The organism is Lichenicola cladoniae, assembly GCF_013201075.1.
Classification (GTDB): domain Bacteria; phylum Pseudomonadota; class Alphaproteobacteria; order Acetobacterales; family Acetobacteraceae; genus Lichenicola; species Lichenicola cladoniae.
Map to the genome: position 1 here is coordinate 4,706,699 of NZ_CP053708.1, position 93,063 is coordinate 4,799,761.

At 64.8% G+C, this 93,063-nt stretch carries 87 protein-coding genes, 1 tRNA gene, 3 pseudogenes and 1 riboswitch (1 of these 92 running past the window's edge); of the genes and pseudogenes, 49 read left to right on the top strand and 42 right to left on the bottom strand.

Annotated features, from left to right (window positions below; genetic code table 11):
- Both hemJ and hemE read right to left on the bottom strand, forming a co-directional pair.
- Positions 1-441, bottom strand: partial view of a protoporphyrinogen oxidase HemJ gene (gene hemJ / locus HN018_RS21355; RefSeq protein ID WP_171836921.1) — the 5' portion only. The gene continues 9 nt to the left of window position 1, outside the view; 441 of the gene's 450 nt are visible here — the first part of the coding sequence; its start codon is at positions 439-441; its stop codon lies beyond the left edge, outside the window.
- Positions 442-448: 7 nt separating this feature from the next.
- Positions 449-1,519: a uroporphyrinogen decarboxylase gene (hemE, locus tag HN018_RS21360; RefSeq protein WP_171837057.1), complete on the bottom strand. Its 1,071-nt coding sequence runs from the start codon at positions 1,517-1,519 to the stop codon at positions 449-451.
- Positions 1,520-1,852: 333 nt separating this feature from the next.
- Here hemE and HN018_RS21365 point away from each other — a divergent pair, with 333 nt between their 5' ends.
- From HN018_RS21365 to HN018_RS21380, 4 genes are all read left to right on the top strand, one after another.
- Positions 1,853-2,488 (top strand): Maf family protein, encoded by a 636-nt coding sequence (locus tag HN018_RS21365; protein ID WP_239478889.1) that lies wholly within the window; start codon positions 1,853-1,855, stop codon positions 2,486-2,488.
- Between the two features lie 109 nt (positions 2,489-2,597).
- Positions 2,598-2,673, top strand: a tRNA-Ala gene (locus tag HN018_RS21370).
- Between the two features lie 82 nt (positions 2,674-2,755).
- Entirely contained in the window at positions 2,756-3,154 is a 399-nt protein-coding gene (locus tag HN018_RS21375) for a (2Fe-2S) ferredoxin domain-containing protein (RefSeq protein ID WP_171836920.1), read from the top strand.
- A 48-nt stretch (positions 3,155-3,202) separates the two neighbouring features.
- On the top strand, positions 3,203-3,841 hold the full coding sequence (locus HN018_RS21380; RefSeq protein WP_171836919.1) for a DedA family protein: 639 nt from the start codon (positions 3,203-3,205) through the stop codon (positions 3,839-3,841).
- An 18-nt stretch (positions 3,842-3,859) separates the two neighbouring features.
- On the opposite strand, the gene HN018_RS21385 is transcribed toward HN018_RS21380, so the two are convergent.
- Together HN018_RS21385 and xth are read right to left on the bottom strand one after the other, a co-directional pair.
- Positions 3,860-4,354 (bottom strand): nucleoside deaminase, encoded by a 495-nt coding sequence (locus HN018_RS21385; RefSeq protein ID WP_171836918.1) that lies wholly within the window; start codon positions 4,352-4,354, stop codon positions 3,860-3,862.
- The gene (gene xth / locus HN018_RS21390) at positions 4,341-5,168 is read right to left on the bottom strand and encodes an exodeoxyribonuclease III (protein ID WP_204259604.1); all 828 of its coding nucleotides are present in this window, start codon (positions 5,166-5,168) and stop codon (positions 4,341-4,343) included. The genes HN018_RS21385 and xth overlap by 14 nt, the downstream gene beginning before the upstream one ends.
- Before the next feature lie 98 nt (positions 5,169-5,266).
- Between xth and HN018_RS21395 the strand changes: the two genes are divergently transcribed.
- Both HN018_RS21395 and HN018_RS21400 read left to right on the top strand, forming a co-directional pair.
- Positions 5,267-6,835, top strand: coding sequence for a S10 family peptidase (locus tag HN018_RS21395; RefSeq protein ID WP_239478890.1), 1,569 nt, complete (start codon positions 5,267-5,269; stop codon positions 6,833-6,835).
- Positions 6,804-7,484, top strand: a complete 681-nt coding sequence (locus tag HN018_RS21400) for a DUF2459 domain-containing protein (RefSeq protein WP_171836916.1) — start codon at positions 6,804-6,806, stop codon at positions 7,482-7,484. The genes HN018_RS21395 and HN018_RS21400 overlap by 32 nt, the downstream gene beginning before the upstream one ends.
- Before the next feature lie 16 nt (positions 7,485-7,500).
- Here HN018_RS21400 and HN018_RS21405 read toward each other — a convergent pair whose 3' ends face one another.
- On the bottom strand, positions 7,501-7,671 hold the full coding sequence (locus HN018_RS21405) for a hypothetical protein (RefSeq protein WP_171836915.1): 171 nt from the start codon (positions 7,669-7,671) through the stop codon (positions 7,501-7,503).
- A 176-nt stretch (positions 7,672-7,847) separates the two neighbouring features.
- Positions 7,848-7,913: riboswitch (Fluoride riboswitch) on the top strand.
- Positions 7,914-8,011: 98 nt separating this feature from the next.
- Between HN018_RS21405 and crcB the strand changes: the two are divergent.
- Together crcB and HN018_RS29160 are read left to right on the top strand one after the other, a co-directional pair.
- Positions 8,012-8,425, top strand: a pseudogene (crcB, locus tag HN018_RS28735) (fluoride efflux transporter CrcB); the annotation flags it as partial.
- 222 nt (positions 8,426-8,647) lie between these two features.
- Positions 8,648-9,244: a universal stress protein gene (locus tag HN018_RS29160; RefSeq protein WP_275434362.1), complete on the top strand. Its 597-nt coding sequence runs from the start codon at positions 8,648-8,650 to the stop codon at positions 9,242-9,244.
- A 61-nt stretch (positions 9,245-9,305) separates the two neighbouring features.
- On the opposite strand, the gene HN018_RS21415 is transcribed toward HN018_RS29160, so the two are convergent.
- From HN018_RS21415 to HN018_RS21450, 8 genes are all read right to left on the bottom strand, one after another.
- A complete protein-coding gene (locus tag HN018_RS21415; RefSeq protein WP_171836913.1) occupies positions 9,306-10,808 on the bottom strand; it encodes an efflux transporter outer membrane subunit in 1,503 nt (500 codons plus the stop codon).
- Between the two features lie 20 nt (positions 10,809-10,828).
- Positions 10,829-11,737, bottom strand: a complete 909-nt coding sequence (locus HN018_RS21420) for an efflux RND transporter periplasmic adaptor subunit (protein WP_171836912.1) — start codon at positions 11,735-11,737, stop codon at positions 10,829-10,831.
- A 26-nt stretch (positions 11,738-11,763) separates the two neighbouring features.
- Positions 11,764-11,958: a DUF1656 domain-containing protein gene (locus HN018_RS21425; RefSeq protein ID WP_171836911.1), complete on the bottom strand. Its 195-nt coding sequence runs from the start codon at positions 11,956-11,958 to the stop codon at positions 11,764-11,766.
- 10 nt (positions 11,959-11,968) lie between these two features.
- Positions 11,969-14,164, bottom strand: a complete 2,196-nt coding sequence (locus HN018_RS21430) for an FUSC family protein (protein ID WP_171836910.1) — start codon at positions 14,162-14,164, stop codon at positions 11,969-11,971.
- 10 nt (positions 14,165-14,174) lie between these two features.
- A complete protein-coding gene (locus HN018_RS21435) occupies positions 14,175-14,672 on the bottom strand; it encodes a MarR family winged helix-turn-helix transcriptional regulator (RefSeq protein ID WP_171836909.1) in 498 nt (165 codons plus the stop codon).
- A gap of 154 nt (positions 14,673-14,826) precedes the next feature.
- Positions 14,827-15,114, bottom strand: a complete 288-nt coding sequence (locus tag HN018_RS21440; RefSeq protein WP_171836908.1) for a hypothetical protein — start codon at positions 15,112-15,114, stop codon at positions 14,827-14,829.
- Positions 15,115-15,814: 700 nt separating this feature from the next.
- Positions 15,815-16,861, bottom strand: coding sequence for an IS30 family transposase (locus tag HN018_RS21445; protein ID WP_172443453.1), 1,047 nt, complete (start codon positions 16,859-16,861; stop codon positions 15,815-15,817).
- 788 nt (positions 16,862-17,649) lie between these two features.
- Positions 17,650-17,850 (bottom strand): hypothetical protein, encoded by a 201-nt coding sequence (locus HN018_RS21450; RefSeq protein WP_171837956.1) that lies wholly within the window; start codon positions 17,848-17,850, stop codon positions 17,650-17,652.
- A gap of 148 nt (positions 17,851-17,998) precedes the next feature.
- On the opposite strand from HN018_RS21450, the gene HN018_RS29475 reads away from it, so the two are divergent.
- The 4 genes from HN018_RS29475 to map all read left to right on the top strand — a co-directional run bounded on the left by HN018_RS29475 (position 17,999) and on the right by map (position 21,023).
- Positions 17,999-18,409 carry a DUF5131 family protein gene (locus HN018_RS29475; RefSeq protein WP_408886813.1) on the top strand — a complete coding sequence of 137 codons (411 nt, stop codon included), beginning with the start codon at positions 17,999-18,001 and terminating at the stop codon, positions 18,407-18,409.
- 304 nt (positions 18,410-18,713) lie between these two features.
- Positions 18,714-19,367 carry a glutathione S-transferase family protein gene (locus tag HN018_RS21460; RefSeq protein WP_171837958.1) on the top strand — a complete coding sequence of 218 codons (654 nt, stop codon included), beginning with the start codon at positions 18,714-18,716 and terminating at the stop codon, positions 19,365-19,367.
- A 215-nt stretch (positions 19,368-19,582) separates the two neighbouring features.
- Entirely contained in the window at positions 19,583-20,221 is a 639-nt protein-coding gene (locus tag HN018_RS21465) for a TetR/AcrR family transcriptional regulator (RefSeq protein ID WP_171837959.1), read from the top strand.
- Between the two features lie 7 nt (positions 20,222-20,228).
- Positions 20,229-21,023, top strand: coding sequence for a type I methionyl aminopeptidase (map, locus tag HN018_RS21470; RefSeq protein WP_171837960.1), 795 nt, complete (start codon positions 20,229-20,231; stop codon positions 21,021-21,023).
- Positions 21,024-21,184: 161 nt separating this feature from the next.
- Here the strand turns inward: map and HN018_RS21475 are convergent, their stop codons facing one another.
- Positions 21,185-22,144, bottom strand: coding sequence for an NAD-dependent epimerase/dehydratase family protein (locus tag HN018_RS21475; RefSeq protein ID WP_171837961.1), 960 nt, complete (start codon positions 22,142-22,144; stop codon positions 21,185-21,187).
- A gap of 90 nt (positions 22,145-22,234) precedes the next feature.
- Here HN018_RS21475 and HN018_RS21480 point away from each other — a divergent pair, with 90 nt between their 5' ends.
- Both HN018_RS21480 and HN018_RS21485 read left to right on the top strand, forming a co-directional pair.
- On the top strand, positions 22,235-23,119 hold the full coding sequence (locus HN018_RS21480; protein WP_171837962.1) for a LysR family transcriptional regulator: 885 nt from the start codon (positions 22,235-22,237) through the stop codon (positions 23,117-23,119).
- A 200-nt stretch (positions 23,120-23,319) separates the two neighbouring features.
- Positions 23,320-24,075, top strand: coding sequence for an SDR family NAD(P)-dependent oxidoreductase (locus HN018_RS21485; protein WP_171837963.1), 756 nt, complete (start codon positions 23,320-23,322; stop codon positions 24,073-24,075).
- Positions 24,076-24,818: 743 nt separating this feature from the next.
- Here HN018_RS21485 and HN018_RS21490 read toward each other — a convergent pair.
- From HN018_RS21490 to HN018_RS21500, 3 genes are all read right to left on the bottom strand, one after another.
- A complete protein-coding gene (locus tag HN018_RS21490) occupies positions 24,819-25,517 on the bottom strand; it encodes an alpha/beta hydrolase fold domain-containing protein (protein WP_275434163.1) in 699 nt (232 codons plus the stop codon).
- Positions 25,518-25,520: 3 nt separating this feature from the next.
- A protein-coding gene (locus tag HN018_RS21495) for an IS3 family transposase (protein WP_239478892.1) occupies positions 25,521-26,668 on the bottom strand; the annotation gives its coding sequence in 2 pieces (ribosomal slippage) (positions 25,521-26,407 and positions 26,407-26,668; 1,149 coding nt in all).
- A 27-nt stretch (positions 26,669-26,695) separates the two neighbouring features.
- Positions 26,696-26,992: a hypothetical protein gene (locus tag HN018_RS21500; protein ID WP_171837866.1), complete on the bottom strand. Its 297-nt coding sequence runs from the start codon at positions 26,990-26,992 to the stop codon at positions 26,696-26,698.
- 124 nt (positions 26,993-27,116) lie between these two features.
- Here HN018_RS21500 and HN018_RS21505 point away from each other — a divergent pair, with 124 nt between their 5' ends.
- Positions 27,117-28,046, top strand: a complete 930-nt coding sequence (locus HN018_RS21505) for a LysR family transcriptional regulator (protein ID WP_171837865.1) — start codon at positions 27,117-27,119, stop codon at positions 28,044-28,046.
- A gap of 216 nt (positions 28,047-28,262) precedes the next feature.
- Positions 28,263-28,661, top strand: a complete 399-nt coding sequence (locus HN018_RS28485) for an antibiotic biosynthesis monooxygenase family protein (RefSeq protein ID WP_204259606.1) — start codon at positions 28,263-28,265, stop codon at positions 28,659-28,661.
- A gap of 339 nt (positions 28,662-29,000) precedes the next feature.
- Here HN018_RS28485 and HN018_RS21515 read toward each other — a convergent pair whose 3' ends face one another.
- Positions 29,001-29,744 carry an SDR family oxidoreductase gene (locus HN018_RS21515; protein ID WP_171837864.1) on the bottom strand — a complete coding sequence of 248 codons (744 nt, stop codon included), beginning with the start codon at positions 29,742-29,744 and terminating at the stop codon, positions 29,001-29,003.
- Between the two features lie 96 nt (positions 29,745-29,840).
- Between HN018_RS21515 and HN018_RS21520 the strand changes: the two genes are divergently transcribed.
- On the top strand, positions 29,841-30,746 hold the full coding sequence (locus HN018_RS21520) for an AraC family transcriptional regulator (RefSeq protein WP_171837863.1): 906 nt from the start codon (positions 29,841-29,843) through the stop codon (positions 30,744-30,746).
- Positions 30,747-30,830: 84 nt separating this feature from the next.
- Here the strand turns inward: HN018_RS21520 and HN018_RS21525 are convergent, their stop codons facing one another.
- The 9 genes from HN018_RS21525 to HN018_RS21565 form a co-directional block, all read right to left on the bottom strand.
- Positions 30,831-31,313 carry a hypothetical protein gene (locus HN018_RS21525; protein WP_172443507.1) on the bottom strand — a complete coding sequence of 161 codons (483 nt, stop codon included), beginning with the start codon at positions 31,311-31,313 and terminating at the stop codon, positions 30,831-30,833.
- Positions 31,314-31,340: 27 nt separating this feature from the next.
- Positions 31,341-32,105 carry an IS21-like element helper ATPase IstB gene (istB, locus tag HN018_RS21530; protein ID WP_171837082.1) on the bottom strand — a complete coding sequence of 255 codons (765 nt, stop codon included), beginning with the start codon at positions 32,103-32,105 and terminating at the stop codon, positions 31,341-31,343.
- Positions 32,102-33,625: an IS21 family transposase gene (istA, locus tag HN018_RS21535; protein ID WP_172443508.1), complete on the bottom strand. Its 1,524-nt coding sequence runs from the start codon at positions 33,623-33,625 to the stop codon at positions 32,102-32,104. The genes istB and istA overlap by 4 nt, the downstream gene beginning before the upstream one ends.
- Positions 33,626-33,707: 82 nt before the next feature.
- Positions 33,708-34,253 carry a hypothetical protein gene (locus HN018_RS21540; protein ID WP_172443509.1) on the bottom strand — a complete coding sequence of 182 codons (546 nt, stop codon included), beginning with the start codon at positions 34,251-34,253 and terminating at the stop codon, positions 33,708-33,710.
- Positions 34,141-34,593 (bottom strand): hypothetical protein, encoded by a 453-nt coding sequence (locus tag HN018_RS21545; RefSeq protein WP_171834206.1) that lies wholly within the window; start codon positions 34,591-34,593, stop codon positions 34,141-34,143. The genes HN018_RS21540 and HN018_RS21545 overlap by 113 nt, the downstream gene beginning before the upstream one ends.
- 441 nt (positions 34,594-35,034) lie before the next feature.
- Positions 35,035-38,307, bottom strand: a complete 3,273-nt coding sequence (locus HN018_RS21550; protein WP_171834207.1) for an error-prone DNA polymerase — start codon at positions 38,305-38,307, stop codon at positions 35,035-35,037.
- Between the two features lie 9 nt (positions 38,308-38,316).
- Complete coding sequence (locus tag HN018_RS21555) at positions 38,317-38,556, bottom strand: hypothetical protein (RefSeq protein ID WP_171834208.1); 240 nt, start codon at positions 38,554-38,556, stop codon at positions 38,317-38,319.
- A gap of 12 nt (positions 38,557-38,568) precedes the next feature.
- Entirely contained in the window at positions 38,569-40,089 is a 1,521-nt protein-coding gene (locus HN018_RS21560) for a Y-family DNA polymerase (RefSeq protein WP_171834209.1), read from the bottom strand.
- Entirely contained in the window at positions 40,007-40,768 is a 762-nt protein-coding gene (locus HN018_RS21565; RefSeq protein WP_171834210.1) for an ImuA family protein, read from the bottom strand. Before HN018_RS21565 ends, HN018_RS21560 begins: the two co-directional genes overlap by 83 nt.
- A gap of 607 nt (positions 40,769-41,375) precedes the next feature.
- Between HN018_RS21565 and HN018_RS21570 the strand changes: the two genes are divergently transcribed.
- The 13 genes and pseudogenes from HN018_RS21570 to apnL all read left to right on the top strand — a co-directional run bounded on the left by HN018_RS21570 (position 41,376) and on the right by apnL (position 55,259).
- Positions 41,376-41,702 carry an STY0301 family protein gene (locus HN018_RS21570; protein ID WP_171834211.1) on the top strand — a complete coding sequence of 109 codons (327 nt, stop codon included), beginning with the start codon at positions 41,376-41,378 and terminating at the stop codon, positions 41,700-41,702.
- A gap of 180 nt (positions 41,703-41,882) precedes the next feature.
- Entirely contained in the window at positions 41,883-42,710 is an 828-nt protein-coding gene (locus HN018_RS21575; protein WP_171834212.1) for a phosphogluconate dehydrogenase C-terminal domain-containing protein, read from the top strand.
- Between the two features lie 36 nt (positions 42,711-42,746).
- Complete coding sequence (locus HN018_RS21580) at positions 42,747-44,063, top strand: MFS transporter (RefSeq protein ID WP_171834213.1); 1,317 nt, start codon at positions 42,747-42,749, stop codon at positions 44,061-44,063.
- Entirely contained in the window at positions 44,060-45,337 is a 1,278-nt protein-coding gene (gene oiaX / locus HN018_RS21585; RefSeq protein WP_204259608.1) for a 3-oxo-isoapionate-4-phosphate decarboxylase OiaX, read from the top strand. Before HN018_RS21580 ends, oiaX begins: the two co-directional genes overlap by 4 nt.
- 44 nt (positions 45,338-45,381) lie before the next feature.
- Positions 45,382-46,152: pseudogene (locus HN018_RS28745) on the top strand (triose-phosphate isomerase family protein).
- Entirely contained in the window at positions 46,149-46,613 is a 465-nt protein-coding gene (gene derI, locus HN018_RS21600) for a D-erythrulose-4-phosphate isomerase (RefSeq protein WP_171834216.1), read from the top strand. Before HN018_RS28745 ends, derI begins: the two are co-directional and overlap by 4 nt.
- Positions 46,610-47,938: a four-carbon acid sugar kinase family protein gene (locus HN018_RS21605; protein WP_171834217.1), complete on the top strand. Its 1,329-nt coding sequence runs from the start codon at positions 46,610-46,612 to the stop codon at positions 47,936-47,938. The genes derI and HN018_RS21605 overlap by 4 nt, the downstream gene beginning before the upstream one ends.
- 112 nt (positions 47,939-48,050) lie before the next feature.
- On the top strand, positions 48,051-48,989 hold the full coding sequence (locus HN018_RS21610) for a D-ribose ABC transporter substrate-binding protein (RefSeq protein WP_171834218.1): 939 nt from the start codon (positions 48,051-48,053) through the stop codon (positions 48,987-48,989).
- 49 nt (positions 48,990-49,038) lie between these two features.
- On the top strand, positions 49,039-49,680 hold the full coding sequence (locus HN018_RS21615) for a DUF2291 family protein (RefSeq protein ID WP_171834219.1): 642 nt from the start codon (positions 49,039-49,041) through the stop codon (positions 49,678-49,680).
- On the top strand, positions 49,677-51,227 hold the full coding sequence (locus tag HN018_RS21620) for a sugar ABC transporter ATP-binding protein (RefSeq protein WP_171834220.1): 1,551 nt from the start codon (positions 49,677-49,679) through the stop codon (positions 51,225-51,227). The genes HN018_RS21615 and HN018_RS21620 overlap by 4 nt, the downstream gene beginning before the upstream one ends.
- Positions 51,224-52,288 (top strand): ABC transporter permease, encoded by a 1,065-nt coding sequence (locus HN018_RS21625; protein WP_171834221.1) that lies wholly within the window; start codon positions 51,224-51,226, stop codon positions 52,286-52,288. The genes HN018_RS21620 and HN018_RS21625 overlap by 4 nt, the downstream gene beginning before the upstream one ends.
- Positions 52,288-53,331, top strand: a complete 1,044-nt coding sequence (locus HN018_RS21630) for a Gfo/Idh/MocA family protein (RefSeq protein ID WP_171834222.1) — start codon at positions 52,288-52,290, stop codon at positions 53,329-53,331. Before HN018_RS21625 ends, HN018_RS21630 begins: the two co-directional genes overlap by 1 nt.
- Positions 53,328-55,259, top strand: a complete 1,932-nt coding sequence (apnL, locus tag HN018_RS21635) for a D-apionate lactonase (RefSeq protein WP_204259609.1) — start codon at positions 53,328-53,330, stop codon at positions 55,257-55,259. Before HN018_RS21630 ends, apnL begins: the two co-directional genes overlap by 4 nt.
- A gap of 12 nt (positions 55,260-55,271) precedes the next feature.
- Here apnL and HN018_RS21640 read toward each other — a convergent pair whose 3' ends face one another.
- Positions 55,272-56,210, bottom strand: a complete 939-nt coding sequence (locus HN018_RS21640) for a transcriptional regulator NanR (protein WP_204259610.1) — start codon at positions 56,208-56,210, stop codon at positions 55,272-55,274.
- 15 nt (positions 56,211-56,225) lie between these two features.
- On the opposite strand from HN018_RS21640, the gene HN018_RS21645 reads away from it, so the two are divergent.
- The gene (locus HN018_RS21645; RefSeq protein WP_171834223.1) at positions 56,226-57,212 is read left to right on the top strand and encodes an aldo/keto reductase; all 987 of its coding nucleotides are present in this window, start codon (positions 56,226-56,228) and stop codon (positions 57,210-57,212) included.
- 12 nt (positions 57,213-57,224) lie between these two features.
- Here HN018_RS21645 and HN018_RS21650 read toward each other — a convergent pair whose 3' ends face one another.
- The 5 genes from HN018_RS21650 to dinB all read right to left on the bottom strand — a co-directional run bounded on the left by HN018_RS21650 (position 57,225) and on the right by dinB (position 63,430).
- The gene (locus HN018_RS21650) at positions 57,225-59,609 is read right to left on the bottom strand and encodes a hypothetical protein (RefSeq protein ID WP_204259611.1); all 2,385 of its coding nucleotides are present in this window, start codon (positions 59,607-59,609) and stop codon (positions 57,225-57,227) included.
- A 24-nt stretch (positions 59,610-59,633) separates the two neighbouring features.
- Complete coding sequence (locus tag HN018_RS21655) at positions 59,634-60,413, bottom strand: ABC transporter ATP-binding protein (RefSeq protein WP_171834305.1); 780 nt, start codon at positions 60,411-60,413, stop codon at positions 59,634-59,636.
- Positions 60,410-61,186, bottom strand: coding sequence for an ABC transporter permease (locus tag HN018_RS21660; protein ID WP_171834224.1), 777 nt, complete (start codon positions 61,184-61,186; stop codon positions 60,410-60,412). The genes HN018_RS21655 and HN018_RS21660 overlap by 4 nt, the downstream gene beginning before the upstream one ends.
- Positions 61,187-61,203: 17 nt before the next feature.
- On the bottom strand, positions 61,204-62,235 hold the full coding sequence (locus HN018_RS21665) for an ABC transporter substrate-binding protein (RefSeq protein WP_171834225.1): 1,032 nt from the start codon (positions 62,233-62,235) through the stop codon (positions 61,204-61,206).
- Between the two features lie 76 nt (positions 62,236-62,311).
- A complete protein-coding gene (dinB, locus tag HN018_RS21670; protein ID WP_171834226.1) occupies positions 62,312-63,430 on the bottom strand; it encodes a DNA polymerase IV in 1,119 nt (372 codons plus the stop codon).
- A gap of 354 nt (positions 63,431-63,784) precedes the next feature.
- Between dinB and HN018_RS21675 the strand changes: the two genes are divergently transcribed.
- Both HN018_RS21675 and HN018_RS21680 read left to right on the top strand, forming a co-directional pair.
- Positions 63,785-64,069, top strand: coding sequence for a hypothetical protein (locus HN018_RS21675; RefSeq protein WP_171834227.1), 285 nt, complete (start codon positions 63,785-63,787; stop codon positions 64,067-64,069).
- A gap of 161 nt (positions 64,070-64,230) precedes the next feature.
- Complete coding sequence (locus HN018_RS21680) at positions 64,231-65,520, top strand: YceI family protein (protein ID WP_171834228.1); 1,290 nt, start codon at positions 64,231-64,233, stop codon at positions 65,518-65,520.
- Here HN018_RS21680 and HN018_RS21685 read toward each other — a convergent pair.
- From HN018_RS21685 to HN018_RS21700, 4 genes are read right to left on the bottom strand one after another with little or no spacing between them, the layout of a single operon-like run.
- Positions 65,517-65,999, bottom strand: a complete 483-nt coding sequence (locus tag HN018_RS21685) for a PaaI family thioesterase (protein ID WP_171834229.1) — start codon at positions 65,997-65,999, stop codon at positions 65,517-65,519. The genes HN018_RS21680 and HN018_RS21685 overlap by 4 nt on opposite strands.
- Positions 65,999-67,789 (bottom strand): acyl-CoA dehydrogenase C-terminal domain-containing protein, encoded by a 1,791-nt coding sequence (locus tag HN018_RS21690; protein ID WP_171834230.1) that lies wholly within the window; start codon positions 67,787-67,789, stop codon positions 65,999-66,001. The genes HN018_RS21685 and HN018_RS21690 overlap by 1 nt, the downstream gene beginning before the upstream one ends.
- 23 nt (positions 67,790-67,812) lie before the next feature.
- Positions 67,813-70,155, bottom strand: a complete 2,343-nt coding sequence (locus tag HN018_RS21695) for a 3-hydroxyacyl-CoA dehydrogenase/enoyl-CoA hydratase family protein (protein WP_239478893.1) — start codon at positions 70,153-70,155, stop codon at positions 67,813-67,815.
- On the bottom strand, positions 70,152-71,288 hold the full coding sequence (locus HN018_RS21700) for a thiolase family protein (RefSeq protein ID WP_171834231.1): 1,137 nt from the start codon (positions 71,286-71,288) through the stop codon (positions 70,152-70,154). Before HN018_RS21700 ends, HN018_RS21695 begins: the two co-directional genes overlap by 4 nt.
- Positions 71,289-71,583: 295 nt before the next feature.
- On the opposite strand from HN018_RS21700, the gene HN018_RS21705 reads away from it, so the two are divergent.
- The 6 genes from HN018_RS21705 (at position 71,584) to HN018_RS21730 (ending at position 77,319) form a co-directional block, all read left to right on the top strand.
- The gene (locus HN018_RS21705; protein WP_171834232.1) at positions 71,584-72,888 is read left to right on the top strand and encodes an OmpP1/FadL family transporter; all 1,305 of its coding nucleotides are present in this window, start codon (positions 71,584-71,586) and stop codon (positions 72,886-72,888) included.
- Positions 72,889-72,919: 31 nt separating this feature from the next.
- Complete coding sequence (locus HN018_RS21710; RefSeq protein WP_171834233.1) at positions 72,920-74,635, top strand: long-chain-fatty-acid--CoA ligase; 1,716 nt, start codon at positions 72,920-72,922, stop codon at positions 74,633-74,635.
- Between the two features lie 58 nt (positions 74,636-74,693).
- Positions 74,694-75,095, top strand: coding sequence for a MerR family transcriptional regulator (locus HN018_RS21715; protein ID WP_171834234.1), 402 nt, complete (start codon positions 74,694-74,696; stop codon positions 75,093-75,095).
- Between the two features lie 130 nt (positions 75,096-75,225).
- Positions 75,226-76,200 (top strand): phospholipase D-like domain-containing protein, encoded by a 975-nt coding sequence (locus tag HN018_RS21720; RefSeq protein ID WP_171834235.1) that lies wholly within the window; start codon positions 75,226-75,228, stop codon positions 76,198-76,200.
- Complete coding sequence (locus HN018_RS21725; RefSeq protein ID WP_239478895.1) at positions 76,193-76,795, top strand: chromate transporter; 603 nt, start codon at positions 76,193-76,195, stop codon at positions 76,793-76,795. The genes HN018_RS21720 and HN018_RS21725 overlap by 8 nt, the downstream gene beginning before the upstream one ends.
- Positions 76,792-77,319 carry a chromate transporter gene (locus HN018_RS21730; RefSeq protein ID WP_204259612.1) on the top strand — a complete coding sequence of 176 codons (528 nt, stop codon included), beginning with the start codon at positions 76,792-76,794 and terminating at the stop codon, positions 77,317-77,319. Before HN018_RS21725 ends, HN018_RS21730 begins: the two co-directional genes overlap by 4 nt.
- 5 nt (positions 77,320-77,324) lie before the next feature.
- Here the strand turns inward: HN018_RS21730 and HN018_RS21740 are convergent.
- Positions 77,325-78,055, bottom strand: a pseudogene (locus tag HN018_RS21740) (bestrophin-like domain).
- 66 nt (positions 78,056-78,121) lie between these two features.
- Positions 78,122-78,625: a bactofilin family protein gene (locus tag HN018_RS29480; protein WP_408886736.1), complete on the bottom strand. Its 504-nt coding sequence runs from the start codon at positions 78,623-78,625 to the stop codon at positions 78,122-78,124.
- A 540-nt stretch (positions 78,626-79,165) separates the two neighbouring features.
- Here HN018_RS29480 and HN018_RS21750 point away from each other — a divergent pair.
- The 9 genes from HN018_RS21750 (at position 79,166) to HN018_RS21790 (ending at position 88,455) form a co-directional block, all read left to right on the top strand.
- On the top strand, positions 79,166-80,194 hold the full coding sequence (locus HN018_RS21750) for an adenosine kinase (RefSeq protein WP_239479361.1): 1,029 nt from the start codon (positions 79,166-79,168) through the stop codon (positions 80,192-80,194).
- A gap of 207 nt (positions 80,195-80,401) precedes the next feature.
- Positions 80,402-82,228 (top strand): translational GTPase TypA, encoded by a 1,827-nt coding sequence (gene typA, locus HN018_RS21755; protein ID WP_171834240.1) that lies wholly within the window; start codon positions 80,402-80,404, stop codon positions 82,226-82,228.
- Positions 82,229-82,531: 303 nt separating this feature from the next.
- The gene (locus tag HN018_RS28490) at positions 82,532-82,825 is read left to right on the top strand and encodes a hypothetical protein (RefSeq protein WP_204259613.1); all 294 of its coding nucleotides are present in this window, start codon (positions 82,532-82,534) and stop codon (positions 82,823-82,825) included.
- A gap of 87 nt (positions 82,826-82,912) precedes the next feature.
- Positions 82,913-84,187 (top strand): AmpG family muropeptide MFS transporter, encoded by a 1,275-nt coding sequence (locus HN018_RS21765; protein ID WP_171834241.1) that lies wholly within the window; start codon positions 82,913-82,915, stop codon positions 84,185-84,187.
- A gap of 46 nt (positions 84,188-84,233) precedes the next feature.
- On the top strand, positions 84,234-85,676 hold the full coding sequence (locus tag HN018_RS21770; RefSeq protein ID WP_171834242.1) for a protein adenylyltransferase SelO: 1,443 nt from the start codon (positions 84,234-84,236) through the stop codon (positions 85,674-85,676).
- Positions 85,673-86,629 (top strand): NAD(P)H-dependent flavin oxidoreductase, encoded by a 957-nt coding sequence (locus HN018_RS21775; protein ID WP_171834243.1) that lies wholly within the window; start codon positions 85,673-85,675, stop codon positions 86,627-86,629. Before HN018_RS21770 ends, HN018_RS21775 begins: the two co-directional genes overlap by 4 nt.
- A complete protein-coding gene (locus HN018_RS21780; protein ID WP_171834244.1) occupies positions 86,626-87,390 on the top strand; it encodes an enoyl-CoA hydratase-related protein in 765 nt (254 codons plus the stop codon). The genes HN018_RS21775 and HN018_RS21780 overlap by 4 nt, the downstream gene beginning before the upstream one ends.
- 28 nt (positions 87,391-87,418) lie before the next feature.
- Positions 87,419-87,730 carry an SCP2 sterol-binding domain-containing protein gene (locus HN018_RS21785; RefSeq protein WP_171834245.1) on the top strand — a complete coding sequence of 104 codons (312 nt, stop codon included), beginning with the start codon at positions 87,419-87,421 and terminating at the stop codon, positions 87,728-87,730.
- 182 nt (positions 87,731-87,912) lie between these two features.
- Entirely contained in the window at positions 87,913-88,455 is a 543-nt protein-coding gene (locus tag HN018_RS21790; RefSeq protein ID WP_171834246.1) for a cupin domain-containing protein, read from the top strand.
- Between the two features lie 197 nt (positions 88,456-88,652).
- On the opposite strand, the gene HN018_RS21795 is transcribed toward HN018_RS21790, so the two are convergent.
- From HN018_RS21795 to HN018_RS21805, 3 genes are all read right to left on the bottom strand, one after another.
- Positions 88,653-89,591 (bottom strand): electron transfer flavoprotein subunit alpha/FixB family protein, encoded by a 939-nt coding sequence (locus HN018_RS21795; protein ID WP_171834247.1) that lies wholly within the window; start codon positions 89,589-89,591, stop codon positions 88,653-88,655.
- Positions 89,592-89,593: 2 nt separating this feature from the next.
- Entirely contained in the window at positions 89,594-90,343 is a 750-nt protein-coding gene (locus tag HN018_RS21800) for an electron transfer flavoprotein subunit beta/FixA family protein (RefSeq protein WP_171834248.1), read from the bottom strand.
- 87 nt (positions 90,344-90,430) lie between these two features.
- The gene (locus HN018_RS21805; protein ID WP_171834249.1) at positions 90,431-92,059 is read right to left on the bottom strand and encodes an electron transfer flavoprotein-ubiquinone oxidoreductase; all 1,629 of its coding nucleotides are present in this window, start codon (positions 92,057-92,059) and stop codon (positions 90,431-90,433) included.
- A gap of 216 nt (positions 92,060-92,275) precedes the next feature.
- On the opposite strand from HN018_RS21805, the gene HN018_RS21810 reads away from it, so the two are divergent.
- Positions 92,276-92,953 (top strand): RraA family protein, encoded by a 678-nt coding sequence (locus HN018_RS21810; RefSeq protein WP_171834250.1) that lies wholly within the window; start codon positions 92,276-92,278, stop codon positions 92,951-92,953.
- Positions 92,954-93,063 lie beyond the last annotated feature (110 nt).

Below are 93,063 nucleotides of genomic sequence, written 5' to 3' on the forward strand. Positions count from 1 at the left end.
CTGCACGATCGCCATGATGACGATCACCAGCATCAGGACTGTCGGCACCTCGTTGGCCATCCGGTAGAAGCGCTTTGGCCGCTGGTTGCGATCCAGCAGGAAGTCCTTCCGCCAGCCGGCACAGGCGCCGTGGAACGCCAGCATCAGCACTGCGCTAGCGAGCTTCACGTACCACCAGCCGGCGTGCCAATCGACCGCACCCGGGGTCAGGACCATCAGCGTCCCGAAGAACACCGCGGATAGCATGGCCGGCGTGGTGATCTGGCGCAGCAACCGCCGCTCCATCACCTTGAAGCCCTCGCTTTGCGCCGAGCCCTGCTCGACCGCGCAGTGATAGACGAACAGCCGCGGCAGATAGAACAAGCCGGCCATCCACGCGATCACCGAGATTACGTGAAACGCCTTCTCCCACAGCAGATAGGGCCCGAGTGCTGCGATCATGAACGGGTCACAGGCGGCGGACCTGTTCGACCAGGCGACCGACCTCGTCCGGTGAGGTCTGCGGCAGCACGCCGTGGCCCAGGTTGAAGATATGCGGCCGGCCACGCAGCGTATGGCGGATGCGCTCCACCTCCCGGGTCAGGCCGTCTCCGCCGGCCAGCAAACACAACGGATCGAGATTGCCCTGTAGCGCCACGGTGTCCGGAACCAGGGTCGCAGCCAGGGCCAGATCCGCCGACGTGTCGAGTGCCAGCGCATTGACACCCGTCGCTTTCGCATACTCGCCGACCAGCAATCCACCCAGCCGTGGAAAGCCCAGGATCGGCACCTTCGGATGATGCCGCCTGATCTCGTCGATGATCAGCCGGCTCGGCTCGATCACGTAGCGCCGGAACTGCGGCGGCGGCAGCAGGCCGGCCCAGCTGTCGAACAGCATGACCGCTTCGGCGCCTGCCTCGATCTGCGCACACAGCATCGTGGCGGTGGCCTGTGTCAGCAGATCGATCAGCCGGTCGAACAGGGCCGGTTGCTCGTAGGCCATCCGCCGCGGCTCCAGGAAATCACGCGAGCTGCCGCCTTCAACCATGTAGCAGGCCACGGTGAACGGCGACCCGGCAAACCCGATCAACGTCGTGGCACCGGCAACGCCCACTCCCAGAACGGACTGGTCCGCTGGCGCATCCAGAGAGCGTCTCAGGCGCCTTAGCGTCTCCATGATGGGAGCGGTGACATCGGCGACCCGTTCGGGCCTCAGCCGGTCCAGGTCGGTCGCCGAGCGGATCGGTTCCAGCACCGGTCCGACCCCCTCGGCGAAATGCAGCGACTGCCCCATCGCCCACGGCAGGATGAGAATGTCGCTGAACAGGATCGCCCCATCCATGCCGTAGCGCCGGATCGGCTGCAGCGTGATCTCGGTCGCGATGTCGGGTGTCATGCAGCGGGTGATGAAGTCCGCCTGAGCCCTGAGTGCACGGAATTCCGGCAGATAGCGACCGGCCTGGCGCATCAACCACACCGGTGGCGGCCACAGCGCTTCGCCCTGCAGAACCCGCAGTAGCCGCTTCTCGGTCATTGTCAGTTCGCCTGTGCCTGCGTGGGTCCGGCGTATCCGGTCTCGTCAGAGTGCCGTGATCTAAACATGAAAGAAGAAGAAGAAAATGGCTGGAGTCTTAGTAGGGCCTGTGGATGTCGGGGTACCCGGCTTCCGAAAAACGTACCCCGCTTTCCCCACAGCGTGTACAACTCCCAACGTGCTGATCCGCCTAAGCTTTCAGAAGTTATCCGCAAGTTCCTGACATGGGGCTGTGTACAACCCACCGCTATAGCCGCCGCGTCATGTCATGCACGTGACTCGGTACCCCGCCTGGCCGAAGGCGTTATCATCCCCGTGTACCCCAGGACTCACACACGCGTGACAGACCCCTCCAGCCTGCAACGTCCGCACGCGTCGATCATCCTCGCCAGCGCATCATCGAGTCGGCTTGCCCTGCTGCAGGCAGCCGGGCTGAGCGTCACCGTCCGGAAGCCGTCGGTCGACGAGGATGTGCTGAAGCGTCAGGCCAAGGCGAAGGGGATGCAGGCGGCCGACGCAGCCCTGATGCTGGCCGAGCGGAAGGCAGGCTCGGTCTCGGGCCAGCCCGGCATCAACCCCGATGCGCTGGTCATCGGAGCCGACCAGCTCCTGGTGTGCGACGGGCGCTGGTACGACAAGCCGGTCGACCTGGCCGATGCGCGGACGCAGCTGAAGGCGCTGAGCGGCCGGACGCATCTGCTGCACACCGCGGTGGCCTGCTGCAGGCATGGCACGACGGTGTGGCGGCATGTCGCGGCGCCGGTCCTCTCCATGCGCCGGCTGACCGATGCATTCCTCGATGCGTATCTCTCTGTCGAGGCGGATCACGTGTTGCACTGTGTCGGCGCCTATCGGCTCGAGGGACCCGGCATCCACCTGTTCGACGCGGTCGAAGGCGAGCATGCCGCGATCCTGGGCTTGCCGCTTCTGGCGCTGCTGGGCTTCCTGAGACAGCAGGATATACTTGTCGGCTGAGATCATGGCCTCGTTGCAAAAGCCTCGGGCCCAGGCTTGCCACCATCCCGAACCACCGCTATACGCCGCGCACCCAGGCACATCACGATCGGTGTGCCGACCAGACGATGGGGCCATAGCTCAGCTGGGAGAGCGCCTGAATGGCATTCAGGAGGTCAGCGGTTCGATCCCGCTTGGCTCCACCAGTCCCCTCGTCCACGGACGAATTTCCCGACTTCGACCATTTGTCCGCCCATGCGTTGAGGATCCCGGTGACAGGGGTTTTCGATGAGCAAGAAGCACAAAGCGGTTTCCGGCGAGATCATCACCGCCAGGGGTCCCTGGCGGGAAGTGCTGCTGGTCTGCCGGAAATGCAGCGGCAAGGTGAAGGGCGGGTTCGGGCCGAAGGAAAAGGACGCGTTTCCGGATGCCTTCAAGCAGGTGCTGCGTGATCTCGGTCGCCGTCGCGACGTCCGTGTCCTGGAGGTCGGCTGCCTCGGCGTCTGTCCGAAGGACGCGCTGACCATGATACGCGGCAGTGCTCCCGCCGAAATGCTGGTCATACCGACGGGCCTGGATCTGACGTTGCTGGCAAGTCGGCTGATCGGCCCGGTTCAGCCGGCCACTTCGACCCTGCCTGAACCCGAGCCTGCAAACCCGGCAGGGAACCCGGCCTTTCCGGCTTGACACCGGACGGTCCAAACGCTTCCTGGCAAATCCGTTCGAGAGCTGTCGATGTTCCTGCTGCACCATCTCGATCATCTTCTCGAGCATTACGGCTACAGCCTGGTCGGCATCATCGTCATGCTCGAAAGCATGGGTGCGCCGCTACCAGGTGAGAGCCTGATCATCGGCACCGCGCTGTATTGCGCAGCCACCCATAAGCTCGACATCGTCTGGGTCATCGTCGTCGCCATCGCCGGTGCGATCATGGGCGACAATCTGGGTTACCTGATCGGTCGCAGCGTCGGCTTTCGGGTTCTGGCGCGCTGGGGAGGTCGGATCGGCCTCACCGAGGAACGGCTGCTGCTCGGCCGCTACCTGTTCCGCAAGCACGGCGGCAAGGTGGTCTTCTTCGGACGATTCATCGCCATCCTGCGCACGTTCGCAGCCCTGCTTGCCGGCGCCAACCGGATGCCGTGGCACACGTTCCTGTTCTACAACACGCTGGGCGGGATCGGCTGGGCCGGTGGCTATTCGCTTGCCGCCTACCTGCTCGGGAGCCAAGTCGAGAAGATATCCGGCCCGCTCGGCATAGGGTTCGGCATCGTTGCGGTGCTTGTCCTCGGCAGCGGCTTCCTGTTCCTGAAGCGAAACGAGAAGCGACTGACCGAGGAGGCGCTGGCAGCGGCCAAGGCGGATCAGCCGGCCTGAACCCTTATCGATGCCAGTTCAGACGTTCGCCTGCTCCTGCTCCGGCGGATCGTCGCCAGGCTTGTAGTACAGCGCAGCACATTCCTGCAGCAGCAGGCCGCCCGTGGCCGTCATATCGTTGCGGAACGCGTCGTCGATGATGTCGAGCACGTCAAGGTGACGATCCTCGAAATACATCCTGTGCACATCCGTCCGGCATGCGCCGTAGACGATCCGCTCGATGCTGGTCCAGATGCTGGCCATGCTGCACATCCCACATGGTTGCAGCGTCGAATACAGTGTCGCGCCGCGCAGATCGTCGCGTCCAAGGCTCTCGCAGGCACGTCGTATGGCCACGATCTCGGCATGCGCACTTGGATCATGACGGATCCCGACCTCGTTATGGCCGTCGCCGACGACCTGGCCGTCGAGCACGATCACGCAGCCGATCGGGCCGGCGCCCGGCCTATCCCGTCCGGTTGCGGCGAGCTCCAGGGCCCGGCGCATGAAGCGCTCGTCGTCAGTGCTGGTCATGGTCGGGAAACGGCGCGAGCGGCCTGCCGTTCCGGGCGCGTTTGTTGCTCACCGAAGCCCAGGCCGGGGCATGGTCGCTGGCGTTCTGTTCGCCGCGCACCGACCGGTCCACCCCGGCATCGGTTAGCCGGCCAGCCAGATCGGGGCTCAGCAGGATGTGGTCAAGCCGCAGCCCGGCATCGCGCGAGAAGCCATCGCGCATGTAGTCCCAGAAGGACGGCAGCGGCCCGGCCGGGTGGATGGTCCGCAACGCGTCCGTCCAGCCCTGGGCCAGTAGCCGGGCGAACGCTTCCCGGACGACCGGCTGCAGCAGCGCGTTCCGGCCCCAGGATTTGCTCGGATAGATGTCGGCATCGGTCGGCACGACGTTGTAGTCACCGGCGAGCACCACCGGCAGCCCGGTCGCGTGCAGCTCGGCGGCATGAATAATAAGCCGCTCGAACCAGGCGAGCTTGTAGTCGAACTTCGGGCCCGGCTGCGGATTGCCGTTCGGCAGATAGAGGCAGGCGATCAGCACGCCATCGACCGCCGCCTCGAGATAGCGTGCCTGATCGTCGTGCGGACCGCCCGGCAAGCTGCGCCGGGTCGGCACCGGTTCGCGGCCACGCGCCAGGATCGCCACGCCGTTCCAGCTCCGCTCGCCCTGCCATACCGCCTCGTAGCCGGCCTCCCTGATCGCATCGCGCGGGAAGTCGGCATGGGCCGCCTTGAGTTCCTGCAGGCAGGCCACATCCGGCTTCGCAGCCTGCAGCCAAGCCAGCAGGTTCGGCAGCCGCCGGTTGATGCCGTTGATGTTGAAGGTGGCGATTTTCACGCTCGTTCGAACGCGGCAACCGGGGCCAGGATTTGCGCACACTGGACGCATGGCTTTTTCCAATAAAGAGTCAGGGTGTTGCAACGCCTGGATTTGCCATGACCCCTCTGCCGCCGACCATGTCCGCCCGTCCGAAACGACTGCTTGCCATCCTGCTGATGACCAGCGGTCTGGTTGCCACGTCGGCCCTGGCCGACGACACGCACGGACTGGCGGCTCCGGTATCGGCAGCACCGGCAGCCAAGCCTGTACCGGTCGACAAGCCGGAAAAATCCGACAACGCCCTGATTGCCGAGTTGCCGGCGGACAGCGTTACCCATCACGACCTGACCCTGGCCGCCGGCCATCTCGGCTATACTGCCACGGCGGGAACACTGACCCTGCGCGACGATGAAGGCGCGCCGTCCGCCAAAGTCTTCTACGTGGCCTATGTCGCGGACGGGCAGCAGGTAGCGCGTAGACCGGTCAGCTTCTTCTTCAACGGTGGTCCCGGCGCCGGCACCGCCTTCCTGCATCTGGGTGCCGCCGGACCGGTCGTGCTGAACTTTCCGGCCGCCAACCCGACCGACGGTGCCAATGCGCAACTCGGTCCCAACCCGGATAGCTGGCTGCGCTTCACCGACATGGTATTCATCGATGCGGTCGGCACCGGCTACAGCCTGCCGGAAAAGCCGGCCAAGGCGCCCAAGCAGTTCTGGGGCGTGAAGCAGGACGGGTCTGCCTTTGCCGATGCAATCCGGCTCTGGCTGGAAGCCAACCGCCGTCAGCGCTCGCCGAAATACCTGGTCGGCGAGAGCTATGGCGGCATCCGCTCGATCAAGACCGCCTATGCGCTGCAGACCGAGCAGAACATCCCTCTCGCCGGGATCGTCATGATCTCGCCGGCGATCGAGATGAACCTGATCGGCAGCACCGACAATCCGCTGGCTGATGCGATCCTGTTGCCGAGCCTGGCCGCGGCTGCCCTGGAGCGCGATCACAAGCTCACCCCGCAGGCGGTCGACGATGCATACCGCTACGCGTTCGGCCCGTATCTCTCGACGCTGGCAGGCCCGCCGCTCGGTGCCGACGCGGCGCACGATTTCTATGGCAAGGTCGCTGCCATGACCGGCCTGCCCGAGGCTGTCGTTGCCAAGGAACGCGCCCAGATCGATCCGCAGGCACATGACGTGCGCAGCCGTGACGGCCGCCTCTACAGCCTGTATGACGGAACACTCTCGATCGCCGATCCCTATCCCGAAGGCATCGACAATGGCGACAGTCCGGAACCGGTGCTGGCCGGCTACGGCCTCGCCTACGGCAATGCCTTCACCGGCTATGTCGAGGATGCGCTCGGCTTTCGCACCGATCTGAAATACGACCTGCTGAACCTCGCGGTGAACAAGGCCTGGGACTACAAGGAAGGCGGCGACCTGATCTCGCGGGGGATGCCGGATCTGCGCAAGCTGATGGCGGTCAATCCGTCGCTGCGGGTCTTCATCGCCAACGGCTATTTCGACCTGACCTGTCCGTTTTCGGGAAGCCGCTGGCTGATCGAGCACATGCCGGTCGGCCGCGATCGCGTGCGGCTCAAGGTCTATCCGGGCGGCCACATGCTTTACACGCGGCCGGATAGCCGTGCAGCACTCGCGCACGATGTCTCAGCTCTCTACACCGGCAGCCCGTAGGACCGCGCGCTGGCTGCTGCCGGTGCTTTGCCTGGTCCTGGCCGGTTGCGCATCGACGCCGCCGGCCTGCGTCCCGGGTCGGCTCGCCGACGATACCATCGCAATCGTGTCGCACGGCTGGCACACCGACCTCGCCATTCCGGCCGGTGCGCTGCGCGGCAACATGCGGGACTTCCGGCGGGTGTTCCCCGGCATGACGGTACTCATGGTCGGCTTCGGCAAGCGCACCTTCATGATGGCGCCGGTGACCGGTCTGGGCGACCTGCTGGTCGGCCCGTTTCCCGGCGACGGCACGCTGCTGATCGCCGGACTGACCGCGCCGCCGGACCGTGCCTACGATGACGGCACGATGAAGATTGGCCGGTTGTTGCCGGGAGGGGCCGGGCGCCTCTCCGACTTCATCTGGCGGACCCTCGATGTAAAGCAGGGCCGGCCGGTCCGGATTGGCCCGGGCTTCTTTCCGGGCAGCATTTTCTACGCGACCCGGACAGGCTATTCCGGCGTCTATACCTGCAACAGCTGGATCGGGGACGCCCTGCAGGCAGCCGGCATCGTGCCGACGGCCTCGGGCATCGTGTTCGCCTCGCAGGTGATGGACCGGATCAGCCCGTCAGGCGGTGGCGCCTGCACGATCGGCGGCCACCGCTGAACCAGCGCCGGGGGTATCAACCGCCCGGCGGTCGCGTGGTGACCTGTGCCGGCACCGCCTCGCCGTTCGGCATCACGACATAGGTTCGACTGGGCGAAGAGCCGCCGCCGCCGAAACTGGAACTGCACGCGGTGAGCAATCCTGCAGTCAGGAGAGTTGCCATGCAGCCAAGGGCGCGGATCGTCATCGAGTAAGAGCCTCCGTGGTAAACAACTGACCTGAGCATCATGGGCAGCGGGCGCGCAATGGCCGCCCTGGACAGGCACCATGTGCCCCAGGTCGGCGCAACGGCTTTCGGAACCAATCTCGTCCTCACCGCCAGCCAAAATTTCGTGTTGAGCGGCATCCGTCGAGATGCGACACCTGCCGGCAGGGGATGGGGTTCCCCCTTGAACCGCCCGTCGTGGGCTGATGACCTCCTGCAGGTTCGGACCCGGCGTCCGCAGGAGGATCGTGTCCTTGTTCCAGGATAATCATCGAAACCGGCTGCCGCCGCCGGATCCTTTCGTCGAGGGGACTCATTGCGGATGCTGACCTACGCGCTGATCGGTCTGGGCGGCGCGCTCGGTAGCGTCGCGCGCGCCTGGCTCGGGAATGCGATGGTAGCCCTGACGGGACCCAGCTTTCCGTGGGGCACGATCCTCATCAACATCGTCGGCTCGTTCGTGATCGGTTTCTTCGGGACCCTGACTGCGACAGACGGTCGCTTCGCTGTCCCGTTCGATGTGCGCGCCTTCGTCATGGTCGGCATCTGTGGGGGCTTCACCACCTTCTCGTCGTTCAGCCTGCAGACGCTCGAGCTGCTGCGTGACGGCAGGCCTGGCCAGGCCCTCGCCAACATCGCGCTTTCGGTGGCCCTCTGCCTGGCAAGCGTGGCCGCCGGCTATTCACTGGCGTCGATGACACGAACCTCTCGTCTCGCGGTGATCGGCGACGCGACCTCCGGGTCGATCAGCGACAGTACGCTGGTCGCGTTGCATCGTCCCGGAGCGGTGCCGGGTATGCTCGCCGTCGCACGTCAGCTCATGGCGCGGGAAGATGGGCGGATCACCGCGCTCGCGATCGACGGTCCCATACTGGCCGAGCTGCAGCCGACCGAAGAGGTGCTGACCCGGGAACGTACGGCGGAGATTGCGGCTAGGCGGACGGAATGGGTCGAGGGCATGCGGTCGACGCTCGATCGCTGGGTCGGGCAGGAACGCAGTATTGGACATTCAGCTCACTGGATCGAGGTGCGCGGGGACGGTGCATCGGCGATCGCCGAGCATGGCCGCGGCGCCTATCTTCTCCTGCTGGAGCAGAATGGCGGCGATGCCGCCGCTCGCGCCCGCCTCCGTGCGGCTCTGATCCGGGCGCGACGGCCGGTGCTGCTCGTGCCATCCGGACATGCCGGCGAGTTCGGCCGGATCATTGCCGTGGCCTGGCGCGACGATCCGCATGTCCGCCAGGCCATACGGACCGCGACGCCCCTGCTCTCGAAGGCCAAGCGGGTTCTCGTTCTCCACGTCGGAAGCGAAGCGGACGGCCTGCCATCGGACCCGGTCTTCGATGGGCTGCCGATCGAACGGATCACGGCAGCCGCGGTCGGTGATGACACCGGATCGCAGCTACTCTCGATGGCACGTGAAGCCGGCGCGGATCTCCTCGTCATGGGCAGCTACAGCCATGGCAGCCTGCGCGAAGAGCTATTCGGCGGCGTGACGGAAACCATGCTCAGGCATGCCGATCTTCCCGTGCTCATGCAGCATCGCAGCGCCTGACGGGAACGGCACCGCACATATCTGGACGGTCCACGAACGCCTCAAGCCCAATCGACTCCGCTCAGTGCCCGGCAGCCATCCTGTGCTGCATTTTTTCATCGACCGGCAGGGTGGTGGCCGTCAGGGCAATGCCCTGCCAGCCGGCGCCGATTGCGGTGAACAGGCCGATCGCGTCCTGCAGCCGGGCCAGTTCCCCCACCGCTGCGAGGTTTTCGGCGGTGTAGGTGGCGCGCTCGCTGGTCAGCACGTCCAGGAAGCCCGACAGGCCGGCCCCGTACAGCCTGCGTGCGCGGTCGAGTGCCAGCGCATTGTCCTGCGCGGCCCGCCGCAAGGTCGCGGTGCGGATCTCGTCGTTGCGATACGCGACCAGCCGGTCCTCGACTTCCTGGAACGAGCGCAGGACGGTTTGTTCGTATTCCAGGCGGGCGGCTTCCGCATTCGCATGCGCCTCGCGGACTTCAGCGGACAGGCGGCCGCCATGATACAGCGGCGCACTGACCTGGAGCACCAGCGACCAAGCCAGGCTGCTGGCGGTGAACAGCTCGTGGATCATGCTGGATTGCGGCGCGAACGAAAGCGGCAGGATGAAGCTCGGATAAAGCTGAGCCACCGCCACCCCGATCCGCGCCGTCGCCTGCGCATATTCCCGTTCGGCCCGGCGGATGTCCGGGCGGTTGGCGATCACCATCGAGGGCAGCGCCACCGGCAGGGCCGGCACCGAAGGCAGCGGTGCAGGTTGTTCCAGCATCCCTTCGAGCGTGCCGGGCATCTGGCCGGTCAGCACCGAGATTGCGTGCGCCAGCTGGGCGATACGGGTCTGCAGCGGTTGCCGCGTCGCCTGTTCGGTCTCGAGTTCGCCCTGGGCCTGCGCCACCTGCAGCGTGGTGCCCAGACCTTGCGTGAACACCTTGTTGGTGAGTGCCAGCGCGTCGCCGGCGGCCTGGATGTTGCGGTCGGCGATCTGCAGTTGCAGTTGCGAGGCACGCAGCGTGACGTAGTCGGTGGACAGCTCCGACAGCAGTGCCAGCAGGGTGGCGCGACGCTGCTCGATGCCGGCATCGACCGCGGCCTGCTGCGCCTCGATCGAATGGCGGATGCGTCCGAACACGTCGAGTTCCCAACTCGCCGATAGGCCGTACTGCCAGAGACGGGTATCGGAGTTGGCTCCGGTCAGTGGCGGGTATTCGAGGGTCGTGCTGAAGCGCTGGATGCCGGCCGCCGGCGTCAGGTCAATCTGCGGATACAGGCCGCCGGCGATCTGGTCGCGCAGGCCGCGCGCCGCCAGCAGGCGCTGGCCGGAGATTGCGAGGTCGTAGTTGCCGCTGATCGCCTTGTTCACCAGCAGGGTCAGCACCGGATCGTGAAAGCTGGCCCACCAGTCACGCATTTCGGCCCGGGTCGTGGCCAGCTCGTCCGCAGTGGCGGCGTGCTCGGTCCAGTTGGCCGGCAGCGCCATCTTGGGCGCGTGATATTTCGGCCCGACGATGCAGCCTGCGAGCAGGAGCAGGGAAGCCAGGCAGGAGGGTCCAGCGAGTGGCCGGAACCGAGATCTGGGAGATGGCATGATGCAGGCTGCCGTCCGGCTCACAGATGGTCCTGCAGCCAAGTCGGAAGCCGCTCGTGGTTGCGGGCTTCCGCACCGACTGCGACCGAGCAGGTCATGCCGGCTGCCAGGATGATGCCGGGCGGGATGCTGTCGAGATGGATCCGCACCGGAATGCGCTGCGCCAGCCTGACCCAGGTGAAGACCGGGTTCACGTCCTGCAGTCCGGAGCGGTCCGGGCTGCCGTTCTGGTCGTTGATGCCGCGGGCGATGCTCTCGACATGGCCGCCCAGCAGCGCCTGGTAGCCCATCAGCTTGATCCGCGCCGGATCGCCGACATGAATGCCACCGAGCTTGGTTTCCTCGAAATAGCCATAGACCCAGAACGAGTCCGAATCGATCAGTGCGATCCTGGCCTGGCCGGTGGTGACGTAGTCGCCGACCCGCAGCAGCAGGTTGGTGACGATGCCGTTCACGGGCGCATACAAAGTGGCGCGTGCCAGGTTCAGCTTCGCCGTGTCGAGCTGCACCTGTGCCGCGTCCACCGTGGCCTGGGCGGTCGAAGCGGTCGAGTTGAATCGCTCGCGCTCCTCCGCCGATACGATCCCGGCCAGGCCGGCGCGCCGCGAGGCATCGGACTGGCGCAGGCGCAGATCCTCGCGGACGCTGGACAGCCTGGCCGTGGCTTCGGCGATCGCCAGCCGGAACCGCGACGGGTCGATGACGAACAGCGGGTCGCCCTTGCGAACGAACTGGTTGTCCCGGACCGGCAGGGCCACGACAGTGCCTGACACTTCCGGCGCGATGTCGACCACGTAGGCCCGCACCCGCCCGTCGCGGGTCCACGGTGCCACCATGTAGATGCGCCAGAGCGAGGCGCCGAGCACCACGGCTACAGCGACCACCACGACTGTCAGGACGACGCGAAACAAGGCACGCAGGAGGTTCATGGGAGTTCGGGCCTCGGGTGATCTGGTCAGGCGTACATGACGAGCAGGGACAACACGCAGACGTAGAGCGCCACCTCCAGCAGCGGCAGGTGCCAGCCCCAGCGGGCCAGACCGCTGCGCCAGAGCAGCGCACGCAGCACCAGCGTGATCGGCAGTGCGACGAGGCAATACAGCACGATCGGCGCGAACAGCACGCCGGCGACGTTGAGTTCGGTCAGCATCGGTGGTGCGTCATGCCGCAGCCAAATCCGGACATCGCCGGTCGAGCAGGCCGCGCGCCTTCTCGATCAGCAGGACCGCTTCGCCCAGCGTTCCGACCAGCGCGGGTAGACCTCGATCCGACGCATCGGAGATCGGCGACGGACCGTTCGCCGACGGGTCCGGCGCAAGCAACGGCGCCAGTTCGTGTTCAAGCCGGTTGATCCGGGACGCTACGCGCGCCGGCTCCATCCGCACGCGCCGCAGGGCGCGCAAGGCCTGTCGCGCGGCGTCACGCCCGGCTTCGGGGAGCGCAGGGTCCGACTGGAGTTGCTGCAGCGTCAGTATCACGCGTCCCAGCGCCACGGTCGCGAAGGCTGCCTGCACCAATGGGGCTGCTGCCAGGCCGGGCATCTGCTGCAGGCGCTGGATCATGCGCTGGATTTTCTGCATCTGCAGGTTCTGCCAGACCTCCCATCGCTGCAGCGGCCACGCCCCGAATCCGGCAACGACCGGACGCTGCCAGGACAGCAGCTCGATGGCCCGGCCGAGCGAGGCCGCAAGACGGGCGATGTCGCGTCGCGGGTTCGCCGGTAGCAGCACCCGGAACACCATCACCAGACAGATGCAGCCGAGCAGGAACGCCTCCCAGTTATTGAGCAACGAGATGTCATCGAAGGTGATCGGATTATGCACGTTGATCATCGCGTTGAAGAACACGGCATAGCCGAACGCGCGACCGCGCTGTACGGGATGATATTGCAGCCAGATGCCCGGGAGCAGGCACAGGCAGAGCGCGCCCCAGAGCAATGGAAAACCGGAGATCTGCGGCACCAGGAACGTCTGGAACACCATACTGGCCGGAATGGCGAGGAGGGCCCCGGTCGCCAGCTCGACGCTCGCCTTGGACGCCGACGGGTTGGTCGAGAGCAGGCAGGCAGCCGGCACCAGGAACGACAGCATGGTCGGGCCGGCAGTCCATTGCGTCACGTACCAGAACAGTCCGCCGATCAGCGTCACCAGCGCGCCGCGGAATCCGTTCCGGAGCGCGGTTGTCCAGTCCAGGTAGGGACGCAGCCGGATCCGTGTATCCGCCGACCCGGCATCGGTCAGGTCGGCGACCGCGTGCGACAACTGCGACAGCAGGTCACGTTCATGCAGGGTGACGGTCAGGGCCGCCGGATCCCGGAGTCCGATGGCGATCGTGTCGATCCGGACCCGCGCGGCATCGATCATCGGCAGGCTGCCCAAGAGACCACCGGGTGGAAGCTGCGACAACGCCTGCATGGTCTCGCGCGCGATCGTCTGGGCACGGTGCGCCTCGGACAGATCCCGCGAGGCATCGCCCGACCCGGTGCGGGCAAGCGCATCGTGCAGCGGCTCGAGCGTGCTGAGCAGGCCCAGCAGCCGCGCCGCGCCGAGACGCAGCCGGCCCATCCGGCGACGCAGGACATAGCTGTCGGCACCCGCATACTCGATGGTCTCGTCCAGAGCGCTCGCCCTGAGCAGCAGACCGGTGCGGGGAAGCGTCTTGGCGTTCCTGCCGCTCAGTCCGGGAGCGCCCGGCTGGCGATACAGCACGAAGCCGCTGGCGATATCGCGGACCAGGGTCTCGATCGTCAGGGCCAATGTGGACGGCTGGGGCAGGCTGGTCAGCAGGAACACCAGTGCCGCCGACACGATGCCGACCGATACGGCCGAAACCCGAGACAAAGCGCCGGTGAAGATGTTCAACGGCTGCGCGAACGAACTGCTAGCCACGATGATGATGGTGTAGCCGGCAAGGACCGCCCCGTATGCCTTGAAGTAGCGTAGCAGCGACGCAACCACGCAGGCGGCCCCGATGCACAGCGACAGCGCGACGGTGAACAGCAGCGGCGCCTGGGCGAAGGCCGACATCAACGCGACCGCGACCACCGCACCGAGCAGGGTGCCGAACAACCGCCACAGGCTTTTCGATATCAGCGCCCCGGTGACCGGGTTGACGACGATCAGCACCGTGGTCACCGCCGACATCGGCGATTGCAGTTGCAGCGCAAAGGCGGTCGACAGCGCGATGCCGATCGCCAGCATCGTCCGCAGCGTATAGGCCAGCGTCGACCAGTACGGGCTTGCCAGGCTCGACCACCGCCGGCCCCGGTTCATGCGCCGGGCGCCAGCCAGCAAGGCGGCGATGCCTGATGCCCCAGTCCGCGATGATGGCGCCATCGTGTTATCTGGGCCGGTCATGCTGTGCTGTTCATGTCGGCCGCCCGCGGTTCGGCTGCGTATCGCCACTCCGGTCATCCAGGCCGCTCCGGCGCAAGGTCTGCTCGATACGGTCGAATACGGCGTGGCAGGTGGCGAGGTCGTCCATACCGATCCCGGCCAGCAAATTGTTGCCGAGCGTCGTTGCGACGGCATGAACATGGGCATGAATGGCCCGGCCCGGCGCGCCGATGCGAACGAGCTTGGACCGCCGGTCGGCCGGATCCTCGGACCGTTCGACCAGCCCATCCCGCTCGAGGGCCTCCAGCAGACGGGCCAGGGACGGGCCATCCATGTCCAGCATCCGAACGAGCTCACCCTGGCGGATCGGCGCCTCGAGGTTGCCGAGCAGCAGGATCGGCCGCCAGCTTGCTTCAGTCAGTCCGTAGCGACGCAGCTGCTGGTCGAGCTCGCGTCGCCAGGCGGTGCCCAGACGCAACAGCCGACGGCCGAAGCCGATCGGGTCGTCCTCCCGCAACTGAATATCCATTGTGGGATGCAATGATTTGCATGCGCATGATTGTCAAGAAACGGTCGTGCGATCGGGGGAGGTGTCACGCGACATATAAGCTTGTCGCGACACATAAAAACGATCACTCTTCAGCTCTAAATTACTGAAAACGATCAGTTTTATTACGATTGGACTAAAGCGCGCGTTGCGAACTATTCTGAATATCAGGGAATCCAAAGCGTTGGCCAATCCTGACGGCGTCCCGGACAATCGCGGTGTGCTCGAAGACGGACTTTGCGTCATGAGCCAGCATGGCCATCGCCAACAAGTTCTCGGGCTGGAAATCCAGGATGTCGCGCGCATGGTCCGCTTGATCCTGATCTGCAGGGGGTTTTGTGTCTTCAAACAGGCGCCACGCCGTCCGGTCGGGGGCGCCGCCGACCCGGTTGATCCGGCGCAGGGGTGGGTCCAGGGGGAGCATGATGCCTCCAGATATGAGTCCTCCGAATTATCTGTTGACCTCATGCAAGACAGACTCCGTGCGCTCGATTTACCTGGCGACGGCCGCTGAAGTGGTGGCGCGCTGAGGAAACCATCAGGCACCATGGTTGCAGAGGCGACAGTCGCTCATGCCGTCGACATATCGCAGCCCAGGAAATTCGAATGACGCACCGGGAGGCGCTCAGGTCGATTCTTGCTGACGGCTCGGTTCAGTGGGCTTCGGCGTCGCGGGCTGCCGGGATCCGACCGCAGGTAATCGCGGATGCGTTGAGCGCGAGTGTCATCGTCCGGACGGGGACTGGAGCATACTATCAGCCGGGGACCGCGGACGTACCGGAGCTCGTGGGGCTTGCGCCCGCTTGTTCCAAGATGCCGCAAGCGATCGTCCGCTGGAGCTATGCTGGTGCGGTTAATGTGGAGATTATTGACAAGGAGGTATCAAGGTCCCAGTTCGGTTTACGGGACCGGCTCGGACGACCGTGGACCTATTTCGCTACGGCGAGCGGTTGGGGCATCCGACAGCCGGAGTGTCGGCAGCAAGGCACTACCTCGCAAATGGTGGGACGGTTGAAGAGGTTCTTGCCGTTGCGGGATCGGTGAACGTTCCTCAAGCTACGACGGAGGTGCTGGCTACGTTGGCAGCAGCGTTCAACGATAGGCAGTCCTTTAGGTCGGCGGATTCAAGTTCCGGAGCGAACACCCACGCCGAAGACTTTGTTTACACCAGCCTGCCCGGCCAGCAACATGCTGAATTGCTCGCTTGGCGTCGCGTAGTCGAGCGTCTTTCGAGGACGGCTATTCAGGCTGTCGGCAACGATGTCGAGATCGTCCTGATCCAAGCCCGACAGAGCCGTGCCTTTCGGGAAATACTGGCGCAGCAGACCATTGGTGTTTTCGTTGGAGCCACGCTGCCAAGGTGAGTGAGGGTCGGCGAAGAAGATCCTCATGCCAGTGCTCAGCGCCACGCTTTCGTGCTGTGCCATTTCCTTGCCTTGGTCGTAGGTCAGCGTCTTGCGCAAAGATGCGGGAATGGCATTCAGCGCGCCGGAGAAAGCGCTCGCCACCACATCGGACTTGCGCGTAGGCATGTGCACCAGCACCACAAAGCGGCTTGTCCGCTCGACCAACGTGCCGATGGCACTCGCTCCGCCGGTGCCCAGAATAAGATCGCCTTCCCAATGGCCCGGGACCAGCCGGCCCTCGATTTCCTCAGGTCGTTCCTTGATGTTGGTCATGTTGCAAAGTTTGCCGCGGCGTTCGCTGCCCTTTGGCTTGCGGCCGCGCATTGGCTTGTCCTGTCGCAAATACGAGATCAGCTCACGGCGTAGTTCACCGCGCGGCAAGGCGTAAATCGCCGTGTAGATTGCCTCGTGCGATACCGACAGACCAGGTGGCTGCTCCGTTCCCGCCTCCATCCGCTTACGCCTGCCCGATATCTGCTCGGGGGACCAACCCAGACGCAAAAGCCCCGCCACACGGCCGAACAGCTCACCATCATGCGCCAGAACAGGCCTGCGTCCAGTCAGGCGACGATCTGCCTCGGCCTGCGTCGCCGCAGCCTGCGCCCGGTAGGAGGTCGCGCCGCCATGCCGATTGATCTCGTCCGAAATCATGCCCGCAGAGCGATCCAAGTCGCGTGCAATCGCCCGCACGCCCCAGCTATCACAAAGGCGAACCTCGATCATCGATCGATCAAACACCGTTAGCTTACGTCGTTGCCCTGCCATCCCACCACCCTACACCCGTTGGCCCGGCGTGGGTGTTCGCTCCGGAACTTGAATCCGCCGTCTATAAAGCGATGGGGATTGTTGACGTCATAAACCGTTTGATCATAAGGGGAGCGGCCGTTCGAGGCCAAGACTTGGCGGCGACAGTCATAAGCGGCACCCTTGCAACCAAACAGTTTCGGCAAGAGACCTTCCTCGTTTTGACAGACGAGTTCTAATGGTCATTAGAGATTAAGGTAGTAGCTCCAGAGTTATATTCTACTCTATTCTACTCTACTCTGGTTTTGCTCTGTATTTTCGAGCGGCTCACCAAAAGACGGCTTGTTTCAGCATTAAAAATATCCCTGCAAAACCTGCGGCTGTCTCCCTTCACCCTGGTAACAGCCAGCGAAGTTGCGGAACAGCGGCACCTGTTCGCCAGACAGCACCTCGACACCGCAGTGGCGACATGCCGACACCCAGGCCAGATGTTTGCCGCGGGATAACCACCCAAATGCATCTAGGTGCTTTACTTGGCGTCAGAACGTTGAGGCGCACGAAACTCTGCTATAATGCAGTGCTTCAGCCGCCTTGGACACAGCCGATGGTCCAAGCCAGTTCATCCCACCCGACCCAGGACGAACGCAAGCTGTGCACACGGCTTCCGATTGTGGTGTAATCGTCTACCGATGCCCCCAACATGACGCTCGTGCATAATCCGGGCTAGATCCGTGACGCCCTGCACCATGCGCCTCACGGATCGAGTACATTACGATGCTACCGCTCGTGATCAGCTTATCGCGACCGGCTCAGGTGGGCGGCGGGGGTGCCTTGCGAGCCTGCGCCATCTCATCGACGTCAATCTCGGAACCAGCCTCATTGTCGGTGCCAAGCATGGAAGCGCCAGGGTCGAACGGCTCAGTCTTCTTATCGGACTTGTTTTCAGTGATCTGCTGCTTCAACTGTGCGCCCTCGGCGCCAACCGGCATCAGTCCGTCTTCGTCGGTCATGTCTGTGCTCCTCGCTCTAGATCACGATGTGGTCTTGCAAAGCTCCACGTTAAGGGCGGACGGCGTCACATAATGCGGCATGAGCTGTAATCGCCTGGCACCAACCCAGGCTGTCGATTACCTTCGGGTGGAGGCGGCCAGGCTCATGATGGACGAGAGGAATCACCCGATTGATGTCGTTGCACGTCTTATCGGCTTTGCGGAGCAGGCGGACTGGCATACCTTCCAAGTGCTGACCGAAAGGTCCTCGCTCCAGCGCGACTACGTCAATCGACGTTATCCGTCGACACCTGTTGCAAGCCACATCTGGCTCTGGGTCGGTGTCGAGAACAGGCAGACAAGATCCGGCATGAAGCACCTGCGGGACACAAATGGGAGCGTCCGGCCCACGCTCCCGGCCGATGAAAGTCGAATGGGCTCGCCGAGTAAGAGACGTGTGTGCCGAGCAGAGCTTCCATTCTTCTTCAAGCAAGGGGGGTCCACGGCGTGGATGGGATCCGACGCCCTAAGGGCGATAACGGACGGCTGTTGGATGGTCGAGGTCGATACTTGTTCATGATGGGGCCCGCCTATGGCGGGGAGGCGGGCTATACGTTGCGCATCCAGATCCGTTGACCGTCAGCTGCGACAGGCAAGGCCCGAGCCAAGGCGCAGTCGCTAAAACGGGCGCACCTGGAAAAGAAAAGGTTCCTGGTGCAGGAGGTATGGAAGGTGGTCCTAAATGGAAACGTTAGTAGGCTCTTAATACTCCGGTTTAATCAAATCTTCCTCATCTTGAAATATGCTGATGAGATAGCTCAAGCGGGGAGCCTCATGTATCGTCACCAAGATCGTCCGGGCTACAAACCAAGAGATGCGTCATCATGACCATCACCATTACCGCGTTTGAACGGTCACCCGATGGCGGGCGTGGATTGGCGCGTGATACGCGCGTTCGCTGGGCGCTGGAAGAAGTCGGCCAACCCTATGAGGTTCGCCTTGTCTCCTTCCTGGCTATGAAAGAACCCGTGCATCTGGCGCTGCATCCTTTCGGGCAAATACCAACATATCAAGATGGCGGTCTCACCTTGTTCGAGACCGGGGCAATCGTGTTTCATATTGCCGAACGCCATTCGGGCTTGCTGCCTGGAGACGCTCATGCACGAGGGCGTGCGATGACCTGGATGTTCGCTGCGCTCAACACCGTGGAGCCAACTATCCTTGAACTCGTGACGGCAAAGCTTGTGGAGGGCGACAAACCCTGGACCCCGGCGCGCCTGCCACTGGTCATGGATCGTATCCGCATCCGGTTGGGTCAACTTTCCAGCCACTTGGGTGACGCAGACTGGCTCGACGGCGCGTTCAGCGCGGGTGACCTGATGATGGTGTCGGTGCTGCTCAGGTTGAAAATGTCGGGCGTTTTGACGGAGTATCCCAACCTCGCCGCCTATGTTGCCCGCGGTGAGGCGCGGCCTGCCTACAAGCGAGCTTTCGATGCTCAGCTAGCGCTTTACAGAGACATGTCATCGACCGGCTGATTAAAGCTTGGTGTAAGTCGCTATACCGGTCCAGTAGTACAGCGTCTTGTCGAACCGGCTCGTCCTAAAGGGACGTAGAAGGTGCTCTAGGCGAGTTCGAGTTGCAGTTGTGCATAACCGTATGGATGAAATTTGCGGCAGTCCGCTCAAGCGCATCACGATGCAGGGGGAACGAGAATATAGACGAAGCATTCTAGAACGTCTAAACTATTTGCATGGTCAGAACTGCTCACTTCTCGGCACAGCACTTTATTGATGCCGCTGTCGCCCTCGTGGCCGAGAGTGGCCCTAGAGCTGCAACAATGCAGGCAATAGCGCACCGCGTCGGCGCACCGACCGGATCAATCTATCATCGGTTTAAATCCCGGTCGGCCATTCTTGCTACGGCCTGGAACGCGAGCTACGGCGCGCTGGCGAGGGTACTGACGCCACTGCTGCAGGCCGCCCGCCCGCGTGAGGCTGCCCTAGCGCTGCTGCCTTGGGTAGGCGAGGACCGGCTCCGTGCACGCTTCCTGCTGCTGCATGAGCCCGTTTCCCTGTTTGAGGACACGCCGCCTCCAGAGTTATTGCGAAAGGAGATGGAGCAGCTGGAGAGCGAGATGGATCACGCCTTCCGCGCCTGCGTTTCCAGGATCGGGGACGGTATGATTCGGGAGGAAGACCTTGCGCGTGCCAAGTTCCTGATCTTTGACGCGCCTGTCGCCATCCTCCGCTCACACCTAATCGGAGTTGGTATTGTCCCTGCTTTTGCCGGGCAGATGATCGCCGAACTTCATGCCGGGGTGCAATTCGACAGCGTCATTACGCCGCGAGCCCGCGATCCGCGTGAGACCCTCTCACCAACATCGCTTTAGAATAATCATGAACAATTTAGTCGATGAACGGCTCATCAAGCTGCACACGCACGAGGATTTCGAGGGCATGCGTGCAGCCGGAAGGCTTGCGGCAGAGACCCTCGACATGATCACAGCGCAGGTTCGTGAGGGCATCACGACTGCGGACGTGGACCAAGTGTGTCACGAATTCATTCTGGACCACGGTGCCATTCCGGCTTCCCTCGGCTACCGGGGCTACACGCATGCAACCTGCATCTCTCTGAACCATATCGTCTGTCATGGCATACCTGGAGGTCGAGTTCTGATTGAGGGAGATATTCTCAACATCGACCTCGCCGTTATCCTAGATGGGTGGCATGGGGACAGCAGCCGCATGTATACGGTCGGCAAGATCGGCATCCGCGCGATACGTCTGATCGAGGTTGCCTACGAGGCGATGATGCGCGGCATCGCAGCCGTGCGCCCTGAGGCGACATTGGGCGATGTCGGCTTCGCTATTCAGGATTACGTCGAGGCCGCGCAGTTCAGCGTGGTGCGGGATTTCTGCGGCCATGGCCTTGGCCGTGTTTACCATGGCGCTCCCGACGTTTTAAATTACGGGCAGAAAGGCGAAGGCATCAGGCTCCGTCCCGGCATGTTCCTGACGGTGGAGCCGATGGTCAACGCGGGACGGTTTGAGGTGAAGGTGCTCAGTGATGGCTGGACGGCCGTGGCCCGTGACTGCAGCCTGTCCGCGCAGTTCGAGCACAGCGTTGGCGTAACTGAGAGCGGCTGCGAGATCTTTACCCTGTCGCCTGCTGGACTCAACAAGCCGGTGTAACGATACAGTTCCATAAACGTCAGATCCTACGCAGAGAGAATTTGGCAGCAGGGTAGCTCCGCTTTCGAGGCGTATATCGACGCTCGTTTTTCTTGCCTGCGAGCGGACCGGAAACTATCTGCTTACGACTTGTGAAAAAGTTGCGGCCCAGGACGTGTGCGTCAACCGGGCCGCCTCCGCAGCCCAGTACGACTGACGAGAACCGCCTCGTCTAGCGCCGTGTGTGGTTCCTGGCCGAGCAGAGCGACCAGGCGCCGGTTGTCGAGACATAGCGGGACTTGCCACAGATAACGCATCTCGATCACTTCGCGCAGGAAGGTCACGAACGGGGCGGCGAGATAGACCGGTAGCCAGTTGAACGGCCTGATTGGAACCCCACCGCCCAGCAAGCGCTGAACGGCATCCGCCATTTCACGCCCTTGGAGGAAATGGCCACCGAAGTGCAGCCGCTCCTCGTCCGCCAGGTCGCCGTCTCGGTCGGCCAACGATGCCACGACCTCCGCCAAGTCTGGGAGGTAGGCCCAGGCATGCCCGATCCCGGGCCGTTCGGGCGTTACCACTCGGCGCAGGTCCGTGCCGTTACCCAGGAGAACTGAGCTAACCCAGGAACTGGGAGCTTGCGGTCCATAGTAGTCGCCTGCGCGCACGATAAGCGTGCGCAGGCCCGTGACCGAGGCCTCATGCAACATCGCCTCCATCTCGACGCGTATGCGCCCTTTCCGCGTTTGGGGATGCTGCGGCGCATCCTCCGCCACGACATGTCCCGCCTCACGCCCGTAGACATAGACGCTGGCAGGATAGACCAGGCGTGCATTGACCGCCTTGGCTGCCGAGATCGCGTTGCGCAGCATTGGAATGGCAAGACCACGCCAATTGCGATAGCCGGGCGGGTTGGCGCCGTGGAAGATCAGGTCGACGGACTCTGCGGCACGCACTACGTCCTCTTCCCGCATGGCATCACCCAGCACCCAGTCGACCCCTGCCGGACCGGTTTGACCGGCTCGAATTAGGTCACGTGCAAGGCCGCGAACTGTCCAGCCGTGTCGCAGCAGCGCCAGGGCGACTTCCCCTCCTATGCCACCAGTCGCGCCGATCACCAGCGCCAGCTTCTTCTTCGTCATTGTCCGTCTCCTTGCTGCCAAGGAGAAGAATGATCTCGGGTCATACTGACAGACATTGATGAAACGCGTTGGTCGGCTATACATAAACGTATGGTGGATCCTGAATGGCATCTGTGGCGGGCGTTCCTCGCCGTATCACGCGACGGCAGCCTTTCAGCTGCTGCCCGCAGCCTCAACCTGACCCAGCCGACTCTCAGCCGCCAGATCGCTGCCCTGGAGCGCACGCTCAGCCTGCCCTTGTTCACCCGCTCAACGGATGGCTTGAGGCCGACGGAACGCGCGCTATCCCTTTTGCCGTATGCCGAAGCCATGGCGGCGGCGGCTGCAAGCCTGCTGCGTGCCGCCTCGGGAGCCGATGATGCGCTTCAAGGCACCGTTCGGCTGGCTGCAAGCGAGGCCATGGGCGGCCTCGCCCTGCCATCCATGCTGACCAGGTTTCGTAACGCCAATCCCGGCGTAGACATCGAACTGTCGCTGAGTGACCGCAACGAAGACATCCTGCGCCACGACGCCGATCTTGCGGTCCGCAACACGACCCCGACCCAGGCAGCCCTGGTGTCGCTGAGGATCGGCGAGGTTCCAGTCCGCCTGTTCGCGCACAGGGATTATGTCCAGCGTCATGGCCTGCCTGCCACCGTGCACGACCTGCCGCGTCATACGCTCATCGGCCGAGAGGAGCATGCACACAGGATCCAGCACGTCCTTGGGGTTGAGCATCAGTTCGCATTCCGCTGCAACTCCGAACTCGGTGTCGTCGAGGCGCTACGTGCTGGATACGGCATCGGTTACTGCCAGGAACCGCTCGGTCGGCAAAATCCCGACTTGGTGGCTGTCCTGCCTGAGCTTGTCCTGGCCCAACTCGGCATCTGGCTGGTCGTGCATGAGGACCTCCGAACCGTAAGGCGTATCAGAAGTCTGTTCGATTATCTCGCCTCGCAACTGACAGATTATGTCGGTCTGAGACACCCGTGCTGACGAACGACGAGTCTCAGCGCCACTGTCATTCACAAGTAAGCCGCTTGACAATTGGATGACCTACCCGGTCGCCGCTGGCTGCTTCGCGCCAGAAGCGGCAGTTCGCAGCTCCTCAGAGGTCTTCCCGAAGCGGACATAGGTGTAGTGTGCTGTCCAGGAGCTGGTCGGCTAGGAAAGTTCACAGCCGGGAGAATATTCTTTTGAAACAGACTGCAAATTGCTCCTCGCCCGTTGCTCTCGTGACGGGCTCAACTTCTGGAATCGGTGTTGCGATAGCGCGGCGCTTGGTCAGCGAGGGATATGCCGTGATTTTACACTCGCGCAGCTCTGCCGAAGCGGGGCACGCTCTTGCCGCCGAACTCGGAAAGGCTACGTATATTCAGGCTGACTTGGCCGACGATGCCGACAGGGTCAGGCTTGTGCGAGAGGCCGTGTCTTGCTGGGATCGCCTTGACGTCCTCGTCAACAACGCGGGTATCAGCCGCGTTATTCCTCATGCCGATCTCAAGACGGCGTCGCCTGACATCTGGCATGAACTTCACGAAGTCAACGTGGTCGCTCCGTTTCGCCTTGTGGCGGAGGCTGAAATCGCTCTGAAAGATGCGGCCCGTCGCGGTCGACCGGCCTGTGTCGTGAATGTCAGCTCACACGCTGGCGTCCGCCCCAAAGGCGCATCAATCCCTTATGCCGCGTCCAAGGCAGCGTTGAACCACGTCACTCGCCTCCTCGCCGTAGCGCTTGCCCCGAATATAAGGGTCAATGCCGTTGCCCCAGGCCTCGTGGACACACCTCTGACAGCAGATTGGACTGCTGCCCAGCAGCTTTGGCAGGAACGGTCGCCCATGAAGCGGGCCGCTAGCCCGGCGGATATCGCCCAAATCGTGATGATGCTGATCGATTCGGACTATCTGACCGGTGAAATTGTGCTCGCCGATGGAGGTCTGAACCTTACGTAATGGCTACCCGCTGACGCATGAAGCCTTTGACACCGATCTTGCCCAGTCGTGAGACGGCTCCGCCGTTGAACATCGTTCTCACTATTGTTTTCAAATCAAGGAAGACCAGACGATTACCGACGTCATGCCGCTTCCGGCCAACTTTGACCAATCAGCTGGTGTAGTGGACGTCAGCTTGGGTCGAATGCAGCAATAGAGGGGCAGGCTGCCAACGCTTCCCACTCTGATGTCGCCGACTGCCGCTAGAGGCAGATTACCCGCGCCCTTTACCTTCTAATTGCAACACTTGAACGACGGTAATGGCTGGCGAGCGTTTAAGAGATCGGCTGCGGCGGGATGGCACCTGCAGTAGGGGATATTTCCTGTCGGGATTTTAATCACTGACCTGATGCGCAGGTCGGGGACATAGATCTCACGCACCGGACGCCCGCCTAGTCCAGCCCCGGCTCATCGTTTCGGTTACGGGCTGCCGGATGCGTGACTATATCGCCGCGGCGATGCTCAATCGGGAAGCAATTATCCCAATCACCTACCGACCTGAGAACGTCGGACGGGTCCTCTAGCCAGCCTGTAAAGGCTTATTCTTTTTCCGACATGCAGAGGATTATAATACAATAGAACTTGAAAAATGCTCTTTCAAGAAAAGAATAATGGTCCGCACCGGGTATCCATGCCGCCGCGGGTCTTTCCCATCTCGTATCCGTTCGAGCTGCTCTTTCGCGATAAACCCGCCTATTATTTGTTCAGCGCCAGTGATCGGTGACGAACGAAGCTGCGGCGTCCATGGCGTCGCGAGCGCCCTGGATGCTCTCAACGGATCTCTGAAAGACGTGGTGCAGCCCTTCATAGACGTCTAACAGAACTATACCGCCCAGCGCATTAGCTGCCTCGGCATAGCGTCGTGCGTCGTCCAGCAAGACCTCGTCACTCCCCACCTGGATGGCCAAGGGTGGCAGCGACCTAGGGACATCAAAGAGAGGTGAAGCACGCCCATCCTCTGGGTCCGCACCCGCCAAGTAGGTCATCGCGGCATCCGCCAGGACCTGTGGCGGCCGGAAGACGGGGTCGTGGGTCGCAGGATCGGTAAACGAGGCGCCGCTGAGAGTCAGGTCGGTCCAAGGCGAGAAGACCACCACCGAGGCGATTATGGGTGATTGGTCATCCCCTTTGGCGGCTGCCCCCAGCGCCAATGCCCCGCCTGCGGAATCACCGGCAAGAGCGATCCGATGGAAGCCGCTCTCACCTAACCATCTGCGGGCCGCGACGGTCGCGTCAAACGCAGCCGGAAACGGATGCTCCGGTGCCAGAGGATAATCCAGCACGAATACCGCAACGCCTGTCCGCGCAGCCAACTGGCTGGCGAGGCCGCGATATGCTTTCGCCGAGCCCATCATATAGGCACCCCCGTGCAAGATGAGCTGCTGCCGGTTCTGTGGACACACAACTTAAGCTGACGCTTTGATACGCTCGAACTCCATAGGGCTCAGATATCCGATGGTCGAGTGGCGTCGGCGCGGGTTGTAGAACCGCTCGATGTAATCGAACACGTCAGCCCGGGCCTGGTCCCGGGTGCGATACACCTTGCGAGCTGTCCGCTCGGTTTTCAGCGAGGAGAAGAAGCTCTCCATCGCTGCATTGTCCCAGACGTTACCCGACCGGCTCATGCTGCATGTGACGCCGTGATCCACTAGGAGCTTCTGAAACTGCTCACTGCTATATTGGCTTCCCTGATCCGAGTGGTGGAGCAGCGCGTTTGGTTTACCGCGGCGCCAGATCGCCATCATCAGCGCATCCGCGACGAGCTGGGCGGTCATGGTCGCGCTCATCGACCAGCCCACCACGCGGCGTGAAAACAGGTCGATGACGGCCGCTACGTAGAGCCAGCCCTCGGCTGTCCAGAGATAGGTGAAGTCGGCGATCCACTTCTGGTTTGGCGTCGTGGCGTCGAACTGGCGATCCAGCACGTTGTCTGCCGCTTCGTGCCGGGTGCCCTTGTCCGAAGGCAGACCCCGGCGGCGTGGCCTTGCCCGCAAGGCGTGCTCACGCATCAACCGCTCGACACGGTGCAGCCCGCATGCGGCCCCCTCGGCCAGCACGTCGTGCCAGACCCGCCGGGCGCCATAGGTCCGGTCACTGCCGACGAAGCTGGCCTTGATCTGGGCGCCGAGAACCTCGTCACCGCGCGCCCGGGCACTGGGCGACCGGGAGAGCCAGGCATGAAACCCACTGCGCGAGACATCGAGCGCCTCGCAAAGCCACCGCACCGGCCAGATCCCTCGATGTTTCGCGATGAAGCCGAACTTCACAACAACTCCCTCGCGAAGTAGGCCGCGGCTTTTTTTAGAATGTCGCGCTCAGCCTTGAGCTTGGCGACCTCACGCCGCAGCCGATCGATCTCCTGCTGCTCGGGCTTGACCTGGCCGTGACCCGGAAAGGCCTGCCCAGGATCCGCAGTGAGCTCCTTGATCCAACGCCGCAGGATGTTTTCACCGACATCCAAGTCTCGGCTGGCTTGCACCACCGAAACACCACGCTCCTTGACCAGCCGGACCGCCTCCAGCTTGAACTCTCGGCTGAACTGTCGCCGTACCATCCCCACCCTCCAATCTCATGAAACACCCTAATCTCGGTGTCCACGAAACCGGCAGCAGCTCAAGAATAGAATTGCCCGGTCGGAGGGCGCGTTACAGGGGCTTACCCACCAGCCGCTCACCGCCTGCTCATGGACGTCCGCGAGATCGACACCGGGCGCGATGGGTGTCATCGCTGTCATGGCGTCGTAGGCCTCGCGCATCGTGCCCGTGAGGTTCAGAAAATGCGCACGCATCGCGCTGAGAACCACGATCTCGGCTTCGCGATCAGCATCTGAAATCTGATGGAATATCTCAACCAGGCCGGGAGCGGCGATCTCTGTCATGGTCATCTTTCCTTGTGCACGCGACCTGTTCGCGGTGCTGCGGAGGACATGATCCATTCCTATTTCGCCTTCTAGACAGCTTAATAGACTAGCATGTATTCCATCCAGGACTTTTGGGGCTACTATGGACCGGCTTGATTCCATCCGCCTTTTCGTTCGCGTCGTGGAGCGGGGCAGCTTCTCGGCGGCCGCCCGTGAGGCTGGTATCGGACAATCAGCCGCCAGCAAGCAGGTTGCTGCTCTGGAAGCACATCTCGGCACGCAATTACTCCTGCGCACCTCGCGAAAACTGCGAATGACCGAAACAGGACAGGCCTTCTACGCATCCGCCGCCCAGCTGCTGGACGATTACGCGGCATTGGAGCGCTTGGCCGGCCGTGGCCAATCAGCTCCTGCGGGGCTTGTCCGTATCAGCGTGGCGCCGGTGTTCGGGCGGCTTTACATTGTGCCCAACCTGCACGAGTTCCTTGAATGCCACCCTGGTATTTCCGTAGACATGTGGGTCTCCCACAGGCAGGTCAACCTGGTAGAGAACGGCATTGACCTTGCTATTCGCCACGGCGATCTTGCGGACTCGGCGATGACGGCACGGAAGCTCGCCAGCAGCCCGATCATAACCGTTGCCACCCCCACCTATTTTGAACGCTTCGGCGTGCCGACGAATCCTGCGGCCCTTGTCCACCATGCCTGTGTGGCATTTACCAGCCGAGAGGAAGTCCGGCCGTGGGTCTTCAAGGGGCAGGACGGTGTAGCCATGATCCATCATCCAGACGGAAGATATCGCTCTGATGACGGCGAGCAGATCAGGGCGGCAGCGCTGGCTCATCTTGGCATCGTCCATGTTCCAGCATGGATAGTAGCGCCAGAGCTCAAATCCGGCGCGCTGCGCTGCGTGCTGCAGGATTATGAAGCCGAATCGCTTCCCATCAGTGCTGTTTATCCCTCGCGACGCGGATTGACTGTGAAGGTTCGTCTTATGATCGATTTCGTCGATGCGATCATAAGGCGGGACCTGTGTGCCCCGGAAGGGGCGGGCCTATTAGACGCAACATAGAAATAGGCAAGAGAAAGCCCGTTCTTGGGAGACATTCGATTTTGCACCAACGCTCTGGTCGGGTTGAAGGTCAGTCCCCGGCCTTGTAACGCCGCACCGTTTCCGCTCCTGCTCCCAAAAGCCACCTGAGATGGAACATGGATCAGTCAAAGTCTGGTTCTGTCGTGCCCTAGCTTCGCCTACCAGCATCCAGCGCTGTACGAAGCCATGGTCACGATGCCAATCGGCCTGCGTTTCGCAGAGGCTGAAACACCACCGGTCCAGCGTGGGCGCTCCAACCTCATAGGGCTGATGGGCCCCCGGTCGGCGGCAAAACGTTCAAGCAATCCCAAGGCAGGCGTCGTCCTGTCGCGGCTATCGGGAGAAGACACCATGACCTTTGTCAGCGTCACCCGGCTGCGTATCCGCTCGGCTCGGTTCATGCCGCGTTTCGCGCTGTACGCACTCAACTCCTTGCGACAGTGCAAGCAGGCGCACGGGTTCCTGGAATGCTCCCTGCTGCAAGACCGTAAGCTCACGTTCTGGACCATGACGCTGTGGCGGGATCAGGCGGCCATGCGTGCTTACATGACTGGCGGCGCGCACTTGAGGGCTATGCCAAAACTGCAGGAATAGTGCGACGAGGCAAGTGTCGTGCACTGGACGCAAGATGTTTCCACGCTGCCGGGTTGGGAAGGGGCGGATCAACGAATGCACACGCTTGGACGGCCATCCAAGGTGCGACATCCAAGCGTCGTCCACGCCAGCCTGGGCTTCGCTGCACCACGCATAACCGCAGCCGCCCCGATCAAGCCGATATAGCTGGACGACTGCTGTCGACGTCTAATTGTTCTTCGTCGCCTCTAACCCGGACAGGCATCTTACGGCTGTTGAAGCCGGATCAGCGCTTCCCTACCCTACCGGAAGGCAGCCTCTTGAAGGGCGTACAGGCCGGCCGTCTGCCCTTCCAGTTGTTCAGCTTGCTGAAGCCAGCGCTACGGCGTCTGCGCCAGCGGGTAAGCGGAATGGGCATGTTGGGTCGGTCGCCGCCCGCCAGACCGCTTCGGCCACGTCAATCGACCGAGTGATCAAGCCTGGGTTTTCGAAATTCGCGAAGACGCCCTGGGCGATGGCAGAATAAGGTTCCGGAATGCCGTTCTGCATACGAGTTCGGGCGTTGTCGCCGAAGCTAGTCTCCGGAGCCAGTCCAGGAAGCACCAGGTTCACGCGCACGTTGAACTGCGCCACTTCCAGCGCGAGAGATTCCGAGAACGCGTTCACCGCAGCTTTGCTGGCTGTATAGACCGACAAAAGATGGAGCGGCTTCAGGGTCACGGTCGACGTGACATTGATGACGACCCCGGCGTTCCGCTCCCTGAACTGGGGCAGGACAGCCTGAATCATAGCCATCGTGCCGAAGGTGTTGGTCTCGAAGACGTCGCGGATCGTCTCCATCGACGTGCCTTCAAGGGCATTCAGCACTCCGACGCCCGCGTTGTTGACCAGGACGTCGATAGGCCCGGCCGTGTCTACGGACACGCGAATGCTTTCCGGGTCCGTGACATCGAGAGGCAGGATCCGCAGCCGCTCGGACCGGGGCAGCAGATCTTCGCGCGGCGTGCGCATTGTCGCGATGACTGTCCACTCGCGATCGAGAAAATAGCGGGCAGTCTCCAGACCGAATCCGGACGAACAACCGGTGATCAAGATGGTCTTCATGGGAGGCTCCTGTAGTTGTTCTACCAGACTAAAATAGGTATTGGCAGTCGGACGTGCTACGATCGCAAGTCCGGAATGTATGTCCCAGAGTCCAGATTGAGCGATCCGCTTGCCGAGATTGTTACCTTGCTCCAGCCGAGCGCCTCGTTCTCGAAGGTTGTCGAAGGCGCGGGCCAGTGGCGGGTCAGCCGCGTGGAGGCGGGGCGTCCGTTCTACTCCGTGATCCTGGGCGGTTCGCTGCGCCTTGCAGTTTATGGACACGAGGAGATGACCCTCGAGACGGGCGACTTCGTTCTGATCCCGGCCGCGTATGACTTCACGATGTCCAGCCTCGAACCGGTGACTGTGAAGGATGCCGGGACATATCCGATAGAGTTGACGCCGGGACAGTTCCGGATCGGTTGCCAAGACGGACCGCCTGATGTTCGAGCGCTCATTGGCTATTGCGTGTTCGGCTCGTCAGACGCGTCCCTGCTGGTGTCCCTCCTTCCGCAGCTCATCCACGTTCGCGGCGAGAGCAGGTTAGCGACCCTCGTGCAACTCGTGGATGAGGAGTCCAGGCAAAGGCGCCCTGGCCGAGACGTCATTCTGGCGCATCTGCTCGAGGTCATCCTCATCGAGGCACTCCGCTCCACCAAGGGGCCTGGGACATCGCCGGGGCTGGTGCGGGGGCTTGGCGACGAACGTCTCGCCACCGCTCTGCGGCTCATGCACGAACGGCCTACCCATCCTTGGACGGTCGCGGAGTTGGCAAGGAAGACGGCGCTTTCCAGATCGACATTCTTCGAGCGGTTCAGACGGGCGGTGGGCGTCGCCCCGATGGAGTATCTGCTCCATTGGCGGATGGCCCTGGCGAAGGATCTGCTGCGGCGGGAAGGCGGTGGCGTCGCCGAAGTGGCGCAAAGCGTGGGGTACAGCTCCGCAAGCACGTTCAGCGTCGCGTTCGCTCGCCACGTCGGCTTGCCGCCCATGCGATATGCGCGCGAGCAACGGGATGCCTGATGCACCTTGTGACCTGAGTAAGCGCGATGTTCGGGCAGTGCGAGCAAGTCCGGCATGATCGAGAAGGCAAGCAAGGCAATGACTTTAGGCGACCTCAATTTCGCGTCCATCGCGTAACCTCGGAGCGCATGCCGTAAACCATGCTGAGAAGACTGCGATGAGCAGAAAGATGCCGACGATCGTCGACTTCAGACCTATGAGATTACCGATCAATCCTGCAGCCAGCGATCCTACAGTCGCTGCGCCGTAAGTCACCGCTCCATAGAGCGATGCCAATGCACCTTGACGGGCGGGCTCGCTCCCCTTGGTCAGCACCACCAGTGACAACCGATAGGCGAGCCCTGTGCCGAAGCCCAGGACAGGGAAGCCGAGCAGCGCCACCAGCGGGTGCCCGATCGCAACCCCAACAGGAACCAGCACTGCCCCGGCAACCATTGCAGACAAGCCCGAAACCCAGGGCGCGATGCGGTGGCTGTGACAACGAATTTTGGCCCAGTTGTGCTGATGAATTCTGGCCCACCTCCCGGTGTTTGACGTGCTGGTCCTGGCCGCGGCCAGGACCAGCACGTCGGTCGTCTTCTTGGGTTCGCGGTGTCAGGGCTTGGGCGCTTTGCGCTGTGCCGTCGTACGGCGGAACCGATAGGAGTCTGTGCCGGTCGTGATGATGTGCGCGCGGTCAGTCAGGCGATCGATCAGCGCCTTGCACAGACGCGGGTTGGGGATGACCTGTGACCATTCGGAGAATGGCAGGTTGGTTGTGACGATCACCGCCGCCTTCTCCGCCCTGTCGGCGATGACCTGGAACATCAGCTCGCAAGCGGTTTCGGCGAGCGGCACGTAGCCCAGTTCGTCGATGCAGATCAGGTCCAGCCGCTCCCAACGACCCAGCGCGCGGCTGAGCTGGTTGGCGTGCGCCGCCTCGGCCAGCTCGTTGACCAATGCCGTTGCCGTGGTGAACCGGACCCGTCGCCGCTGCCGGCAGGCGGCCACGCACAAGCCCGTCGCCAGATGGGTCTTTCCCGTGCCGGCATCGCCGACCAGCAGGATCGGCTCTGCCCTGGTTATGTAGTCGCCTTCGGCCAATGTCCGCAGTTGAGTGGCGGCAACCCCGGAGCGGTCGAATTCGAACGCGTCGAGGGTTTTCATGCGCGGCAGTCTGGCCTCGTGCAGCAGCCGCGCAATCGCCCGGCTCTCGCGCTCCTCCATCTCGGCGGCCAGCAGCGCCTCGAGGTAGCCGATGTGGGAGTGTCCCTCGCGGGTGGCGGCGTCTGCCAGCCGCGCGAACTGGCCGCCGATCGTCGGCATGCGCAGCGCCTTGCAGTGCTGCCGGATGGCTTGGTCCTGGAGGTCGGCCATCATGCCGTGCCCGCGCAGGGCGCCGAGAGCAGCACGTCATACTCGGCCATCGTCGGCATCGGCCGGTCGTAACGGGCCAGTTCGCCAACATCGACCGCACAGGGTTGGCCTTTGCGCAGCGCTGCTTCTGTCAGCAGATAACGCACCGCCGCCACGTCACAGGCCCCAAGCGACACCGCCGCGGTGACCGCGACGCGCAGCTTGTCGTGGCCGAACTCCTGCCCCAGCGCCACGACCGCCACCATGGCGCGGGTGCCATTCTGTTTGCCGTGCCTGGCCAGCAGCCGCTCCCAGAGTTCGTCGTAGCAGGCGGGCCAGCGACCGGCCGCGCGCCATTGTGCCAGCGGCTTGGAGCCTGCAAAGGCGCCTGGCTTGTGGCTCAGCACGTCCAGGTAATGCTCAAGGTCCAGCACCTGCTGGCGACGGCTGTGGCAGCGCTCGTGCCGTGCAACCCGGCGGCCGGCGTGCCAGATTTCGACGTGCAGCGGATATACGCGTGCTTCCACCCGCGTGCCCGCGCGGAGCGGCACCGAGTAGGCGTTGGTCTTGACCATCACGCAGCCCTGCTTGTCGACCAGAGGTGTCGTCACGTCCGCTAGATCGAATCCTTCGGGCACACGCGCCAGAAGATGCGGGCGCTCCGCCGCCATGGCGATGCCGACAGGCTCCGTGCGGCCATCCAGGATCCGCGCCTCGTCGTGACGGCACCCGGTCAGCAACAGCGCATTCAGGGCGTCCAGGTCGGCAACATGGGGCACCGGGACAAGGTGGTTGCGGCGGAAGTAGCCGCCCTCTCCCTCGATGCCGCCTTTCTCATGACCCTCGCCGGGCGTGCAGAACTCCGCCTGGAAACGCCAATGCGAACGGAACGCCACGAACCGGACCGTCTCCTCCCGCCGGTAGCCCCGCAGGATTTTGCGCACCGCGCTGGCCAGATTGTCGTAACGCAGCAGCCGGAACACGCCGCCGAAATAATCGAACGCATGCTCGTGCGCTTCGAGAAACGCCTGTTGCGTCGCATGCAGATACGCCCGGTGGAACGCCGCCCCGCTAGCCATCGAGCGCATCGCGAACACCTGCACCCTGGTCCGCTCGTCGCCCAGATCGACCCAGGCCTCATACCAATCCACCTGGGCCTCGACGCCCACGGCGTAGCTCTGCGGCACGAACGTCTCGCGCCGGACCAGGCCCAGGGCCCGTTTGCGGGACCGAACATGGTTGCGCACGGTAGACTCCGCGACAGCCGCGTCCGGAAACTCGGTCAGGATCCGGCGGTAGATGCGCCGTGCCGTATGCCGCTGCTTGCGCGGCGCACGTCGATCCTCGTCCAGCACCTGATCGATGAACGCCATGACCAGGCCGAGTTTTGGCTGCGCTCGCGCCGGGTAGCGATGCGCCGGCGGCACCGCACCGACGATCGCCTGCCGCACCATCCGTCGATGAACCCCGAACTTGGCCGCCACACCGGCAATCGTGCCGACGCCAAATTCATGCTCCTGACGCAGCTGCTCGAACAATTCCACTCTGGCTTTCCAATCCACTCCGAGCCTCCTGGCAGAACCAGGATGACCGTAGGTTGAGGGACGGAAGGTGGGCCAAAATCCGTCAGCACTCTGGGCCAGAATTCGCTAGCAGAGCCATGCGGGCCAGGCGCGCGCTGAAGATCTGCGCAAGTGAACTGCTCAACAGGTAAGCAACGATCCCGATCGCGATGATTGATCCGGGGCCATCCATGTCCGCGAAGAAGCTCGGCAACAGCGAGAGCGCGAGGCTGATTGTCACCCAAGACAGGCTGCCAAGTGCCAAGGGGATCCATTGCTGGCGAATGACTGGTGCGATGCTGCGCAGCGTGACCGAACCATGTGCTGTCAGGGTCGCCCGGTTCATATCCCGGTTTCGAACGAGGACGGGGACGAGGATAACGAGAAGGACGAGGCTGATGACTGTATGGCCGAGAAATGTGACGGCCGCAGCATTGTGTCCGAAGGCGAGGATGCAGATTTCCGTCAGTGAAGTGCCGACGACGGCTCCGGCAAGATTACCGGTCGCCGAGATCGCACGCCCGCGAGCGCCGAAGGCCGTGACAACCAGAGCCGAGGCCGATCCCGTCCCGAACCCGCCTGCAAGGCCCGTCAGGGCGCGGCCAATCATCAGGCCTGGGAGTGCTTGCCGTCGCGAGCACGGCGTCGCCAAGCATCACCACTGCTAGAGCAACGCAAAGGAACAGCGGCGACCATCGCACCAGTCGCGGCTGCGATAGCACCAGCAGGACGATGCAGAGCACGCCCACGTAGCACACCATCGTCATGCTGATCTCGAGCGGGTCGAGCCTGAGGGTCTGCCGGAAGATCGGCAGCAGCGGGTGCATCGCATTCGAGGAGACGAGCAGGTTGGCGAAGGCCAAGGCGGCCAGAACGCCTTGCGCGGAACGCAAGGGAAGACGGGCGGGCTGCGCGTCAAGCCGTATAGATGCTGCCGAAAGATTGCTCATGCGATGGTCTCGCGCGTCATACCAAGCATGGAGCAAGCAACAGGCGACAGGGTCTTGTCCTTCATACTGCAGAGCTTAGCATCTTGCCGCCGCACCTGGGTTCCCCACCGCGATCATATGGCAGAAGTCGATTAACGCCCTGGTTCTGGAAGACGGCAAGTGGCGGGAGGGATGGTAGGCGTGCAGCGGAAACGTCTCGTCCGGCCAACGGGGGAAGAGCTCAACGAGCGCTCCGCTGGTGAGCATTGCCTCGCTGCCGCTCCCCTTGGCAGCTCGAGTAGTTGTTGAAATAACACAGATGGTAATGAGCTCTTAACGCAACGAGATGGATGACCAGCTTTAAGCTCATCAGTGTGACTAGAGCGATGCAGCAAAGCTGCGTCTCGCAACGGCAGACAATGTGATCATCATCACTAAGCTAAGAATGTGTCCCTGCTCACACTACCGAAAATCGCGCGTCGGCACCTTGATGCCTGACCTGATGTGCAGGTCAGGCACATAGATGTCGCGTATTTTTCGCCCGCCCGGGCCAGCTCCGGGCCCATCGCGTGGATCACGCGCCGCCGGATGCGTCACCACATCACCTCGGCCATGCTCGATCGGGAACGGGTCGTCCTGGTCACCCACCGACCGCAACAGTTGGGACAGATCTTCCAGGTGATCCGTCACGACGTGCACCACCTCGCCTTCACGCTGCACCTTACCGTGGCAGGCGATCATCCCCGCCGACAGCACCAAGCGACGTTGCTTCTCGAAACGGTCCGGCCACAGGACCAGGTTGGCCACGCCGGTCTCGTCCTCGATGGTGATGAACATGACCCCCTTCGCCGACCCCGGCTTCTGTCGCACCAGCACGATCCCCGGCACGATGATGCGGCGACCGTCGCGCGTGTTGCGCAGGTCGGCACAGCAGATCATCCGTTTGGCCTGTAGCATCGGCCGGATGAACGACACTGGATGGCTGCGGAGACTCAGCCCAAGGCTTCGGTAATCCTCCACCACCTCGCGTCCATCGCGCATCGGCACCATGACAACCGGAGGCTCGACAAGCTCGGGTCGCGGTCGGCGCTCGATATCTGCTGCTGCGAAAAGCGGCAGGGCGGTGTCGACCAGCCCCTTCACCTGCCACAGCGCCTGGCGCCGATCGAGCCCAAGGCTCTGGAACGCATCCGCTTCCGCCAGCCGTTCGAGTGCTGCCGCCGGGATGTCCGCGCGACGCCAGATCTCCTCGACGCTGGCGTAGGGCACGTCGCCTCGGTTTGCGACGAGCTGCGCTCCATCCTGGTTGGCCAACCCCTTTGCCAGACGCAGGCCAAGCCGCACCGCCATCCCCGGCCCGTTGTCCCGCCGCGGCTCCAGCGTGCAGTCCCAGCGTGACGCATTGACGCAGACCGGCCTGACCTCAACGCCATGTTCGCGTGCATCCCGCACCACCTGCGCCGGGGCATAGAACCCCATCGGCTGGCTGTTCAGCAGGGCTGTGCAGAACACGTCCGGGTGGTGGCACTTCATCCAGCTGCTGGCGTAGGCGATCAGCGCGAAGCTGGCGGCGTGGCTCTCCGGAAACCCATACGAGCCGAAGCCCTCGAGCTGGCTAAAGGTGCGCTCGGCATAGCTGCGTTCGTAATCCTTGCCGACCATCCCCTCGATCAGCTTGTCCTTGAAGTGGCTGACGCCGCCGGTGAACTTGAAGGTCGCCATCGACCGCCGCAACTGGTCGGCCTCGCCCGGCGTGAAGCCCGCGCACTGGATCGCGACCTGCATCGCCTGCTCCTGGAACAGCGGGATGCCCAGCGTCTTGCCCAGCACGCGACGCAGCTCCTCCTTGGGATACTCGACCGGTTCCTTGCCCTCACGACGGCGCAGGTACGGATGCACCATGTCGCCCTGGATCGGGCCCGGGCGCACGATTGCGACCTGCACCACCAGGTCGTAGAACGTCACCGGCTTCAGCCGCGGCAGCATGGACATCTGCGCTCGGCTCTCGATCTGGAAGGTGCCGAGCGTGTCCGCCTTGCGGATCATCGCGTAGGTGGCCGGATCCTCGGCCGGGATGGTGGCGACGTCCATCGTCACGCCGTGATGCTCCTGCAGCAGCTCGAACGAGCGGCGCATGCAGCCGAGCATGCCGAGGCCGAGCACATCGACCTTCATGAACTTGAGCGCGTCGATGTCGTCCTTGTCCCACTCGATCACCTGCCGGTCGGCCATCGCAGCAGGCTCGATCGGCACCAGATCGTCGAGCCGGTCCTGGGTCAGCACGAAACCGCCGGGGTGCGTTCCCAACTGGCGTGGAAAGCCGACCAGCTCCTGCGCGAGCTGCAAGGTCAGCCGCAGACGTCGATCCGCCATGTTCAGGTTCAGCTCGGCGACATGTTCCTCGGTCACGCCATCCCGCGACCAGCTTGAAACCTGGCTGGCCAGTGCGGCAGTCACATCCTCCGTCAGCCCCATGACCTTGCCGACGTCACGGACGGCACCCCGGGAGCGGAAGCGCATGACGGTGCAGCACAGCGCCGCCCGGTCGCGGCCGTAGCGCTGGTAGACCCACTGGATCACCTCCTCGCGGCGCTCGCTCTCGAAGTCGACGTCGATGTCCGGCGGCTCGCGCCGCTCGGCCGAGATGAAGCGCTCGAACAGCAGCCCACTCCGGACCGGGTCGATCGAGGTGATGCCGAGCACATAGCAGACCGCCGAGTTGGCCGCCGATCCGCGGCCCTGGCACAGGATCTCCTTGGAGCGCGCATAACGAACGATGCTATTCACCGTCAGGAAGTACGACGCGTAGTCGAGCCCGGCGATCAGATCGAGCTCGTGCCGCAGCTGCTTCGCGACATCCCCCGGCAGGCCGTCCGGATAGTGCAACGGGATGCTGTCACGCACCGCCCGCTCCAGCGCTCGCTGCGGTGTCTCGCCCGGCACGTCGGCCTCGTCCGGATACTGGTAGCGCAGCTCCGCCAAGCTGAAGGTGCAGCGCCGGGCGATCTCCACCGTTCGCTGCAGGGCCTCGGGATAGGCTCCGAACAGGCGCCACATCTCAACAGGGCTTTTGAGATGGCGGTCGGCAAACCGCTCCTTGCGGAAGCCTGCCTCATCGATGGTGCAGCCCTCGCGGATGCAGGTCACCACGTCCTGCAGGATGCGACGGTCCGGCGCGTGGAACAGCACGTCGCCGGTGACCACGGTCGGAATGCGGGCAGCCTGGGCGAGATCGTGCAATCGCCGCAGCCGGACGGCATCGCCCGGGCGACGGCGGAGTGTCAGCGATAGATAGCAACGGTCGCCGAAATTCTCGCGCATCCTGCGGAGCTCGCTCTCCAGGCGGGCGTCGGCTTTGTCGGGGAGCAGGATCAGCAGCAGCCCTTCGCCAAGGGACACGAGATCCTTCCAGGTGATGTCGAAGCCGCCTTTTCCGGCCCGGCCTTTTCCCAGCGTCAGCAGGCGGCACAGCCGGGAGTAGGCGGCCCGGTCGGTCGGGTAGACGAGCAACGGCAGCCCGTCGCGTAGCTCCAGGCGGCAGCCGACGATCAGCGGAATACCCACCTCCTCGGCACGCGCATGCGCGCGAGCAATCCCTGCCAGGGTGTTGTGGTCGGTGATGGCGATCGCTTCGAGGCCGAGTTCCTTGGCGGCCAGGAACAGCTCCTCGACGTGACTGGCACCGCGCAGGAACGAATAGTTCGAGGTGGCCTGCAGCTCGACGTAGTCGGGCATGAGCGTTGCTCAGTCCGAGTTCGGGTGCCGGTGCCGACTGGTCGACGGTGCCGTCGCGCCCGGTCGTTTCATCAGGACGTAGCCCGATCGTTCGAGGTGCTGGACCAGCCGCTCGGCGGTAATGCGCGCCATGGCATCATCGGCATGGCGCACCCGTTTCCGGCCGTCGAAGCGCAGCGCGAATGAAAGGCTCTGCTCGATTTCCTCGTGGCTCGCGAGGCGCAGGTTGAGTTTGTCGTCGTCGCTCATCGCATCACGCACTCAAAAGAAGCCATGGAGAAACCAGGCGAGTTCGCCGGTCGCGGAATCAACGCCATCACCCTGGCGGAACAGCCAGAAGCGCCGTCCCTCCTGGTTCTCGACGATCCAGTAGTCACGCACCGCGATGAGTTCGGCCGAACGGCGCCACCACTCGCCGGTGATGCGCTCCGGACCGTCCGCGCGAACGATGCGATGCCGGATCCGGCGCCAGGTGAAGGCCTTCGGCGGGTGGTCCGGCATCATCGCCAGCGTCTCGACCGGTTCCGGCCGTTCGAGCAGCCGCACGGGTCTTGGCCAGCGGGACGCGACTGCCGTGGGCGGTGGCGGCGTGTAGACCGACACCGGCTGTTGCGAGCGCTCCGGCACCTCGCTTTCGATCGAGCGGAGCCGGTAGACCTTGTCGGGCCCCAGACGATTTACGAGCCGGTCGATCAGCTCCGACAGGTCGGCCTCTTCCGTCTCGCCCGGTGCCAGCCCGCCACCCCGTTGCGTGTAGGACAACGGCTCGACCAGCGGCAGCACCAGCCGCATCGCCTCGACGCCCGGACCGGGATCGACCTCCTCGACCCGCTCATCCAGCAGTCGCGCCAGGTGCCTGAGGTCGCGCACCGGCCGTGCGGTTCCGATACGCACCACCTGGCACGTGGCATCGATCCGCTCGAACACCAGGTCGAGCCGCCGGGCGCCTTCGCCACGCTGTTCCAGCAGCACGCAGGCTTCCCCGACCAGGACCAGGATCACGGCGACGAACGCTTCGGCCGTCGAGAGCGGCTCGACGAACGTTCTGCGCACCGTGATCGTCTCGGGTGGAAGCACCGGCTGTATCGGCTCGTGCACATGGCCGAGGGCCTGGTCCAGGCGGATCAGCAGACGGTTGCCGAACCGGCGCGCCAACGGTCCGCGCGGGGTGGCCACCAGTTGCCCGATCTGCTCGATGCCCAGCCGTCGCAGACCACTCGCGACCTCGCCGTCGATGCGGAGCGCTTCCACCGGCAGTCGCTCGAGGGCTGCTGCCTGGCTGCCCGGAGCCACTATGGTCACCGGAACAGTGCTGTAATGAGCCAACGCGTGCGCGGCGCCGGGCGTGTCCGCGATGGCGATCTTCCCGGTCAAGCCAGCCTGCCGCAGGTGCTCGGCCAACAGATCAAGCATCGGCTGCTCGCCGTCATGCAGATGCGTGCAGCCGGTGGCGTCGATCCAGATGGCATCCATCGGCGCCGCCGACGTCATCGGCGACAGACGCAGGCACCAGGCCGCCAGCCGCTCGAGTGCTGCGGCATCCTCGGCCTCTGTCGCGTCCACCACCGTCAGCCCGGGCACCATCGCCTGGGCGTGGGCCAACGGCATTCCTGCGTTCAGGCCGAGCTGGCGGGCTGCGCCGTCTGCGGCGGCGATCACCATGCGTCGGCCGTCGTGACCGCGGGTAACGAGCGGCACATCAGGCGGAAGCGCGGTGTAGCGATCCCGGCGCAGCCTGTCGGTCGGCCAGAATGGGAGCCAGAGCGAGATGACCCTGCGCATCGCAGCCCTCCACGATCCAGGTTGCAGGCTCCGCGCCACGGCAGCGGAGAAGTTCGAGTTTCCAGACAGGGCGTCCGACACCCTGGACATCCGGCGCATGCGGCAGTGGCGGTGGGGATGGAGCCCCGCTGATCCGCCAGCGACTGGAGGCGGCCGAGGGCGTGACCAGGGCCGGATCATTGAACTTGCGGCTGCGGCGGAGGACGAGGCCGAGCACGTCGGTCGCCTCTGCAGCCAGCTGCAGGCGCCGGGAGGTCACCAGATCCAGGCGCCCCTCGAGCTCGCAGACGACACCTGCCAGGTCGGGATGGCGAAGGCCCTCCTCCATGGCCTGGAGAGCATTCTGCCGCGCGTGAACCAGGACCAGCCGTCCCGGATCGAGACCCGCCTGGGTCAGGCCCTCGGAGAACAGGTCATGCTTGCCGTGGATCCACAGCACCGGACCCGGACACCGTGCGAGCAGGCCCGCAGCGAACAGGGCAGGCGCTGCGCCATGCTCCACCTCCGGACCGGCTCCAGCCACCTCGTGGATCGCCCCAAGGGCCAGGCCACCCCCGGGTAGATGCCGATCGATCGGTGCAAGCTCGAAAGGCAGGAACGCAGCCGCATGCCGTTGGGCCGCCCCGCGTTCGAGGGCTGCCACCTCTGCCCGGAGGGTCATGATCCTTGTCGTCTGCATGTTCCCCCTCCTGCCCGATGCCGCTCCGATAGGGGAACGTATAGTGAACATGGCCGGTTGTGGAAGGCTGATTCAGCACCTTGGGTGCTACTATTCCGGGAAGCCTAGGCGGATCAGCGCTCTAGGTTGTGGAGCGGAACTCGATCCTCAGGATTGTCCCTAAGCGACCCGTTGGTCTCAGGAAACGGGATCGTCCGGTTCGTTTTTCATCAGGTACGCGTCATGAAGTTTGAGGTCGAGCAACCGGCCTGTCGTATGAAGCCAACCGTTTCAGGACCATCGGCTGTTCGCCTCGAGTCCGGACTCCGGCGCGGCTGATAACCCTGGATGGAATCGGCTGCGCAACGAGACGTTCCGGTTGGATGGCAAGATCATCAGCTTCGCGTCGGCCTGCGACAGACTACATCCCTGCATACGGAGCGGTCCGCGGTGCACTGCCGGACATTCAGGCGCCGCAACTGGCGACCGTGGTTGAAGAGGCCCGGCAGGGGGCGAGTGGCTGTTGGCAATTTTTCAACCAGTCAATCAGGATAGTTTTTTTCGCAGTTGATACGGCAGTGATGCAGATTGCACGGGACACCGGTAGATAGTGGGGACCGATTTAACGATGCGTAATAGTGCTCGTTGGCCTTTGCTGTTTCTGGCCATTGTCGCCTGTACCGGTGCAGCACCTGCAAATTGTCCGTCCAGCCTCATCGAGGCGGGGAGCGACCATACCCTTGTGAACGCATCGTTGTATGATGGTCCACCTGATCAGATGGCCGATCTGATACCGGTCCCTGCAGGTTCAGTTGATCGCTGGAGTCTCGACGGCGTTGACCCGTTCCTGGTGTGTAAATTCCAGGGAATCATGAAGGTCGTCACACTTCACGTCGTTGGTGCGAAGGTCTGCGAAGCAGGGCAAAAGCCGTTCCAGGCATACTGCAAGCGATAGAGCCTGCATATTACAGCAAATCGTGCGGCGAGTACGTCCGCCGGTCGCCCTCGACCCTAACTCATTGACTTCGAGCATTTTTCAGCAGTGGCACCATGCCAAAGTTGCAAGATCCTGCGTATCGGTATACTCGTCATACCAGCAGCATGTTATCGCTGCGGACGTTTGAGGAGAAGCTGCGTGACGACGATCGCTTTGTTCGGGGCCGGCGGGAAGATGGGCTATCGTTTGTCCAGCAACCTGAAGGGCTCCACCTTCGACGTGCGCCATGTCGAGCTCGGTGAAGCCGGCCGGGCGCGCCTCAGTTCCGGCCTCGGCATCGAGTGCATGCCGGCAGACACCGCCCTCGATGGCGCGGACGTGGTGATCCTCGCCGTTCCCGATACGCTGATCGGACGGGTTGCCGCCTCCATCATCGACAAGCTGAAGCCCGGCACGATGGTCGTCGCACTTGACGCAGCCGCGCCGTTCGCCGGACACCTGCCGAAGCGCGACGATCTCACCTATTTCGTCACCCATCCGTGCCATCCGCCGGTGTTCAACGACGAGACCGATCCTGTCGCCAAGCGCGACTTCTTCGGTGGTGTGCATGCCAAGCAGCACATCGTCAGCGCGCTGATGCAGGGGCCGGATAGCGCCTATACGCTCGGCGAGGACATCGCCAAGGTGATCTGGGCGCCGGTCATGCGGTCGCATCGCGTCACCGTCGACCAGATGGCCCTGCTCGAGCCCGGCCTGTCCGAGACGGTGGCCGCGACGCTGCTGGTGGTGATGCGCGACGCGATGGACGAAGTGGTGGCACGCGGCGTCGACAAGCAGGCGGCGCGCGACTTCCTGCTCGGCCACATCAATGTGCTGGCCTCGGTGATTTTCGAGGAGACGCCCGGCGTGTTCTCCGACGCCTGCAACAAGGCGATCCAGTTCGGCAAGCCGGCGCTGATGCGCGACGACTGGAAGAAGGTGTTCGAGCCGGCGGAAATCGCTGCCAGCATCGAGCGGATCACCTAGGCGGCTTCGTCTCCAGGACCGGGTTAGCCTAGAACCATGCATGCAGAGACGGCAACGCTCGCAAAGGCGGCGATGAGCCCGGCTGACGAGGCGGCACTCATCCGCAAGGTCAGCTGGCGCGTGTTGCCGTTCCTGATCCTGTGCTTCTTCGTGGCATTCCTCGACCGGGTGAATGTCGGGTTCGCCGCCCTACACATGAACCGGTCGCTCGGCTTCACACCCACGGTGTTCGGGCTGGGTGCCGGCATATTCTTCATCGGCTACTTCCTGTTCGAGATCCCCAGCAACCTGGCCTTGCACCGGTTCGGTGCACGGGTCTGGATCTCGCGCATCATGATCAGCTGGGGCGTGCTGGCCTGTGCCTGCGTGCTGGTGCGCGGCGAGACATCCTTTCTCGTTTTGCGGTTCCTTCTGGGCGCGGCCGAAGCCGGGTTCTTTCCGGGGGTGCTGCTCTACATGACCTACTGGTTCCCGGCGGCCGCGCGTGCCCGCGTGATGTCGGTGTTCTCGCTGGGCTCGGTGGTGTCGCTGGTGATCGGCTCGCCGCTCTCCGGGCTGGTGCTCAGCCTCGGCACCAGGGCGGGGCTCGAGAACTGGCAGTGGCTGTTCCTGCTCGAAGGCATACCGTCGATCCTGCTGGGCGTGATCGCCTTCTTTTTCCTGACCGACCGTCCCAGGGACGCGCGCTGGCTGAGCGACCACGAATGCCGCTGGCTCGAGAATACCATCAGTCGCGAGCAGGCAACGGTCGATCGCCCGCATCATCCGTTGGCCGCCTTACGCGACCCGCGCGGCTTGTTCCTGGCGGGGGCAGCTATGCTGAACATCATGGCGATCTACGGCGTCACCATGTGGCTCCCGCAACTGGTGCATTCCGCCGGCCACCTGACCGATTTGCAGACCGGGCTGGTGACGTCGCTGCCGTTCCTGTGCACGGCGGTGGCGATGACCCTGAACGGCGCACATTCCGATCGCACCGGCGACCGCAAGTGGCACATCCTGCTATGCGCATTGGGTGGAGCGGCCGGGTTCGTTCTCACGGCACTCGCCACGTCGCCGTTGCTGGGCCTGCTCGGCATCTGCCTGGCCGCGACGGGAATATGGTCGTCCAACACCGTGTTCTGGACCGTGCCGATGCGCCTGTTCTCCGGCGCATCCGCCGCAGCCAGCCTGGCGCTGATCAACTCGATCGGAAATCTCGGCGGTTTTCTCGGACCCTATTTTACCGGCTGGATCCGTAGCGCATCCGGCGGCTACGAGCCGGCCTTGCTGGCCCTGGGTGGAGCCCTCGCCTTGTTTGGAGTGCTGATGTTCGTCTTCCTGAACTCCAACACCGGTAAGGCCGGATCATGAGCGACGTGATCAAGGTCACCTATCGCATCGAAACCGCGGGCGATCCCGCGTCGCTCGCCGAAAAGATCGCCAGCGACCAGTCGACCGGAACCTTCGTGCCGCTGCCGGGCGAGACGCCGGAACTGAAGGCGCGTGTCGCAGCACGGGTTACGGCATTGCGGGAGCTGCCGCCGGTCGACACGCCGTCGCTGCCACAGTCCGGTCCCGCTGCCCGGTACAACCGCGCCGAGGCGGAGATCTCGTTTCCGGTAGAGGCGATCGGCACCGATCTCGGGGCGCTGATGACCATCGCGGTCAACGGCGTCTATGCGATCAAGGGCTTTACCGGCATCCGCATCACCGACCTGGTGCTGCCGGACAGTTTTCACGGCGCCTATCCCGGCCCGCAATTCGGCGTCGTCGGCAGCCGCGCGCTGACGGGCGTGTTCGGCCGGCCGATCATCGGCACCATCGTCAAGCCGGCACTCGGGCTGCGTCCGCACGAGAGTGCCGACATGGTGCGCGAGCTGGTCGAAGCCGACGTCGACTTCATCAAGGACGACGAGAAGCTGATGAGCCCGGACTATTCGAGCCTGGCCGACCGGGTCCGGGCGATCATGCCGATCATCCTCGACCGCGAGCAGCGCACCGGCCGGAAAACCATGTATGCGTTCGGCATCTCGGCTACCGACCCCGACGACATGCTGCGCAACCACGACCTGGTCGTCGCCGCCGGTGGCAATGCCGCAGTGGTGAAAATCAATTCGGTCGGGTTCGGCGGGCTGGCGTTCCTGCGCAAGCGCTCGAACCTGATGCTGCACGCCCACCGCAATGGCTGGGATATCCTGACCCGTCATCCGGGCCTGGGCATGGACTTCAAGGTGTACAGCCTGTTCTGGCGACTGCTCGGCATCGACCAGTTCCAGATCAACGGGATCGGCGCGAAATACTGGGAGCCGGACGATTCGTTCGTGACCTCCTTCGCCGATTGCCGCACGCCGATCTTCACCGAGGCGGACTGCCCGCTCCCGGTGGTGTGCTCCGGACAATGGGGCGGCCAGGCGCCGGCCACCTGGCAGCGCACCGGCCAGACCAACGAGCTGCTCTATCTGTGTGGCGGCGGTGTCGTCAGCCATCCGGGCGGGCCGGCCGCCGGTGTGCGCGCCGTGCGCCAGTCCTGGGATGCGGCAGCGGCGGGCATCCCGCTTGCGACTTATGCGCGGGATCATCCCGAGCTGGCGCAGTCGCTGGCAAAATTCGGCAGTCCGGAACAACAGGCCGGGAACGATTTCTGATGGCGGTCGTGCAACGGCGCCTGATGGCCGGAACCGGCTGGAAGATGAACAACGACGCGGCCGGGACTGCCCGCTACGGCGCGGCGATCAGGGCTGGGCTGGGCATCGGCCCGGAAGCGGCCGTAGCCGCCTTGCTCGACCTGTTCGTGCTGCCGCCGTTCACCTCGCTGCATGCAGCGCAGGCAGCGTTCCGGGGTACGCCGGTGGCGATCGGAGCGCAGAACGTGCACTGGGACGAGAGTGGCGCCTGGACCGGCGAGATCTCGGCACCGATGCTGGCGGAAGCCGGTTGCCGCTACGTGGCACTCGCGCATTCGGAACGGCTGACCCATTTCAGCGAGAGCTATCCGCTTGTCCGGCTCAAGGTGAATGTCGCACTCCGGCACGGCATCACGCCCGTGCTGTGTCTCGGCGAAACTGCCGACGAACGCGAGGCGGGTCAGGCCGATGCAGTCCTGGCGACGCAGGTTCGCACCGCGCTGGCCGACTAGGCGCACGACGCGGACAAGATCGTGCTGGCCTATGAGCCGCGCTGGGCGATCGGCGGTGCCGCGGCGGCATCGCCCGACTATGTCGCCGAGCGGCACCACGCGTTGCGCGCTCACGTACGATCCGACTACGGCGCCGACGCCGCCGACCGCATGCGGATCATCTATGGCGGCGCAGTGACGCCTGACACCGGACCGACGCTGATCGCACTCGATAACGTCGATGGGCTGTTCGTCGGTCGCGCGGCATGGACCGCCGATGGCTTCATGCGGATCGTGGCGATCGTCGCAGCCGCAGCCAAACTCAAGCAAGGCAGACCTTCATGAAACTCGTCCTCGCGGCCGATAGTGCCGGCAAATCGCTCCTGGATGCCGTGGCGGCGCATCTTGCCAGACAGGGCGAGCACGAGATCGTCGATCTCAGCGTGCCGGCGGACGGATCGGCGGAGACGTATGCGGTGATGACCGACCGTGCGGCGGAAGCGATCCTTGATGGTCGTGCCGAGCGCGGCATCTTCTGCTGCGGCACCGGGATCGGCGTGTGCATCTCCGCCAACAAGATTCCCGGTATTCGTGCCGCACTCACGCACGATACCTACTCTGCCAGCCGGGCGGCACTCAGCAACGATGCGCAGATCATCACCATGGGCGGCCGCGTGATCGGACCGGAACTGGCGAAATCGATCGTCGACACCTGGCTGTCGTCGCATTTCGATCCGGCAAGCCCGTCGGCCGCGAACGTGCAGGCCATCGACGATCTCGACCGCAAGCACGCCCGCATCGGATGAGCGACCTCCTCCTCTCCTATTACGGCGACGATCTCACCGGATCGACCGACGTCATGGAGGCACTGAGCCTGCGTGGCGTTTCGACGGTGCTGTTCATCCGGCTTCCGACCGCGGCGCAGCGTGCGCGCTTTCCCGATGTCCGCGCGATCGGTCTTGCCGGCACCAGCCGCAGCGAGACGCCGGCCTGGATGCGGGAACACCTGCCCGCCGACTTCGCCTGGCTGGACGGGCTCGACGCGCCGCTGTGCCACTACAAGGTGTGCTCGACATTCGACTCCGCACCGGACATCGGCAGTATCGGCTGCGCCCTCGATATCGGCCGGCAGGTGTTCGGGGGGTCGGTCGTGCCGCTGGTGGTCGGTGCGCCGCAACTGCGTCGCTACACCGCCTTCGGGCAGTTGTTCGCGGCCTACCAGGGCAGCGTGTATCGGATCGACCGGCATCCGGTGATGAGCCGGCACCCGGTCACGCCCATGGCCGAAGCGGATCTGGTGCTGCATCTGTCGCATCAGACGCAGGCCCGGATCGGCCGGATCGACCATGTGCAGCTCCTGGCGCCCGAGGCCGACGCGCTGGTCGACCAGCTTGCCGCCTCGAACGATGTCCTGTTGCTCGATGTGGCGGATGATCTGCAGCAGCGCGCTGTCGGGCGGCAGCTGACCCGGCTGCAGCGATCCGGCAGCCGGTTCGCGGTCGGATCGTCGGGGATGGAATATGCCCTGTCCGCCGCCTGGACCGAAGACGGGGTGATTTCCGGCACGTCGGACTTTAAGTCTCCCGGGGCAGTCGATCGTATCGCAGTCGTATCGGGCAGCGTGTCGCCGACGACGGAGCGCCAGATCCTGCATGCCGAAGAGGCGGGCTTCGTGCGCATCGCCATCGATCCGCAAGCGTTCGTCCGGCCCGGCGGACACGCAGCCATCACGCAGGCGACTGAACAGGCCGAACGGGCGCTCGGATCTGGCCGCAGCGTCATCCTGCACACGGCACTTGGGCCGTCGAGCGACGTCGGCGCCAGTTTTGCCGGTCTCGATGGTGCACGACACATGATCGGACAGGGTCTCGGCCACCTGCTGGCCGGGCTGGTGCGATCGCAGGGACTGACCCGCGCGGTCATTGCCGGCGGCGATACCTCCAGTCACGCGCTGCGGGAGCTCGGGATATTTGCCCTCACCACCTGCCTGCCATTGCCGCAGACGCCGGGATCGCCGCTGTGCACGGCACATTCCGACGATCCTGCCTTCGACGGACTGCAGATCGCGCTGAAGGGCGGCCAGGTCGGCAACGACGCCTATTTCCCGAACATCCGCGCCGGAACAGCCTGAAACGCCAGGCCCGGCACCAGTCACCTCATTGACTCATCATACCAATTATTGGACTATGTGCCAACAGGAACAGTTCCGGAAGAAGGACTGTCGCCATCACCGGAGAATGTTCATGAAGGCCCGTACCCTGCTTTGCTGCCTGCTCGCCACGAGCTTCATGGTTTCGGCCGCGGTTTCGGCGCGGGCCGCCGGCCTGGTCGCGGTCATTACGCCGTCGCACGACAACCCGTTCTATGGCGCCGAGGCGGATGCGGCGAAAGCCAAGGCCGAGTCCCTGGGCTACAGCGCCATCGAGCTGTCACACGACGATGATCCGGCCAAGCAGTACCAGCTCGTCGAGGCGATGATCGCCCGCGGCGCCAAGGCGATCATCCTTGATAATGCAGGATCCGATGCAACCGTCGCTGCGGTGCAGATGGCGCAGAAGGCCAAGATCCCGACCTTCCTGATCGATCGCGAGATCAGCGTGCCCAAGGTCGCAGTCTCGCAGATCATTTCGAACAACTACCAGGGTGCGCAGATCGGCGCGCAGGCGTTCGTCAAGCTGATGGGCGAGAAAGGCTCGTACGTGGAGCTGGTCGGTCGCGACAGCGATACCAATGCCGGCATCCGGTCCAAGGGCTTCCACGACGTTATCGACGACTATCCGGACCTGAAGATGGTTGCGCGGCAGTCCGCGAACTGGAAGCAGAGCGAGGCCTTCTCGAAGATGCAGTCCATTCTCGAAGCCAATCCGAAGATCAAGGGCGTGATCTGCGGCAACGACACCATGGCGATGGGCGCTTATGCCGCGCTGAAGGCTGCCGGCCATGGCGACGTGATCGTCGTCGGCATGGACGGCAGCAACGACGTTCGGGACTCGATCGAGCAGGGCGGCATCCGAGCCACCGTGCTGCAGCCGGTGATCCAGGAAGCCGAGACGGCGGTGGTGCAGATGGACAAGTATCTGAAGTCCGGCTCGACCGGCGCTGCGGAGAAACAGCTTCTGGACTGCACGCTGATCGACAAGACCAACGCGACCAAACTCGAACGTTTCAAGCTGTCCAACTGATCACCCCGGACAGTTTGCGCGCATCCAGGATCGGAACCGCCTGTTGACGATGAGAGCTACATTTCTGCTCGGCAGCCTGTGCCTGCTGTCGACACTTCCTGGATGCCGGTTCGTCAAGACCGGGAGCGTGACGGCGACGCAGGCTTCCGGTGCGCAGGACCCGAAGGCGCGGGTCGATGCACTCTGGACGCCGAAGCTGCTTGCCTATGCAAAGGCCAAGGCAGCGCCCTATCCGGAGCTTGCAGCTCAACTCGCCAAGTCGCCGAATGACGCGATCAAGGCGCACGGCTATCACGGCGGCGACGCGTCGGCGAAACCGGTGCTGTTCGCGCAGATCGACGGCACCGTCGTCGATGTCGAAACGACCAGCCGAGCGGGAACGCTCGGGGTTGATGTCGACGGCGACGGCAAGCCGGACGTCACGATACAGATCGGACCGGTCATTCGTGGGTCCGCCCTGCGCGATGGGCTTGATTTCATCTCGTTCAGCAGCTTTTCCAACCAGATCGATTTCGCCGATTTCTCGAAGGCGCTGAATGCGCATGTCCGCGACGTGGTGCTGAAGGATCTGCCGCGCGACCAGCTGAAGGGGCGTCGCATCTCGATCCTGGGCGCGTTCTTTGCCGATCCCGCGAACCCGGTTCCGCTGGTGACGCCGATCACGATCACCCTGCCGGAGAAGACGCCGTGACCGAGCAGCCGGTCCTGCTACGGGTCGAGACCGTCAGCAAGGTCTATCCCGGGATCATCGCGTTGCAGGACGTCTCGTTCGACGTGGTCGGCGGCGCCGTGAACGTGCTCGTCGGCGAGAACGGCGCCGGCAAGTCGACGCTGATGAAGGTGATCGCCGGCGTCGTCCAGCCAACCAGCGGCCGCATGCTGATGGACGGCAACGAAGTCCAGTTCAATACCCGCGACGAGGCGATCGCCCGCGGTATCGGCATGGTGTTCCAGGAACTGAACCTGTTTCCCAATATGAGCGTGGCGGAAAACATCTTCATCGGCCGGGAGATCACCCGGCCCGGCCGCGGTATCGACATCAGGGAGCAGGAACGGCGTGCCGGCGACTATCTACGCCAGCTCGAAGCGGATATCGACCCGACCGGGATGGTCGGCGACCTGCCGATCGGCCAGCAGCAGATCGTCGAGATCGCCAAGGCCTTGGCGCAGAATGCCCGCATCCTGATCATGGACGAGCCGACCTCGGCACTAAGTCTGGCTGAGACGACGGTGCTTTTCAGGGTGATCGACGAGCTGAAGGCGCGCGGCGTCGGCATCGTCTACATCTCGCACCGGCTCGAGGAGCTGATCCGGATCGGCGATTTCGTCACCACCCTACGCGACGGGCGCGTCACCGGCGGCGCGCGCATGGCCGAGATCGACCTGCCCTGGATCATCCGCAAGATGATCGGCGGCGAGGCCAAGGACTTCCCGAAGGCGGACGGACACCGCATCGGCGCGGAGGTGTTTCGCGCCGAGGAGATCACGCTGCCGAGCGTATCCGGCGGCTACAAGGTCGACCATGTGTCGCTGTCGGTCAGGAAGGGCGAGATCGTCGGCATCTACGGGCTGATGGGGGCCGGACGCTCGGAGTTCTTCGACTGCGTGATGGGCCGCCACACCCATTCCGCCGGCCGCATCTTCATCGACGGCAAGCTGGTGCGCGAGTGCCACGTCAGCGGCCGGATCCGGCGCGGCCTGGCGCTGATCCCCGAGGACCGGCAGCGCGAAGGACTGGTGTCGATCCTGTCGATCGCCACCAACATGACGATGGCCAGCCTCGCCCGCTACACCAGCCTGTTCCACATCAGGCGCGAACGCGAGGCGGCTGCGGTTTCCGCCACCATACGCGACCTCTCGATCAAGGCGCCGTATCCCGACCTGCCGGTCTCCTCGATGAGCGGCGGCAACCAGCAGAAGGTGGTGATCGCGAAAGCCCTGATGACCAGCCCCAAGGTCTTGCTAATGGACGAACCGTCGCGCGGCATCGACATCGGCGCCAAGGCCGACGTGTTCCGCACCATGCGCAGGCTTGCCGCCGACGGGCTCGGCATCCTGTTCGTCACCTCCGACCTGGAGGAAGTCATGGCGCTGTCCGACCGGATCGCGGTGATGAGCAATGGCCGCGTCACCCGGTTGTTCGAGCCCGGCGAGGCCACCGAGGATGCGGTCGTGCTGGCATCCTCGGTCGGGCACGGCACCCATTCCCATTCAAGTCCTGCGAGTGTCACGCCATGAGCGCTACCATCCAAACCACCCGCCCGGACGTGAAGCCTGCTTTCTCGCTCGGTCTGCAACTGCTGAAGCTGCGCACCTTCATCGCCCTGTTCGTGGTGGTGGTGTTCTTCGGGCTGGCGGCGCCGAACTTCGCCAGTGCGGCCAACGTCATCCTGATTTCCAAGCAGGTGGCGATCAACGCGATCCTGTCGCTCGGCATGACGTTCGTGATCATCACCGGCGGCATCGATTTGTCGATCGGCTCGATCGTCGGCCTATCCGGCATGATGGCCGGCGGGCTGATCCTGCATGGCTTCGACACGCATCTCGGCTACACGATCTATTTCAACGTGGTCGAAACCTGCCTGATCACGCTGGTGCTCGGCGTGCTGATCGGCGCAATCAATGGCTGGCTGATCACCAAGCTCAACGTGGCGCCGTTCATCGCCACGCTCGGGATGCTCTACGTCGCCCGCGGTGCGGCGCTGCTGTCGTCCAACGGCGATACGTTCTCCAACCTGGTCGGGCGCAAGGAGTTCGGGAACCAGGGTTTTCCGTTCCTGGGCGAGGGCACGATCCTGGGCCTGCCGGTCGCCATCTGGATGATGATCGGGCTGGGGCTGGTGGCCGCCTACGTCGCGGTGCGTACGCCGCTCGGGCGCTACATCTACGCGGTCGGCGGCAACGAGCGCGCGGCCGGCCTGTCCGGCATTCGCGTCAACCACGTGAAGATGGTCGTCTACATGTTCAGCGGCTTCTGCGCCGCAGTGGTCGGGCTGGTCATCACCTCGCAGCTGGTCGCGGCGCAGCCGGCCACCGGCGAGACCTTCGAGCTGACCGCAATCGCGGCGGTGGTGCTGGGCGGCACGTCGATGTCCGGCGGTCGCGGCACGATCGGCGGCACCATCATCGGCGCCTTCGTCATCGGCATCCTGTCCGAGGGGCTGGTGATGATGGGGGTCAGCACCTTCTGGCAGATCGTGGTGAAGGGGCTGGTGATCATCCTCGCAGTCGTGGTGGACCAGGCACAGCGTAAGCTGCAGGCGCGTGCGGTGCTGCGGCAAGTGGCGAAGGCCGGCTGATGCAGGCCGGGGCCGCTCCCAGGCTGCGTGGCGCGCTGATCGGTTGCGGCTTTTTCGCGGTCAACCAGATGCACGGCTGGGCCGATCTGCCGGACGTCGAGATCGTGGCGCTGTGCGACCGCGATCCGGCCCGGCTGGCGCAGTTCGGAGAACAGTTCGGGGTGACGGCGCGCTACCAGGATGCCGAGCGGATGCTGGCGACGGAACGGCTCGACTTCGTCGACATCGCCACCACGCCGCCCAGCCATCGGGCGCTGGTCGAACTGGCGGCACGGCATGGCGTCGCGATCATCTGCCAAAAGCCGATCGCGCCGACGCTGGAGGATGCGCGTGCCATGGTGCAGGCCGCCGAAGATGCTTCCGTGCTGTTCATGGTGCATGAGAACTTCCGCTGGCAGACACCGATCCTTGCGGTGAAGCAGGCGATCCAGGCCGGCCGCATCGGCACGCCGTTCTGGGGCCGCGTCTCGTTCCGCTCGGGCTACGACGTGTATGCGGCGCAGCCCTATCTCGCGACCGGCGCCCGCTTCATCATCGAGGATCTGGGCATCCACAGCCTGGACGTGGCGCGGTTCCTGTTGGGCGACGCGCTGGCGATCACCGCGCGCACCCGTCGGGTCAACCCGGCCATTACTGGCGAGGATGTGGCGACGATGCTGCTGGACCATGTCGGCGGCGTGACCTCGGTGGTGGATTGTTCCTATGCCACGCCGCAGGAGCATGAACCGTTTCCGGAGACGTTCGTCGAGATCGATGGCGAGAACGGGATCTTGCGGCTGGGCCGGGATTATCGCCTGACCATTTCCGGGCGCGACGGGACGGTCATCGAGGACGTGTCCCCGCCGTTGCTGCCGTGGGCGTCGCGTCCCTGGCACAACATCCAGGAGAGCGTGTTCAATATCCAGCGCCACTGGGTGGAAGCCCTTCGCGCCGGCGGTGAGCCCGATACGTCCGGACGCGACAACCTGCAGACGTTCGCACTGGTGCAGGCGGCCTATCTCAGTGCGGAACGTGGCCGGACCGTCCGTCTCGATACGCTGTGACCGATCATGCGGCCCTGTTGCGTCGGCGTCTTGGTACCGATGAAGCGGTGCCGGATGCGGTGACGCTCACCGCCGGGCTGCTGCAGGCCGAGTTCATCGAGGGTGGCCTGCGCACGATCCGCTACGACGGGATCGAAATGTTGCGCGCGGTCGCCTACGTCGTGCGCGACAAGGACTGGGGGACCTATGCGCCGGTCCTGCAGGATTGCACCGTCACGCAGGATGCCGGAGGTTTTCGGGTTTCCTACCAGGCCAGATGCACAGACCCTGAAACCGGCCAGTCGCTCGACTACGCGGCCACCATCGCAGGCACACCCGATGGCCGGTTGACATTCGACGTGTCGGCTGTTCCCGAGACCGACTTCCTGACCACGCGCTGCGGCTTCGCGGTGCTGCATCCGCTGTCCGGTGTCGTCGGCGGGCGGGCTACGGTGGAACATGTCGACGGCAGCGTCGAGGACGCGGTGTTCCCCGAACAGATCGCGCCGTGGCAGCCGTTCCGCGACATACGCGCGATTACCCACGATCCGGCACCTGGCCTGGAAGCACGGTGCCTGCTGCAGGGCGACGTGTTCGAGATGGAGGATCAGCGCGCCTGGTCCGATGCGTCGTTCAAGACCTATGTCCGGCCGCTGGCATTGTTGTGGCCCTATGAATTGCCCGCCGACATTGCGAACCAGCAGAATGTGACCCTGGAGATCAGGGACCGACGACCGGCCGCTATCCGCGCCGCGCGAGCCCGAACGGCTCCGATCGTCGTGACGGTCGGCGAGATCTGCGGCAGCATGCCGCGGATCGGACTGGTGGTTCATCCCGACCAGGCGGAGACGGTCCTTCGCCATCCCGACCTGCTTGCCGAGATCGCGCCCCAGCTTCTGCTTTTCCATCTCGATCCGCTCGCGGGGCATGATGCCGTCGATCTCGGCCGGTTTGCCCGGATCAGCGGGCTGTCCAAGAAGGCGCCTGAACTCTGCCTCGAAGTCGCGTTGCCGGGTCGGGAAGACCCGGTGCATGAAATCTGCCTGCTGGCAGATGCGGCTGCCTCATCAGGGCTCTTGCTGACGTCCCTGATGGTGTCGCCGGCGGTGGATCGGCAATCGACGCCGCCGGGCAGCGCCTGGCCGGATTGCCCGCCGCTGGCCGAAATCTATCAGGCGGCACGGGAAGCGTTTCCCGGCATCCTGCTGGGTGGCGGCATGCTCAGCTACTTCACCGAGCTGAACCGCAAGCCGCCTCCGGTCGCGATGCTGGACTTCGTCTCGCATTGCACCTGCCCGATCGTGCACGCTTCGGACGATCTGTCGGTAATGCAAAGCCTGGAAGCCCTGCCTTATATCGTCGGCTCCGCCCGCGCGATCATCGGTACCGGCCGGGGTTATCGTATCGGCCCATCGACGATCGGGATGCGGCAGAACCCGTATGGATCACGGGTGATCCCGAACCCGGACGGCGTGCGGATGACCATGACGGATCGCGACCCGCGCCAGCGCGGCCTGTTCGCGGCCGCCTGGAGCGTCGGTTATCTGGCAGCTACCGAAGCCGGAAACCTCGATAGTCTGGTACCGGGGGCGCTGACCGGATCGCTGGGGATCGCGGACGAACGACCGGACGGCAGCATCCAGCGCCATCCTGTTTTCGACGTGGTCAGGGACTTCGCACGGGAGGCGGGTCAGCCGCGCCGTTCGTGCTTCGCCGACATGCCGAATTTAGTTGCGGCTGTCGCCACCGTTCGTGCCGACGGCATGACGGAGCTCTGGCTTGCCAACCTGACGGCTGCCGCACAATCGGTTCGAATTGCCGGTGTTCAGGACGTCAACGGTCTCTTGCTTCTCGACGACGATGCAAATTGCGCCCGGTTCGATGACGTGGTTATGGACAACGACATCATCCTGAGCCCGTATTCGGTGGTCAGGCTGCAAGGCCGCTAGACACCGGAACCGTCAGGCGCGTTGCGAGGATTTTGCGGCTTTTCGCGCAGGCTTTGCAGTGAATGCAGTGTCCGGCGATGGGCGATCGGTCTGATGCACATACAACGTGCTGGACCGCTGCAGATGCTTGATCATGGTTGCTTCGGCTTTTTCGGGATCATGAGCCGCGATGCAGTCGACGATCTCCGCGTGCTCGGCGATCGTTACGTTCTCCTTGCCCGTCCAGTGCAGCATTTCGGTATGGTAGCTACGCAGCCAGCCCAGCATCGCCCGGCAGACGGCTTCGAAAATCGGATTGCGCGCGCTGGCCGCGATCATCACATGGAATTCCATGTCCTGCTCGATGAAGCTCGTGATGTCATCGGTCATGGCGGATTGCCGCTTGATCGCCTGCCGCAGGGCGGTCACCTCGGTCTTGCTCGCAGATTCTGCCGCAGCCCGGACCATGCCCCGTTCGAAGAACAGCCGTGCATCGAGCAGGTGATGCAGGGATTGCGATGAGCCCGACAGCATCAGTTGCGCGGGGAGATCGATCTGGCGAAACAGCGATGCCGGCGTCAGGGCGCAAACACGTGCGCGCTCGCCATGCGAAATGCTGATGAGACCGAGATTGCTCAACGCATGCATCGCCTCGCGAATGGCGGGGCGGCCCACGCCGAAGCGTTCCATGAGATCGCGCTCGGACGGCAGTGTGTCGCCGATCTTGAGCTCACCACCGAGAATGATGGTCTTGAGGCGGTCGAAGATCTCGTCCGACAGCTTGCGACGGATAATCTGCTCGCTTGAACTCATCCGGAATACCTTCGAGATTGTCTCTGTCCGGTGACGAGCGAACTCGTTTTCCAGCGACCGTCGGATACACGGACAATTTAACATGGGCGCGGTCGACATGCCAGCGCATCGGCCGACTGTTGGACATGGCCCGACGCCAGGCCGGGCCGGGATCACCATAGGGAGACGTTCGACATGAAGATGCGAAGGCTGGGTCGTGATGGACCCGAGGTTTCGGCTCTCGGACTGGGCTGCATGGGGATGTCCGATTTCTATGGTCAGCGCGATCATCAGGAAAGCGTCAGGACACTTCATCGTGCGGTCGAACTCGGCGTCACCTTTTTCGATAGCGCGGACGTGTACGGCGTCGGCGCCAACGAGGAACTGGTCGGTCGTGAGCTGCGCGGCGTACGGGATCGCGTGTTCATCGCGACCAAGTTCGCCAACACCTGGGGGCCGAACGGCGAGCGGACTGGGATCAGCGGCAGGCCGGATTACGTCCGGTCCGCCTGTGACGCGAGCCTCAAGCGGCTCGGCCTCGACGTGATCGACCTGTATTACCAGCACCGGGTCGATCCGCGGACACCGATCGAGGAAACCGTCGGGGCGATGGCAGAGCTGGTGAAGGCCGGCAAGGTTCGCTTCCTGGGCTTGTCCGAAGCGTCGGCGGCGACCATCCGGCGGGCGCATGCCGTGCATCCGATCACCGCGCTGCAGACCGAGTATTCGCTGTGGTCCCGCGAGCCTGAAGAGTCGATCCTGCCGACGCTGCGCGAACTCGGGATCGGCTTCGTGCCCTACAGCCCGTTGGGACGTGGCTTTCTCACCGGGCAGATCAAGTCGCCCGACGACCTGGAGAAGGACGACTGGCGACGCAATTCGCCGCGGTTCCAGGGAGAGGCCTTCACCAGGAACCTCGATCTGGTCGCCGAACTCAAACAGCTTGCCGAGAGCAAGGGCTGTAAGGCGGGTCAGCTGGCGCTTGCCTGGGTGCTGGCACAGGGCGACGACGTGGTGCCGATCCCAGGAACCAAGAAGGTCCGGTATCTCGAGGAAAACCTCGCTTCGGCCGACCTCGTGCTGGGCACCGATGAACTGGATGCCATTGCCCGGCTTCTGCCGGCCGGTTCGGTCAGTGGCGAACGTTATCCTGCAGCAGGCATGCAGGCGGTGAACGGCTGACCTTGCAATCGGCTAGGTGAACATGACGATCAGCGGCGAGGTGTAAACCGCAGATCCGTCACGCTGGCGCCCGACCAGATAGATCTGCCGATGACCGTGCGGACCGTTGTCGGGACCGATGACGAACGACCCCTGCACGTCGCGCGGCATGTCCTGGTCGGCAAGACGCTGGATGGAGACATGCATGTCTACGCCTGCGAGGTTCGCGGTAACGGTACCGGTTTCGAGAAGATGCGGGCCATCGGTTTCCAGCCGGAATGTCGGCTGGTGCACGAAACCACTGCCGGCGCGTGCGTCGCCGACCTTCACGTAGCCGCCGATGGTTCCCTCGACCAGGATGGTCGCACGGGCGATGGCATCCAGCTCGAGTTCGATCGTGTCGCGGTCGCCGAACGTGTCGGAGTGGAAATCGACCGTCACCGGCGAACTGCGACGGATCGTTTCCTCCTGGTGCTCGAAGCCGAATGCCGTGTGCCCGAGGATGGTGGCGCCGGTGACGGTGATCCGTCCCTGCCAGGCGGCCCAGCGATAGCGATCGCGGATACGCGCACCGCCCCAGCGGACGCGGAGCCGGCGCTGCGAGAAGCCGGCTTCGCGCTGCAGGTCGCGCGACCAGATGCAGCCGGTATGGTCGTAGGCCTCGATGGTGTCGAAGCCGATATCGCCGAGAAACCGGTAATCGACGCGGAGCTCGCCCGCCTGGGTGAACTCGTCGCCCTGCAGATGCGCGCCCGACCACGCCAGTCCGACCGAACGCTCGCCGGTGGTCGCGAAGGTGTTCCGGGCCCGCAGCGCCTGCCCGACCGTGCCGCGATCCAGCCGGTCCGCCAGGATGCCGGTCAGCCCGCCCTTGGTTCCGAACACCGCGGTTCCGGGTGCACCGCCGCCGCAGCGGCCGCGATGCTCGTCGCTGTTCGCCGAAACCCCGATCTTGTAGCCGCGCGCCACCGCATCCTGCAGCAGCCACGGGAAGTGGCCCCACGCCGATCCGACCTCGACCAGCCGCTCCAGGGCCGGGTGATGCCAGCCGAGATTGCAGCGCCGCCCGCCGACATGCGGGATCAGCAGATGGCCTTCGGGATCGTGCGCGTAGGTGGCGTAGACATCCTCGAGCGGCCATGCGCCCGGCTCGATCCGGTCGGACGCCATCTCCTCGTTCCACTCGAACGAGCGCACCAGGTTGCCATTCCGGTCGAACGGAAACTCCGGCACGCGGTCATGCAGGAACACCACGTTGTGGTCGCCGCCGGCGCAGGAGTTGCCGCACCATTCGGTGCCGGGATAGCACACGAAGCGCCCGGCCTGGTTCATCGTGTTGACGTGCGCGACTGCCTGGTTCCAGCGCGCCTCGGTGATCTGGAAGTCGTTCGCCGTGTAGCCGAGCACGTCGAGCCCGGCCACGTCGCGGCCGTAGCCGAGATTATACACGGTGTCGTTGGTGCCGACCGTGTCGTCGGAATGCACATGCAGGTCGCCGTAGAAAATACGCTCGAACCGGGCGGCCGGATCGACGGAGACGTAGGCGTGGGCGGGCAGGACCCGGGCCCTGCCCTCGAGGCTTGCGTCCAGTCTGAACTCGCCCGGCTGGTCCAGCTTCAGGCTGTCGACCGTCGCAATCGCCCATCCATCGTCGGACAGGACGGCGTGCGTGACGACCGGCGGCGTGTCGGCATGGTGGGCGGTGAGCAGGACGCTGTTGCCGCCGTCGATGGTGGTGTTGCCCCAGGCATCCTCGGTGCGCAGATGGATGCGGATCGCGGTGTTCGGCCGTATCAACCGGGGCGCCGTCACGATCAGTCGCTCGGCTGGCCCGGGGACGATCTGCATGACGACATCGCCCGGCACCGCGCTGAAGCGCGAGGTCCCGACCGGATCGATATAGAGCCTGAACCGGAAATCCTGTTCCACGAATGTCTGCACGCGAGTGCCGGGTCCGCCGGCGCGGCGATCGCCGAGACGGATCAGGATGTGGTCGCCGGGATTGAGATATCCGTCGATCACGTCGACGATGATGGCCTTCTGGAAGGGTCTCTCATGGCCCTTCTGGTCGAAGCGGCACGAGAGCGATTGCACCGTTGCCGGTTCCTGGCCGGGCAAGAGCCGGCCTGCCTGATATTCGGCGGAAATGTAGTTCGCAGCCGTCGGATCGATGGTCTGGAACAAGGCCCAGTCCGAGTAGAACTTGAAGGTCGCCTTGATCCAGGCGCCGTCCGCCAGGCCCGACGCTCCCACCTCGTAGTCGAGCACGATCTCCTGCCAGCTTCCGGCCTCGACCGTCTCGGTCCTGCAGGCGACCTGCCCCAGGAACGGCATCCGCTTGCTGGCTTCGTAATATCCGTCCGGCGCCACGTGCGGGCCGATAATCCGGTGTCGGGTAGCGCGGTCCATGAAGTCCATCGCGGGCGTTCCTCGGAATCCAGGTCAGATATCGACGCCGCGCCAGGCGCCGGCGGCAGGGTCGTCGGTCAGCAGGGCGCGCAGGTGCCGGCCGAGCATCGCATGCTGCGGGTCGTCGCGTTCGCGCGGACGCGGGCCGACCTGGAGCTCGCCGCGCACCGATGCAGGGGTTCCGCCGAGCACGACGATACGGTCCGCCAGGAACAGTGCCTCGTCGATGTCGTGCGTGACGAACAGCACGGTCTTGCGCGTCTGCAGCCAGATCCGCAGCAGTTCCTCCTGCAGCGCCGCGCGGGTGATCGCGTCCAGCGCGCCGAACGGCTCGTCCATCAGCAGCAGGTCCGGATCGACGGCCAGCGCCCGCGCCACGCCGACGCGCTGGCGCTGGCCGCCGGACAACTGGTGCGGCCAGCGTCCGGCCTGCGCCTCGAGTCCGACCAGGGCCAAAGCGCGCAGGGCGCGATCGTGCCGGTCCGCTCGCGACAGTCGCAGCCCTTCGAGGCCGAGTTCGACATTGGCCCGCACCCGGCGCCAGGGCAGCAGCTTGGCATCCTGGAACACCAGGGCCGCGCTGCGCCGGTTGCCGACGCGATCGGGAGGACGCTGCACCAAGCCCTTGCCGGGTGCGACCAGTCCCATGGCGACCCGAAGCAAGGTCGACTTGCCGACGCCGGATGGTCCCAGCAGCGCCACGAACTCCCCCGGTGCAACGGCGAGGTCCAGGCCCTGAAGGATGGTCGTGGTGGCGCCGTCCTGGGTGTAGGACAGGGTGATGTCTTGCAGCGACAGCAGCGGCGCGGTCATCTTTGCCACGCGAGCAGTCGGTTGCGCACCAGCATGAAGACCGAGTCAGTGAGCGCGTAGAGCAGCGCCATGGTCAGCATGTAGATCACCACCAGGTCGGTCGCGAGCAGGCTGGACGCCTGCATCATGCGCGCGCCGATCCCAGGAACGCCGAACAATTCGGCTGCCACGACCGACATCCAGGCCTGGCCGATCCCGGTGCGCAGGCCCGCCAGGATGCCCGGCATCGAGGCCGGCACCACGATCTTGGTCAGCCGGCCCAGCACGCTGGCGTGGCCGAACGCATCGGCCACTTCGAACAGCGACCGGTCGATCGCCTGTACTGCGCCGTGGGCCGCATAGAAGTTGATCCAGAACACCGAGATCGCAACGACGAAGGTGGCGCCTGCGGTGTTGAGGCCGAACCACAGGATGGCGAACGGAACCCATGCCAGGCTTGGAATCGGCCGGAGCAGCCTGACCAGCCCGCTGGTCAGCGCGTCGAGGCGGGGGAGCATGCCGCATGCCAGGCCAGCCCCGATCCCGAGGCAGGTGCCGATCAGCACGCCCAGCAGATAGTGCGTCAGGCTGTCGAGGATGGCCTGCAGCCAGAAGCCGCCGCGCACCTCCCTGATCCAGGCGGCGGGCAGTTCGCTCGGTCGTGGCAGGAGCCCCGGCGACACCAGCCCGAGCCGCAGGACCGCTTCCCAGGTGCCGAACAGCAGGCACAGGCCGAGGCCGCCGAGCAGCAATCGTGACGACGAGGCGCTCGGGCGGCGTAACCGGACAGGCATTTGACGGTGCCGGACGGTCAGTGGGTGATGCGGCTGTAGGGGCCGAGGTCGAACAGCGATGCCACCGGAACAGCCTCCTTGAGTGTGCCGTTCGCCACCTCGAAATCCTGCAGCGCCTTGACCGGCGTCATGAGCCGCGCCGGGTCGGAAATGAATTTCGTGTCCGGCGACGCAAGCGCCTCCTCGATCACCGACTGGCTCAGGATGCCGCCGCCGAGGACCGTGAGGATAAACGGTGCCGCTTCCGCAGGCTTGCTCTTGATCAGGTCGGTCGCGCGCACGAACAGCCCGACCAGCTTGTCCTTCCAGGCACCGCGATCCGGGGCATCGGGGCGAACAATTGCCAGCACCGAGCCGGGCTGGTCCGGCATCAGGTCGCTGCCGTGCGCCAGGAGCTGCACGTCCGGCAACCGGTGCCGCACGACGGTCAGTGCAGGCTCGCGCAGGATGGCGGCATCGACCGCGCCGGACAGCAGCGCCTGTTGTGCCGCGTCGATATCGATGCCGATGATGTCGGCGGATTTCGGATCGAGGTGATTGCGATCCTGCATCCAGTAGCGCAGCAGCGTGTCCGGAACCGACCCCACCGGCTGGGCGGCGATTTTCGGCTTGCGGCCGGTCGCCTTGGTGAAGGCGGCGAATCGCTTCGACAGGCCGGTGCCCGCGGGGGCGACGGTGGCGAGTTTTCCGCGCGCGGCGACCTCGAGTTCCTCGACCGCGCCGGCTGCAACCACCTTGACGTCGATCCCGTGCGACCGGGCGACCAGCAAGGGCAGCACACCGGCGACATAAGCGTCGATCTGGCCCGCAGCCAGCGCCTGGATCGCCTGGGTTCCGGCCTGGAACCTGATCAGCTTCAGCGTGAGCCCGGCCGGCTTTGCCCAGCCTTCGCCGTCGAGCACGAACAGGGCAGACGAGCCCAGCACCGGAATATAGCCGATCCGGATCGGGTCGGCGGCCTGGGCAGGGTTCGACAGGAGGGCTCCGAAGCTGGACACGCCAATGATCGCAGCGCACAGGCAACTGCCTCTCAAATAGCGTATCCGCATCGTGATATCCCCGATTATTGATGTGGGATCGTACAATCGAACCGGTGTGTGGTCAAAGCAGCTCGCCCCGAATGCGTCAGGAACCGGGGCGATCGACGATGCTGAACAGATCCTCGCCACCGACCGTCTGCTCGGCCTGTTCGTCCTCGAAGCGGGACATGCTGACGCCCAGCAGCCGCACGCTCTTCTCGAACGGAAACGCGGCCCGCAACAGGCCTTCGGCGGCGATGGCAAGCTCGCTCCGCGTGCCGACGGGCCGGCTGCCCGAGGCTGCGCGGGTCATGAGCCGGAAGTCGGAAAATTTCACCTTCAGGGTGATCGTCCGTGCACCCCGGCCGCCCTTGTCGTAGGTGGCCCAAACCTTGTCGATCGCCGGCTGGATTGCGGCCAGCGCCTCGTCCCACCCGGTGATGTCGCGCTCGAACGTCTGTTCCGCGCCGATCGACTTGCGCAGGCGGTCCGCCACCACCGGCCGCTCGTCCTGGCCGCGTGCGATGGCGTGGTAGTGCGGCCCCGACTTGCCGAAATGCCGGACCAGGAAGTCGATCGTGCAGCCGCGCAGGTCCATCCCGGTCTGGATGCCGAGCCGCTCCATCTTGGCCGCCGTCACCGGCCCGACCCCGTGGAACTGGCTGACCTTCAGCGTCTCGACGAAGCTCGGACCGTATCGCGGCGTGATGACGAACAGTCCGTCTGGCTTGCGGTGGTCGGAGGCCAGCTTGGCCAGGAACTTGTTGTAGGAGACCCCGGCCGAGGCGGTGAGTCCGGTCTGCTCGCGGATACGCGCCCGGATTTCCTCGGCGATCGCCGTGGCCGATCCGAGATCGCGCAGTGGCTGGGTGACGTCGAGGTAGGCTTCGTCCAGCGACAATGGCTGGATCAGGGGCGTGTAATCGGCGAAGATCCCGCGGATCTGCAACGATACCTCGCGATAGACGTCGAAGCGCGGCTTCACGAAGATCAGCTCGGGACATTGCCGTCGTGCCGTGACCGACGCCATGGCCGAGCGCACCCCGAAACGGCGCGCCTCGTAGCTTGCGGCCGCCACCACGCCGCGCTCGCGCGAACCGCCCACGGCCAGTGGCTTGCCGCGCAACGACGGGTCGTCCCGCTGCTCGACCGACGCGTAGAAGGCATCCATGTCCACATGGATGATCCGCCGCAGGCTTGGCGTTACCGCCTGATCGGCAGGCATGGCCTGGCATCCCGGGTCAATGACATCGACGCGCCTGTTCGAACCATCCCGTTCACTTTACGTTCCCCAGCGCCGGGCGTCGAGATGCAAGCGAGCCAAAGGTCGAGATGCAAGCGAGCCAAGCGTCGAGATGCAAGAGATGTAACGCGCCACCAGGGGGCAGAGTGGGTAAGGACCATGCACATCCCGCACGCCGACACCCTCGACCGTCGGCACCGGGCCAACTCCCGCTCATTCTGATCGATTTGCGCCCGCTGGCCTGGGCGGTCACCAATCGGGCGGCTTTCCTGCTGGTGTTAGCGGCCAGTCAGCAGCAGGGGCTGGTTTCGACTCCAACCGGGCCTCCGACGGTCGATGCTGTGGATCGGTGCGCGATCCTGTTCGATCTATATGTGCCACATCCCGATCTGGTTCACCGTGATCGACGTCATGCGGCGTACCGGGCCGGGCGGCGAAACCTACGTGCCGCTGGGTTTCATGATCGCAGCGCTCGCCACCCTGACCGCCGCCGACCTCACCTATCGCTGGCTCGAGCTACCCCTGCAGGAACGCGGTCGCATCCGGGCTCGCGCGCTCGACGACAGGGGTGATCACGCAACGTCCGCGCAGATGACCACGGGACTAAGCGATACGGGCTGATGGTCTGCTGGAACCACGGACTGGAAGATGCGGCCCGGGAGAGCCGTCGAACTGAAACGATGGAATTCCGGCGTTGCTCTTCCCATCGGTTGCGAGGCGCCGGAAGGTAATCGGACCTGGGCTCCGTCGGCGCCTCTCTTCTTCAAAGGCGAGCAGCAGCGATGGATATGCACCGGATCGAATTAACAACGAACGCTGATGCGCGCAGATATTCCGGGGTCGCACTGTTCCTCCACTGGACCATCGCGATCCTGATTCTTCTCAACCTGCTGCTGGGATGGAGGATGGGCCACATGCATGGCCTGACGAAGTTCCAGATATTCCAGGTCCACAAGTCGTTCGGCGTCACGGTGCTGCTGCTCAGTGTTCTCCGCCTGGTCTGGCGTCTTGCGCACCGACCGCCATCGCTGCGGCACGACCTGCATCCCGGTGAGGCGTTCGCGGCGCATGCCACCCACTGGATCTTCTACGGCTTCATGATCCTGATGCCGCTAAGCGGCTGGATCCTGGTATCGACCAGTGCCGAGAACATTCCCACGCTGCTCTATCGCTTCATACCCTGGCCGTACTTTCCCGGGGTTCACGGGCTGCCGCTGCCTCGGCGTCACCAGGTCGGCGCCCTGGCCGACGGAACGCATTACTGGCTTGCCTGGAGTGCCGTGGCGCTGATCGCGCTGCATGTCGGCGGTGCGTTGAAGCACCAGTTCGATCGGGGCACACCGGTCTTGCCGCGAATGCTTCCGGGTTCCAGGGACGCCGATCCAGGCCCCGGCCGGCGCATAGGCTTCGTTGCCGCGGTCGGTGCCGGTCTCGGCGCGATCGCGCTCGTGCTGGCCGGCTACTCCAGCCCGTCGCCGGTCGTCGCACGCTCGGTGCCGGCTCCGGCCCCGAGCCAACAGGCGGCCTCGAACTGGGTCGTCGACAAGACCGCCTCGAAGCTTGGTTTCGAAACCGTCGTGAACGGGCAACCGGTCGCAGGGCAGTTCAGCCGATGGTCCGCGGTGATCCGCTTCGATCCCGCGCATCTCGCCGACGCCGAGGTGGAGGTGATCGTCGATACCGGATCCGCCACGACCCAGGACCACACCCGCGACCAGATGTTGTCGACGCCGGACTGGTTCGACCGGGCGGTCTTCCCGGAAGCGCGGTTCCATGCAGGCAAGGTTCTGTCGCGTGGCGGCAACGCCTACGAAGCAGACGGCGACCTGAAGATACGCAGCACGGATAAACCCGTCGTGCTGCCGTTCACGCTCGCCATCGTCGATGGCCAGGCCACGATGTCCGCAAGCATCCCGATCGATCGGACCGCCTTCGGTGTCGGACAAGGCCAGTGGGCAGGAACGGATTCGGTCGCGGCAACCGTGACCGTGAAAGTTGCGCTGGTCGCGCACGCCCGGACCGCCGAGCAGACATTGCCACAGACGATCCAGGCAGCCGAACCGGACGACTAGACCCCGAGCAGCCCGCGCAGCCAGGCGCCCGTATCGATAGCAGACGGGTCGGGCTTCGGCACCTTGAACACGCCGTTGACGCGGGCAGAGGCTGCGCCGTCGGTATGGAGCACCGCCTGCGCGAACAGCATGGTACGCGTGGTCTTGATGATGTCCGCCCTGGCTTCCATCCAGGCGCCGGGGCGGGCCGGGGCGAGGTAGTCGATCGAGAGGCTGATCGTCGGCAGGATCATCGTCTCGAGCCGACCCTCGAACATGCCGCCGAACGCCAGCAGGATGTCGCAGAAGGTCGCGATCATGCCGCCGTGGCAGGTGCCGGCGGGGTTGCAATGCTCCGCCCCGACCCGGAACCCGCCGATCAGGTGGCCGTCCTCGGTGCGGACATGCAGCGGGAGGTTCCGAGCAGTGAAGTCGGCGACTCCCGCCATGGGCAGGCGGACGAAGCCCGCGGGTGGTGGCGTGGTCCCGATATCCGGCATCAGAACGCCGCTTCCTCGAGTGCCATCATCGACGCCTTGCCGGACTTGATGGCCAAGAACAGCGCGGTCGCCTGCGGCAGGGTGCGGTCGATGAAGAACCGCGCGCTGGCCAGCTTGGCACGGTAGAACTCGGGCTCGTCGGTGTTGCCCGCCAGGCGCTCGGACGCGATCACCGCCGAGCGTACGAACATGTAGCCCATCGCCACCAGCCCGAGCAGGCGCAGATAGTCCGTCGCGGCGGCGCCGGCTTCCTCGGGGTCCTTGAGGCCGGCCTGTGCGATCTGCCCGGTCGCCAGCTGCAACGCGCCGAACGCGCGCTCGAGCTGCTCGACCATGCCGGCAACCGCTTCGTGCTTGCGGTGCGCCTCGATGAAGTTCGAGATCGGGTGGAACAGTCGCCGCAGGTAGCGGCCCATATGTGCGGGCATCTTACGCCCGACCAGGTCGAGCGCCTGGATGCCGTTGGTGCCCTCGTAGAGCATGGCGATTCTGGCATCGCGCACATACTGCTCGACGCCGTGCTCGCGGATGTAGCCGTGCCCGCCATAGACCTGCACGCCGAGGCTCGCGGCCTCGAAGCCGAGATCGGTGAACAGCGCCTTTACCACCGGCGTCATCAGCGCCACGAAATCCGCGGCTTCCTTGCGCTCGCCCTCGGTGTTCGCGTGCTTCGACAGATCCACCGCCTGCGCCACCCAGATCCCGACGGCGCGGCAGCCTTCGGCGGTGGTGCGCATGGTCATCAGCATGCGGCGCACATCAGGGTGCACGATGATCGGATCGGCGGCGAGATCGGGCCGCTTGGTGCCGGACAGCGAACGCCCCTGCAGGCGATCCTTCGCGTAGGAAACCGCGGACTGGTAGGCGGCGGACGCCACGCCCAGCCCCTGGATGCCGACGCCGAGCCGCTCCTCGTTCATCATCACGAACATGCTCTGCATGCCCTTGTGCGGCGCGCCGACCAGCCAGGCCTGCGCATCGTCGAACGAGATCTGGCAGGTGGCGGAGGCCTTCAGCCCCATCTTGTGTTCCAGCCCGGTGCACAGGATGCCGTTGCGCGGCCCGACCGAGCCATCCGGCTTCGGCAGGAACTTCGGCGCCAGGAACAGGCTGATACCCTTGATGCCGGGCGGCGCGTCGGGAAGGCGTGCGAGCACCAGATGGATGATGTTCTCGGTCAGGTCGTGCTCGCCCGCCGAGATGAAGATCTTTGAGCCGGTCAGCAGATAGCTGCCATCCTCCTGCGGCACCGCGCGCGTGCGCAGCAGGCCGAGGTCGGTGCCGCACTGCGATTCCGTCAGGCACATCGCACCGGACCAGATGCCGTCGATCATCTTCGGCAGGTACAGATCCTTGAGCTCGGACGAACCATAGGCGCTCAGCGCCATGACCGCGCCATGCGTCAGCCCGGGATACAGACCGAAGGACAGGTTGGCGGCGCAGATCATTTCCTCGACGAGCTTGTTGACGCTCTCGGGCAGGCCCTGGCCACCGTAGTCCGGGTCACCCGCCAGCGCGTTCCATCCGCCGTCGCGGAAGACGTCGTAGGCTTCGCGAAAACCCTTCGGAGTGCGCACCACGCCGTTCTCGACGATGCAGCCCTCGGCATCGCCCGATGCGTTCAGCGGCAGCAGCACTTCGGTGGCGATCCGCGACGCTTCTTCCAGCACGAGATCGACGGTCTCCGCGTTCAGGTCGGCGAAATACGGCAGCGACGTCAGCGCATCGAGCCCGTGCAGTTCGTGCAGGACGAAACGCATGTCGCGCAACGGGGCATTGTAGGTCTGCATGAAATTTCCTCCGCAGCTCTAGGCTAATTACGCAATGGCTTGCCGGTCTCGAGCGTGTGCTCGATCCGATCCAGGGTGGCGCCGGTGCGCAGCAGGCGCATGAAGGCGACTCGTTCCAGTGCCAGCATCTGCTTTTCGGTCACCACATCGACCAGGTCCGCCCCGCCGCCGGACAGGATCTCGGCCAGGTTGTCCGCCACGACGAGATCATGGTCGGTGGCGATGCCCTGGCGATGGAAACTGTTGGCGGCGAGGTTCATCGCCGCGCGCCCGGCGGCCCCCGGCAGTCTGAATTCGGGCGCCGTCGGCGCCGTGTAACCCTCGACCAGCGACAGGGCCCGGGCACGGGCCTCGAACAGCAGCCGGTCGCGATTCATCGTGATCCGATCGGCGGGCCGCAGGAACCCAAGCACCTTCGCCTCGGCCGCGGATTTCGACACTTTCGCGACGCTGACGGTCTCGAACACCTTGGCGACCGCGGGCATCGGGCCCTTCGGCATACCGGCTGTCGCGGTCCAGCGCGCGATCATCTCGCCGCAGCCGCCCCAGCCCGGTACCAGGCCGACACCGCATTCGACCAGGCCGATATAGCTCTCGGCATGCGCCTGGATAGCGTCGGAATGCAGCAGCACCTCGCAGCCGCCGCCGAGCGCCAGCCCGCCCGGCGCGCTTACCACCGGGAAGGGCGCGTATTTCAGCGCCTTGAAGGTGCGCTGCCCGCTCGAGACGAGTGTCTCGATCTCGCCCCAGGCGGCGATATTGCAGGCGAACAGGGCCAGGCCGAGATTGGCGCCGGCGGAAAAATTGGTCGCGTCGGTATAGATCACCAGCGCCTTGTAGCGCTGCTTGACGAGTTCGATGCTCTTGTCAAGCAGCTTCATGATCTGCTCGTCGAACGCGTTCATCTTCGAGGTGAGTTCGAAGCAGGCGACGCCCTCGCCGACATCCCAGAGTGCAGCCGATCCGTTCCTGAGCAACGGTTCCGACCGGCGCTTCACGTCCTCGAGCAACAGTACGCCGGCAGGTCGTTCGACCGGGCGATACCGGCCATCCACACCGAGGAACAGCGTCTGTCCGTTCTCGACCTTGTAGAAGGTGCCGTCGGCGACCGTGCGCAGCAGTTCAGGCACCGGCTTGCCTTCGGCCTCCAGTCGTCGCGCCACCACGGCCGGTCCAAGCACGTCCAGCAGCTCGAACGGGCCCTGTTTCCAGTTGAAGCCGAGGCGCATCGCCGCGTCCACGGAAACGATGTCGTCGGCAATCGTCGGTACCAGGCTCGCGGCATAAGCCAGGGTCGCGCCCATGACCGACCACGCATACTGGCCGTAGCGGTCGGTGGAGGTGATCAGCTTTGTCGGGCTGCGCGACAGTGCGGCTGGCAGGCTGGTGCTTTTCGAAGGCTCGTATTCACCGGTGACGAGGCCGATCGACTCCTTGATCTTCCCCGCCTCGCGGTTGATCCTATAGAAGCCGCCAAGACCTTTGCGACCGGTATAGCCGTCCGCGATCATCTTGCTGAGCAGCGGCACCTCGCGCAGCGTATCGAGGAACGCATCGCCGGCGGGCAGCGAGGCCTTCATGCTGGCGTTGATGTGCGGCATCAGGTCGAGGCCCACCAGGTCGATCAGGCCGAACACGCCGGTTTTCGGGATGCCGAACGGCCGGCCCATGACGGCGTCGGCTTCCTCGACCGACAGGCCCTGGTCCATCGCCGCATTGACGCCGTGCTGCAGCCAGTAGGTGCCGATGCGGTTGGCGATGAAGCCGGGCGTGTCGTTGGCGCGGACGACGGTCTTGCCGAGCGACAGGTCGCAGAACTCTGCGACGCGTGCGGCCAGCGCCATGTCTGTTGCGGGCCCGGTCACCATCTCCAGCAGCCGCATGTAGCGCGGCGGGTTGAAGAAATGGGTGATCATGAAGTCGCGCGACAGGCTCTCGGGCAGCCCCCCGACAAGCTGCACCAGCGGGATCGTGGAGGTGTTGGAGCTGATCGCGGTGCCGGGGCGCCGTACCGCATCCAGCCGGTGATACAGCGCCTGCTTCAGGTCGAGCCGCTCGACGATGACCTCGATGACCCAGTCGCAATCGGCGACTCTCGCCAGATGGTCCTCGATGTTGCCGGTCTCGATCAGCTTCGCCGCCTGGGGCGACATGAACGGTGCCGGATCGGTTTTCAGCGCGCGGGCGACCGCGGCTTTCGCGATGGCGTCGCGGTCGTCGCCCGACTTCGGCAGGATGTCCAGCAACAGGACCGGAATCCCGGCATTGGCCACCTGGGCTGCGATGCCGGCGCCCATGACGCCGGCGCCGATGACGCAGACGCGCCGGATTGCAGATGCCTGACCCTCGTCGAGCTTCATCATCATACGCGCTCCAGCACCGTGGCGATCCCCTGGCCGCCGCCGATGCACTGGGTCGCCAGCGCATACCGGCCGCCGGTGCGGGCCAGCAACTGTGCCGCCTTGCCGACGATGCGGGCGCCGGTGGCACCCAGCGGATGGCCGATCGCGATTGCCCCGCCATCGATGTTCACGGTCTCCTCGCGCAGGCCCAGCTCGCCCATGCAGGCCAGCGCCTGGCTGGCGAAGGCCTCGTTCAGCTCCACCACATCGAGGTCCGACGCCTTGATCCCGGCGCGGTCGAACGCCTTCCGGCTGGCCTTGATGGGGCCAAGCCCCATGGTTTCCGGCGCGCAGCCGCTGACGCCGATGCTGCGCAGGCGTGCCAGGATGGCGAGGCCGTTGCGCAGGGCATACTCCTCGCTGCACACCAGCACCGCGCTGGCGCCGTCGGTCAGCGGTGACGAGGTGCCGGCGGTGACGGTGCCGTCCTTGTCGAAAGCGGGCTTCAGCCCGGCAAGGCCCTCGGCGCTGCTCTCCGGGCGGAGGCAGCCATCCGTCTCGACAGGTCCGGCCTTGGTGCGGATCGGCACGATCTCGTCCGCCAGCAGGCCACCCGCCCGGGCGGCCGCAGCCTTCTCCTGGCTGCGCAAGGCGAACTGTTCCTGGGCCTGGCGGCCAATCTGATACTTGGCAGCAACGTTTTCGGCGGTCTCGCCCATCCCCATGTAGGCGCCGGCGCTTTTCGCGGCGAGCTCCGGGTTGGGCAGCGGGTTGAAGCCCAGCATCGGCACCCGGCTCATGCTTTCGACGCCGGCACAGATGAAGACCTCGCCGGCGCCGAGGGCGATGGCGCCGGCGGCCATGTGGATCGCCTGCATCGAGGAGCCGCAGAAGCGGTTGACGGTGACCCCGCCGATGCTGATCGGCAAATCAGCCAGAAGAACGACCAGGCGCGCGACGTTGAAACCCTGCTCGGCCTCCGGAAACGCGCAGCCGAGGATCAGGTCCTCGATATCGTCCGGCTTCACGCCCGTCCGTTCGACCAGGCCGCGCACGACCTGTGCCGCAAGGTCATCCGGCCTGACCCGGGTCAGCTGGCCTTTGTTGGCAAGGTGGAACGGGGAGCGGGCATAACCTGCAATCACCGTATTCTGCATCGGTCAGTCTCCGGGCCATGAAGCGTCTCGACCACGCAGGCCAGCGCTTTCCGTATACGTCAAGCAGTCATGGAGATAGCATCGGTCCTGGCAACAAACAACCACAGACTGCAGGCATACGAGCGGTCGTTATAACTTGTGCAGTGCAGTATAGATGAGGCGCTTGACGCATGCGTCAGATTGGGTGGATCGTGAATAGCAGGGCGAGAATTCTGTCGTTGATGCGATCGAGATTGATTGCTAACGGAAAATTCACGACAGGTGGATCATACCGTCTGCGTAAAGGGATGACGTCATGCGATATCTGTCTTCGGCGTGTGGTGTAGCGCTATCCTGTCTTGGAATCCTTGGCGGCGGCTGGGCAGAAGATGCCAGGGCTGCCGGCTTCTATCTGCAGGATCAGTCGGTTAAGGGTGGTGGCCGCGCGTATTCGGGCGAGGCGGCAGACATGGGCGCGGAATCGCTCTGGTGGAACCCGGCCAGCATCGCCGGCATCGAGCAGTCCGAATCCTATAGTGGGATCACGGGCATTTTCGTGAACTCCACGGTCACCGACCACGGCTCGACCGTCGGGCATCTCGGCGGCGGCCCCAGGGCGATCGGCGGCAACGATCGTGTCGACAATCCGGTCTCGAACGGGATCCTGCCGACCGGAGCGTTCGCCTACCGGATCAATGGCCAGTGGGCCGTCGGCATGTCGGTGACGTCACCTTTCAGCTTCGTGACCAAATATCCGACCGACAGCTGGACCCGCTACACGGCCCTCACCTCGCGCCTGACCACGATCGACCTGCAGCCCACGCTGGCATGGCGCCCGACACGCTGGCTGGGGATCGGCGTCGGCCCGAACATCGAATACACGGTCGCCGCACTCAGCAACGCGCTGCCCAACCTGTTTCCCGGCCAGCCCGACGGCCAGCAGACACTCCACGGCAACGGCTGGAACGTCGGCTATAACGTCGGGATCCAGCTGCATCTGACCGATCGGCTGGTGTTCGGCGCCGCCTACCGGTCCCGCGTCAAGCATGAGATCAGTGGCAAGCTGGACGTGTCCGGCCTGACTGGGTTGCTGGCCGGGCAGAATTTCCGTGCCGATGCAGGCGCGAACTTTACGACGCCCTGGGCCGCGACGTTCGGGCTGCGCTGGAAGGCGACCGACCGGCTGACGCTGAACGCGCAGACGGTGCGGCAGGGTTGGAGCACGTTCGACGCGATCTACGTTACCAGCCCGGTGAAATCGCAGACCAGCGAGAATTATCGCGACACGCTGAACGGCGCCTTCGGCATTGACTACCAGGTAACACCGCGCTGGGTGATGCGCTCCGGCGTCCAGTACGACCCGACGCCGACGCCCGGTCCGACCCGGGACGCCCGGGTGCCGGATGCGAATCGCTGGTTGTTCTCGATCGGCACATCGGTCCTGGTCGGCAAGCGACTGTCGGTCGATGCCTCGGTCACCTATGTCGACTTCCAGAATTCTGCGATCACTCGCAACGCCACCGCCTATGGCGGTACGCCGGTGCAGGTGCCGGTCGGTCTGCGGGGCACGGTCGAAGCCAGCGGCGTCGTTGCGGGCATCGGCACAAGATTGTGGTTCTGAGCCGATTATCGATCGAGCTTGAAGGAATTCCATGTCGTTCCTGAGCGAAGTCGCCCGTCTCGGTCCTCTCGATCCGGTTCCGGTCCGACCCCTGCCGGAACTGCTCGACGAGACTGCAAGCGCCTTCCCGAACCGGATCGCGATCGACTTCCTGGGCCGGCGCTGGCGCTATGCGGACATCGCCAACCTTGTGGATCGTGCCGCGCACGGTTTGCAGGAACTGGGGTTGACGCGGGGGGAGCGGGTCGGGCTGTGCCTGCCGAATACACCATACTTCGTCATTTTCTACTTCGCCATCATGAAGGCCGGCGGGATCGTGGTGAACTACAACCCGCTCTATACCGAACGGGAACTGGTCACCCAGATCGATGATTCAGGCACGACGATGATGGTGCTGCCGGACGTGCGGGCGCTCCATGACAAGGTGGTCGCGGTGGCAGGCCGGACCGGTCTGCGCAAGCTGGTCGTGTGTCCGATGGCGGGCGCCATGCCGCTGCTCAAGCGCGTCCTCTATAGCGTGTTCAAGCGCCGCGACATCGCAGCCGTCGGCCAGGGGCCGCTCTATGCCTCGTATGCCGGACTGATCTCCAACAAGGGCAGTCCGCAGCCGGTGCCGCTCGACGTGCATGACGTGGCGTTGCTGCAATATACCGGCGGCACCACCGGCATTCCCAAGGGCGCGGCACTGACCCATGCGAATTTAACAGCCAACGCCGCGCAGGAGATCCTGGTGATGCAGGCAGGAGATCTGGATGTGCGCGTTCTCGGCGTGTTGCCGTTGTTCCACGTGTTCGCCCTGACCACCGTGCTGAACTATGCGATCGCCACCGGGTCGAGGATGATCCTGCTGCCGCGTTTCCAGATGAAATCGATCCTAAATACGATCCGGCGCACCCAGCCAACTATTTTCCCCGCCGTACCGACACTGTATACCGCGGTCGCCGACGCGGTGGAGGCAGGGCCGCGTCGCCATGCGCGGGCGATGCGTTCGATCCGTTTCTGCATTTCGGGTGGTGCGCCGCTACCTGCGGAGGTCAAGCACCGGTTCGAGGCCCTGACCGGCTGCCACGTCGCCGAGGGCTACGGGTTGAGCGAGGCTTCGCCGGTGCTGACCTGCAATCCTCTCACGCAGACGGCCAAGCCAGGCTCGGCCGGGTTGCCGGTGATCGGGACGGTGATCGAGATACGCGATCTCGATGATCCGACCCGTATCATGGCCACCGGCGAACGCGGCGAAGTCTGCGCACGCGGGCCGCAGATCATGAATGGCTACTGGAACCGCCCGCAGGAAACCGAGGCGACGATGATCGACGGTATGCTCCGGACGGCGGATATCGGCTATCTGGACGCGGACGGTTATCTTTATCTGGTCGACCGGATCAAGGACCTGATCCTGTGCAGCGGCTACAACGTCTATCCGAGGGTGATCGAGGATGCGCTGTATCGCCATCCCGACGTCGTCGAGGCGAGTGTCATCGGCCTGCCGGACCACTACCGCGGCGAGGTGCCCAAGGCGTTCGTGGCATTGAGGGCGGACGCAACGGCAACGGAAGCGGAGCTCGGCATCTTCCTGGCCGGGCAGGTGTCGCGGATCGAGATGCCACGGGAGATCGAGATCCGGGCTTCGTTGCCACGTACGCTGGTGGGCAAGCTGTCCAAGAAGGAACTGGTCGCCGAGGAGGCCGTCAAGCGAGCACTGGCGACCGGGCAGGCCGCATCGAACCTGGCAAGTCACGCCGCCGCCTGACATCGATCGCCGTCGGTGCGATAGAGCTGCCGGCCCGGCCGCGGTGGAGTTCCCAAGAATGGCAGATGCCCTGATCGCAGTCGTTCAAGACGAGCGGTTGTTGACCGTTACGGAACTGGCTGCCGAGCTCGGGGTGACGGCGCGTGCAATCCGTTTCTATGAGGATAAGGGCCTGATCCAGCCGGGCCGGGTCGGGGCCACGCGTGCCTATACCCGTCGCGAACATGCCCGGATGCAGCTGATCCTGCGCGGCAAGCGGCTCGGCTTCAGCCTGCGCGAGATCAAGGAGTTCCTCGACCTCTACGATGTCGATCCCGAGCATGACGAACAGAAGCGCCTGCTGCTCCGCGCGGTCCGCGACCGGATCAGGCAGCTTCGCGTCATGAATGCCGCACTGGTCCGCACCCTGGACGAGCTGCAGGCAATCGAGCTGCAGGTCTCCTCCGCGCTCGAACGCTGAACGGATCCATCACGGCCACCTGAAACTGGACGCGTTCACCGATTGTATCGATCCGGCAACTGCCCAATGCTACAGGCTGGGTAACGGGTGGGGATAGTCCGTGGCTAAAGTCGCCGGCAGGTCGAATGGGATGAAACTGGTTGTGCAGCCGGACGACGGGGTGCGCAGCGTCACCGCGCTGATCGATGCGGCGCGGCGCACCGTCTCGATCAAGGTGTTCACCTTCACCTCGCCGGAGATCCTGGCAGCGTTGGAAGCGGCGGCGGCACGCGGCGTTACGGTGCGGGTGATGCTGAACCCGCAACGTTCATCGGGCAGCCGCGCCAACGACGAGACGCGCGAACGGTTGGTGCGGTCCGGCATCCGGTGCGACTGGAGCAGCCCGGGCTTCGCGGTCACGCACGAGAAGTCGATGGTGGTGGATGGCCGGACAACGCTGATCGCCACCTTCAATTTCTGCGAGAAGTATTTCACCACCACCCGCGACTACGGCCTGGTGCTGCACGACGAGGCGGTGGCGGCCGAGGTCGGTGCCTGCTTCGAGGCCGATCTCGCCCGCCGGCCGTTCGAGCCGGGGCCCGGCAGCCGGCTGCTCTGGAGCAACACCAGCTCGCGACAGGTCATGTGCGACTTCATCGACGGTGCCGGGAAAAGTCTTTCGGTGCAGCATCCGAAGTTCGTCGACATGACGGTGCTGGACCGGCTGATGGCAGCGCTCGACCGTGGCGTCGCGGTCAAGGTGCTGTGCGGCGGCAAGCACGGCATCAGCGACTACGACCTGCTCGACACCTTCTCGTCGCTGCACATGCTCCGTCGCGCCGGTGCGCGCGTTCACAAGCAGCACGGCCTGCGCACCCACGCCAAGCTGATCCTGGCCGACGATGCGCGTGCACTGGTCGGCTCGATGAACATCGATCGCAGCGCGTTCGACCTGCGCCGCGAGCTCGGTATCATCGTCGATGCGCCCGAGATCGTGCCGGGGCTGAAGCGGGTGTTCGAGGGGGACTGGGACGAGAGCCGGCGCTACGACGCGCCGGACCCGCTCATGGCCGCCGCCCATGTCGAGAACGACCAGCCGCACGACCCGGACTACGTTCGTGAGTGAAGCCGCGACGCCTGGACCGGGCGGTGTCGGCGGTTCCGGGCATCCAGGCTTGTGGGAGCTGGCGCGGACGTTCAACACCATCTCGCTGGCAAGCTTCGGCGGCGGCCTGTCGGCCTGGTCGCGCGAGATCGTGGTGATGCGCCGCGGCTGGATGACCGAGACCGAGTTCCTGAGCGCCATGACCATCTGCCGCCTGCTGCCCGGCGCCAACCAGGTCAATGTGGCGATCTTCGTCGGCGCCCGCATGCACGGACCGGGTGGTGCGGCGGCGGCCGTGGCCGGGCTGATCGCAATCCCGTTCGTCATCATCGTGGCTCTCTGCGCGTTCGCCACCCGCTACCAGCATGTCGGCGCGGTGCAGCACGTGCTCGCCGGCCTCACCCCGGCTGCGGTGGCGCTTACCTTGTCGATGGTCTGGCAGACCGGCCGCAAGACGCTGCGCTCGATGGTGCCGTTCGCATTATGTGTTGCGACCACGCTCGCCGCGGCGGTGCTGCGGGTGCCGCTCTGGGCGACGATGCTGGTGCTGGGGCCGGTCGGGGTGTTCTGGAGCTACCGGCAGCCGGCACCGGCGCATCCGGGAGCGTCCGGTTGAGCCCTGCGCGGACCCTGCAGATCTGCCTGCTGTTCGGATCCTCGTCGCTGCTGTCGTTCGGCGGCGGCAACGCCGTCATCCCGCAGATCCAGCTCAGGGCGGTGCACACGTACGGATGGATCACCGCCGAGCAGTTTTCCCAGGCCTTCGCCATCGCGCAGGCCGCTCCCGGCCCCAGCACGCTGCTGGTCAGCGCGATCGGCTATCAGGCCGGGGGCATTCCCGGCGCGCTGCTGGCGACCGCGGCGATGATCCTGCCGGCCTGGGTCCTGGTCTATTTCGCGGCCCGGTTCTGGCTCGGCGCGAAACGGTCGCGCTGGCGCATCGCGATCGAGGAGGGACTGGCGCCGATCGCGATCGGGTTGATCCTGGCCAGCGCCATCGTGATCGCCCGCAGTACCGACCATGGCCCGATGCAGTACGTGCTGACCGTGATCGCGACCCTGGTGTTCTGTGCGGTGAAGCTGAATCCGCTCTGGGTGATGGGCGCTTGCGGCCTGACCGGCTGGGCGCTCGCGATGTAGCGGCTCTATTCCGCGAGAATGGTCTGCAGGGCTTCCCTGAGCGGTGCATCGGACACGACGACCAGGCCGGTGAACGGCGTGTTCATGTCCAGAATGACGAACAGCGCCAGCACGATCGCCAGGACCGACAATCCGACGATGATGGTGCCGAGCCAGCTATGCTCGGTGATCAGGCCGAAGCAGCCGCACACCACCATCAGCCACACGGTCAGCACGGCATAGAACGACAGGCTGGACTGGCCCCGCGCCTCGTGAGCTGCGTCAGCGCCTCGTCACGCAGATGGCGCTGCAGGTTGCTCGCCGCGGGGAGCTCGAGCATGCCGGCCTCGATCCGGGTCAGCAGCCCAAAACGCTGCGTGGTGGCCGCACCCAGTCCCTGCGGGGTCTGCGCCACGACGTCCTGCGTATAGCGCACCAGCAGCGGATGCAGCGCCGCTGCCGCCGGGCCGTAGCTGTTCAGCGTCTGGTCGAGCGTGATGATCCGGATCGCATAGGCGCGCACGTCGTCCCCGGTCGCGTCGAACGTGGTCTTGGCGTTGGTGATCAGCAGGCCGAGCACGATCGCGGCAAACGTCACCAGCATGTCGATGACCAGGCGCAGCATCTCGTGGGTCTTGGGGCCGCGATGGGCGACCGGCAGCCGGCGCTGAACCAGGGTGCCGACGATGAAGCTGCCCAACAGCAACGGCAGCAGGATCGATGCACGGAGCAGGTCGGAGAGATCGCTCCAGGACATGTCGGTGGTCCGCAGCACCGGGCCCCCGGCCCATCGGGCCGGGGGCGTCAGGCTGGAATACAGGCGTTACGGGGTGGCGGTGTGTGCCGGGTCGATCGCGGCGATCGGTGACGGTGCCGGGCGGCTGGCCTGAGCCTGCTCGCCGGCCGGCTGCGACGAAGGACGCGCCTGATCGGTGATCATCTCGAGGCGGCCGGTGACCTGGCCGCCATCCTCGACCTGCAGGCGACGGCACTTGGCGGTGCCGATCAGCCGGCCGCTGGCGCGGATGGTGAGGTTGCCGCGCGCGGTCAGGGTGCCGTCGACGGTCCCGGCTAGCTCGGCATCCTCGACTTCGATCTCGCCGCGGAACACGCCGCCCGGTGCAACCGAAAGCTCGGTCGCATGGATCATGGTTGCCTCGACGGTGCCCTCGACGACCAGACGCTCGGCGTCCTGGACCACGCCCTGGACGCTGATGCCCCGGCCGACCACCAGGGTCCGGCGCTCGGTCATGTCTTTCTTGGGACCGCTACCCTGGGCGCCCGGGGGGGAGCCGGGAGTGCCCGGCATCGGGCCACGGTTGGGCATGATCCCGCCAGGCGGGAGGACGCCCGCGGACGGGGGGCTGGGAGGAGTCGGGAAAGGCGAACGACCCATCGGTGAGGGCTCCTTGGACGGTGCTAGGTTCTGGGAGAAATTCTGGCTCGGTGTCTGGGCAGGCTGGCCCATCGACGAGGGTGCGGGGACCGCCGGTGCATCCGGGGCCGCGGTCGGACGCGGGCTCCCTGCGTCGGGCGGTGTCGTTGCGGAGGCTTGCTGTGCCGATTGGCCCGGCCGTGCGGAGGTGGTGGGACCAGGCGGGATCGCAGGGACCTCGCTGGCCTCTTCTGGTTTGCGTCGTCTGAACACTTGGATCCCCCGCTGCTCTCGATGTCTCGGTTCTGAACGGTATTGCCGCCCAGCGGGAGTCTCACACACATCTACGAGAGCGCGAGACCGGCCTTCGCCTTACACGCTGGCCAGGGCAGCGGACAAGTGCGAAGGCGGCGCTAATCGCGATCGGAGCCGGCTGCATTGCCGCATGCGGCCTCCGATGCTAGCGGAAGCTGCGATCGCCTGCTGGAGCGCCTGACCGTGAGCTTGGCCAATATTACCCGGGATGCCCGGTTCGACCTGCTCGGCATCGGCAATGCCATCGTCGATGTGCTGGCCTCGGTGCCGGACGGCATGCCGGAAGCGGAGGGGATGGTCCCGGGGAGCATGACGCTGATCGTCGCGGCGCGTGCCGACGCCCTGTATGCTCTCCTGAAGCAGCCCCAGCAGACCGGCGGCGGTTCGGCCGCGAATACCTGCGTGGTCGCGTCGATGCTCGGTGCCCGCACCGCCTATCTCGGCACCGTTGCCGAGGATGCGTTGGGTGTGGCGTTCTCCGCTGACCTGGTTGCGGCCGGTATCCACTACCCGACCGCCCCGCTCGGCGCCGACCGGGCCGAGGGACGCTCGACCGCTCGCTGCCTGATCCTGGTGACGCCGGACGGACAGCGCACGATGAACACCTATCTCGGCGCCTGCACCGCATTCGGACCCGACGATGTCGATGCCGATGCCGTGCGGGACGCCCGCATCACCTATCTCGAAGGCTACCTGTTCGACCCGCCGGCTGCCCAGGACGCGTTCCGACGTGCCGCGACCATCGCCCACGAGGCCGGGCGCACCGTCGCATTGTCGCTGTCGGACCCATTCTGCGTCGACCGGCACCGGCCGGCCTTCCTCGAACTGGCGGCTGGCCACGTCGATATCCTGTTCGCCAACGAGGACGAGATCATGTCGCTCTACCAGGCGGACAGCTTCGAGCAGTCGGCCGAGCGTGTTTCGCAGGACGTCGAACTGGCCGTGCTGACCCGCTCTGAGAAGGGCAGCGTCGCGTTCCGGCACGGCGAGCGCACCGATATCGCGGCGGCGCCGACCAGCATCGTGGACAGCACCGGCGCCGGCGACGCCTATGCCGCCGGCTTCCTGTGCGGGCTGGCCGAGGGCCGTTCGATCGCCGAGTGCGGGCGGATCGGCAGCATCGCCGCATCGGAAGTGATTTCGCATTTCGGGGCGCGTCCGCTAGCCGACCTGCGTGCCCTGGTGGCCCGCCCTGCGTCGGGCTGAACCCCCTACTTGAATTTTTGGCGTGCAAACATTGCGTCGCAGCATTATCTAGCCGCCAGCATCACGGTTTCATCCGGCATCCAGGCATGTCGTGACGCCGGTCAACTATCATAGCCGGGCCGAAGCGGGCCCGCGCCGCTGCCACCATCCGGGTGGCGGCGTCGTTCGCGCATCTTCCGCGCCGCCAAGAGCCCACAGGTCAGACGCATGGAAATCCGCAACATCGCCATCATCGCGCACGTCGATCATGGCAAGACAACCCTCGTCGACCAGCTTCTGCGGCAGTCGGGCGCCTTCCGCGAAAACCAGGTGGTCGCCGAGCGGGCGATGGACCGCAACGACCTGGAGCGTGAGCGCGGCATCACCATCCTGGCCAAGTGCACCAGCGTCGTCTGGAAGAACACCCGGATCAACATCATCGATACGCCGGGACACGCCGATTTCGGCGGCGAGGTCGAGCGCATCCTGAACATGGTGGACGGCGCGATCGTGCTGGTGGACGCCGCCGAAGGCGCGCTGCCGCAGACCAAGTTCGTGCTGACCAAGGCTCTCGCCCGCGGCATCAAGCCGATCGTGGTGGTCAACAAGGTCGATCGCCAGGACGCGCGTCCGGACGAGGTCCATAACGAGGTGTTCGACCTGTTCGCCGCCCTCGGCGCCAGCGACGAGCAGCTCGACTTCCCGATGCTGTTCGCCTCCGGCCGTCAGGGCTGGGCCGATGTCGAGCTCGATGGACCGAAGAAGGACCTGGCACCGCTCTACGACCTAGTGCTGAGCCACGTGAACCCGCCGGCCCTCAACAAGGACGCGCCGTTCGCGATGGTCGCCTCCATCCTCGAGGCCGACCCGTTCCTCGGCCGCGTGCTGACCGGCCGTATCGAGCAGGGCCGCGCCAAGCTGAACATGCCGGTGCGCGTGCTGCGTGCCGATGGGACCGTGGTCGAGACCGGCCGCCTGACCAAGCTGCTGTCGTTCCGCGGCCTGGACCGCGTGGTGATCGAGGAGGCCGAGGCCGGCGACATCATTGCCGTTGCCGGACTTTCCGACGCGACCATCCCGGAGACCATCGCATCGCCGGAAGTTACCGCGGCGCTGCCGGCCATCCCGGTCGATCCGCCGACCCTGGCCATGACCTTCCGCCTGAACGACGGCCCGCTCGGCGGCCGCGAGGGCAAGAAGGTCACGTCGCGCCAGATCCGCGACCGGCTGTTCAAGGAAGTCGAGGGCAACGTCGCCATTCGCGTGTCCGAGAGCCCGGAGAGCGAGGCGTTCGAAGTCGCAGGGCGTGGCGAGCTCCAGCTCGGCGTGCTGATCGAGCAGATGCGCCGCGAGGGCTTCGAGCTGACCATCGGCCGTCCCCGCGTGCTGACGCGCCAGAACGAAGAGACCGGCGAGCGCGAGGAGCCGTTCGAAGAGGTTCTGGTCGACGTGGACGAGGCCTTCTCCGGCGTCGTCGTCGAGAAGATGAGCATCCGCAAGGGCCAGATGCAGGACATGCGTCCGTCCGGCGGCGGCAAGGTTCGCCTGACCTTCCTGATCCCGTCGCGCGGCCTGATCGGCTATCACGGCGAGTTCCTGACCGATACGCGCGGCACCGGCATCATGAACCGGCTGTTCGCCGGCTATCAGCCCTGGGCCGGAACGATCGAGGGCCGCAGCAAGGGCTCGCTGATCAGCTCCGAGGACGGAGCGGCCGTGCAGTATGCGCTCTGGTACCTGCAGGAGCGTGGCCAGCTGTTCGTCGATCCGGGCGAGAAGGTCTATGTCGGCATGATCCTGGGCGAGCATTCGCGCGGATCCGACCTCGAGATCAACCCGATCAAGGAAAAGAAGCTCACCAACATCCGCGCCGCCGGCAAGGACGACGCGATGCTGCTGACGCCGCCGCGTCGGATGAGCCTCGAGCAGGCGATCGCCTACATCGAGGATGACGAGCTGGTCGAAGTGACTCCGTCCGCGATTCGCATCCGCAAGCGCTACCTGGATCCGAATGAGCGCAAGCGCATGGAGCGCAAGGGCGACAGCGCCGCCTGAAGCAGGCCGAGGCGGTCCGGCGGCGGCCTGCTGCCGCCGGACCAATCGAGTTTACGTGATTTCAACAGCTTAGCTTGAGTATTCAACAGGGCTTGAAATATTGGCCACGAAACTGACACGATTTGTCATCCAATGTTCGTCGGTTTGTGTTGTATTTCAGGCGGCATCGTAAGAAACTTAGAGTCATTACCTAACTTTGACCCGCGACGTGCCTGGGGCACCATGGTATGGACTCGATGCGCAGCCGTACCCCTGTCGGGATCGGTGTTGCCGCAACACCTGCCCCATTCCGCGGAGACATCCATGACCTTCACGACCCGGTTCCTCGCTGCCCTGTCGACCGCAGCCCTCCTGGGCGCCGCGGCTCCGGCATTCGCTCAGACCACGACGGCGGCTCCGGCCACCACCGCTGCTCCGATGAGTGCACCCGCCGCCGCTGCTCCCGATGCAGCTGCGCCTGCAATGGCCGCTCCGACCGCCACCCCCGCGCCGTCCACCGACAGCATGATGGCGCCGAAGAAGACCACCAAGCACCACAAGAAGACGACCGCGAAGCACCACAAGAAGGCAGCTTCGTCCATGGCAGCACCGCAGTAATCTGCGAGCTGTCTTTCCTTCGCGTGACAGGGGCGTTGGGGTCGGCTTCGGCCGGCTCCGACGCCCCTGACCGCACCAGCACCCAAGATGCCTCTACCTGATCCGGTCGCTGCCCCTATCGACAAGCGTCTGATCGGTCTGATCGGAGGGTTCGGTTTCGCTTCGGGCCTGCCGCTCTACCTGACATTCTTTACGCTGCAGCAATGGTTGAGCGAGAGCCACATCTCGCTCCGGGCCATCGGCGCCGCGGCCCTGATCGGGCTGCCGTATCTCCTGAAATTTCTCTGGGCACCACTTCTCGACCGGCGTCCGTTCGGATTGCTGCACCGGCTCGGTCGCCGTCGCGGCTGGATGCTGCCGATCCAGGCATTGCTGACGCTCGCCATCATCGCGATGGCCAACTGCCAGCCGACCCACGGCCTGTTGCCGCTGGTGTGTGCCGCGATGTCGCTCGCCTTCTTTTCGGCCAGCCAGGACATCGTCATCGATGCATGGCGGATCGAGACCTTCCCGGTCCGGCTGCAGGCTGCGGCGCTCGGCGCCTACACCTGGGGCTACCGCATCGCCATGCTCTGCTCCGGTGCCGGCGCGATCTGGATCGCCGCGAAAGGCGGCTGGCATCTGGCCCTGCTGGTGATGGCCGCCCTCAGCCTGGTCGGCCCGGTGCTGGCACTGCTGGCCCCCGAGCCGTTCCTGGCGCCGACGATCGCCACCGGATCCGGCTGGCGGCATGCGCTGCAGACCCGCGTGGTCGCGCCCTTCCGCGACCTGCTCGGGCGCCCCGGCTCCTGGATCGTGATCGCCTTCGTGCTGGTGTTCAATCTCGGAACCCAGCTGTCCGACACCATGGCCTATCCGCTGTATCATGCGCTCGGTTTCGCACCGACCTCGGTGGCGGCCGCCAATGGCATTCCCTCGCTCTGCGCGGCGCTGGCCGGTGCCGCCGCGAGCGGGCTGCTGGTCGCGCGGATCGGCCTTGGACGATCGCTGATCCTGTGCGCCTGCGTGCAGATGTGCTCGATCCTGCTCTACGTCGCCTTGGTTCAGGCCGGGCCGGTATTTCCGATGCTGTTTGCCAAGGTGACGCTGGAGGGTTTCGCCGAAGTGATGGCCGCGACCACGTTCGCCACCTACCTCTCCCGGCTCTGCTCGCTCGACTACACGGCGACGCAATACGCGCTGCTGTCGTCGCTGGCACCGGTGGCATGGCGCACGCTAGGTGGAACGACCGGCTTCCTGGCGCAGGGCTTCGGCTGGACCGGCTTCTACCTGCTGACAGTTGCTGCGTGCCTGCCGGGCATCCTGATCATGCTGGTGCTGCTTCGACGCTTTCCCGGCGGACTGCCGCCCAAGACGGTCTAGCCTCCCTATATGCAGCGCTCGGCTCACGCCGCAGCCGGAGGGAACAATGACAGCGACGCCGCACTTCAAGCCATCGACCGCACACGCTTCGCTCGGAGACGCGTTGTTCGACCTGGTCGAGCCGGCGGTGTTTCCGAAACACATCCTGCGCTACCGCAACCAGGTGCAGGCTGCGCGGGTCGGCCTCGACACGCTGACCGATGCGGAGTGGGTGGATCATTTCAGCCGGTTCAAGCCGTTGCAGGGATCGTTTCCGCGGCCGCTGGCGCTGCGTTATCACGGTCACCAGTTCCAGAACTACAATCCCGAGCTCGGCGACGGACGCGGCTTCCTGTTCGGACAGGCGCATGACCTGGTCGATGGCAGGCTGCTGGATTTCGGCACCAAGGGCAGCGGACGCACGCCATGGTCGCGTGGCGGCGATGGCAAGCTCACCCTGAAGGGCGGCGTCCGCGAAGTGCTGGCGACCTCGATGCTGGAAGCGCTCGGGGTCTATACCTCGAAGTCGTTCTCGCTGATCGAGACCGGCGAGGCGCTGACACGTGGCGACGAGCCGTCGCCGACCCGGTCGGCGGTACTGGTGCGCCTCAACCACTCGCACATCCGCATCGGCACCTTCCAGCGGCTCGCCTACCACCAGGACACCGACAGCATCCGCAGGCTGCTCGACTACACCATCCGGACCTACATGCCCGAGCTGTGGCGTGAGGCGGAAGCGGACCGTGTGCTGGCCTTCCTGGAGGCCGTGACCGCGAAGGTGGCGCGGCTCGGCGCGGAATGGATGCTAGCCGGCTTCGTGCACGGGGTACTGAACACCGACAACATAAACGTCACCGGCGAGAGCTTCGATTACGGGCCGTGGCGGTTCCTGCCGACCTACCAGCCGGAGTTCACGGCGGCATATTTCGACACGGGCAAGCTCTATGCCTACGGACGCCAGCCCGACACGCTGCTGTGGAACCTGATCAGGCTTGCCGAGTGCCTGCTGCCGTTGTCCGACCAGGCGACGCTCGAGGCCGTGCTGAGAGGCTTCGGCGCGTTGTTCTACACCGAGCTTTCGGCCGCGATGCTGCGTCGCCTCGGCCTCAGGTCGCAGGGGCCGGACATAGACACGGCGCTGGTCCAGCAGGTCTGGCAGTTCCTGCGCGAGAGCCAGATGCCGTTCGAGCAGTTCTTTTTCGACTGGTATGGCGGCTCTCTCTCAGCCGACCGTGCGACGTCCGGCCCGTCCGCCGGCATCTATGCCGAGGCCGGATTCGCATCCCTGCGCATGATGATCGACGGTTTCGAGCCGGCAGCAGGATTGCGCCTCGACCATCCCTATTTCGCCGGGCATGGTCCGTGCACCATGCTGATCGACGAGGTCGAGGCGATCTGGGCGCCGATCGCCGCCGATGACGATTGGTCGCTGTTCCGGCAGAAGCTCGTGGCGATCGACCAGATGGCGGAGGCCTACGGCATGCAGACTTCGAACCACCGAGACTCATGACGCCATTCGGGACGATCGTCGCCGGGCTGAGGCTGCCCGTGCTGGCGGCACCGCTGTTCATCGTTTCCAACGAGGCGCTGGTGATTGCGCAATGCCGGGCCGGGATCATCGGCGCGTTTCCGGCGCTGAACGCCCGCGGCGGCCCGGATGCGTTGCATGACTGGTTGTCGCGGCTGGAGGATGCGCTGCGGCGGCCGGATGGCGAGGTCGCGCCGTTCGCGGTCAATCATATCGTGCACCGGTCCAACACCCGTCTGTCGGCGGATTTGGAAACCTGCGTGCGCCATCGCGTACCGATCGTCATCACCTCGCTCGGTGCGCAGCCGGACGTGAACGATGCCGTACACAGCTATGGCGGCCTGGTCCTGCACGATGTGACCAACCAGGTGCATGCGGGCAAGGCAATCGCCAAGGGTGCGGACGGTCTGGTCTTGGTTGCCGCCGGCGCCGGCGGACATGCGGGAACCCAGTCGCCGTTTGCGCTCCTGGCCGAAACCCGTGCCTGGTTCGACGGCCCGATCGTGTTGTCCGGCGCGATCGCCACCGGTCGCGCGGTCCTGGCGGCGCGGGCCATGGGTGCGGACCTTGCCTATATCGGGTCGGCCTTCATCGCGAGCGAGGAGGCGAACGCCGCGCCCGAGTACAAGCAGATGCTGCTGGAGTCCGGAGCCAGCGACATCGTCTATTCGAACCTGTTCACCGGCGTGCACGGCAACTACCTGCGCGGCTCGATCATCCGCGCCGGCCTCGATCCGGATGCGCTGGACTCCGCGGCACCCGGGCAGCTCAGCCTGGACACCGGCACCAAGGCCTGGCGCGACGTTTGGGGGTGTGGCCAGGGCATCGGCGCGATCGACAAGGTGTCTCCTGTCGCCGACATCATAGAGCGGCTCGCGAACGACTATGCCCGGGCCCGCGCGGAGCTGTGCCGCGAGACCGGGACTACAGAATGAGCGAGCTCGTTGAGAGCGTCGTCGAAGCAGGCATCTGCAGGATCATCCTGAACCGGCCCGAGAAAAAGAACGCATTGACGTCGGCGATGTATGACCGGATGGCCATGCTCCTGCGTGCGGCGGATAGCGACGATGCCGTCCGCGTCGTGCAGCTCGGGAGCTCGGGTAGCGATTTCTGTGCAGGCAACGATATCGCCGACTTCATGGCGCAAAGCCGGCAGGATGCTGCGACGATCGAGGAGCCGGCGGGCCTGCGGTTTCTCGACACGCTGATCGGTTTCGGCAAGCCGATCGTCGCCGCGGTCGGGGGCGCTGCGATCGGCATCGGCACGACCATGCTGCTGCATTGCGACATCGTCGTCGCTTCCGCGGATGCGGTGTTCGGACTGCCGTTCGTGAAGCTCGGGCTGGTTCCCGAAGCCGCATCGTCGCTGCTATTGCCGCAACTGATGGGCTACCAGCGCGCGGCCGAATTGCTGCTGCTCGGCGACACCTTCAATGCGAGCACGGCCTACGAGCTACGGCTGGTCAATCGTGTCGTGCCGGCCGACGATCTTGGCATCACGGCCGCACGGTATGCGGCACAGCTGGCGGCGCGCCCGCCGGAGGCGCTCCGCCTCAGCCGGCAGTTGCTGCGAAGCAACCTCGCAGAAGTCCGGTCCGCGAAAAGCCGCGAGGCTGCGGTCTTCCTGCAGCGCCTGTCCAGTCCCGAAGCCGCGGCCGGCCTCAACGCCTTTCTGTCGCGCAGCCGTTCCGGCTGAACGACCCGTCAACCAGCAGGAAACAAGAATGTCCGAGACCCAAGAGATCATCGAAGCAATCAAGGAAAAGAGCCAGCTCCTGTCGACGCTCGGGCACCGGGTTCGTATCGACCTCAAGGATGCAGGATCGATCCTGATCGACGCGACGGAGCCGGACGTGGCGGTGACCGAGGCGGACGAGGACACCGAGGCTGAAACGATCATTACGCTGTCGTCGGAGAATATGCAGAAGCTGCTGAGCGGCAAGCTGAACGCAATGTGGGCCTACACGCTGGGTCAGCTGAAGATCGAAGGCTCCCAGGGCGTGGCGCTGAAGCTGAGTTCGTTGCTGAAGGACTAGGAAGCAGGCAAGCCTACGGTCGCCTGGCAAGCTCAGGACTCTGCAAGAACGCGTCGGGTTTATGCGTTCGGTCCCGACACACGTAGGTGACGGATCGACGGCAGTACTGGCTTGACGTAGTGATCGCGGCGTGCAGGCCGAAATATCCGCCTGCGCTTGTCTGGCGCGGATACGGGGACGACATGACCGAGAAGGCACCTACGATCGTCAACATGCACACGGCGGCGGAAATCGCGGCCGACGTGCCCGCCGCCTGGACGCATTTCCGGCGCGCGTTGACGCCTGCGATGAAGGATGCGGGGCCGGGCCGTTTCGGGATGGGCCGTCTCGGCATGAGCGCCAGGCGGGTGCCTCCGGGCCACAGCGCGTGCCCGGCGCATACGCACCTCATGGCCGACGAGATCTTTATCGTGCTCGAAGGGCAAGGCCTCTTCCGCTACGGCGATCTCGTGCACGAAATTCGCCCCGGCGACTGCATTTCCTGTCCGGCCGACACGGGGATCGCCCATCAGATCGCCAACCCCGCGACCCCGGACGGCACCGGCGACCTGGTCTATCTCGCGATCGGCGCCGAGCCGCCGGCGGATGTCTGCACCTATCCCGACAGCGGTGCGCTCGTCATCGATGCCCTCGGTCGCCATGGCTTCCTGCGCGAGGCCGATTATTACGAGGGGCAGCCAGAACCGACGCCGCTTCTGGCGCCCGGCCGCGACGCACCCGTCTGATCGGGGCGCGTCAGGAAAGCATCGCACGCATGCTCTCGGCCACAGCCGTTTCTCCAAGCTTTCTCCGACAAGTTTGCGGCGATAGCATTGTATCGGAAGCTCGGCTTCGTGATCCGCAGGCGGATGCACGTCGTCCTTATGGGCGAACACTCATCGCGGACGACGGGGTGATAGCGATCATCCTGGTGACAAGCAGGTCAGCCGGCCTTCTGTAGCTCGGCTGCGAGTTCCGGAACCGCCTTGAACAGGTCGGCGACCAGGCCGTAATCGGCAACCTGGAAAATCGGCGCGTCCTCGTCCTTGTTGATAGCGACGATGACCTTGCTGTCCTTCATGCCGGCGAGATGCTGGATCGCACCGGAGATGCCGATCGCGACATACAGGTCGGGCGCCACGATCTTGCCGGTCTGGCCGACCTGGTAGTCGTTCGGGACGTAGCCGGCATCGACCGCCGCGCGCGACGCGCCGATCGCGGCGCCGAGGCTGTCGGCGATCGGGTCGAGCAGCTTGAAGTTCTCGCCGTTCTGCATGCCGCGGCCACCGGAGATGACGACGCGTGCGGATGCGAGCTCCGGCCGCTCGGATTTCGACAGTTCGGCCGAGACGAATTTCGACAGCGATGGGCTGTCGGGTGCCGACACGTCCTCGGTCGAGGCGCTGCCGCCTTCGGCCGGCGCGGGATCGAAGTTGGCGCCGCGCACCGTGATCACCTTCTTGGTGTCGGATGACCTGACCGTCGCCAGTGCATTGCCGGCGTAGATCGGTCGCACGAACGTCTCGGCATCGACGACCGCGATGATGTCGCTGATCGGCTGCACGTCCAGCAACGCGGCAACACGCGGCAACACATTCTTTCCGGTTGCGGTCGAGGGCGCCAGGATGTGGTCGTACGGACCGGCTAGTGCCACGATCAGCGCCGCGATCGGCTCCGCCAACGGCTTGGCGTAGATCTCGGCATCGGCCTTCAGGACCTTGGAGATACCGGCGATCCCGGCGGCGGCCTGCACGATGCCGTCGAGGCCATGGCCGACGACCAGCCCATGGACTTCGCCGAGGCTGGCCGCGGCGGTCACGGCCGAGCGGGATGCCTGGATGATGTGGCCGTCGATATGATCGAGGAGGACGAGAGCGGTCACGGTCAGATCACCTTCGCTTCTTGGCGCAATTTGGAGACGAGCTCCTCGATCGACGCCACCTTGATGCCACTCTTGCGGGTCGGCGGCTCGGACACCTTGATGGTGGTCAGGCGCGGGCTGACATCCACGCCGAGCTCGCCTGGCGCCAGGATCTCGAGCGGCTTCTTGCGGGCCTTCATGATGTTGGGCAGCGACGCATAGCGCGGCTCGTTCAGCCGCAGGTCGGCGGTGATGATCGCCGGCAGGGTGATGGCGAGGGTCTCGAGGCCGCCATCGACCTCGCGGGTGACCATGGCGCTGCCGTCGGTGATCTCGATCTTGCTAGCGAACGTGCCCTGCGCCCAGCCGAGCAGTCCGGCCAGCATCTGGCCGGTCGCGTTCATGTCGTCGTCGATCGCCTGCTTGCCCATGATGACCAGCTGCGGCGCTTCCTTCTCGACCAGTGCCTTCAGGATCTTGGCGACTGCGAGCGGCTCCGGCGATGCATCTGTCAGCACCAGGATGGCCCGGTCGGCACCCATCGCCAACGCAGTGCGCAGCGTCTCCTGCGCCTGGGTGACCCCGATCGAAACCGCAATGATCTCAGTGACGATGCCCTTCTCCTTGAGGCGCACCGCCTCCTCGACGGCGATCTCGTCGAACGGGTTCATCGACATCTTGACGCCGGTCAGCTCGACCCCGGAGCCGTCCGCCTTCACGCGCGGCTTCACGTTGTAGTCGATCACGCGCTTGACGGGTACGAGCAGCTTCATCTGTCCCACTTCACTGACTGACATCGAGCCTGGACGACCGGCCCATGGTCCTTAGGGACCGTCTGGTTACAAGGTTTCCTCGGGCTTTTACATCCCACCGGGATAGTTCGGGCCACCGCCGCCCTCGGGCGCCGACCAGTCTATATTCTCGGTCGGATCCTTGATGTCGCAGGTCTTGCAGTGGACGCAGTTCTGCGCGTTGATCTGCAACCTGGGGTTGGTATCGACGTCCACCGCCTCGTAGACCCCAGCCGGGCAGTAGCGACTCTCCGGCGACCGGAACAGGTCCCAGTTCACCGTCTTCCAGCGCTCGGGATCACGCAGCTTCAGATGAACCGGCTGGTTCTCCTCATGGTTGGTGTTAGACAGGAACACCGAAGAGAGCTTGTCGAAGGTGAGCGCGTTGTCGGGTTTCGGATAGGTGATTGGCGTCGAGGTGTCTGCCCGGTCCAGCACCTCGTGGTCGGCATGCGGATGGCGCAGCGTCCAGGGAGCCCGTCCGCGCAGCAGTACCGTATCGATCGCCGAGTAGGCGAAACCGCCGAGCTGTCCGTATTTGGCGAATGCCGGGCGCACGTTGCGCACATCGCGCAGCTCGCCCCACAGCCAGGACTCCCTGACCTTCCGGGTGAAGCTGGCCGGCTCGGCCGGGCGTCCGTTGGCCAGCGCTTCGACGACCGATTCGGCGGCCAGCATGCCGGACTTCATCGCCGCGTGGGTGCCCTTGATCTTCGGCACGTTCAGGAAGCCGGCTGCGTCGCCGAGCAGTGCACCACCCGGGAAGGTCAGGCGAGGGATCGATTGCAGTCCGCCCTCGGACAGCGCACGGGCGCCGTAGGAGATGCGCTTGCCGCCCTCGAGGTGCTTGCGCACCGCCTTGTGGGTCTTCAGGCGCTGCATCTCGTCGAACGGCGACAGCCAGGTATTGGCGTAGTCGAGCCCGACCACGAAGCCGTACGACACCAGGTTGTCGCCGAAATGGTAGAGCCATGAGCCGCCGTAGGTCTTCTTGTCGAGCGGCCAGCCGAGCGTGTGCTGGATGAAGCCAGGGCGATGCTGGGCCGCCGGCACCTCCCACAGCTCCTTGATCCCAAGCCCGTAGGTCTGCGGGTCGATGCCTTCGCGAAGCTTGAACCGAGCCATCAGCTGCTTGCTCAGCGAGCCGCGGCATCCCTCGGCAAACAGGGTGTAGGGCGCCCGCAGCTCCATGCCGCCGGCGTGGTTCGGGCCGGGCTCGCCCGCCTTGGTGATGCCCATGTCGCCGGTGGCGATGCCGACGATGCGGCCGTCCTCTTCCAGCAGTTCGGCGGCGGAGAAGCCCGGATAGATCTCGACGCCGAGCTCCTCCGCCTGGGTCGCCAGCCAGCGGCAGACATTGCCCAGGCTGACGATGTAGTTGCCGTGGTTGTTCATCTGCGGCGGCGTCGGCAGCCTGAAGCTGCGCTTCTCGGTCAGGTAGAGCATCTCGTCGGTGGTGGCGGGCGTGTCGAGCGGCGCGCCCTTCTCCTTCCAGTCCGGGATCAGCTCGTCGAGCGCACGCGGCTCGATCACCGCGCCGGACAGGATGTGGGCGCCGATCTCGCTGCCTTTCTCGACCAGGCAGACGGATGCGTCGGGGGAGAGCTGTTTCACGCGGATCGCCGCGGCAAGGCCGGCGGGACCGCCGCCGACCACGACCACATCGAATTCCATCGCCTCGCGTGCCGTCTCGCTCATGAAGGATGCCTGTTCCCTGGATAGCCTGGTCGTCTGGCCGTTATGTGCCCACGGTTGGCGCGCGTATCAATATGGTGGGGTCTTCAACCCCCTACCTGCCGATGGAACGTCTTGATGAGCGGGCCCAGCTCTTCCAATGCCCCAGCCAGCCTGGGCGCCCGTCCTCGCGAACGCAGCCATCACCTTCGGTCCCCCTCTTGATCCCGAGACCCTGCAATGACGTTCCAACTTGCCCCCATATCCGCGCCTGCGCTCGATCTCGACGCCTTAGCGGCTGTCACCTACAGCGCCGTATTTTCCGATGTCTGCGACGCCCTCGGGCTTCGCAACCAGACGGTCTCGCCCGGCATCATGCCGCTCGGCGGCGGAGGGACCCTCCTGGGTTGGGCCAGGACGGCGCTCAGCCTGCCGGTCGAGGAACCGCCGACGCGCCATTACGGACACGAGATCGATTACATCGACAGCCTGCGGCCCGGCGACGTGGCCGTCATAGACTGCTCGGGGAGCCCGGCGGCTGCCTGGGGTGAACTCTTTTCGACCGCCTCCAGGGGGCGCGGGGCACGGGGTGCCGTCATCGACGGGTTGATCCGCGATCGACGCAAGATCGTAGAACTCGGGTTTCCGCTCCATGCTCGCGGCTGCCGGCCGACAGACAGCCTTGGGCGCGTCTCGATCCACGAGGCCGACACCCCGATCTTCCTGGGCGGGGTCGCGGTGCGCACGGGCGATCTCATCGTGGCCGACGAGGACGGCATCACGGTGGTACCGCGCGAGCACGTGCTGAAGGTGACCGAACTCGCCCTTGCCAAGGCAACGACCGAGAACAAGGCCCGCGACCTGTTGCTGGCCGGCGGCACGCTTGCCGACGTATGGGAGAAATTTCGCGTGCTTTGACCCAGTACACACTGTTGGCTGGAGTGCGATGACCTTCCACCGCAGCGCATCCTGGATCAGCGACGTAGCGAATGCATCTGCCGGGAAGCCGTTGCACCGCTCGAGCGTGG

What these genes read in the sequence shown, in the direction of transcription:
- HN018_RS21375 (WP_171836920.1), top strand. Translation starts at nt 2,756, where the DNA reads ATGAGCAAGAAGCACAAAGCGGTTTCCGGCGAGATCATCACCGCCAGG.
- HN018_RS21380 (WP_171836919.1), top strand. Translation starts at nt 3,203, where the DNA reads ATGTTCCTGCTGCACCATCTCGATCATCTTCTCGAGCATTACGGCTAC.
- HN018_RS21385 (WP_171836918.1), bottom strand. Translation starts at nt 4,354, where the DNA reads ATGACCAGCACTGACGACGAGCGCTTCATGCGCCGGGCCCTGGAGCTC.
- HN018_RS21395 (WP_239478890.1), top strand. Translation starts at nt 5,267, where the DNA reads ATGACCCCTCTGCCGCCGACCATGTCCGCCCGTCCGAAACGACTGCTT.
- HN018_RS21400 (WP_171836916.1), top strand. Translation starts at nt 6,804, where the DNA reads ATGTCTCAGCTCTCTACACCGGCAGCCCGTAGGACCGCGCGCTGGCTG.
- HN018_RS21405 (WP_171836915.1), bottom strand. Translation starts at nt 7,671, where the DNA reads ATGACGATCCGCGCCCTTGGCTGCATGGCAACTCTCCTGACTGCAGGA.
- HN018_RS29160 (WP_275434362.1), top strand. Translation starts at nt 8,648, where the DNA reads ATGCGGTCGACGCTCGATCGCTGGGTCGGGCAGGAACGCAGTATTGGA.
- HN018_RS21415 (WP_171836913.1), bottom strand. Translation starts at nt 10,808, where the DNA reads ATGCCATCTCCCAGATCTCGGTTCCGGCCACTCGCTGGACCCTCCTGC.
- HN018_RS21420 (WP_171836912.1), bottom strand. Translation starts at nt 11,737, where the DNA reads ATGAACCTCCTGCGTGCCTTGTTTCGCGTCGTCCTGACAGTCGTGGTG.
- HN018_RS21425 (WP_171836911.1), bottom strand. Translation starts at nt 11,958, where the DNA reads ATGCTGACCGAACTCAACGTCGCCGGCGTGCTGTTCGCGCCGATCGTG.
- HN018_RS21430 (WP_171836910.1), bottom strand. Translation starts at nt 14,164, where the DNA reads ATGACCGGCCCAGATAACACGATGGCGCCATCATCGCGGACTGGGGCA.
- HN018_RS21435 (WP_171836909.1), bottom strand. Translation starts at nt 14,672, where the DNA reads ATGGATATTCAGTTGCGGGAGGACGACCCGATCGGCTTCGGCCGTCGG.
- HN018_RS21440 (WP_171836908.1), bottom strand. Translation starts at nt 15,114, where the DNA reads ATGCTCCCCCTGGACCCACCCCTGCGCCGGATCAACCGGGTCGGCGGC.
- HN018_RS21445 (WP_172443453.1), bottom strand. Translation starts at nt 16,861, where the DNA reads ATGGCAGGGCAACGACGTAAGCTAACGGTGTTTGATCGATCGATGATC.
- HN018_RS21450 (WP_171837956.1), bottom strand. Translation starts at nt 17,850, where the DNA reads ATGACCGACGAAGACGGACTGATGCCGGTTGGCGCCGAGGGCGCACAG.
- HN018_RS29475 (WP_408886813.1), top strand. Translation starts at nt 17,999, where the DNA reads ATGGACGAGAGGAATCACCCGATTGATGTCGTTGCACGTCTTATCGGC.
- HN018_RS21460 (WP_171837958.1), top strand. Translation starts at nt 18,714, where the DNA reads ATGACCATCACCATTACCGCGTTTGAACGGTCACCCGATGGCGGGCGT.
- HN018_RS21465 (WP_171837959.1), top strand. Translation starts at nt 19,583, where the DNA reads ATGGTCAGAACTGCTCACTTCTCGGCACAGCACTTTATTGATGCCGCT.
- map (WP_171837960.1), top strand. Translation starts at nt 20,229, where the DNA reads ATGAACAATTTAGTCGATGAACGGCTCATCAAGCTGCACACGCACGAG.
- HN018_RS21475 (WP_171837961.1), bottom strand. Translation starts at nt 22,144, where the DNA reads ATGACGAAGAAGAAGCTGGCGCTGGTGATCGGCGCGACTGGTGGCATA.
- HN018_RS21480 (WP_171837962.1), top strand. Translation starts at nt 22,235, where the DNA reads ATGGTGGATCCTGAATGGCATCTGTGGCGGGCGTTCCTCGCCGTATCA.
- HN018_RS21500 (WP_171837866.1), bottom strand. Translation starts at nt 26,992, where the DNA reads ATGACAGAGATCGCCGCTCCCGGCCTGGTTGAGATATTCCATCAGATT.
- HN018_RS21505 (WP_171837865.1), top strand. Translation starts at nt 27,117, where the DNA reads ATGGACCGGCTTGATTCCATCCGCCTTTTCGTTCGCGTCGTGGAGCGG.
- HN018_RS28485 (WP_204259606.1), top strand. Translation starts at nt 28,263, where the DNA reads ATGCCAATCGGCCTGCGTTTCGCAGAGGCTGAAACACCACCGGTCCAG.
- HN018_RS21515 (WP_171837864.1), bottom strand. Translation starts at nt 29,744, where the DNA reads ATGAAGACCATCTTGATCACCGGTTGTTCGTCCGGATTCGGTCTGGAG.
- istB (WP_171837082.1), bottom strand. Translation starts at nt 32,105, where the DNA reads ATGATGGCCGACCTCCAGGACCAAGCCATCCGGCAGCACTGCAAGGCG.
- HN018_RS21540 (WP_172443509.1), bottom strand. Translation starts at nt 34,253, where the DNA reads ATGATTGGCCGCGCCCTGACGGGCCTTGCAGGCGGGTTCGGGACGGGA.
- HN018_RS21545 (WP_171834206.1), bottom strand. Translation starts at nt 34,593, where the DNA reads ATGAGCAATCTTTCGGCAGCATCTATACGGCTTGACGCGCAGCCCGCC.
- HN018_RS21550 (WP_171834207.1), bottom strand. Translation starts at nt 38,307, where the DNA reads ATGCCCGACTACGTCGAGCTGCAGGCCACCTCGAACTATTCGTTCCTG.
- HN018_RS21555 (WP_171834208.1), bottom strand. Translation starts at nt 38,556, where the DNA reads ATGAGCGACGACGACAAACTCAACCTGCGCCTCGCGAGCCACGAGGAA.
- HN018_RS21560 (WP_171834209.1), bottom strand. Translation starts at nt 40,089, where the DNA reads ATGCGCAGGGTCATCTCGCTCTGGCTCCCATTCTGGCCGACCGACAGG.
- HN018_RS21565 (WP_171834210.1), bottom strand. Translation starts at nt 40,768, where the DNA reads ATGCAGACGACAAGGATCATGACCCTCCGGGCAGAGGTGGCAGCCCTC.
- HN018_RS21570 (WP_171834211.1), top strand. Translation starts at nt 41,376, where the DNA reads ATGCGTAATAGTGCTCGTTGGCCTTTGCTGTTTCTGGCCATTGTCGCC.
- HN018_RS21580 (WP_171834213.1), top strand. Translation starts at nt 42,747, where the DNA reads ATGCATGCAGAGACGGCAACGCTCGCAAAGGCGGCGATGAGCCCGGCT.
- oiaX (WP_204259608.1), top strand. Translation starts at nt 44,060, where the DNA reads ATGAGCGACGTGATCAAGGTCACCTATCGCATCGAAACCGCGGGCGAT.
- derI (WP_171834216.1), top strand. Translation starts at nt 46,149, where the DNA reads ATGAAACTCGTCCTCGCGGCCGATAGTGCCGGCAAATCGCTCCTGGAT.
- HN018_RS21605 (WP_171834217.1), top strand. Translation starts at nt 46,610, where the DNA reads ATGAGCGACCTCCTCCTCTCCTATTACGGCGACGATCTCACCGGATCG.
- HN018_RS21610 (WP_171834218.1), top strand. Translation starts at nt 48,051, where the DNA reads ATGAAGGCCCGTACCCTGCTTTGCTGCCTGCTCGCCACGAGCTTCATG.
- HN018_RS21615 (WP_171834219.1), top strand. Translation starts at nt 49,039, where the DNA reads ATGAGAGCTACATTTCTGCTCGGCAGCCTGTGCCTGCTGTCGACACTT.
- HN018_RS21625 (WP_171834221.1), top strand. Translation starts at nt 51,224, where the DNA reads ATGAGCGCTACCATCCAAACCACCCGCCCGGACGTGAAGCCTGCTTTC.
- HN018_RS21630 (WP_171834222.1), top strand. Translation starts at nt 52,288, where the DNA reads ATGCAGGCCGGGGCCGCTCCCAGGCTGCGTGGCGCGCTGATCGGTTGC.
- HN018_RS21640 (WP_204259610.1), bottom strand. Translation starts at nt 56,210, where the DNA reads ATGGTGATCCCGGCCCGGCCTGGCGTCGGGCCATGTCCAACAGTCGGC.
- HN018_RS21645 (WP_171834223.1), top strand. Translation starts at nt 56,226, where the DNA reads ATGAAGATGCGAAGGCTGGGTCGTGATGGACCCGAGGTTTCGGCTCTC.
- HN018_RS21650 (WP_204259611.1), bottom strand. Translation starts at nt 59,609, where the DNA reads ATGGACTTCATGGACCGCGCTACCCGACACCGGATTATCGGCCCGCAC.
- HN018_RS21655 (WP_171834305.1), bottom strand. Translation starts at nt 60,413, where the DNA reads ATGACCGCGCCGCTGCTGTCGCTGCAAGACATCACCCTGTCCTACACC.
- HN018_RS21660 (WP_171834224.1), bottom strand. Translation starts at nt 61,186, where the DNA reads ATGCCTGTCCGGTTACGCCGCCCGAGCGCCTCGTCGTCACGATTGCTG.
- HN018_RS21665 (WP_171834225.1), bottom strand. Translation starts at nt 62,235, where the DNA reads ATGCGGATACGCTATTTGAGAGGCAGTTGCCTGTGCGCTGCGATCATT.
- dinB (WP_171834226.1), bottom strand. Translation starts at nt 63,430, where the DNA reads ATGCCTGCCGATCAGGCGGTAACGCCAAGCCTGCGGCGGATCATCCAT.
- HN018_RS21675 (WP_171834227.1), top strand. Translation starts at nt 63,785, where the DNA reads ATGCTGTGGATCGGTGCGCGATCCTGTTCGATCTATATGTGCCACATC.
- HN018_RS21680 (WP_171834228.1), top strand. Translation starts at nt 64,231, where the DNA reads ATGGATATGCACCGGATCGAATTAACAACGAACGCTGATGCGCGCAGA.
- HN018_RS21685 (WP_171834229.1), bottom strand. Translation starts at nt 65,999, where the DNA reads ATGCCGGATATCGGGACCACGCCACCACCCGCGGGCTTCGTCCGCCTG.
- HN018_RS21690 (WP_171834230.1), bottom strand. Translation starts at nt 67,789, where the DNA reads ATGCAGACCTACAATGCCCCGTTGCGCGACATGCGTTTCGTCCTGCAC.
- HN018_RS21695 (WP_239478893.1), bottom strand. Translation starts at nt 70,155, where the DNA reads ATGATGATGAAGCTCGACGAGGGTCAGGCATCTGCAATCCGGCGCGTC.
- HN018_RS21700 (WP_171834231.1), bottom strand. Translation starts at nt 71,288, where the DNA reads ATGCAGAATACGGTGATTGCAGGTTATGCCCGCTCCCCGTTCCACCTT.
- HN018_RS21705 (WP_171834232.1), top strand. Translation starts at nt 71,584, where the DNA reads ATGCGATATCTGTCTTCGGCGTGTGGTGTAGCGCTATCCTGTCTTGGA.
- HN018_RS21710 (WP_171834233.1), top strand. Translation starts at nt 72,920, where the DNA reads ATGTCGTTCCTGAGCGAAGTCGCCCGTCTCGGTCCTCTCGATCCGGTT.
- HN018_RS21715 (WP_171834234.1), top strand. Translation starts at nt 74,694, where the DNA reads ATGGCAGATGCCCTGATCGCAGTCGTTCAAGACGAGCGGTTGTTGACC.
- HN018_RS21720 (WP_171834235.1), top strand. Translation starts at nt 75,226, where the DNA reads ATGAAACTGGTTGTGCAGCCGGACGACGGGGTGCGCAGCGTCACCGCG.
- HN018_RS29480 (WP_408886736.1), bottom strand. Translation starts at nt 78,625, where the DNA reads ATGCCCAACCGTGGCCCGATGCCGGGCACTCCCGGCTCCCCCCCGGGC.
- typA (WP_171834240.1), top strand. Translation starts at nt 80,402, where the DNA reads ATGGAAATCCGCAACATCGCCATCATCGCGCACGTCGATCATGGCAAG.
- HN018_RS28490 (WP_204259613.1), top strand. Translation starts at nt 82,532, where the DNA reads ATGACCTTCACGACCCGGTTCCTCGCTGCCCTGTCGACCGCAGCCCTC.
- HN018_RS21765 (WP_171834241.1), top strand. Translation starts at nt 82,913, where the DNA reads ATGCCTCTACCTGATCCGGTCGCTGCCCCTATCGACAAGCGTCTGATC.
- HN018_RS21770 (WP_171834242.1), top strand. Translation starts at nt 84,234, where the DNA reads ATGACAGCGACGCCGCACTTCAAGCCATCGACCGCACACGCTTCGCTC.
- HN018_RS21775 (WP_171834243.1), top strand. Translation starts at nt 85,673, where the DNA reads ATGACGCCATTCGGGACGATCGTCGCCGGGCTGAGGCTGCCCGTGCTG.
- HN018_RS21780 (WP_171834244.1), top strand. Translation starts at nt 86,626, where the DNA reads ATGAGCGAGCTCGTTGAGAGCGTCGTCGAAGCAGGCATCTGCAGGATC.
- HN018_RS21785 (WP_171834245.1), top strand. Translation starts at nt 87,419, where the DNA reads ATGTCCGAGACCCAAGAGATCATCGAAGCAATCAAGGAAAAGAGCCAG.
- HN018_RS21790 (WP_171834246.1), top strand. Translation starts at nt 87,913, where the DNA reads ATGACCGAGAAGGCACCTACGATCGTCAACATGCACACGGCGGCGGAA.
- HN018_RS21800 (WP_171834248.1), bottom strand. Translation starts at nt 90,343, where the DNA reads ATGAAGCTGCTCGTACCCGTCAAGCGCGTGATCGACTACAACGTGAAG.
- HN018_RS21805 (WP_171834249.1), bottom strand. Translation starts at nt 92,059, where the DNA reads ATGAGCGAGACGGCACGCGAGGCGATGGAATTCGATGTGGTCGTGGTC.
- HN018_RS21810 (WP_171834250.1), top strand. Translation starts at nt 92,276, where the DNA reads ATGACGTTCCAACTTGCCCCCATATCCGCGCCTGCGCTCGATCTCGAC.